83 protein-coding genes, 6 tRNA genes and 2 pseudogenes are annotated in these 84493 nt (G+C 39.4%); 22 read left to right on the top strand and 69 right to left on the bottom strand.

Going from position 1 to position 84493, the window contains the following annotated elements; all coding sequences use genetic code 11:
* Positions 1–153 precede the first annotated feature (153 nt).
* From B9N65_RS09650 to mqnE, 5 genes are read right to left on the bottom strand one after another with little or no spacing between them, the layout of a single operon-like run.
* Positions 154–840 (bottom strand): pilus assembly FimT family protein, encoded by a 687-nt coding sequence (locus tag B9N65_RS09650; protein WP_087583724.1) that lies wholly within the window; start codon positions 838–840, stop codon positions 154–156.
* 3 nt (positions 841–843) lie between these two features.
* A complete protein-coding gene (locus B9N65_RS09645) occupies positions 844–2061 on the bottom strand; it encodes an ArnT family glycosyltransferase (RefSeq protein WP_087583723.1) in 1218 nt (405 codons plus the stop codon).
* 9 nt (positions 2062–2070) lie between these two features.
* The gene (locus B9N65_RS09640; protein WP_012001533.1) at positions 2071–2511 is read right to left on the bottom strand and encodes a phosphoribosyltransferase; all 441 of its coding nucleotides are present in this window, start codon (positions 2509–2511) and stop codon (positions 2071–2073) included.
* A gap of 12 nt (positions 2512–2523) precedes the next feature.
* Positions 2524–3816 (bottom strand): NCS2 family permease, encoded by a 1293-nt coding sequence (locus B9N65_RS09635; RefSeq protein WP_087583722.1) that lies wholly within the window; start codon positions 3814–3816, stop codon positions 2524–2526.
* Between the two features lie 11 nt (positions 3817–3827).
* Positions 3828–4892: an aminofutalosine synthase MqnE gene (gene mqnE, locus B9N65_RS09630; RefSeq protein ID WP_087583721.1), complete on the bottom strand. Its 1065-nt coding sequence runs from the start codon at positions 4890–4892 to the stop codon at positions 3828–3830.
* 110 nt (positions 4893–5002) lie between these two features.
* Here mqnE and B9N65_RS09625 point away from each other — a divergent pair, with 110 nt between their 5' ends.
* From B9N65_RS09625 to B9N65_RS09600, 6 genes and pseudogenes are all read left to right on the top strand, one after another.
* Positions 5003–7501 carry an HD domain-containing protein gene (locus B9N65_RS09625; protein WP_087583720.1) on the top strand — a complete coding sequence of 833 codons (2499 nt, stop codon included), beginning with the start codon at positions 5003–5005 and terminating at the stop codon, positions 7499–7501.
* A gap of 3 nt (positions 7502–7504) precedes the next feature.
* Positions 7505–9316 carry a glutamine--fructose-6-phosphate transaminase (isomerizing) gene (gene glmS, locus B9N65_RS09620; RefSeq protein WP_087583719.1) on the top strand — a complete coding sequence of 604 codons (1812 nt, stop codon included), beginning with the start codon at positions 7505–7507 and terminating at the stop codon, positions 9314–9316.
* 128 nt (positions 9317–9444) lie between these two features.
* The gene (locus tag B9N65_RS09615; protein ID WP_012001529.1) at positions 9445–10239 is read left to right on the top strand and encodes a CsgG/HfaB family protein; all 795 of its coding nucleotides are present in this window, start codon (positions 9445–9447) and stop codon (positions 10237–10239) included.
* A 1-nt stretch (position 10240) separates the two neighbouring features.
* On the top strand, positions 10241–10666 hold the full coding sequence (locus B9N65_RS09610) for a gamma-glutamyl phosphate reductase (RefSeq protein WP_087583718.1): 426 nt from the start codon (positions 10241–10243) through the stop codon (positions 10664–10666).
* Between the two features lie 29 nt (positions 10667–10695).
* The gene (locus B9N65_RS09605) at positions 10696–11229 is read left to right on the top strand and encodes a DUF4172 domain-containing protein (protein WP_087583717.1); all 534 of its coding nucleotides are present in this window, start codon (positions 10696–10698) and stop codon (positions 11227–11229) included.
* Positions 11230–11266: 37 nt separating this feature from the next.
* Positions 11267–11548, top strand: a pseudogene (locus B9N65_RS09600) (Fic family protein); the annotation flags it as partial.
* 31 nt (positions 11549–11579) lie between these two features.
* Here the strand turns inward: B9N65_RS09600 and B9N65_RS09595 are convergent.
* Positions 11580–12074 (bottom strand): hypothetical protein, encoded by a 495-nt coding sequence (locus B9N65_RS09595; protein ID WP_021085907.1) that lies wholly within the window; start codon positions 12072–12074, stop codon positions 11580–11582.
* An 11-nt stretch (positions 12075–12085) separates the two neighbouring features.
* Positions 12086–13285 (bottom strand): 2,3,4,5-tetrahydropyridine-2,6-carboxylate N-succinyltransferase, encoded by a 1200-nt coding sequence (locus B9N65_RS09590; RefSeq protein WP_087583715.1) that lies wholly within the window; start codon positions 13283–13285, stop codon positions 12086–12088.
* Positions 13286–13445: 160 nt separating this feature from the next.
* Between B9N65_RS09590 and B9N65_RS09585 the strand changes: the two genes are divergently transcribed.
* Entirely contained in the window at positions 13446–14042 is a 597-nt protein-coding gene (locus tag B9N65_RS09585) for a YagU family protein (RefSeq protein WP_087583714.1), read from the top strand.
* 194 nt (positions 14043–14236) lie between these two features.
* Here the strand turns inward: B9N65_RS09585 and B9N65_RS09580 are convergent, their stop codons facing one another.
* The 7 genes from B9N65_RS09580 to thiC all read right to left on the bottom strand — a co-directional run bounded on the left by B9N65_RS09580 (position 14237) and on the right by thiC (position 20195).
* Positions 14237–14689, bottom strand: a complete 453-nt coding sequence (locus tag B9N65_RS09580) for a hypothetical protein (RefSeq protein WP_087583713.1) — start codon at positions 14687–14689, stop codon at positions 14237–14239.
* 159 nt (positions 14690–14848) lie between these two features.
* Positions 14849–15538 carry a hypothetical protein gene (locus tag B9N65_RS09575; protein ID WP_021084217.1) on the bottom strand — a complete coding sequence of 230 codons (690 nt, stop codon included), beginning with the start codon at positions 15536–15538 and terminating at the stop codon, positions 14849–14851.
* A gap of 78 nt (positions 15539–15616) precedes the next feature.
* Positions 15617–16024 (bottom strand): hypothetical protein, encoded by a 408-nt coding sequence (locus B9N65_RS09570; RefSeq protein WP_087583712.1) that lies wholly within the window; start codon positions 16022–16024, stop codon positions 15617–15619.
* Positions 16025–16049: 25 nt separating this feature from the next.
* Positions 16050–17387: a PFL family protein gene (locus B9N65_RS09565; RefSeq protein ID WP_021085933.1), complete on the bottom strand. Its 1338-nt coding sequence runs from the start codon at positions 17385–17387 to the stop codon at positions 16050–16052.
* 9 nt (positions 17388–17396) lie between these two features.
* Positions 17397–17663, bottom strand: coding sequence for an ACT domain-containing protein (locus B9N65_RS09560; RefSeq protein ID WP_002939508.1), 267 nt, complete (start codon positions 17661–17663; stop codon positions 17397–17399).
* A 142-nt stretch (positions 17664–17805) separates the two neighbouring features.
* Complete coding sequence (locus B9N65_RS09555; RefSeq protein WP_087583711.1) at positions 17806–18906, bottom strand: Mrp/NBP35 family ATP-binding protein; 1101 nt, start codon at positions 18904–18906, stop codon at positions 17806–17808.
* Positions 18900–20195, bottom strand: a complete 1296-nt coding sequence (gene thiC, locus B9N65_RS09550; RefSeq protein ID WP_087583710.1) for a phosphomethylpyrimidine synthase ThiC — start codon at positions 20193–20195, stop codon at positions 18900–18902. Before thiC ends, B9N65_RS09555 begins: the two co-directional genes overlap by 7 nt.
* 146 nt (positions 20196–20341) lie before the next feature.
* Here thiC and B9N65_RS09545 point away from each other — a divergent pair, with 146 nt between their 5' ends.
* From B9N65_RS09545 to B9N65_RS09530, 4 genes are read left to right on the top strand one after another with little or no spacing between them, the layout of a single operon-like run.
* On the top strand, positions 20342–21460 hold the full coding sequence (locus B9N65_RS09545; RefSeq protein WP_087583709.1) for a bifunctional 2-C-methyl-D-erythritol 4-phosphate cytidylyltransferase/2-C-methyl-D-erythritol 2,4-cyclodiphosphate synthase: 1119 nt from the start codon (positions 20342–20344) through the stop codon (positions 21458–21460).
* Positions 21457–22347 carry a response regulator gene (locus tag B9N65_RS09540; protein WP_087583708.1) on the top strand — a complete coding sequence of 297 codons (891 nt, stop codon included), beginning with the start codon at positions 21457–21459 and terminating at the stop codon, positions 22345–22347. Before B9N65_RS09545 ends, B9N65_RS09540 begins: the two co-directional genes overlap by 4 nt.
* Positions 22325–23506 (top strand): sulfate adenylyltransferase, encoded by a 1182-nt coding sequence (locus B9N65_RS09535; protein WP_087583707.1) that lies wholly within the window; start codon positions 22325–22327, stop codon positions 23504–23506. Before B9N65_RS09540 ends, B9N65_RS09535 begins: the two co-directional genes overlap by 23 nt.
* Before the next feature lie 8 nt (positions 23507–23514).
* Entirely contained in the window at positions 23515–23982 is a 468-nt protein-coding gene (locus B9N65_RS09530; protein WP_012001515.1) for a phosphatidylglycerophosphatase A family protein, read from the top strand.
* A gap of 68 nt (positions 23983–24050) precedes the next feature.
* On the opposite strand, the gene B9N65_RS09525 is transcribed toward B9N65_RS09530, so the two are convergent.
* The 31 genes from B9N65_RS09525 to B9N65_RS09375 all read right to left on the bottom strand — a co-directional run bounded on the left by B9N65_RS09525 (position 24051) and on the right by B9N65_RS09375 (position 53076).
* Positions 24051–24605 carry a hypothetical protein gene (locus B9N65_RS09525; RefSeq protein ID WP_087583706.1) on the bottom strand — a complete coding sequence of 185 codons (555 nt, stop codon included), beginning with the start codon at positions 24603–24605 and terminating at the stop codon, positions 24051–24053.
* A gap of 80 nt (positions 24606–24685) precedes the next feature.
* On the bottom strand, positions 24686–25120 hold the full coding sequence (locus tag B9N65_RS09520) for a fatty-acid--CoA ligase (RefSeq protein WP_087583705.1): 435 nt from the start codon (positions 25118–25120) through the stop codon (positions 24686–24688).
* The gene (gene ccsA, locus B9N65_RS09515; protein ID WP_087583704.1) at positions 25121–28216 is read right to left on the bottom strand and encodes a cytochrome c biogenesis protein CcsA; all 3096 of its coding nucleotides are present in this window, start codon (positions 28214–28216) and stop codon (positions 25121–25123) included.
* Positions 28217–28261: 45 nt separating this feature from the next.
* Positions 28262–28819, bottom strand: a complete 558-nt coding sequence (locus B9N65_RS09510) for a c-type cytochrome (RefSeq protein WP_087583703.1) — start codon at positions 28817–28819, stop codon at positions 28262–28264.
* A 93-nt stretch (positions 28820–28912) separates the two neighbouring features.
* Complete coding sequence (locus B9N65_RS09505; RefSeq protein WP_087583702.1) at positions 28913–30142, bottom strand: OprD family outer membrane porin; 1230 nt, start codon at positions 30140–30142, stop codon at positions 28913–28915.
* A gap of 268 nt (positions 30143–30410) precedes the next feature.
* Positions 30411–30848, bottom strand: a complete 438-nt coding sequence (locus tag B9N65_RS09500) for a hypothetical protein (protein ID WP_087583701.1) — start codon at positions 30846–30848, stop codon at positions 30411–30413.
* A gap of 124 nt (positions 30849–30972) precedes the next feature.
* Positions 30973–31560 (bottom strand): hydrogenase-4 component G, encoded by a 588-nt coding sequence (locus B9N65_RS09495; RefSeq protein ID WP_087583700.1) that lies wholly within the window; start codon positions 31558–31560, stop codon positions 30973–30975.
* Between the two features lie 83 nt (positions 31561–31643).
* A complete protein-coding gene (locus B9N65_RS09490) occupies positions 31644–32078 on the bottom strand; it encodes a Dps family protein (RefSeq protein WP_087583699.1) in 435 nt (144 codons plus the stop codon).
* Between the two features lie 149 nt (positions 32079–32227).
* The gene (locus B9N65_RS09485) at positions 32228–32605 is read right to left on the bottom strand and encodes a rhodanese-like domain-containing protein (protein ID WP_087583698.1); all 378 of its coding nucleotides are present in this window, start codon (positions 32603–32605) and stop codon (positions 32228–32230) included.
* Positions 32606–32824: 219 nt separating this feature from the next.
* Positions 32825–32901 (bottom strand) — tRNA-Arg (locus B9N65_RS09480).
* Between the two features lie 76 nt (positions 32902–32977).
* A complete protein-coding gene (gene fusA, locus B9N65_RS09475) occupies positions 32978–35056 on the bottom strand; it encodes an elongation factor G (RefSeq protein ID WP_087583697.1) in 2079 nt (692 codons plus the stop codon).
* Positions 35057–35068: 12 nt separating this feature from the next.
* Complete coding sequence (gene rpsG, locus B9N65_RS09470) at positions 35069–35539, bottom strand: 30S ribosomal protein S7 (RefSeq protein ID WP_002941142.1); 471 nt, start codon at positions 35537–35539, stop codon at positions 35069–35071.
* Positions 35540–35617: 78 nt separating this feature from the next.
* Positions 35618–36013 carry a 30S ribosomal protein S12 gene (rpsL, locus tag B9N65_RS09465; RefSeq protein WP_002941121.1) on the bottom strand — a complete coding sequence of 132 codons (396 nt, stop codon included), beginning with the start codon at positions 36011–36013 and terminating at the stop codon, positions 35618–35620.
* An 80-nt stretch (positions 36014–36093) separates the two neighbouring features.
* Complete coding sequence (iadA, locus tag B9N65_RS09460; protein ID WP_087583696.1) at positions 36094–37227, bottom strand: beta-aspartyl-peptidase; 1134 nt, start codon at positions 37225–37227, stop codon at positions 36094–36096.
* A complete protein-coding gene (nhaC, locus tag B9N65_RS09455) occupies positions 37224–38636 on the bottom strand; it encodes a Na+/H+ antiporter NhaC (RefSeq protein ID WP_087583695.1) in 1413 nt (470 codons plus the stop codon). The genes iadA and nhaC overlap by 4 nt, the downstream gene beginning before the upstream one ends.
* Positions 38637–38780: 144 nt before the next feature.
* Positions 38781–39170 (bottom strand): DoxX family protein, encoded by a 390-nt coding sequence (locus B9N65_RS09450; protein WP_087583694.1) that lies wholly within the window; start codon positions 39168–39170, stop codon positions 38781–38783.
* A gap of 132 nt (positions 39171–39302) precedes the next feature.
* Positions 39303–43817, bottom strand: coding sequence for a DNA-directed RNA polymerase subunit beta' (rpoC, locus tag B9N65_RS09445; RefSeq protein ID WP_087583693.1), 4515 nt, complete (start codon positions 43815–43817; stop codon positions 39303–39305).
* On the bottom strand, positions 43804–47949 hold the full coding sequence (gene rpoB, locus B9N65_RS09440; RefSeq protein WP_087583692.1) for a DNA-directed RNA polymerase subunit beta: 4146 nt from the start codon (positions 47947–47949) through the stop codon (positions 43804–43806). The genes rpoC and rpoB overlap by 14 nt, the downstream gene beginning before the upstream one ends.
* 118 nt (positions 47950–48067) lie before the next feature.
* Positions 48068–48445, bottom strand: a complete 378-nt coding sequence (rplL, locus tag B9N65_RS09435) for a 50S ribosomal protein L7/L12 (RefSeq protein ID WP_012001504.1) — start codon at positions 48443–48445, stop codon at positions 48068–48070.
* A 28-nt stretch (positions 48446–48473) separates the two neighbouring features.
* On the bottom strand, positions 48474–48959 hold the full coding sequence (rplJ, locus tag B9N65_RS09430; protein ID WP_009294520.1) for a 50S ribosomal protein L10: 486 nt from the start codon (positions 48957–48959) through the stop codon (positions 48474–48476).
* Positions 48960–49062: 103 nt separating this feature from the next.
* Positions 49063–49764: a 50S ribosomal protein L1 gene (rplA, locus tag B9N65_RS09425; RefSeq protein ID WP_002941167.1), complete on the bottom strand. Its 702-nt coding sequence runs from the start codon at positions 49762–49764 to the stop codon at positions 49063–49065.
* Positions 49765–49823: 59 nt separating this feature from the next.
* Entirely contained in the window at positions 49824–50249 is a 426-nt protein-coding gene (rplK, locus tag B9N65_RS09420) for a 50S ribosomal protein L11 (RefSeq protein ID WP_021092996.1), read from the bottom strand.
* 10 nt (positions 50250–50259) lie between these two features.
* On the bottom strand, positions 50260–50793 hold the full coding sequence (gene nusG, locus B9N65_RS09415) for a transcription termination/antitermination protein NusG (protein WP_180385147.1): 534 nt from the start codon (positions 50791–50793) through the stop codon (positions 50260–50262).
* Between the two features lie 11 nt (positions 50794–50804).
* Positions 50805–50984 (bottom strand): preprotein translocase subunit SecE, encoded by a 180-nt coding sequence (gene secE / locus B9N65_RS09410; protein ID WP_002941070.1) that lies wholly within the window; start codon positions 50982–50984, stop codon positions 50805–50807.
* 17 nt (positions 50985–51001) lie between these two features.
* Positions 51002–51077, bottom strand: a tRNA-Trp gene (locus B9N65_RS09405).
* 19 nt (positions 51078–51096) lie between these two features.
* On the bottom strand, positions 51097–51255 hold the full coding sequence (gene rpmG / locus B9N65_RS09400) for a 50S ribosomal protein L33 (protein ID WP_002941157.1): 159 nt from the start codon (positions 51253–51255) through the stop codon (positions 51097–51099).
* Between the two features lie 53 nt (positions 51256–51308).
* Positions 51309–52508 carry an elongation factor Tu gene (tuf, locus tag B9N65_RS09395; protein WP_002941132.1) on the bottom strand — a complete coding sequence of 400 codons (1200 nt, stop codon included), beginning with the start codon at positions 52506–52508 and terminating at the stop codon, positions 51309–51311.
* A 72-nt stretch (positions 52509–52580) separates the two neighbouring features.
* Positions 52581–52655, bottom strand: a tRNA-Thr gene (locus B9N65_RS09390).
* 124 nt (positions 52656–52779) lie between these two features.
* A tRNA-Gly gene (locus tag B9N65_RS09385) sits at positions 52780–52856 on the bottom strand.
* 7 nt (positions 52857–52863) lie between these two features.
* Positions 52864–52948: transfer RNA gene (locus B9N65_RS09380), tRNA-Tyr, on the bottom strand.
* A 52-nt stretch (positions 52949–53000) separates the two neighbouring features.
* Positions 53001–53076: transfer RNA gene (locus B9N65_RS09375), tRNA-Thr, on the bottom strand.
* A 255-nt stretch (positions 53077–53331) separates the two neighbouring features.
* Here B9N65_RS09375 and B9N65_RS09370 point away from each other — a divergent pair.
* Positions 53332–53580, top strand: coding sequence for a flagellar biosynthesis protein (locus B9N65_RS09370; protein WP_087583691.1), 249 nt, complete (start codon positions 53332–53334; stop codon positions 53578–53580).
* Here the strand turns inward: B9N65_RS09370 and B9N65_RS09365 are convergent.
* The 12 genes from B9N65_RS09365 to hemB all read right to left on the bottom strand — a co-directional run bounded on the left by B9N65_RS09365 (position 53577) and on the right by hemB (position 67101).
* Positions 53577–54203: a transglutaminase-like cysteine peptidase gene (locus B9N65_RS09365; protein ID WP_087583690.1), complete on the bottom strand. Its 627-nt coding sequence runs from the start codon at positions 54201–54203 to the stop codon at positions 53577–53579. The two genes, B9N65_RS09370 and B9N65_RS09365, sit on opposite strands and share 4 nt — an antisense overlap.
* Positions 54196–54831 carry a response regulator transcription factor gene (locus B9N65_RS09360; RefSeq protein ID WP_021085439.1) on the bottom strand — a complete coding sequence of 212 codons (636 nt, stop codon included), beginning with the start codon at positions 54829–54831 and terminating at the stop codon, positions 54196–54198. Before B9N65_RS09360 ends, B9N65_RS09365 begins: the two co-directional genes overlap by 8 nt.
* Before the next feature lie 17 nt (positions 54832–54848).
* Complete coding sequence (locus tag B9N65_RS09355; protein WP_087583689.1) at positions 54849–55346, bottom strand: DUF5416 family protein; 498 nt, start codon at positions 55344–55346, stop codon at positions 54849–54851.
* A complete protein-coding gene (locus tag B9N65_RS09350; protein WP_021085491.1) occupies positions 55346–56812 on the bottom strand; it encodes an HlyD family type I secretion periplasmic adaptor subunit in 1467 nt (488 codons plus the stop codon). The genes B9N65_RS09355 and B9N65_RS09350 overlap by 1 nt, the downstream gene beginning before the upstream one ends.
* Before the next feature lie 2 nt (positions 56813–56814).
* The gene (locus tag B9N65_RS09345; protein ID WP_021085509.1) at positions 56815–58953 is read right to left on the bottom strand and encodes a type I secretion system permease/ATPase; all 2139 of its coding nucleotides are present in this window, start codon (positions 58951–58953) and stop codon (positions 56815–56817) included.
* Positions 58954–58956: 3 nt separating this feature from the next.
* The gene (locus tag B9N65_RS09340) at positions 58957–60906 is read right to left on the bottom strand and encodes a bifunctional diguanylate cyclase/phosphodiesterase (RefSeq protein WP_087583688.1); all 1950 of its coding nucleotides are present in this window, start codon (positions 60904–60906) and stop codon (positions 58957–58959) included.
* Positions 60903–61562 carry a transglutaminase-like cysteine peptidase gene (locus B9N65_RS09335; RefSeq protein ID WP_087583687.1) on the bottom strand — a complete coding sequence of 220 codons (660 nt, stop codon included), beginning with the start codon at positions 61560–61562 and terminating at the stop codon, positions 60903–60905. The genes B9N65_RS09340 and B9N65_RS09335 overlap by 4 nt, the downstream gene beginning before the upstream one ends.
* 20 nt (positions 61563–61582) lie before the next feature.
* Positions 61583–63262 (bottom strand): TolC family outer membrane protein, encoded by a 1680-nt coding sequence (locus tag B9N65_RS09330; RefSeq protein WP_087583686.1) that lies wholly within the window; start codon positions 63260–63262, stop codon positions 61583–61585.
* A gap of 112 nt (positions 63263–63374) precedes the next feature.
* Positions 63375–64736 carry an oxygen-independent coproporphyrinogen III oxidase gene (gene hemN, locus B9N65_RS09325; protein ID WP_087583685.1) on the bottom strand — a complete coding sequence of 454 codons (1362 nt, stop codon included), beginning with the start codon at positions 64734–64736 and terminating at the stop codon, positions 63375–63377.
* Complete coding sequence (locus B9N65_RS09320) at positions 64729–65214, bottom strand: DUF2603 domain-containing protein (RefSeq protein ID WP_087583684.1); 486 nt, start codon at positions 65212–65214, stop codon at positions 64729–64731. The genes hemN and B9N65_RS09320 overlap by 8 nt, the downstream gene beginning before the upstream one ends.
* Positions 65211–66128: an ornithine carbamoyltransferase gene (gene argF / locus B9N65_RS09315; RefSeq protein ID WP_087583683.1), complete on the bottom strand. Its 918-nt coding sequence runs from the start codon at positions 66126–66128 to the stop codon at positions 65211–65213. The genes B9N65_RS09320 and argF overlap by 4 nt, the downstream gene beginning before the upstream one ends.
* Before the next feature lies 1 nt (position 66129).
* Positions 66130–67101: a porphobilinogen synthase gene (hemB, locus tag B9N65_RS09310; RefSeq protein WP_087583682.1), complete on the bottom strand. Its 972-nt coding sequence runs from the start codon at positions 67099–67101 to the stop codon at positions 66130–66132.
* Between the two features lie 68 nt (positions 67102–67169).
* On the opposite strand from hemB, the gene ribA reads away from it, so the two are divergent.
* Genes ribA through htpX form a run of 5 tightly spaced genes read left to right on the top strand, consistent with a single transcriptional unit; the run spans position 67170 to position 69726 of the window.
* Positions 67170–67742 carry a GTP cyclohydrolase II gene (gene ribA, locus B9N65_RS09305; protein ID WP_087583681.1) on the top strand — a complete coding sequence of 191 codons (573 nt, stop codon included), beginning with the start codon at positions 67170–67172 and terminating at the stop codon, positions 67740–67742.
* Complete coding sequence (gene rsmG / locus B9N65_RS09300) at positions 67732–68298, top strand: 16S rRNA (guanine(527)-N(7))-methyltransferase RsmG (RefSeq protein WP_087583680.1); 567 nt, start codon at positions 67732–67734, stop codon at positions 68296–68298. Before ribA ends, rsmG begins: the two co-directional genes overlap by 11 nt.
* Positions 68295–68489 carry a hypothetical protein gene (locus B9N65_RS09295; RefSeq protein ID WP_087583679.1) on the top strand — a complete coding sequence of 65 codons (195 nt, stop codon included), beginning with the start codon at positions 68295–68297 and terminating at the stop codon, positions 68487–68489. Before rsmG ends, B9N65_RS09295 begins: the two co-directional genes overlap by 4 nt.
* The gene (locus B9N65_RS09290) at positions 68486–68851 is read left to right on the top strand and encodes a hypothetical protein (RefSeq protein WP_087583678.1); all 366 of its coding nucleotides are present in this window, start codon (positions 68486–68488) and stop codon (positions 68849–68851) included. The genes B9N65_RS09295 and B9N65_RS09290 overlap by 4 nt, the downstream gene beginning before the upstream one ends.
* An 8-nt stretch (positions 68852–68859) precedes the next feature.
* On the top strand, positions 68860–69726 hold the full coding sequence (htpX, locus tag B9N65_RS09285; protein ID WP_087583677.1) for a zinc metalloprotease HtpX: 867 nt from the start codon (positions 68860–68862) through the stop codon (positions 69724–69726).
* Positions 69727–70005: 279 nt separating this feature from the next.
* On the opposite strand, the gene B9N65_RS09280 is transcribed toward htpX, so the two are convergent.
* Genes B9N65_RS09280 through B9N65_RS09260 form a run of 5 tightly spaced genes read right to left on the bottom strand, consistent with a single transcriptional unit; the run spans position 70006 to position 73052 of the window.
* Positions 70006–70347: a hypothetical protein gene (locus B9N65_RS09280; RefSeq protein WP_180385146.1), complete on the bottom strand. Its 342-nt coding sequence runs from the start codon at positions 70345–70347 to the stop codon at positions 70006–70008.
* Positions 70348–70397: 50 nt separating this feature from the next.
* Positions 70398–70829, bottom strand: coding sequence for a hypothetical protein (locus B9N65_RS09275; protein WP_021088382.1), 432 nt, complete (start codon positions 70827–70829; stop codon positions 70398–70400).
* A gap of 9 nt (positions 70830–70838) precedes the next feature.
* Positions 70839–71852 carry an alanine racemase gene (locus B9N65_RS09270; RefSeq protein ID WP_087583675.1) on the bottom strand — a complete coding sequence of 338 codons (1014 nt, stop codon included), beginning with the start codon at positions 71850–71852 and terminating at the stop codon, positions 70839–70841.
* On the bottom strand, positions 71845–72084 hold the full coding sequence (gene cmeU, locus B9N65_RS09265; protein ID WP_009294264.1) for a CmeU family protein: 240 nt from the start codon (positions 72082–72084) through the stop codon (positions 71845–71847). Before cmeU ends, B9N65_RS09270 begins: the two co-directional genes overlap by 8 nt.
* A 2-nt stretch (positions 72085–72086) precedes the next feature.
* Positions 72087–73052 carry a L,D-transpeptidase family protein gene (locus B9N65_RS09260; RefSeq protein WP_087581996.1) on the bottom strand — a complete coding sequence of 322 codons (966 nt, stop codon included), beginning with the start codon at positions 73050–73052 and terminating at the stop codon, positions 72087–72089.
* 137 nt (positions 73053–73189) lie between these two features.
* Here B9N65_RS09260 and B9N65_RS09255 point away from each other — a divergent pair, with 137 nt between their 5' ends.
* The 5 genes and pseudogenes from B9N65_RS09255 to B9N65_RS11470 all read left to right on the top strand — a co-directional run bounded on the left by B9N65_RS09255 (position 73190) and on the right by B9N65_RS11470 (position 76694).
* A complete protein-coding gene (locus tag B9N65_RS09255) occupies positions 73190–73612 on the top strand; it encodes a copper chaperone PCu(A)C (protein ID WP_021088383.1) in 423 nt (140 codons plus the stop codon).
* Entirely contained in the window at positions 73612–74076 is a 465-nt protein-coding gene (locus B9N65_RS09250; protein ID WP_087583674.1) for a hypothetical protein, read from the top strand. Before B9N65_RS09255 ends, B9N65_RS09250 begins: the two co-directional genes overlap by 1 nt.
* Before the next feature lie 9 nt (positions 74077–74085).
* Positions 74086–74628: an SCO family protein gene (locus B9N65_RS09245; protein ID WP_087583673.1), complete on the top strand. Its 543-nt coding sequence runs from the start codon at positions 74086–74088 to the stop codon at positions 74626–74628.
* 89 nt (positions 74629–74717) lie between these two features.
* A pseudogene (locus tag B9N65_RS11475) lies at positions 74718–75425 on the top strand (cache domain-containing protein); the annotation flags it as partial.
* Between the two features lie 105 nt (positions 75426–75530).
* A complete protein-coding gene (locus B9N65_RS11470; RefSeq protein WP_374220079.1) occupies positions 75531–76694 on the top strand; it encodes a methyl-accepting chemotaxis protein in 1164 nt (387 codons plus the stop codon).
* A gap of 580 nt (positions 76695–77274) precedes the next feature.
* Here B9N65_RS11470 and B9N65_RS09235 read toward each other — a convergent pair.
* Genes B9N65_RS09235 through napA form a run of 7 tightly spaced genes read right to left on the bottom strand, consistent with a single transcriptional unit; the run spans position 77275 to position 83874 of the window.
* Positions 77275–77616 carry a chaperone NapD gene (locus tag B9N65_RS09235; protein WP_087583671.1) on the bottom strand — a complete coding sequence of 114 codons (342 nt, stop codon included), beginning with the start codon at positions 77614–77616 and terminating at the stop codon, positions 77275–77277.
* Complete coding sequence (locus B9N65_RS09230) at positions 77613–78548, bottom strand: WD40 repeat domain-containing protein (RefSeq protein ID WP_087583670.1); 936 nt, start codon at positions 78546–78548, stop codon at positions 77613–77615. The genes B9N65_RS09235 and B9N65_RS09230 overlap by 4 nt, the downstream gene beginning before the upstream one ends.
* Positions 78545–79012: a 4Fe-4S ferredoxin gene (locus B9N65_RS09225; protein WP_087583669.1), complete on the bottom strand. Its 468-nt coding sequence runs from the start codon at positions 79010–79012 to the stop codon at positions 78545–78547. Before B9N65_RS09225 ends, B9N65_RS09230 begins: the two co-directional genes overlap by 4 nt.
* A complete protein-coding gene (locus B9N65_RS09220) occupies positions 79012–79539 on the bottom strand; it encodes a nitrate reductase cytochrome c-type subunit (protein WP_012001478.1) in 528 nt (175 codons plus the stop codon). The genes B9N65_RS09225 and B9N65_RS09220 overlap by 1 nt, the downstream gene beginning before the upstream one ends.
* Complete coding sequence (gene napH / locus B9N65_RS09215) at positions 79536–80327, bottom strand: quinol dehydrogenase ferredoxin subunit NapH (protein WP_087583668.1); 792 nt, start codon at positions 80325–80327, stop codon at positions 79536–79538. The genes B9N65_RS09220 and napH overlap by 4 nt, the downstream gene beginning before the upstream one ends.
* Positions 80324–81082: a ferredoxin-type protein NapG gene (gene napG / locus B9N65_RS09210; RefSeq protein ID WP_374220078.1), complete on the bottom strand. Its 759-nt coding sequence runs from the start codon at positions 81080–81082 to the stop codon at positions 80324–80326. The genes napH and napG overlap by 4 nt, the downstream gene beginning before the upstream one ends.
* A gap of 11 nt (positions 81083–81093) precedes the next feature.
* The gene (napA, locus tag B9N65_RS09205; RefSeq protein ID WP_087583666.1) at positions 81094–83874 is read right to left on the bottom strand and encodes a nitrate reductase catalytic subunit NapA; all 2781 of its coding nucleotides are present in this window, start codon (positions 83872–83874) and stop codon (positions 81094–81096) included.
* Positions 83875–84493: the final 619 nt, after the last annotated feature.

Here is an 84493-nt window from a genome sequence, read left to right as displayed (position 1 = left end):
AGAACAACGATAAAAAGAAAAGGCTTTATTAACGGTGAAGTTAAAGGTGGTTTCTCGTTTCGTGAGCTGGAATTATATATGAGGGATGCTTAAATGCAGATTAAAAAATGTCAACTTTTTTAAAAAATAAAAACTATAAATTTTTAATCAAATTTAACTATTTTCTTTTATAGATGCAAAGCCGCTTTCTTTTTCTATAGTAATGATTGTTTGATTGCCGCGTTTATCTGTTATTGTTATACTGCAATCTTTTTTAACAAGTCTATCGTATGGTCGCTTTATACCACCACCAACTGTGCTTATTGTCCACATCGGTCGTCCCATTTCGTCAAAAGCGATTTTTTTCTTAGCATTTCCTTTTACACATCCACCAGATAGGGTTACATCTGTTATACCAAATCTTTTTTCTATATTTAGCTCTTTGTTTATCTTTTTGCAGTCACCATCTGACATACCGCTCCAGCCAGCTGTTAGTAACTTTCCAGTCTTATAAATATCACTTGCAAATTCATCTTGCGAATTTGGATTTCCGGTCATACTTTTATCATAATAAACACTATATTTCCAAGTTTGCTCATTATTTTTATCGACCGAACAGCCGTCTACTTTATCTTTAGCAAAAGCTATCGTCCAGCGCTGTTTTGCCCATCCTTTTTCGGTAATAGAATATTTATCATCCTGCATAGCGAGGTGCTGAGTGTATCTTATATGAGTTAGGATCTGATTTGCAGCTTCTCTTGAGGCATTTCTGTTTAGTTTTGGGATCATAATGGCAGCTAAAATTCCAACAACAACAATAACAAAAATAAGCTCTATCATCGTAAAAGCTCTTTTTTTCATAGCTTATCGTTCCTTGATATTGAAATTTGCAACTACTTTTCCCATTTTTTCTATACTAAATTTTGACTTCTCATCTAAATCGGCACTTGCTAATAAATTTTTAGAGTAGCTTTTTGTTTTTATCCCATAAAATTTAAGCCTAAGCGCAAGCCTTGTATCATCAGTCGCTATATCTTGCACTCCAGCCTCTTTTAGCTTATCTGCCAGCTCTTTTGCTACATCAAATTTATAAGTGAGGTGTTTTGTAGGATCGTTTAAAAAAAGGTAAAAAATTTGATTAAAGATGATCGCTGACCAGTTAAATATCAAAAAAAGCATCACTAAGCTAGTGCAAATTTTATGACCTTTTCTAAATTTTGGCAGCCTCACGCGATATGAGTTGAAAAAAACTCTTACCATAAGTGGCGTTGCTATCACGCAAAATGGCAAGAACTGCTCAAGCTCCAGCCTTTGGCGCACAGAGACTATCATACAAAAGCAAAATGAGCAAATGGCGATAAACCACAAAAGATCCTTCTTCTCCTTAACCCAAATTCTATAAATCGTATATACAAAAAAGATAAAGACGAATGGCGAAAATACAGCTGCAAATATGCCAAAAGTATCGATAAAGTGCCCGCTTGGTCTGCCATTTGTTTCAAAGCCAAAAAAGTAAAGCGTCAGCAAAAATAAAATGGCACTGAGCCAAGCAAGAGGCGGCTTTCTTTTGTAAAGTGCAAATATAAAAAATCCTGCATAAAATATCAAAAAATCACCATCTATGAAAAAGGCTAGGCAGAAAAAGAGGCTAAATAAAATTTTCTTTTTAATATGAAAAAGATATATGCATAAAAGCGCTAGAGTGATGCAAATTCCAGCGTTATTTATGATAAGTGCTGAAGCTAGCGTGCCAGGAAGCAGCACAAAAAGTAGGACCGCTATGATCCTGTCAAATTCGAGCTTAATGTAAAATTTACTGACTTTATACATCAAAACCACGCTTGCGATGTGAAAAAAGATCATCACGCCCCGCACAGCAAGGTCATTTTGACCAAAAAAATGGGTGCTTAATTTTAAGATGTAGCTTAAAAGGCTGTGCTTTTGAAAGAAAATTTCAGCCTCATTGTAGCTTATACTAAGAGAATTTGCCGCATAAAGCAGAAAAACAAAATCAATCAAACATATCAAAAATACGCTAAAAGCGATGTGTCTGCTAGCAAATTCTCTAACTCTTTCTAACAAATCGCGCCCTTAAATATGTATATCCCAGAAAAACTCAACCCAGTCATGAGCCTCTTTTACCTTAAATTCAGGCAAAAGCAGAGCCTTTTCTTTATAAAATACAGTAGCTATCTTTATATCTAAATTTGGATAGCGTTTAAGCAGCTCTCTTTTTATCTCGACCATGCTCTCGCCGCTATCGATGATATCATCAACAAGCAAAATTTTAGTGTATTTGCTAAGATCTGGCACGTTAAAAATTTGTATCGTATCAAGCTTGTTTGTATCTTCATAGTGGATAGAATTTAAAGTAAATAAATTTCTATTTTCAAGCGCAACAGCTAGCGAGTGGCCAAGCGTTAGACCACCTCTTGCCACGGCTAGTATCACCTCTGGATCAAACTCATCTTTTATCTGTTTTGCCATCTTTTTAGCATCAACGGCAAATTCATCGTAGCTATAAAATATCATCTTTCATCCTTATCAATGCACTAAAAATACGATAAAACTAATGAGCGCTAGCACGACTACACCTAAATTTATATCGCTAAATTCTCTCTTTATAAGCTTAACTATGACGTATGACATAAAGCCAAATGCAAGGCCGTTTGTGATCGAGTAAGTAAGCGGGATGAGCACAACTATGAAAAATGTCGCAACGGCGATGGCTGGATCTTTGAAATTTATGCTAGCAAGCTCAGCAAACATAAGCACGCCAACCATTACGAGGATCGGATAGATGGCATTGCCAGGGATAGCTTTAAAAAGTGGCAACATAAATAGTGTAAGTATAAACAAAAGTCCGCAAAATACAGCTGTTAGACCAGTCCTACCGCCCTCTTCTACGCCGCTTGCGCTCTCTACAAACGATGTGGTCGTACTTACGCCTACAAGCGAGCCGGCTGCAGTAGCAACAGCGTCAGCTTCAAGAGTTTTTTCAAGTTTTACGACGCCATCTTTTTTGTTTTCGTCAAATATCCCAGCCCTTGTACCAACGCCAGCTAGCGTGCCTATCGAGTCAAAAAGATCGGTCACAAAAAATGTGATAATAACCGGTAGCAAGGCTAGGCTAAAGGCACCTTTTATGTCAAGCTCTAAAAATATCGGTGAGATAGAGGCTGGAGTTGAGAAAATTTCTGTTGGATGAGGAGCGATGCCAAGCACCCAAGCTATCACTGAAGTGACAAGCACTGCCAGGATAAACGCGCCCTTTATCTTCCATGCCCAAAAGCAAATAACCAAAAATAGCCCCAAAACGCCAAGAAGCACGTTTGGATCTCTGAAATTTCCTATGCCAACTAAAACCGCATCGTTATTTACTATAAAGCCCATTTGCTGAAACGCGACAAAGCTGATAAATGTGCCTATGCCAGCGCTTATCGCTCTTCTTAGATCAAGCGGAATGGATCTTATTATCCACATTCTAAAATTTGTAAAAGACAAGACGACAAATATCACGCCGCTTAGAAAAACAACACCAAGAGCCGTTTGCCAAGGCACTTTCATACCGATGCAAAGACCAAATGTAAAATAAGCATTAAGCCCCATGCCAACGCTCATCGCAACTGGTGTGTTCGCCCAAAGACCATTTAATACAGTAGAAAATATGGTAATTAGCGCAGTTGCAGTGATTAATGCCTCATAAGGCATGCCAGTTTTGCTCATAATGATCGCATTTACCGGCACGATATACATCATCGCTAAAAATGTCGTAAGTCCCGCTCCAAATTCCTGCTTCACACTCGTTTTGTTTTGTGCTAAGTCAAAAAATTTCACCCCAAGCTCCTTTAGTAAATTTTAAGTTCGTTATATAAGCTATCACGCTCAACTGGCGTAAAACCAGATGTTTTTATGATATCGCAAAATGTTTTTAGCGTTGTGCCGTTTGCGCTATTTGCGCCAGCTGCACTTTGTATGCTCTCTTTTTCTATCGTTCCGTCAAGATCATCAGCACCAAATTCCTGAGCGATCATCGCTAAATTTAGCGTCGAAGTGGCCCAGTAAGCTTTAATGTGCGGGACATTATCAAGCACCAAGCGAGATATCGCCATAGTCTTTAAAATTTCAGCCGATCCTAGAAATTTGACATCTTTTAAGTAGTTATTTTCTCTTTGATAAACAAGCGGGATAAATGCGTTAAACCCGCCAGTTTCATCCTGCAAGTCTCTGATCCTTAGCATATGATCTACTCTATTTTCGCGGCTTTCTATGTGGCCAAAAAGCATGGTCGCATTGCTTTGTTTGCCTTTATCATGCCACATTTTATGGATCTTTAGCCAGTTCTCGCTGCTTACCTTGCCTTTGCAAATTTTAGCTCTCACTTCTTCGTCAAAAATTTCAGCCCCACCGCCTGGCATGCTATCGACGCCGCACTCGAGCATCTTTTCTATCACTTCATCGTAGCTTAAGCCATAATGCCTTGATAAAAAGTCTATCTCGGCCGCCGTCATCGCCTTTACGTGAAGCTCTGGATAGGCTGCCTTTATCTTTTTAAAAATTTCTAAGTACCACTGCCAGCCACTAGTTGCGTTGTGCGCAGAGACTATATGTATCTCTTTTGCGCCGTGACGCACGCTCTCATCTACGATCTTTAAAATTTCTTCATGGCTCATTAAGTATGGATTTGGATTTTTTCTGTGGGCTGAAAATGCGCAAAATTTGCAGATGTCAGCACAGATATTTGTTGGATTGATATGGCGATTAACGTTAAAAAAGACCTTATTGCCGTGCAGTTTTCTGCGCTTTTTATCGGCAAATTTAGCCAATGTAAAAAGATCAAGCTCATAAAGTGAAAAAGCCTCTTGCTTGCTTAATCTCTCGCCACTTTCTAGTTTTTGTAATAGATTCATTATTTATATCGTCCTAAAGCTGAACTTAAGGCTTTATTATAAGCAAATAAAGCTTTGTTTTTGCAAAAATTATGTAACATTTGTCAAGATATTTTTAACAATGGAAACACTAAATGCTAGCTGATAAAAGTGCCAAAAATAGCGATAATTATTCAAAGATCAAAGAGAAATTTCTTGATTTTAAGGCAAATTTGCCAAAACATTTTCAAAAAAACCAAGGCAGAAATTTCACAAATTTCTTAGCCAAAGAGTATGATGATTTTATAAAAACTTATTTAAATGAAACTATGCGAGAATTTTTTGATGAGTTTGTACCACAAAACGACAGCTTTGCTTTTAGCGTTCTAGCCACTGGCAAATACGCTCAAACGCTGCTTAGCGCAAATAGCGAGCTTGAAATTTTACTAGTTTATAAAAATTTAAAGGGCTATAATATAAAAAATTTCTTAAAAGAATTTTCTGAAATTTTAGATAGCTCTGGCATGAAATTTGTGATAAAAATTGCCGAAGTGGATGAAATTTTTATAAATTTCAAAGACGACCTTAAATTTAAAAGCGAAACCTCGCAACTTCGCTACATCTGCGGCTCAAAAAGCCTCTACCGCTTAGTAAAAAGCGAGATCGTAAAGATAAAAGAATTTGATAAAAAAGCCTTTTTAAACTACCATTTAAAGGCATTTTTGCCATTTTCTAGCATAAGCTACTTGGCGCAAGAGCCAAATTTGAAAAGTGGCTTTGGCGGGATCGATGAAATTTACCGCTTAAACTGCATACTAAACTGCCTTGATAGCGACGTTTCAGTTAGATCACAAGCCCTTAAAGTGATGAATGAAAAAGAGATCGCTAGTTTTAATCTAAATGTGGATTTTTTACTAAGTTTGCTAAGTGCTTTAAATTTAACTCAAAACACCGATACTTTCAGCGCTTCAAGTGTCGAGATCACGACAAATTTCATGCAGACAAAGTCCAAAAAACTGCAAGACAACGAGAGCGTCATCAGCCAAAAGATGCTAAGCTCGATGAATAACGTAGCCATTTATTCAAGATTTATCGCAGCTTCGCTTTGCAGGCCATTTTTCAAAAGCGAGCTAAGCTTCGAGCAGAGGAAATTTGCTAGGCTAAAAAATGGCTTTTATGAGATAAATGGCGTCATCTACGTGCCACTTCACAAAAAGCCAGCCCTTATCGAAGATCTCATAAATGAGCTTTTGGAGCTAAAAGATGTGGATTATAAATTTGATATAAGCGCGATCTTTTATATCAAGCGAGCCATCATCACAAAAGATGGCTTAGAGCGCGCTATAAGCGAGTTTAAGAAGATATTTTTAAGAGAAAATTCCTACGCTATCTTAAAATCCTTACTAGATGCGCAGATGATACAAATTTTGATAAAACCGATGGAGCACATCTCCCAGCTAGCAGAATATGACGGCTATCACGAATTTACGGTTGATGAGCATAGCATCTTAAGTGTCAAATTTCTTGAAAACATAAAAGATAAATTTATAAAAAATCTCTACACTGAGCTTTGCTTGGAGGGCAAAACGATGCTTAAGATCGTAACTCTTATGCATGATGTTGGCAAAGGACTTGGCGGAAAAGATCACGCAAACATCGGCGCAAACATCTTTAGAGCCTACGCGAACAAGCTAAATTTAAGTCAAAAAGCTATCAACGTCGGCGTCATCTTGATAAAATACCACACCCTAATGAGCAACGTCTCAAACAGAGAGGATATCTACTCACAGCGCGTCATCTTTGCCTTCATCTCAAAGCTTGGCGACAAACAGGTCTTAAAGCTACTTTACATCCTTAGCTACTGCGTGATAAACGCCACAAATGAGAGGCTTTACAACGCCTACACAGCAAAGCTTTTAAGAGAGCTTTATGAAATTTCTCTTAGCGCATTTAGCGATGAAAATTTACTTGATGAAGCGACAAGGCGGGTAAAAAAAGAGCAGTCTATAAAACGAAATAGCGAGTTTTTGGCGCTTGAGCCAAAGCTGCAAGAGAAAATTTTTAAGATCACATCAAATTTAGTCTTTACAAAATATAGCGCGAGCGAGATCATAAATTTAAGCAAAGTGGCTGACAGCCTAAACGAAACCGAAATTTTCATAAACAATACTAAAAATTTAAGCATTCAAATTTATACAAACAAGAGCCTAAATTTAAGCGCCCTGCTCTATGAATTTGCCAAATTTGACCTTGCATATATGGAGATATTTGAGCTTTTTGAGAAGAAATTTTATATCAGGCTTGACTTTAACCAAAATGTAAAAAATCACGAGCTTGAAAACACTAAAATTTTAGCCCTAAAATCACTAAATAGCGAGGTTTTAAGAGAGCCTTTGAAACCAAATATTAACAAAGATGAGATAAACTTCGAGCTAAACCACTCAAAAGATTATGCCAAACTTAGCATCAACGCAAAAGATCAGCGCGGGCTAATGGCTTATGTGATGAGTGTTTTTGACAGGCTTCATTTTCAAGTCACGAGTGCGAGAATTCAGACGGTTAAAAATAGAACGAGAAATCTCTTTTTGATCGAGAAAAACGAGCGACTTGAGAGTAAAGGCGAAGAGATATTAAATTTATTAATAAGCGAGTAAAACATGTGTGGAATCGTAGGATACATTGGAGATAAAGAAAAAAAAGAGGTCATTTTAAGCGGGCTAAAAGAGCTTGAGTATCGCGGATACGACAGCGCTGGCATGGCTGTGATGAGTGATGGCAAGATCGACTTTTTCAAAGCGGTCGGCAAGCTTGAAAATTTAGTCCTAAAGACAAAGGACTTTACATCAGAAGGTTTTGGCGTGGCGATAGGTCATACACGCTGGGCGACGCACGGCAAACCAACCGAGATAAACGCTCACCCGCACCTTGGCGAGCACTCATTTGTCGTTCATAACGGCATCATCGAAAACTACAAAGAGCTTAAAGATGAGCTTGAGGCAAAGGGCGTGAAATTTGTCAGCCAAACCGACACCGAAGTGATCGTGCATCTTTTTGAAGAAATTTTAAAAGAGAAAAAAGACCCATTCAAAGCTTATGAGGCGACTATCGCAAAGCTAAGAGGCGCATACGCGACGCTACTTATCACCAAAACTGCGCCTGATAAGATATTTTTCGCAAAAGATGCCGCTCCTATGGCGATAGGCAAAAGTGACAAAAAAGAGGTATATTTTGCCTCATCAGATGCGCCGCTTATTGGCAACGCAACTGAAGTAGCATACCTTGATGATAACAACTACGGCTACGTGAGCTTAGACGAGATCGCTGTTTTCAAACACGGCAAAAAGGCTAACATAACATTTAACGCTTTGCCAAAAGATAAGAGCTATGCCCAAAAAGAGGGCTATACATTTTTTATGGAGAAAGAAATTTACGAGCAAGGCGCTGTTGTGTCTGAAACCATCATGGGCAGGGTTAAAAACCACAAAGTCACTCTTGAAAATTTAGACGATGAATACCTAAAAGGCATCGATGATGTTGTGCTTTGTGCGTGCGGTACGAGCTACCATGCAGCGCTTGTTGCAAGCTATCTTTTTGAAAGGCTTGCCAAAGTTAGAACAAAGGTCGAAGTGGCAAGCGAATTTAGATACAGAAAGCCTTATCTAAACAAAAACTCGCTCTTCATCGTCATCTCGCAAAGTGGCGAGACAGCTGACACTCTTGAGGCGCTTAGGATAGCAAAAGAGGCTGGACTAAGGACACTTGCGATTTGCAACGTCGATAACTCATCTATCGTTAGACTAGCTGATAATACGCTTCTAACTCGCGCTGGCATCGAAAAAGGTGTAGCAAGCACAAAGGCATTTGCAACGCAGATCATCGTACTTTGGATGCTTGTACTTCAAATGGCATCTGCAAAGGGATCTATCAGCAAAAAAGAGCTTGATCACGAGATCAAAACGCTTCTTCACATACCACAAATTTTAAATATAGATAACTCTTTGCAAGAGAAGCTTCACCGCCTAAGCAAGCACTATTTACACGGTCATGGCTTCTTCTTCATCGGCAGAGACATCTTCTATCCGCTAGCCCTTGAAGGCGCATTAAAGCTTAAAGAGATTTCATATCTTCACGCCGAGGGCTATCCATCAGGCGAGATGAAGCACGGCCCTATCGCACTTGCAGATGAGAAGTTATTTACGATCGCTTTAATGCCTCAAAACTTACTATACGAAAAAGCAAAGAGCAATGTCGAAGAGCTTGCTGCAAGAGATGCATATATCCTAGCAATAAGTCCGCTTGAGTTTGAGCTAAGCGACGACTACGTAAAAACAAGCATTCAAGATCACTACATGAGCGAATTTTTCGAGATGATGCTAGTGCTTCAGCTGCTTGCACTTGAAATTTCCGTTAGACTTGGCAACAACGTCGATATGCCAAGAAACCTCGCAAAAAGCGTAACTGTCGAATAATTTATGTGGCTGGCATCTTGCTGGCCGCTTAAATTTTACTTTTATATTTTTCTTTTAAAATTTAAGTTTTCACAAAATATTATTTTCTTATAATATTTGCACTTCTAATTACATTAAAAAGGATCTTCATGAAAAAGAGATTTTTAGCATCTAAGGTCTTTAGCAGCGTTGCCGCTCTTTGTTTATTTGCTGGATGCGCTAGCAGCAATAGCGGTGTAACTGGTGCCGCAGCAGGAGATACAGCCAAAAATGCCAACACGAAAATCGAGCGTTGCAGCCAAACGCTAGGAACATTGTCTTTTTACGAGGATCAAAGTAGCTCATGGTACTCATATCTAACTAGAGATTATCAGCTTGGCTCAACAGTGCCAGTGCTAAGGATCTTAGCTCAGCAAACTGGCTGCTTCGTCATCGTCGAGCGTGGCAGAAGTATGGATAATATGATGCAAGAGCGCGCGCTTGAAGCTAGTGGCGAGCTAAGAAAAGGTTCTAAATTTCACAAAGGTCAAGTCGTAGCGGCTGATTATACCATGCAGCCAGAGATCACATTTAGCAAAGAGGATACTGGCGGTATCAGCGGACTTGTAGGCGCTGTCTTTGGCAACGTTGCTGGCAAGGTAAGCGGAGGCTTTTCAAAGAGCGAAACACAAACATCTTTGCTTCTTATAGACAACCGCTCAGGCGTACAAATCGCTGGTGCAGTCGGCAGTGATAGCAACTTTGACTTCTTTGGCATGGGCTCAAATTCATTTTCACGTGTGAGTGCTGGACTTGGTGGCTACACAAAGACACCAGAGGGCAGGATGATCGTAAATGCTTTTATGGACGCGATGAACCAACTTATAGTCGCGCTAAAAGATTATAAAGTCCAAAATGTAAAAGGTGGTCTTGGCAAAGGCGGAAATATAAAAATAGGAGACTAAGATGAAATTTATAGCCATTTTGTTTTGTACATTTACGATGTTGCTAGCTGCAAACTATACTAAAAAGATAGAGATCGGGCTTTGCAAACTTATAAACGAAAGAGAAATGGCTAAATTTTATGGCGACACGAGAAACTATGACGCCCTTAGTAAAAAGATAGACGGATATAAATTTCGTTTTGGATTGAAAGATTTTGATGAGGATAGTTGCCGCATGAGTGGCTACTATCCTGTTGATCCAAACTATGCACCATATCCGCCTAACTACCGCCCATACTATCAAAATGAGTACGAAAGATTTGATAGATTTCAGCGTGGTTACCGCGGCGGCTACTATAACGATGATGACTATGATGATGGTTTTGAGCGCGGATATAGACGTGGCTACAATGACGCTAGAAGAGAGTATAGAAGACCTTATAGATAGGCGAAAGCATAAATCTTTAAAGAAATTTGATGCAAAACCTGTGGATATGGAAACATCCTAACTACCCAAATTTTTCTTTCGACAAAAGAATAATAAGCACCCTTGCAAATAAGCTAGAGCAAGAAAACGAAAATTTAAAAGAGATAATAAGCAATATTAGCGGAAACGATCTTTTAAAGGCGCAAATTAGCGCCCTAGAAGATGAGATCTTTTACTCATCTCTCATAGAGGGCGAGAAGTTTAAAAGATCAAGTATTCGCTCATCGGTAAAAAAGAGACTAGATGAAAATTTTGACTGGCTAGCCGACACTCATGCGACTAGGCATAGCGATAATCTAGTCTCGCTAATGCTTGATGCAAATTTAAACAAAGCCCCTATGAACTTCGAGCGACTACATGGCTGGCACAATGCCTTGTTTGAATATAGCCATAGCAAAATTTACAAGATAAAAAGAGCTAAATTTAGAGATGATGAGATGAGCGTCGTCTCAGGTCCTTCAAAAAATGCACAAATCCACTACGAAGCCTTGCCAGTAGAACGCGTAGAGGATGAAATTTTTTAAATTTTATAAATAAAAGCTCCGAAACGCCTATGTAAAAAGCGCCTTAGCACACCTTTGGTTTGTGATCATCCATCCTTATGATGACGGCAACGGACGCATGGCAAGGGCTTTGGCGCACTACTGCTTGACTAGTGAAAGCATTAAGCCGTTTTCTATCTCGAGCATTATTTACGCAAATAAAAAAGATTATTATGAAATTTTAGAGCAAACAACAAAGCTTGAAAATAATTCAAATTTTGACTTCACAGCGTGGATAAAGTGGTATTTAGAAGCGGTAAATAGCGCCATAAAACAAGCTATAAGCTCATTAAAAAGATAAAATTTCTATCAAAATTTAAGAGCCAAAGCCCTTAAATTTTATCTTTAGTTAGGATTTTTGCGAGCTGCTCTTTGATCTCATCATCAAATTCACTAACACTTATAACGCCTCTGCTCTCACACATCTTAGCGTCATTTACCTCACAGTAGCCACTTAGCGCGTTTTTGTATCCACCCCTTATGCAAGCCTCTCTATCCTCTAAAAATCCAGCCCCACCAAGGATGAGCACGCCAAGGTCAAAGCCGATCTTAAATTTCGCGCTCGCTGAGCTTTTTATCCAGCTTAAAAATATCTCATCATACCTAAGTCCAAGCGCACCAACGCCATCTGGTACGACCAAGATATCCACGCCATAAAGGCTTTCAGCGTAAATTTCAGGATGAAGCCTGACGCCAAATTCATCGACTATCTCAGGCTTTAGAGCGTAGGTTTTGATGTTAAAACCTTCAAATTTATGCAAAAAATCATAAATTTTGGCAAAGCTTAACAAATTTATCTTGTCAAACATCAAAATGCCAACTTTCATGCTAGCTCCTTTTAATGAAGTGCCTCATTTAGCTTGATCGCCCTTTTGCTCGCACTCGCGGTGATCTGCCCTGTTTGGCTATTTTGCCTAAAATGAAGTCCGTTTAGCCCGCCAAGCTCGAGTGCTTTGTAAATTTCAGCCTCAAATTTAAATTCTGGATTTATCTTAGCTAGCTTTTCGCGCTCGCTTGCCGAGATATAGACCTTTGTGCCCTCAAGCACCGCTATGCCAGCATCCACGATGCAGTTATCACCAAGTGGCACGCCAGTGACTGAGTTTGCGCCGAGCAAGCAGTGTTTGCCGATGCTTACAGGGTTGCCGTTTGTGCCGCTTAGCACGCCAAGTATGCTAGCTCCGCCTCCAACGTCACTGCCCTCGCCCACGACGACAGAGCTGCTGACCCTACCTTCAACCATCACGCCACCAGTCGTGCCTGCGTTAAAGTTGATGTAAGCAGCCCCTGGCATGACGACTGTGCCAGGATGCACAGCAGCGCCCATGCGAACTTTGGCAGCGTCCAAGATCCTTGTGTTATCAGCTGGGATGATGTGACTTAAAAATCTTGGGAATTTATCCACACTCACGATCGCTGGGTACTCGCCAAACATTTTTAGAGAAATTTCATTTTCTCTTAGCCACTCAAGCTCGATCGGGATGTTTTGGCTAGTCCATGCGACATTTGGTAACACCCCAAAGGCTCCATCAAGCACGATCGTCCTAGGTGCGACCTTGCCAAGCGAGATCAAGTAGAGCTTGAGATAGACGGCCTCCACGCTAAGTGGCTTTGCGTCGTCGAACAAAAATACAAGTTTAAATTTATTCTCATTTAGCTCAAGATCGTCCTCAAATGCCATCTTTACAGCGTGTAAATTCTCCACGTTTTTGTGTGATTTTATATCTTTTTCAAAGACGCTAAAGAGCTTACTAGCCTTTTTTGCTACCTTTGGTGTGAGATCAGCTACGAACTCGTGAGCGCTAAAATCAACCTCAACATCGCACTTTTGCAAGGCATAGATAAAGGCAGCCGCGCTTAAAAAGCTCTCTTTATAATTTATAACGGCGTAACTTGCCTGCAAAATTTTGTCGCTATTTTTTTGTCCGCGATCGACTCTTGCGATGCCAAAAGCAACTGGATCTTTGTAACCATCTTTTTTTCTAAATTCTTCAAAAAATTCCTTAAATTCGTTTGCGTCTTTGAACTCTTTAGACATCTATTCTCCTTTAATTTTTTTCTTAGTCTAGCCAAAAATGGCTAAAAATTTTATGATTTTAAAGCATTTGAGCTTTGATAAATTTATAAATTATAATAATGATTAACCTTATCATAAAGAAAATAGAAATAAAATGCCTCAAATTTTACAAGGAGACAAAATGTCAAATCTAGCTACCAAACCAAAATTTGCCTTAGCTGTGTTGATCGGCCTCGTCGCTGGCGTAGTTTCAGCTTTTGTCAAATGGGGTGCAGAAGTACCGCTTCCGCCAAGAAGCCCTATGGATATGTTTAACGCAGCTTGCGGACCAGAAAGTGCCATCAGAGCGGCTGATGCGATCGACTGCTCGAGAAATTTTCTAAATCCCCCTTATGTATTTTTGAGAGATTATGTCGGTATCGCCGATCCAAACGCTGCTATCTACGAGTTTGCAAGACATGCCTTTAACTACGTGATGCTAACGCACATCATATTTTCAGTAGTCTTTGCCGTTGGCTACTGCGTCGTGGCTGAGAAATTTCCAAAGATCACGATGTGGCAAGGCGTGATGGCTGGTATCTTAGCAACTATCGCAGTTCACGGCATCTCACTGCCGCTTCTTGGCCTTACTCCGCCACTTTGGACACTTCCTTGGTATGAGTATGTCTCTGAGTTTGTAGGTCACATGGTCTGGTTCTGGTCGATAGAGATCATCCGCCACGACCTAAGAGCTAGGATCACAAAAGAAAAAGACCCGAGCGACTGCTGCAACGCATAGCTTATAAATTTGCTGTTTTGGGCGCAAAACCTAAAACAGCAAAATTTAATAATTTAAAAACTCTAGCGCCTCTTAGACCACAATCACATTGATGAAATTTATCTGCCTAAAAATTCAAAAATTTTATTTTTCACAGGACTTGAAAATTTTAAATTTATATATCTTTTAATGTGTAAAATTAAAAATTTAAGCGTTTAACACTCACTACTAAGCTCTAAATTTTCTAAACAAAGCGGTCTTTCACCCTCAAAGATCACCCCTATACCGTAAGGCTCGCAGATATCAAGCTCACCCTCAGCAAATCTCATCAGCCACTGCTTATCACGCGCATAAAAAGTGCATTGCGGCGCGCTAAAGGGCAGGTCGCAAACTGGCGCGTCAAGCAAGCTAAGCTCATCCTCGCTCAAAAGGCACCCTCGTCTAAGCTCATCTTTTAAAAAGGCAAGCGACTCTTTTATGTATCGGTCGATATCTTTGGCGATGCGCTCTGCTAGCAAAGTAGTCTCATCATCTACGTCTGCCATGTCTGTGCTAACGAGGCAAAATGTCACCTGTCCAAAAATTTCACTTTTTAGTCCAGTCTCCGCATACCAGATAAAACCTTCATCTGTTGCAACTTTTTCAAGTTCGCCAAATTTCAAAGTCATTTTGTATTCTCATTTTTTTGTGCTTTTGCTACTCTTATGAAAAAGAGCCAAATTTAGGCAAATTTGTCGTGATTTAAAATAGAAATAGCTTGTAAATTTGCCCTTTTAGCATAAAGCAAAAGCTAAATTTACAAGCAAATTTTCAGTTTTTCTCGCTACTTAAAAGCAAAATTTCTCATCAGTGCCATTTTGCTTGCGCATAGCTTTAAAGTTAGCAAGATTGTCTTTGTCTAAAAAGTAATCTTTCTCTTTTTTGTTGCGCGCTTCAAGCTTTTCTATGCCTTTTGCAAGGGCTGCTTTTCTATCTTCGTGAGGCGAGCTAAATTCTGGCGAAAACATCGCTTCATAGGCATTTTTCTTAGTCCATTCAAGCGCTTTATCGGCGATCTCTTGTTGCTTTTTGATATCGCAAAATGCATAAGGATTGACCACGTCGCCAACAAGCTTCATAAACGCCCCTATCGCAGCCACCACATCAGTAAATTTCTCGCCCTCCATGTCTATAACGCCTCTTAGCAAGATCGCACGGTTTTTTGCCGCATAAAACCAAAATACCGCATCATCGCGAAGTCCAAGATCATAAGCGCGAGCTGAAAGGACAAAAAGAGTTATCGGAGAGACCATTTGTGGGGCGTCTTGCACGATCTTTTCAGCCTTTTTAAAGTCCTCTTCTTTGCCACTTTTTAAAAGCTCATCTATCTTGTCATAGACCTTGACATACTCCACCTTGCCAGCATTTGCTGAGTAGTATGGCGTGACGTAGATGTCGATACTTCTTACTTTGCCGTCATTTGCAAAGCCACATACCGCTCCAAAAAGTAGCGCCGTAAGCAGTGATAAAATTTTCATTTTAGCTCCTTGTTAAATTTTTCTTTTTTTACTATCAAATTTATTAAAAAACTCGTATTTTTACATATCCTTATGAATTTAATACGCCTTTATTAGTCGTAAATTTTTTAAATTTATACCGCCTAAAAATACTCCTCTTTCAGGCTCAACCCACTCTACGACTATATTGTCTAGATCATCATTTGGCTCGCAATACATTTTTGAGCAATCATATTTTGATACAAATTTATCACCAATGTTAAAATCCATCTGCGTAGAATTACTTGGTATGTGCAAAGTATATATTATTCGGTATTTTTCGCCATCTTTCGTCTTTGCTGATGTCATCTTAATAAGAATGTCTTCATCATTATTAAAATTTGATCTATAGATACCATCTTTACCAAGACCTGCTGCTTCAAATTTCATCTCTTTGCTATAAAATGGATATAGTGCCGAGCAACCAGATAAAAGCAAAATCATAAAAAATAGTCCAACTGCTTTCATTTTATAACCATCCTTTTAGAAACTTTTAGTTTTTAAAACTATGAATAGGCGCTGGAATTTGTCCGCCACGAGCGATAAAATCAGCACTTGAGGCCTTATTTATCTTCATCACAGGCGCTCTTCCTAAAAGGCCGCCAAACTCGATCATATCACCCTCACGTCCAAGAGGTATGATACGAACGGCCGTTGTTTTTTGATTTATCACGCCGATGGCCGCCTCATCAGCGATCATCGCAGCTATGCTTTCACTTGGCGTATCCGCAGGTATGGCGATCATATCAAGCCCCACCGAGCATATCGCTGTCATCGCCTCAAGCTTTTCTAAATTTAATGATCCCGCGCGCACCGCAGCTATCATGCCCTCATCTTCTGAGACTGGGATAAACGCACCGCTTAAGCCGCCCACTTGGTTGCACGCCATGACGCCACCTTTTTTGACCGCGTCATTTAAGAGAGCAAGTGCCGCAGTCGTGCCGTGCGTACCGACAGCCTCAAGCCCCATCTCCTCAAGCACGCGAGCCACCGAGTCGCCCACAGCAGGCGTTGGAGCAAGAGAGAGATCGACGATACCAAATTTCACCCCAAGGCGCTCACTCGCCATTTGACCGACTAACTGGCCGATACGAGTGATCTTAAACGCCGTCTTTTTCACAGTCTCAGCCACCACGTCAAAGCTTTCTCCACGCACCTTTTCAAGCGCTCTTTTTACGACGCCTGGGCCTGAAACGCCGACATTTATCACCACATCAGCCTCGCCCACACCGTGAAATGCACCAGCCATGAAAGGATTGTCCTCGACTGCATTTGCAAAGACGACAAGCTTTGCACAGCCCATCTCTGAAGCTGCTGCCGTCTCTTTTATGATGCGTCCCATGTCACGCACTGCGCTCATATTTATGCCACTTTTTGTTGAGCCGACATTGACGCTTGAGCACACTTTCGCGGTTTGTGCGAGCGCTTGCGGGATAGAATTTATCAAAATTTCATCGCCCTTTTGATAGCCCTTTTGCACTAAAGCCGAAAAACCACCTATAAAATCAATACCAACTTCAATGGCCGCCCTATCAAGCGTCTTTGCGATCATCACGTAGTCTTTTGCATCCGTTGCGGCGCCGATTATCGAGATAGGAGTCACGCTCACTCTTTTATTGACGATTGGTATGCCTAGCTCGGCAGAAATTTCATTGCCCACTCTAACTAGGTCTTTGGCTTTAGTGGTGATTTTTGCGTAAATTTTGTCGCAGGCTTTATTAATGTCAGGGTCGATGCAGTCAAGCAAACTAATGCCCATTGTGATCGTTCTGATGTCAAAATTTTGCTCCTCGATCATCGAGATAGTTTCGGTTACATTTTTGATATCCATCTTTTGTCCTTAAATTTTGTGCATAGCATCAAAAATGGCTGAGCTTTGGATATTTATCTTTACTTTTAGGCTCTCTCCAAGCTTATCTAGCTCCGCTCTTAAGGCTGTAAAGTCCTTATTTTCATCGCTTGAAACCACCGCCATCATCGTGAAAAAGTCGCTTAAAATAGTCTGACTTATATCATCTATGTTTAGCCCTAGCTCGCTAAGCTTTGCTGAGACGCCAGCAACGATGCCAACTCTATCTTTTCCGACTACGGTTACGATCGCTTTCATCTTTTCTCCTGTTAAATTTTCTTTTTAATGATTGCATTTTGGCTCCAAAATTTAAACCCTGCAACAAGCAAAGTCAAATTTTGGTAGCCAAATTTAAACTGGCAAATTTTAAAATTTGCTCTAAATTTTATCTTTTGTAAATTTACTTCGAGCAAGCACTCTTGCCGTCATTTACTGGTTGGATCGCTGAGTTATCAGCCCCACCGCCGTTATTTATATTTTCTATTATCTCCCAAAGCCTTGCAGCTGCGCTCTCATAGCGTTTTGCAGTGACTGAGTTTGGCTCATAGAAGCTAACTGGCTTGCCACTATCGCCACCCACTCTAACAGCTGGCTCGATAGGAATTTCAGCTAAAATTTGAGTGTTGTAAGCCTTTGCTACCTCTTCAGTCGTGCCTTTACCAAAGATGTCATACTCTTTGCCGTTATCTGGGCAGATGAAGCCGCTCATATTTTCGATGACACCAGCGATTGGGATGTGGAGCTTCTCAAACATATCAAGCGCACGCTTGCTATCATCAAGTGCTACGACTTGAGGCGTTGTGACGCATACACCTGCCGTTACTGGCACGCTTTGAGCTAGAGTTAGCTGCGCATCGCCCGTTCCTGGAGGCATATCGAGAAACAAGACATCAAGCTCGCTCCAAAGCACGTCTCTTAGCAGCTGCTCGATCGCTTTCATGATCATCGAACCACGCCAGATAAGGCTCATGCCCTCCTCCATCAAAACGCCCATACTCATCATCTCCACGCCGTGGCTAAGTATCGGTTTTAGCTTGTTGCCGACGACTTGTGGCTGAGTATTTACTTCGCCAAGCATCCTTGGGATGTTTGGTCCGTAGATATCAGCGTCCAAAATTCCCACTTTTTTGCCTAGTTTTGCCATTGAGATGGCTAAATTTAGCGTTGTGGTTGATTTACCAACGCCACCTTTGCCAGAGCTTACCATTACGAAATTTTTAACTTGTGGCGCGATATTTTTGCCACTTTGAGTGTTACTTTTCTCCTCAGGTATCTTTGGCTGGATCAAATTTAGCACGTACTCGTTTGAGCCCATGACACGTTTGATGTCCGTTTTTAGCTCGTTTGCCACCTCTGGGCTTGAGCTAACGATCTCGACTTCGATTGTAATTTTCTCGCCGATCTCCACGTTTTTTACAAAGCCAAAACTAACTATATCCTTCTCAAATCCCGGATATATGACACCTTTTAGTCTGTTTAAGACCTCTTCTTTATTTAACATTTTTCTCCTTTTTCTAGATCTTTTGAAATTTTATATGCACAAAATTTTGGTCCGCACATCGAACAAAAATGAGCACTCTTAAACGCATCTTCTGGCAAGCTCTCATCGTGAAGCTCTCTAGCCTTTTTTGGATCAAAGCTAAGCTCAAACTGCTTGTTCCAGTCAAATGCGTATCTCGCGTCACTCATCGCATGGTCTTTTTCGATAGCTCCAGCCTTGCCAAGTGCGACGTCTGCGGCATGAGCTGCTATCTTGTGAGCTACGATGCCCTCTCTTACATCATTTTCATTTGGCAAGCCAAGGTGCTCTTTTTGCGTCACGTAGCAAAGCATGCTAGCGCCGTGATATGCCGCCATCGTACCACCTATCGCTGAAGTGATATGATCATACCCCGCGCCGATATCGCTAACAAGCGGTCCAAGCACGTAAAATGGGGCGTCATGGCAGAGCTCTTGTTCGATTTTCATATTATACTCAATTTGACTTAATGGCACATGACCAGGGCCTTCTATCATCACTTGCACATCTTTTTGCCACGCACGAAGTGTTAGCTCTCCAAGCACTTTTAGCTCGCTAAGTTGCGCTTCGTCTGTTGCGTCGTAAAGGCAACCTGGGCGAAGTCCGTCGCCAAGCGAGAGCGAGACGTCGTATTTTGCGCAAATCTCTAAAATTTGATCAAAAATCTCATAAAATGGATTTTGTCTATTTAGCTTTGACATGTAGCTCGCGCTCAGGCTGCCGCCACGGCTAACTATGCCCATTTTACGCTTTTTAACAAGGGGCAAAAACTCACGCAAAAAGCCAGCGTGTATCGTAAAGTAACTAACCCCTTGCCTTGCTTGCTTCTCTAGCACGCTTAAAATTAGCTCATTTGTGATATTTGTAACCTCTTTTGCCTCTTTTAAAATTTCATACATCGGCACTGTGCCAACTGGCACGCTTGAGTGCTCTATGATCGCACTTCTAATGGCGTCTAAATCGCCGTCCGTACTTAGATCCATAACCGTATCAGCGCCAAATTCTAGGCAAATTTCAAGCTTTCTAAGCTCAGTGCAAATGTCACTACTTAGGCTTGAGTTGCCGATATTTGCATTGATTTTTGTCTTTAGCTTTCTGCCTATGCCCATTGGCTTTAAATTTGTGTGATTTACATTTGCTGGGATGATGATGCTACCTTTTGCCACCTCATCCATCACTAAATTTTCGCTCACTCCTTCGATCTTTGCTACGTAGCTCATCTGCTTTGTAAGCTCTCCTCGCCTAGCATAGTACATCTGCGTCTTTGTCATGACTAGCCTTTTTTTAAAATTTAAGGGCTCATTTTAGTCCTTTTTTGTTTTGAACTAACTAAATGCAAAACTTAAATTTATTTCTATAAAAAGAAATATTTAGCTTTTAGGTGTATAATTCCGTAACAATCTTCAAAGGAGCTACCTTGCTTGATATCTCACTTATAATGCTTGGAGCGGGAAATTCCAGTCGTTTTGAGCTACCTGTAAAGAAGCAATGGCTTCGCATCGGCAGCGACCCACTTTGGCTATTTGCCACTAAAAATTTGAGTAACTTTTACACATTTAAAGAGATCATCGTCGTTAGTAAAGAGTGCAAATATATGTCTAAATTTGCTCCAAATTATAAATTTGTTGATGGCGGCGAGACAAGGCAAGATAGCCTAAAAAACGCACTTGAGCTTGTAAATAGCGAATTTGTCCTAGTTAGCGACATCGCGCGCCCTTGCATATCAAGCGAGCTCTTTCACAAGATCATCGAGGCGGCCGCTCAGGCTGACTGCGTGGTGCCTGCGCTAAAGATCGCAGACACTGCCTATCTTGGCGAAAATGCAATCGACAGAGAAAAGGTAAAACTTATCCAAACACCGCAGCTCTCGCGCACAGCACTTCTTAAAAAGGCTCTTAGTAGCGGCGAAATTTACACAGATGATAGCTCGGCTATGAGAGCCATTGGCGCAAGTGTTTGGCACATTTTGGGCGATGAGATGGCTAGAAAGATCACTTTTAAAGAGGATCTTGCCAAAATTTCAGCCCTAAAAGCACCAGAAAATGAGGTTTTTGTAGGTAGCGGCTTTGACGTGCATGAATTTGAAAAGGGGCGCCAGCTTGTGCTTTGTGGCGAAAAGATCGACTATGAGTTTGGGCTAAAGGCTCACAGTGACGGCGATGTGGCACTTCATGCGCTAACAGACGCCATTTTAGGAGCTGCTGGGCTTGGCGACATAGGCGAGCTCTTTCCTGATACGGACGCCAAATTTAAAGATATTAGCTCCATTTATCTATTGCAAGAAGCTTATAAAAGGGTGCAAAGCGTGGGCTTTGTGCTAACAAACGCTGATATCACGATAATGGCGCAAAAGCCAAAACTTTCAAAACTAAAATCAAAAATGGAGGCAAACATCGCGCAGGCTCTAAATTTAAGCCAGAGCCGCATAAATGTAAAGGCGACGACGACTGAGGGGCTTGGTTTTGTCGGCAGATGCGAGGGGATCGCCGTCATGGCAAGCGCTAGCCTTAAATTTTACAACTGGACACAAATATGAAAATTTTAATAGTAGAAAACGAAATTTACCTAGCTGGCTCGATGGCTAGCAAACTAGCTGACTTTGGCTACGACTGCGAGATCGCAAAGAGTGTCAAAGAGGCTTTGAAATTTGAAAATTTTGACGTAGTGTTACTTTCTACCACACTTCCTGGGCAAGACTTCTACCCAGTCATAGAGAAATTTAAAAGCTCTATCATCATCTTACTCATCGCCTACATCAACAGCGACACCGTGCTAAAGCCGATACAAGCGGGCGCGGTGGATTACATCCAAAAGCCATTTATGATAGAAGAGCTAGTTAGAAAGATAAGGCATTTTGAAGAGTTTAGAGGCTTTAAAAACGAGATAAAAAACTACGAAAACTATATAAATTTCACCCTAAAAGACTACGAGATACCTTATTTTGAGGCCAAAAAAATCAAATTTCCACTTCTTTTAAAATCAAGCAAAAATGGTTACAGCGATAAATTTATCTTTAACTATGTAAAGTCAAACAAAACGCCATTTTTGTTTTTAGGCAAAGCCTGTTTTAGCGAGCTTGAAAAAGCACTTGCTCAAAGTGGCGACGAGCTAATATACATCACAAATCTCGAAGAGCTAAAAGATGATGAAAAAGAGAAAATTTTAGAGCTTTGCAAAAAGAAAAAAGTGGCTATACAAACTAGCGATTTTGCGCAAAGTGCGCCATTTGAGGAGCTTGAACTCTCCATCCGAGATAAAAACTTTGACATCGGCGAGATCGTCACGATCGATGAATATATAAAATATATCATAGTTAATTATCAAGATAAATTCCCCGACACCGAGCTAAGCAAAAAGCTTGGAATTTCTAGAAAATCACTTTGGGAAAAGAGAAAAAAATATGACGTCAGCAAGAAAAAATAGTGAAATTTCTATAAACACCGAAGTTTATGGCGCCTTAGAGCTTATCAAAAACAAAATTCTCTCAAATTTTAGCGCCCTGATGGACGACGAGCAGATCAAAGAGGTGGCAAAAAAGGGATACTTTAACGGCGAGCCGATGCCCTACTCTTTTGGCTTTGCCCCATTTGGCGAGGTCAATCAAAATACCGCTAGCAAGCTGCATGCTGGGCAAAGAGTAAATTTAAATATGGACGGCAAGATCGTTGGGCACATCGACGTGGCAAAGGTCTTTAAATTTGACGAGAGCATGCGAGCTAAAAATATATTTTTAGCAAATGAATCAAACAGCGAAATGTCGCTAAATTTAGGCAAATACGGCATAAGTGGCGAGTTTGAGCTATATGATGAGAGTCTTCAAATAAGCAAAGATGCGCTAAATGAGCTGATAAAAGAGAGTGGCGCCAAGAAGATAACGGCTGTTTTTTTAACGGCTGATCCATTTAACCGCGCGCATGAACGCCTAGTTAGGATGACTATCGATAAGGCCGATCTCGTGGTCGTTTTTCTCATCAGAACGCGCGAAGAGAGGCATATTGACTACGAGATCAGAAAGCAAGTGCTTGACTTTTTTAACCAAAACTATCTGCCGACAAAAAAAGTCTTTGTCTTTGCGCTAAAAAACACAACCCTTTTTAGCTCGCACGCCAACCCAACGCTTGAGTGCATCGCAGCTTCAAGACTTGGCGCAAACAAGCTCGTCATCGGACAAAACCACTCAGGCATCGGCATGTTTTTTGACCACAACGAGGCACACACGATCCTTGATATCTACAAAAACGACCTAAATTTAGACGTGATCGTCCTGCCTGAGCTAGTTTATTGCAACAAGTGTAAGACACTAGTTAGCACCAAAAGCTGCCCGCACGGACAGCACCACCAGATCAAATACCACCCAGACGTGATCAAAGAGCTACTATTTAACGGCATCATGCCACCAGCTATACTAGTAAGACCTGAAATTTCAGCGCTCATCTTAAGCAAGCTCTATGTAAATCGCTTTAAAGATATACAAAAGCTCTGCGACGATCTCTTTGTAAATTCTGGGCTGCTTGAAAACAAGACCGACCGCGACTTTTACGAGGAGCTCATGAAGCTCTACCAGACATCATCACTCACTTAAGGAAATTTATGCAAAAGCTATTTTTGACATTTTTTGGTTTTGGACTTTTACCAAAGGCGCCTGGCACTTGGGGCTCGGTGGCTGGGGCTGTGGTGGCTTATTTTGTGTTATATTTTTTTTCGGCGACTACGCTTTTGTTAGCTAGCATTTTGCTATTTTTGGTGAGCATCAGCGTCATTGATGATTTTGAAAAAAAGGTAAATTCGCACGACGAGAGCTTTATCGTGATCGACGAAGTTGCTGGCGTTTGGCTCGCTATCGCCATTAGCGGAGCGACGATCTCACAGCTAGTTCTATCACTCGTGCTTTTTAGAGTGCTTGATATCAAAAAACCTTCGATCATTGGCAGGATCGACCGCAATGTAAAGGGCGGACTTGGCGTAATGGGCGATGATATGGTTGCTGGATTTTTCGCTGGTATTATTAGCGCGATGATATATGGCGTGGCTATGAAATTTGGCGTAGTTTTGCCGTAAGCTGAGCTAGCCGTTTTGCTGGCTCTTTTTAAATTTAACTCTCTATGCTTTTTATTTTAGACCTCTTTTTAGATGAGAGCTTTATCGTTAGAATTTATCTCATCCCTGCCTGCAAATTTATCTTTGTCGTGAATTTTTCTAAAGACGATCATATTATAAAGTGAAAACCTAAGCTCTTCAAAAATGCTTAAATTTTTTGCATTTTCAGGGGTTATCTCATTGCCATTTTTATCACGTCCTTTGCCACCTAAAAACAGCAAATAAACAAGCGGGGTCATGAAGTTAAATCTTAAAAGAAGCGCCCAAAAGCAGTTTAAAAAGCCGTGATTATATTTAATGCAAACGTAAAAACCAAAAACGGCGTAAATGGCTATTATAAAAAGCATAGTGTAAAAAATATAAGCTAGCCCATCATCATTTGAAACGTCAAAATACTCACATACTGCACAAAAGATAGCCACAAAGATGGGAAATATCACGAGCGGAAAGATAAGGTGTAGGCCGATCAGGTCAAATTTACTCAGATAGACTTTTATATTTCGCCTGCCAGCAAAGATCATAAACAAAATAGCTAGCACTATCGGCGCAAAGACCAAACTAGCATAGAGATTATTGATATCCAAATTGCACTCCTATTTTACTTTGTAAATTTGATTTTTGCTAACGATATTTTGTGCTCTTAAATTTAAAAATATAGCTAAATTTACCTACGATTTTTGCGGTTTTCTATGCCTATCCTCTCGCTGTCTTCGATCTCTGCAACATAGCTTGGATTTTTCTTTTTAGCCTCTTTGTCCAAAAAGCTAATAAGCTTTGCATCGGCATTTTGATGAGAGCAGATTAGGATTATAAAATTTATGTAGTTGCTAGCTTCTTTTGGAGCGACCTGATTTTTTTTCGCTGGTATTATAAATTTCTCTCCAAAAATTTGTATAAGCTCGAAAAGCTCGTTTTTGCTTAGAGTTTTATCACCAGCAAGTTCTTCAAGCTTTTCGATCGTGATCTCTTCTTCACTCTTGGGCTCTAGGCCTCTTGCCAAGACTTGATGATCTTTGTTTTTTAACAAAAGATAGACTAGCGCACAAATGGCCACTATAAGCAAAAAGACAAAAAAGACTATCAAGCCTTTAAGAAGCATCTATAGCCTTGTGCAAAGAGAGCGTTTCGTAAATGCAAGAACGCTCATCGCTATCATCACTACGATGCTTATCCAGACGAAATCAGGCACTGGAAGCGGATCTCCAGCTGCGTATGAGTGCATGCCGGCTAGATAGAAATTTACCCCAAAATAGGTCATTATGATCGACCAATAGGCAAAAAATGAGGCAACAGCAAATGCGTATTGATTATTAAGCTTTGGTATAAATCTCATGTGAAGCACCGCCGCATAGACAAGGATCGAAACTAGCGCCCAAGTCTCCTTGCTGTCCCAACCCCAGTATCTACCCCAGCTCTCATTTGCCCAGACGCCACCCAAAAAGTTTCCAAGCGTAAGTAAGCTAAGGCCAAGTATCATCGCCATCTCATTTATACGTGTCGCTTCAGTGATATTGCGCGCGATCTCTGCATTTGGCTTTTTCTTGTTTTGTAAGATGATAAGCAGCAAAGTAAATCCACCAAGCAACGCACAAAGGCCTAAAAATCCATAACTTGCAGTTATGATAGAGACGTGGATAGTTAGCCAGTAGCTCTGAAGTACAGGCACAAGCGTCGTGATCTGCGGATCCATCCAGCTAAGGTGCGCGACAAATAGCGTAACGCCAGCCAATATAGATGTAAGCGCAAGTGCGATCGGACTGCGTTTTGCAAAGATGATGCCAGATAGACCAAGCGCCCAAGCGATATAGACCATCGACTCGTAGGCGTTACTCCAAGGGGCGTGCTCTGCGATATACCAGCGAAGTCCAAGGCCAGCTGTGTGCGCAAGAAAGGCTAGTAAATTTATAATATATACGGCTTTAACTATGCCATTTATCTGCACTTTAGGCGCTAGCATCTTGACAAAAACAAATAGCAAAAGAGCAAGACCAGCCAAAAGATATATCGGCGTCAAGCGGTCAAATACTTGAAATTTATTAAATAAAATTTCTATATCTATCTTTCTCTCACTTGGCATGACTGCAGCGCCATATTTGTGCTGATAGGCTGAAATTTTCTCAAGCGCCGCATCCGCCTTACTCCAGTCATTATCTTTTGTGGCTGCATCAACAGCTGAAAAATACTCTCTCATCATGCCAACGACTAGCTCAGCCTCTTTTGGCGAGAAGTACATCATCGCACTAGCTGGCGAATACCAAGAATTTGACGGATCATCTTGTTTTGGGAAAATTTTGAAAATTTCACCGATAAATATCATATAAAATACATTTAGTCTCTCGTCGATCTTTATCACATCTTTGTCGAAAGTATTGCGTGAGCCTGGGTGTTTGCGGTTTGCTATCTCGGCAAATTTTGTTAGTTTATACTCGCTTCCACCATCTTTTGTCGCTTTAAAAAATTCATCAAAGCTTGCGTATCTTGCATTTTCATCGACGCCTAGCTCTTTTTTTAGCTCCTTGCTTTGACCAAGTGCGATGATCTTCTCATTTCGCCAAAAATCAGGCGTTACCATTATAGAAAGCATCGCTTGGTTTGAATTTAGGCTACCTATGCTCTCGCCTCTATGAATTTTGTTTAAAACCTCTTTGCTAAGCGTATCAAATGGCTTCATCCTGCCATCTGGACTTTGCACGATAAGCCTAGCAAGCTTATCTGCATGCTCTTTGCTGATATGCGGCAAGAAATCCTCTGCCTTTAGCGAGCTAAAATTTAAGCCTAAAAGCAAGACCGCTATGAGCGCAGCCACTTTTTTACCGCTTTTTGTTGATTCATTATCTATTAGTTTGGCTAGCTTTCTAAAGCGGCTGTTAGGGTTTATGACATTTAGCAAGAAGCCAAGACCTAGCAAAAAGTAGCCGATATATGTCGGGATCTTGCCTGGGTCTTTATTAACAGAGAGGATCGTACCTTTCTCGTCAGTATCGTATGAGCTTTGGAAAAATCTATATCCATCATAATCAAGCACGTGGTTCATATAAATTCTATAATCAAACCCTGGATCATTTGTGCCATCTTTTACCACAACCTCGCTTGAGTAGCTCATAGGAGAATTTGAGCCAGGATATCTTTTTAGCTCAAAGTCCTTTAGGTAGAGGCTAAATGGGAGTTTTATCTGCTGAGCTCCCCATGAAGCGTTAAATTTCTGTCCAGCCACAGCGATACGTGAAGGCTCCATTAGGTTGTAAAATACATGCATCTCTCTACTCTCACCTTTGTAGTTTAGCTCAGCTATCAACGCATTAAACTCGCTATCCTTTGAGCTAACTAGCTTTCTTGTGGCGTGCGCTGAGACTAGCCTTGGGGCGAAATTTATATTTGAGATAGTATATAAGCTACCTGTGCCAAATTCATTCACGCTGCCAGCTTTTAGCTCAGTTTTTGAGCTATCTGCCATAGTAAATTTTGAAAGATCGACATTTGAAGTAACTGTGAAATTTCCATCATTTAGTCTAAAAAGAACATATTTTTTATTTTCATCTGGTTTAGCATTAAAGATAAAGCTGATATCTCCAACCCTTGCCTCTTCTTCTTCAAGTAAAAATATTTCTTCGCTTTCGCTCTCATTTGAAACTACAAATTCAACGACAGGCTTTCCGCTATCATCATTTACAAATTTATAACTTGCATTTGGCACAAATTCTTTAAATTTTAAACTGGCCTCACCGTCTGCTGTTTTTAGATTTAGATCAAAGCCCTTCTTTACATCAGCAAGTCCTAAAGGCATAGCCGAGCTGATCTCCTCGCCTTTGTCGTTAAGCGCTGTTAAATTTATATATGAAACCTTCGTACTAACAACGTTTGAAGCAGTGTTTTCACGTATATGCATATCAGCTTCAAAGCCAAGGTATCTTGTGATGCCAGCACCTATTAAGATGACGATAAAACCTATGTGAAAGATGAGCGATGGCAGTTTTTTAGGATCAATTAGGTTGTATCTAAAGATGTTAAAGGCTAAATTTATACCAAGCAGTAGTTGGATAAGCGCAAACCAGCCAGCGCCATAAACATAGTACCAAGCTGCTTCAGTGCTGGTTTTGCTCTCTATTATTGTGGCGGCTCCACTAGCTATAGCAAAGATTATCATCAAAACGATAGCTGAGCCCATACTTAAAAATAATGTTTTTGGATTTAACATCTGCTTCCTTTTATTTATATTGTGGCAAAGCTACCGAAGTGAAATTTATCTTAAATAACTGCCCTGCTTTGTTTCGGTTGAAACTGGTTTATTTTCATTTGTATCTTGATCTGCAAGTGCATCTTTGCCTTTTAGATAAGCTAGTATTGCACCTAGATCATTGTTTGAGACGATCTTAGCTTGGTTTTGCATAACGTTTTTACCGCTACCACCAAAGCTTGAGTCACTTCTATAAGAGATGATGCTATCTTCTATATCTTTAGCATCCATGTTTTTAAGCGGTGTTGAGCCAAATGGTCTTTTGTCTGCATTTTCGCCATGGCAGCTAGCACATTGTTTCTCATAAAGCTCTTTTCCTAAAGAGACACTATATCTACCTTTTCTATCAACGCCAAATTTTAAAATTCTATTGTCTTTATAGCGTCTTGGATCTTCATCGACATAGACATTTACTTTTTCATTTCTGTCATTAGCCTGCTTTTTTGCCATTTCGGCAAGCTCTTTACCAAACTCACCACGAGCCTCTATATAATAAACCTGAGAAGCTGCAAAGGCATTTGCCGCCAAAAAACACGCCAAAAAAGAAATTTTGATATTTTTCATAAGTTTCCTTGAAATTTTGCTCTAAATTTAAAAATCCCGGATCAGATTGCTCCGACCCGGGATTATATCATAAGTTGATTAACGAGCTATGAATTAGAATGAGTATTTAGCTTCAAATCTAAATTTGTCTTCTTTTGTCTTCACATCATCAGGTAGTTTGTGAGTTTGGAAAGAGTAGAATGAGCTAAATGTTAGCTTTTTGTTGTATTGGTAAGCAAATCTTGGAACAAATTCTTCAACTTTGTCTTTTTTATCTGGGTTGCCAACACCATTTGATGTTTTTTGAGTACCTTTAACATAATCTAAACCAACTGTGAATTTATCAAATGTATATGCACTTGTTGCATAGAAGAAGTTACCTTTACCCTCTGCATATGTCCAGTCAAATACATCTTCACCAGCAGTTATTAGACCACCTTGATCTTCAAATGTAAATGCTGATACACCTTTATCTTGAGCTTTCCAGCCGATATAACCAGCAGCTAAATCAAGACCAAATAGTGAAGTTGAAAGTTCGCCAGCATAGAAGTTACCATCATTGTAACCAAGGATGTTTTTAGCTTCTTTATCAGCTGTGCTATTTGCATAGTTAAGTCTTGCACCTAGGGCAAAGTCATTAGTGATGTCAAATTTAGCTGAAACATCAGCTGCAAGTACGTCAGCTAGGTTAGTTAAAGTACCATACCATAGTTGGAAGCTAACTGGATTAAATGAACCAGCAATACCAGCTGCATATAGGTTACCAACATCATAGCCACCTAACTTAGCAGTTGCATCATATAATACACCATCACTTTCACTTCCGCCTTCAAGAGCATCAAAAGCTAAAGCTGTTAAAGTAAGGCCTTCTATATCTTCATTTACTACTCTTACACCAGTACCGATAGCATCATCAGTAAAGTATGAGCCAATCTCTTGTTTACCAGCTGTTATAGTAGTACCACCGATCTTATAGCCAAGATAGAATTGGTGAACACCAAATCCTGTAGTTGTATCTGTCTTATCTGTACCATTTTTTGAATTATCGCCTGAGCCATCAAGAGAACTATATCTCAAACCAAGAACACCAAAGAAGTTATCGTCTATAGCAGCTTTAAAATTTGTAACCATTTTAAAGTTATGGCCATTGCCTGATTTGCTACCGTTATGTTTATAAACGTCTTTTTGTTCTTTTTTGTATTCATGAGTATGAGTATATCTGTATCTTGCCATACCAGAAAGATCTACATTTTTTATAGCTTCTTCAAGTGGAGTAGCACTTGCTACACTTGAGAATGCGCCTAAAGCAACCAAAGCGGCTAAACTAATTTTTGTTAGTTTCATTTTTTCTCCTTTTAAGGTTTTTGTGTCGACGATTATAATCAATAAAATTTAAGATGAAGCTTAAAAAATCATAAAATTTTGCATTTTTGTTACCGATTGTTTACCGATTTTGACCAAAAAGAGGTATATTTTGATAATTTAACTTTTACAAGTGAGACTTTTAAGAAGGGGATAAAAAGAAAAAGGGGCCGTTGCTTTGCCCCTTAAAAGGAGTTCTAGTTTTGATTGCTGATGAAATTATATATGCTAGCAGTAAATCAACGGTAATCTAAAAAGAAATTTTCTCCTCTTTTGGTACTTCGATATTTGTTTTTATATTTTTTCTTTTAACAACCACTTCATTTTGTGGTTTTCTTATGCCATTATATGCGCCTCTGGAGCCGCCCTCTTTTATAAGAAGCATGTCTATGAGCTTATCTGCGTAAAAAGTCGCATAGACAAGATCGCCCTTATCGTAATAATATCTGTTTGCACAAAAATTTGCTTTGTTTAGTTTGTGATTTTTCACATCGCTGGCTACTATCTCGTAGCAGTATTTCGAATCTTTATAGCTAACATCTTTTATGAAGCCTTTGATGGAGCTTTTTGCAGGTATAGTTTTAGTAGCTTGTCTTGGTTGCTTGCGGACTGGCGGATTGTCATCAAAAAATGAACATCCCAAAAACATAGTAGCTACTGCTAAGGGAAGTAAAATTTTAGCTTTCATCTTTTCTCCTTGATATAAAGAGCAAAGTATAGCTTTTAAGATTAAATAAAATTTGCTGGTTTTTAAAATTTGAGTTTTGTGCTTACATTAATATACAAATTTCTTGGGAGAGCTCCCAAGACATTTAGGCTGATACGTTTAAAACATTACCGCCAAGCTCAGCGATCTTTTTATCGAGCGTCTCAAGCGTCTTTTCGATAGTCTTTTGTGAAATTTCAGGTAGCTCTCCGCCCCAAATTTTCTTTGCGTCCTCAAAGCCCTTTGCCACGCCCTCTCTACCAGCTTTTAGCTTCTCTACATCATCACCTGCGCCATTTAGCACAAAGTCAGCTATCCTCTCGGCTGTATTTGCAATGCCAAAAAAGCCATTTTCGCTAACTAGCTCGCTTGCCTCATCGCTACTTAGCTCTCCCAAAGCTTTGCCGTTGTAGCCGATGCCTGCTAGATCAAGTCCAGCTAAAATGTCTGATAAATTTTCAGGTACGTTAAAGCTTAGGCCGCCTTGTGCTAGTAAATTTGAGCTAGCGCTTTGAGTGACCTCTTTTTGATACTGCAAAAAATAGCTATTTGAGATCTCTTTTGCGCTTAAATTTGAAACCTCAGGCTGCTTTTTAGAAACCTCTTTTTCATCTTTGTGAAGTGAAATTTCTGATTTTACATTTTCTTTTACACTTGAAGTGTTATATGAACTTGCGATTTGACTGATTTGCATATTTGGCTCCTCTAAGTTTATAAAAACTATATCTCCAAAAAGTAGAATTTATTTAGGATAAAGCGGGAGAGCTCCCGCTGTGATTATTTGCCAAGTGTTGCGTTTAGCATCCAGATGGCTTTTTCAAATTTAGCTATTTGATCTTGTGCGTACATCTGAGTTGTAGTGTCACCCTCTGCAAGCTCATCAAGCTTTTTAAATTCGCCTAAAAGATGCTTGTAGTCAGCCAAAACGATCTCTAAAACTTCAGTCGGAGTGTAGCTCTCTTTTGGCTCATGCTTGATGTGAGCAACTTTTGCTAGCTCCTCAGCCTTTGCGATAGGTCTGCCACCAAGCATAAGAGCTCTTTCTGCAACCGCATCAAATATCTCACTCATATCTTCATAGGCTTTTTCTGTGTACTCATGGACGCTGAAAAACTGAATACCTTTTACGTTCCAGTGAAGATCGTGAAATTTGATGTAAAGTGCGTTTGCATCGGCTTGAATTGTGTTTAACTGTAAAATAACTTTTGACATTTTTGTCTCCTTTTTTTATTGTTTAAATGTGATGAAATTATATGTAGTTAGAGTTAATCAGTAGTTAATAATAAAATTTATTATTTAGTATAAAGTTTGACTACAAAATAAATTTATCTTGTAGTCAAATGTAGAATTTAGAAATTTGTCTATTTTTTATAAGGTGTAGTTTTATAGCCTTGCTCGATTAAACTACTCATGCCACCATCTAAATTTATAATCTTAAGATCTGAATTATCTATCGCTGCAGCTGCTGCCGTGCTTCGTCTGCCACTTCTACAAACAAGTGCGATAGGCTTTTTGATATCAACTGCCTTTGAAAGCTCATCTAAAAATGCACTCTTGTCGCTTGGATCAAAAGTAATGGTCTTCGCACCAGTTATGATGCCAGTCTCTTGCCACTCAGATGGTGTTCTAATATCGACAATCTGATCATATTTTTTGATCTCATCTGGACTTATATTAACAGTTTTAACATCAGCTGACAACATACAACAAACGGCTCCTAAAAGTAAAATTTTTTTCATCTACTCTCCTTAAATAAATTTTTGAAATGTTAGCATGGATTATTAAATATATAAAATTTTTGTTGATAAATTTTATTGATAGTGAGGTCATACAAATAATTCATTAAAAAAATAAATTTATTTATATGCCAAACACAACTACTTATAAAAAAATTCTAAATATAAATGATTAAAAGCACTCTAAAAAAGATTGTTATTACATGATACAAAAAGAAGAAGTGGTGTCCCCAGCGAGGTTCGAACTCACGACCTCAGAATTAGGAATTCTGCGCTCTATCCAGCTGAGCTATGAGGACAAATTTGCAAGTTGGTTTATTTTTTAGCCGAGCAACTAAATTTAAAGGGCAGATTGCTCTGCCCTATTTTGGCTAATTAGCCATTTCTCTTTTTAATAATCTCTTCACTTACATTTTTAGGAACTTCTTCGTAGTGATCAAATTCCATAGAGTAAGTCGCACGACCTTGAGTCATTGAGCGAAGATCTGTTGAGTAGCCAAACATTTGAGCTAGTGGACAATAAGCTGCAATGATTTTTACACCATTTCTGTCATCCATTGAATTTACTTGACCACGGCGCTTATTAAGGTCACCGATAACATCACCCATATACTCTTCTGGAGTCTCAACTTCAACTTTCATCATAGGTTCAAGGATAACCGCACCTGCTTTTCTAGCGCCCTCTTTAAAGCCCATAGAAGCAGCAAGTTTAAATGCCATTTCAGATGAGTCAACTTCGTGGTAGCTACCATCAAAAAGCGTAACTTTAACATCTTCAACTGGATATCCAGCAAGAACACCGCTTTGAAGCGCTTCTTTACAACCTTTTTCAACAGCTGGGATGTACTCTTTTGGAACAACACCACCTTTGATGTCGTTAACAAATTCAAATCCGCTAGCAGCTGGAAGTGGCTCGATGCGTAAAAATACGTGACCATATTGACCACGACCACCTGATTGTTTAGCATACTTATACTCTTGCTCAACTGCCTTACGGATAGTTTCGCGGTAAGCAACTTGTGGCTGACCAACTTCAGCATCAACTTTAAATTCGCGAAGCATACGATCAACAATGATCTCTAGGTGAAGTTCACCCATACCGCTAATAATAGTTTGTCCGCTCTCTTCATCAGTGCTAACTCTAAAGCTTGGATCTTCTTGAGCTAGTTTTTGAAGAGCTATCGCCATCTTCTCTTGATCTGCTTTTGTTTTTGGCTCAACTGCAACGCTAATAACTGGCTCTGGGAAGTCCATTCTCTCAAGGATAACTTTATCTTTTTCGCTTGCAAGAGTATCACCAGTTAGAGTATTTTTTAGACCAACAACAGCACCGATTTCACCAGCAAAAAGCTCAGTAATCTCTTCACGTTTATTTGAGTGCATTTTTAGTAAGCGGCCGATTCTCTCTTTGCTGTCTTGAACTGTGTTGTAAGCGTAGCTACCACTTTCAAGACTTCCTCTATAAACACGGATAAATGTTAGCTGTCCAACAAATGGGTCAGTCATGATCTTAAACGCAAGAGCAGCAAATTCGCCATCATCTGTACTTTCAACAGTCACTTCAGTACCATCTTCATAAACACCATTTATCGCTGCGATCTCATCTGGAGCTGGTAAATAATCAACAACAGCATCAAGTAGAGGTTGGATACCTTTGTTCTTAAACGCAGTTCCGCAAAGCATAGGCGTGATAGTCATTCTTAAGCAGCCTGCTTTTATACCTTTTTTGATCTCTTCTTCAGTTAGCTCTTCACCTGCAAAGAATTTCTCCATCAAACTATCGTCTGTCTCAGAAACAGCTTCGATTAGTTTTGCGCGGTATTCTTCAGCCTTATCTTTAACTTCAGCTGGAATTTCTTCTTCAACATAATCAGTTGGCTTTTTCTCATCATTCCAAACGTATGCTTTCATTCTTACAAGATCAACCACACCTTTGAAGTTATCTTCTGCACCGATTGGAATTTGAATAGGTACTGGATTTGCTTTTAATCTTTCTCTGATCTGCTCTTCAACTCTAAAGAAATTTGCACCAATTCTGTCCATTTTATTGACAAAAACGATTCTTGGTACGTGATATTTGTTTGCTTGTCTCCAAACAGTTTCAGACTGTGGCTGAACACCACCAACAGAACAAAATACCGCAACAGCACCGTCAAGAACACGCATAGAACGCTCAACTTCAATAGTAAAGTCAACGTGTCCCGGAGTGTCGATTAGGTTTACTTGATAGCCCTTCCAAAACGCTGTAGTTGCAGCCGATGTAATAGTAATACCACGCTCTTTTTCTTGCTCCATCCAGTCCATAGTAGCAGCGCCATCATGAACCTCACCTATCTTATGGCTCATACCAGTGAAGAACAAAATTCTCTCGCTGGTAGTTGTTTTTCCAGCATCAATGTGAGCCGCAATACCGATATTTCTTACCTTATGTAAAGGCGTTTTTCTCTCTGCCATACTAATTCTTTCTTACCAGCGGTAGTGAGCAAATGCTTTATTAGCCTCTGCCATCTTGTAAGTATCTTCCTTCTTCTTGAAAGATGCACCTTTTGAATTTGCCGCATCTAAAAGCTCATTTGCTAGTTTATCAACCATTGTTCTTTCGCTTCTTTTTCTAGCAAAAGTTATAAGCCAGCGGATAGCAAGAGCTTGTTGGCGAGCTGGGCGAACCTCAACTGGTACTTGATAAGTAGCACCACCAACACGGCGTGATTTAACTTCTAAAATAGGTTTTACATTTTCGATAGCGTCGTTAAAAACGTCGATGCCTTTAACCTCAGCATTTTTCTTTTCGATAGCTTTAATAGCACCATACATTATCTCTGTAGCGACGCTTTTTTTGCCATCATACATAAGAGAATTAATAAATTTAGTGATTATTTTATTTCCGTAAATCGGATCAGGTAAAACTTCCCTTACAGGAGCTTTTCTTCTTCTCATTTTGATTTTTCCTTCAAATTTTTATGAAATTTTACTCAAACGTTTGCAAATTTAAGCAACGTCTGCGAACCTAATTTTTTACTTTTTTGGAGCAGCAGCGCCAGCTTTAGGGCGTTTTGCACCATATTTAGAACGAGAAACTGTTCTTTTTGCAACACCAGCAGTATCAAGTGCACCACGAACGATGTGATATTTAACACCTGGCAAGTCTTTAACCCTACCGCCGCGAACTAAAACTATACTGTGTTCTTGTAGGTTGTGACCTTCACCGCCGATATAGCTGATGACTTCAAAACCGCTTGTAAGCCTAACTTTGGCAACTTTCCTCAAAGCTGAGTTTGGTTTTTTAGGAGTTGTAGTATAAACCCTAGTGCAAACTCCTCTTCTTTGAGGGCACTCTTTTAACGCTGGAGATTTTGACTTAACAGTCACTTTCTTGCGTTCATTTCTGACCAATTGATTTATGGTTGGCACAATAATTCCTTTCAACTAAATTTATTAAAAAGACCTAATTTTATTTAAAAAAAGCTTAAATAACGGTTAATAAGTTAGACTTATTCATACGTTCCTTTTTTTATAAAACAGCTGTCATCTTTTAAAATTTCGCCCTTTGCAACGACAAATTTAATCTCAAATTTCTCATCTATCAGCAAAATATCTGCATCGAAATTTTCTTTTATCTCGCCTTTTTTATTTTGCAAGGCCACACTTCTTGCCACGTTTGTCGTAAAATATGGCAGTGCCTCCTCGATACCAAAGCCATCTTTTACGAAATTTATAAACTCTTCATATAAGCTATTAACGCTAGCGATGCCAATTTTTAGTAAATTTCCGTCGCCATCATAGCTAGAGTAGCTACCAAAGCCGTCTGAGCTAATGGTTATCTTATTTGTCGGTAAATTCTCTTTTTTGATGCGCTTTACAGCTTCAAGTGGCGTAAGTCCTGGCATGCAGGTAAAGTCGATATAGCCGCCATCTTTTATAAATTTAAAGCTTTGTTTAAAAAGCTCCTCGTTTCTATTTACGTGCGTTGGCTGAAATAGCGTGATCGGCATGTCGTACTCATTTAGCACTTCATAGATCAAATTTAAGCCCTTTTTGCCATCCCCCATGTGAAGCGTGGTGTGGCCTGACTTTGAACTGATCATACCAGCCACTCTACCAGCTGAGACTATGTGAGCGAGCTCATCTTTGCTCACACTTGATGAGCGGTGGTCGCTTATGGCTAGCTTGGTGCCGATTATCGGATCAACAAAAACAATATCTTTTTCGATCTCGCCAGTTATAGTTGGCGTTTTAGAGCTATATGCGCCCGTGTGAGCGTAGCATGTGATACCCTCGTCATTTAGTGCGTGTGCTTTTGCGACTAAATTTTCAACGCTTCTTGTCGTGCTGTCAGTTCCAAGTAGGCCAACTGCTGTCGTTATGCCAGCTTCTATTAAATTTGATAACATGATCTCAGGTACTCTAGTCTTAAAGCCGCCCTCGCCGCCGCCGCCTGTTATATGCACATGCTTATCAATAAGACCTGGTATGGCTACTAAATTTGAAGCGTCGATCACCTTTACATTTGGCAAATTTGGCTCTATATTTTCAGCTATGCAGACGATCTTACCATTACATATAAATATATCTTTTGTGCCGAGAAATTTTGGCGAGTAAATTTTGGCGTTTTTTATAAGTATCATTTGGCATCCTTGTTTATCTTAGCTATGCCGATGCCAGTAAGTGCTAAAATGATAGCAAAGACAACGCCCATGTAGTTTAGTATCGCCCAAGGTAAATACTCTACCGTTGGCACGCCAAGTGTGGCTGTCATGTATGCGCCTGCTGCTGACCAAGGGATGAGTGGAACGATAACGGTGCCAGAGTCTTCAAGTGTTCTTGATAGGTTTTTGGCTGCTAAATTTTTCTCTTTATAAAAGTCTTTAAACATCTCGCCAGGGATGAGGATAGAAAGATATGAGCTACCTGTGACAAATGCAACAGTTAGGCATGAGCCGATGGTTGAGATGATGACGCCTGCTGCTGATTTGACCTTTGCCATGATAGTGTGAAGCACCTTTGTAAGCATGCCAGTTTTTGAGATGATGCCAGCAAAGCCCATAGCGCAGATGACTAGGATGGTGGTTGAATTTACCGAGCTCACGCCGCCTCTGTTTAGAAGCTTCGTGATATCTTTTGAAAACTCCATATTAATGCCGCTCATCGTGACGTTAAAGCCAGTCATCACTGAGATAAAGCCATTTTTAAAGCTAAAATCTTGAACGATAACTCCAAGAAGCACTGAAAATAGAGATGCGATGATCATTACTGGGATAGTTGGCCACTTTAGCACTGAGCCAGCCAAGACAAAAAGCACAGGCAAAAGCAAGATGATGTTCCAATGAAAAATTTTATCAAGCTGACCTTGAAGCGCTAAAACCGACTCTGAAACATTTGCACCACTACTTGCGGCTGCGCTTCCAAAAAATAGATAAGCTGCTACCGCAACAATAGTTGCTGGGATAGTTGTATAAAACATGTGTTTGATGTGCTCATAAAGCTCACTTCCAGCTGCTATCGGGGCTAGGTTTGTCGTGTCTGAGAGCGGAGAGAGCTTGTCGCCAAAGTATGCTCCTGCAACTACCGCGCCAGCAGTTGCTGCTAAATTTACATCAAGACCTTGAGCTATGCCCATAATAGCGACGCCAACTGTGCCAGCAGAACCCCAAGATGTGCCAGTTACAGTTGAGATGATAGCTGCGATGATAAAAGCAGTTAGGACTAGATACTGCGGACTTATAAGATCCACACCGTAGTAGATGATCATAGGGATAGTGCCTGAAAATACCCAAGAACCGATGAGCAGGCCGACTGCCCAAAGTATCATAAGTGCTGGGAGTGAGCTTGAAATTTTCTCTATGACGCCCTCTTGAAGCTCGCTCCAGCTATATCCTAGCCTCCAAGCGATACCACCAGCCACAAGAGCGGCTATCAAAATGATCGGCTCAACCTTTAGCTTCATATAACCAACGCCAAGCGCAAGGCCTACGATCATAACCAAGATAGGCGTAAGGGCCAGCAAAAACGAAGGCTCTTTTTTTATCTGTTCCATTGTGTGTCCTTTAAATTTGAGATAATTTTCAAATTTAAAGGCAAAAAACTTAAAGTGTTATAAAAAAATAAACTAAATTTAAATTTTAAATAAAATGTGTGAAAATTTAGCACAAATTTAATCTGTGCTAAATTTAGGTTAAGATCAGTCTTGCTTTATTGCGTATTTGCCGCTGCCAGTCGAGATGATGCAAAGTGATATAGCGATATAAAGATATATAAGCTCTGCTTTAAAGCCATTTACATTAGTTAGTTCAAGTAAATTTGATAAACCAAAATATGAATACAAAATGACAAGACTAGAGCCAAAAACTAGGAGCGCGCCAAGCCTTGAGTAAAAGCCAACAGCGATCATTATAGGGGCTAAAACCTCGCTAAGATAGGCAAAATATGCCAGAAAACTAGGTAGCCCAGCATCAACTAAAATGCTCTTTACGCCGCCAACTCCGTGTAAAATTTTGCCAAAGCCATGCATAAAAAGGCAAATTCCAAGGCCTAAGCGCAAAAATAAAAGTCCAAGATCAACATTTTTCATAATATCTCCGTTACATATTTTTAGTTATGGATTTTATTTAATATTGATTAATGGCTTGTAAATTTTGAAATTTTGTAAATTTAAGTGGGAAATTTATGAGAGGTTTAAGCCCCAAAAGCGGGGCTTAATATATTAGTTTTCTTTGATCTTTATCTTTTTGTCTTTGTAAAAACCAGTGCCAACTGGGATCATGCGTCCAAGGATGACGTTCTCTTTTAGATCTTCAAGATAGTCAAATTTAGCAGCGATTGACGCTTCTGTTAAGACCTTAGTTGTCTCTTGGAATGACGCAGCAGAGATCACACTATCACTTCCGATAGCCGCTCTTGTGACGCCAAGAAGGATCGGTTCAGCGATAGCTGGCTCGCCACCCATTTTCATAATACGCTCGTTCTCTTCTTTAAATTTGTTTCTTGAAACCATGTCGCCAACGATGAAATTTGTATTTCCACTATCGACGATTTTGACTTGGCGAAGCATTTGAGAGACGATGATCTCGATATGCTTATCAGCGATCGCAACACCTTGTCGGCGATAAACTTGCTGAATTTCACTGATCAAATAGTAGTGAAGCGCCTTTTCACCAAGAATTCTTAAGATATCGTGGCTTGAGATAAGTCCATCTGTCAGTTTCTCACCAGCATGGACAAATTCGCCGTCCCTTACTTGGATCTGACGGCTCTTTTCTATCAAATACTCAGCTGTCGTGCCATCTTCTGCTTGGATGATGATGCGCTCTTTTGAGCGAAGTGGCTTGTCAAACCTGACAACGCCATCAATCTCTGCAACGATAGCTGTATTTTTAGGGCGTCTTGCTTCAAATAGCTCACTAACTCTTGGAAGACCACCGGTGATATCTTTTGACTTGGCAACAGCTTTTGGAGTCTTAGCCAAGATGTCAGCTTGTGCCACTTCATCGCCACTTGAAACAAAGATCGCAGTTTTTGGATCAAGCGGATACTTGATCAAATGTCCGCTCTTTGTAGTGATAATGATCGCTGGTTTTACGCCACTTGGCAAATATTCGTTGATAACAAGACGTCTTTGACCAGTTGCCTCGTCAGCTTGCTCAGTCGCACTATATCCTGGCTCGACATCTTCAAAGCTAACCACACCGGCTTCTTCTGCGATAGTTGGAGTTGAGTATGGATCCCACTCAGCGATTATTAGCTTGTCATCTTTTTCAGGTAGTGAGACCACTGTCGCTCTTTCTACCGCATCATTATCTGATACTTGGATGATAGAATTTCTTGGGATGTAGTGGCGAACTGCCTCACGTCCGTCCTTGTCAGAGACGACAACAAAGAAGCCTTTTTCAGTTACTTTGTGACCTTTTTTGATATCTTTTAGTCTATCAAGGAAGTCACCTTTTAGTATGAAAAATTTAACCACACCATTTGCATCTGCGGTGATCTTTCTAGTTACTGGATCGCCATCTGAAATTTTAAGCTCACTAGCATAAGGGATACGATTTGGAACGTTCCAACCCTCTTTTATAATCTCGACGATACTCTCATTCTCTTTTACCTTATCGCCATTTGCATAAGGGATATACATCTTGCCTTCAATCTTGCCGCTAACGCCAGCTAGTTCGTTTGGCTTAGCAAGGTCGTTTCTTCTGATGGTATATTTGATCTCTTCTTTTTTGCCTTTAATTACGATATTTACGTCTTCGTGAGCATATTCGATCTCGATTTTACCATCGATTGTTGATTTTATCTTTGGCTCAACAAGTAGTACAGCCGCACTTCTTCTGTTTGCAACGATTTTCTTGCCGTTGTTCTCGTATGTACTAAGGTTGTAATACCTAATAAAGCCCTCTTTTTGAGCGATGACTTGGCGGTCTTGTTGTTCAGTAGAAGCCGTACCACCGATGTGGAATGTTCTTAGCGTTAGCTGAGTACCTGGCTCACCAATTGATTGAGCTGAGATGATACCAACAGCCTCGCCTGGTTTTACAAGTTTGCCCTCACCCAAATTTAAGCCATAACATTTTGCGCAAACGCCTTTTGGTGCCTTGCACGTGATAGGTGTTCTAATGCTTACTGATTTTATGCCAGCTTCTGTTATTGCCTTAGCTTTCTCCTCGTCAAGCAATGTGCCTTCGCTAAATAAAATTTCATTTGTTATAGGATCGATCACATCATCTGCTAAAACACGGCCTAATACTCTCTCTTCAAGGCTCTCTATTAGCTCGCCACTCTCCGTTATATCTGTGATCTCAACGCCCTCGTGCGTACCGCAGTCGTGCATTGTCACTTTAACGTTTTGAGCAACGTCGATCAGTTTTCTTGTTAGGTAACCAGCGTTGGCAGTTTTTAGCGCAGTATCTGCAAGACCCTTTCTAGCTCCGTGGGTTGAGTTGAAGTACTCCATTATGTTTAGACCTTCACGGAAGTTTGAAATGATCGGTGTTTCGATGATCGAGCCGTCAGGTTTTGCCATAAGACCACGCATACCAGCTAGCTGGCGAATTTGCGCAGCACTACCTCTCGCACCAGAGTCTGCCATCATATAAATTGAGTTAAATCCGCCCTTATCACTTTGGATAAGCTTCATCATCTCGCTTGCAACGCTGTTATTTGTATCTGTCCAGATATCGATGATCTTATTGTATCTCTCACTATCTGTTAAAAGACCGGCGCCGTATTGCTTTTGAATTTCACGAACTTTTTTCTTAGCTTCGTCGATATACTTTTGCTTGCTATCTGGCACGATGATGTCTGCGATAGAGATAGAAATTCCTGCTTTTGTAGCATATCTAAAGCCTAAATTTTTAAGCTTATCAAGGAAGTCAGCCGTTACTTCAAGGCCGCCATTTCTATAAACATAATCAACCAAATTTGCAATGTCTTTTTTCTTCATGATCTTATTCCACATATTTTCAGGGACAAAATCAGGTAGTATCGCTCTTAGGATCAAGCGACCAGCCGTTGTGAAGATGATCTTATTATCAACCATTGTCTTAATTTTAGCGTGAAGACCAAGGGTATTAGCCTCCTCAGCGATCATTACTTCATCGACGCTTGAGAAAATTTTATTTGCACCTTTTTCGTCATTTCTCTCTAAGCTTAGGTAATAAATTCCTAAAACCATATCTTGTGAAGGGACTGTGATAGCCTTACCACTTGCAGGAAGCAAGATGTTCATTGAGCTAAGCATCAAAATTTTACACTCAGCGATAGCCTCTTGAGATAGTGGTACGTGAACAGCCATTTGGTCGCCGTCAAAGTCTGCGTTGAACGCCGCACAAACTAGTGGGTGAAGCTGGATCGCCTTGCCCTCAACAAGCACTGGGTGAAACGCTTGGATAGAAAGCTTGTGAAGTGTCGGAGCACGGTTTAGCATGACTGGATAGTCTTTAACAACCTCTTCTAAGCACTCCCAAACCTCATTTGTCTTATCTTCTATCATCTTTTTAGCTTGCTTAACGGTTGTCGCATAGCCTTTTTCTTCAAGGCGAGCAAGCAAATGTGGCTTAAATAGCTCTAAAGCCATCTTCTTTGGAAGACCGCACTGATCCATCTTTAGCTTTGGACCAACGACGATAACAGAACGTCCAGAGAAATCAACACGCTTACCTAGCAAATTCTGACGGAAGCGACCTTGCTTACCTTTGATGATCTCACTTAGTGATTTTAGTGGGCGCTTATTTGCACCTTTTACTGCATTTGCTCTGCGGCCATTGTCAAATAGCGCATCAACAGCCTCTTGAAGCATTCTCTTTTCGTTTCTTATAATGATCTCAGGTGCGTCAAGCTCAAGCAGGCGTTTTAGACGGCTATTTCTATTTATTACACGGCGATATAGATCATTTACGTCCGAAACAGCAAATTTACCACCATCAAGATTAACAAGTGGTCTAAGATCAGGCGGAAGAACTGGTAAATTTGTTATCATCATCCACTCTGGGCGATTGCCTGAATTTAAAAAGCTCTCGATAACCTTTAGACGTTTTACGATAGTCTTTTTCTTAGCCTCAGAATTTGTAGCCTCCATCTCTTCTTGTAGCTGATTTAAAATTTGAGTTAGATCAAGCTCAGCTAGCATATCATAGATGACCTCACCACCCATTCTAGCACTAAAGCCAGTCTCTTCATATCTTGAAGCTAGGCTTTGATATTGCTCCTCGTTTAAAACATCATATTTTTCAACTTTTTTAGAATTTTCATTGTCATAATAAGCCTCACCAGCATTATCAACAATATATGCCTCATAGTAAAGTACGCGCTCAAGATCTTTCATCTTGATACCAAGAAGCGCACCTATACGGCTTGGCAAGAAATTTACATACCAGATGTGAGCCACTGGAGTTACAAGCTCGATATGACCCATGCGAGAGCGACGAACCTTAGATGTTGTTACTTCAACGCCGCACTTTTCACACTTGATACCTTTATAGCGCATCTTTTTATATTTACCACAAAGACACTCGTAGTCACGGATCGGTCCGAAAATTTTGGCACAAAACAAGCCGTCACGCTCAGGTTTTAGCGTGCGGTAGTTGATAGTTTCTGGTTTTTTAACCTCGCCATAACTCCAAGATTTTATCTTCTCAGGACTTGCTAAACGAAGTTGGAAAGCTTCAAAATCACGAGGTCTATGCTCTTCTTTTATCTCAACTGGTTTTAAATTAGTTAGTTTCATTTGTCTCATCCTCATCATATATTTCCACATCAAGAGCTAGTGATTTTAGCTCGTTTGTTAGAACAAAGAACGTCTCAGGGATACCAGTCTCAGGAACGTTTTCACCTCTTGTTAAAGCTTTGTAGGCCGAAAGTCTTCCCTCAACATCGTCTGATTTTACAGTTAGCATCTCTCTTAGTGTATGAGCAGCACCATAAGCCTCAAGTGCCCAAACCTCCATCTCACCAAACCTTTGACCCCCAAATAATGCCTTACCACCGACAGGTTGTTGTGTAACAAGGCTGTATGGTCCAGTGCTTCTTGCGTGAACTTTTTCATCAACCAAGTGGTGAAGTTTTAGCATATACATACAACCAACATTAACGCGCTCCCTTATCTTCGAGCCTGTGCGTCCGTCATATAGCTCAGTTTTACCATCGCTATCTATCTTTGCCATCTCAAATAATTTTGCAAATTCGTCAGCTTTAACGCCTTCAAAAATCGGAGTTGCAAATCTTACACCATTGCTCCAATCTTTTGCATACTCAAGAAGCTTCTCATCGCTCATCTTGCCAAGAGCTTTTTTAGCGTCCATTAGCTTAGCAACGCTTGCGATCTCTATCATCTTAGCTCTTAGCTCTTTTATCCACTCGCCTTTTTTGGTCTCAAAAATTTCATTGATCTGCTCGCCTAAGCGGTAACCAACAAGACCAAGGTGGCTCTCTAAAATTTGACCGATGTTCATACGGCTTGGAACGCCTAGTGGGTTTAGCACGATGTCTACGATCTGACCGCTTGGAAGATAAGGCATATCGACCTCTCTAACGATATTTGAGACGATACCTTTGTTACCGTGACGTCCAGCCATCTTATCGCCAACTTTTAGTTTGCGTTTTGTAGCTATATAAACTTTTACAAGTTTTACAACGCCACTTGGCAAAATGTCATCTTTTTCTAAAATTTCTATCTTAGCGTCGTGCTCTTCTTTAAGCTTTTTCTTCTCATTTTGGAAGTAATTTTTTAGCTCATCATATTTCTTTTGAATATCTTTTGAAAAGCTCTTTACTATAGCATTTAGGGTAAATCTGTTGATATTCTCAAAGTCAGCCTTGTTGATCTTTGAGCCCTTTTTATACTCTTTTTTATTTACCTCTTGATCGCTCGCTAGTGGGTTTTTAGAAAGAAGCGCTGTAACTTTTAGCATCTCTTCTCTGTCTAGCATAAGCAATCTATCGTGGTGCTCTTTTTCTAAAAGCGTCTTCTCCTCTTCATAAGCCTTGTTTGTTCTGCTATCTTTTTCATAACCTTTTTTGGTGAAAATTTTAACATCAACAACCACGCCTTCCATCGAAGCTGAAGCATAGAGCGATTTATTTACAACATGGCCTGCTTTTTCACCAAAGATCGCACGAAGTAGTCTTTCTTCTGGGGTTGGCTTAACCTCGCCTTTTGGAGATACCTTACCAACAAGGATCATGCCCGGCTTGATCTCTGTACCGATTTTAACGATACCGCTTTCATCAAGGTGCATAAGCTCCTCTTCTTTGACGTTTGGTATATCTTTTGTTATCTCTTCAACGCCGTCTTTTAGCTCACGAGCTTCGATCTCTTTTTCATAGATATGAACGCTTGTAAAGGCATCTTCACGTATCATTTTTTCACTAATAACGATCGCGTCCTCGTAGTTGTAGCCATTCCAAGGCATAAATGCGATTAGCGCGTTTTTACCGATAGCTAGCTCGCCTTTTTCCATACTTGGACCATCAGCTATGATTTGATTAGCAACGATCTCATCGCCTTTTTTAACGATAGGGTGTTGTGAAAATGTCGTATTTTGGTTTGTTCTTAAATTTTTCTCTAAAGAGTAGTGATCAATATATGGACCAGCTTCATCTTCACCAAGGATAAAGATATTTTTATTATCAACCTTTTCAACTACGCCGCCACGTCTTGCCTTTACGCTCTCCCAGGCATCTCTTGCGATAACGCTCTCCATACCTGTTCCAACGATCGGGGCAGTTGAGCGAAGTAGTGGCACTGCTTGACGCTGCATGTTTGAGCCCATAAGTGCACGGTTAGCGTCGTCGTGCTCTAGGAATGGGATAAGCGAAGCCGCAACACCAGCTATCATACCAGAGCAAAGGTCTATCAAGGTAACATCTTCTCTACGAGCAAGCATCATCTCGCCCTCTTTTCTAACCTCTATCAAGTCCTCAACGATATGTCCGTTTTCATCAAGCTTGGTTGATGCTGGAGCGATAACATTGCCCTCTTCTTGTGTCGCTGTTAGATAGACTATCTCATCAGTTACCTTGCCATCAACGACCTTTTTATATGGTGCCTCAACAAAGCCAAGGTCATTTACTTTTGCATAAGTTGAAAGAGTGTTTATAAGACCGATATTTTGACCTTCTGGAGTCTCAACCGGACAAATTCTGCCGTAATGAGTTGGGTGAACGTCACGCACCTCAAATCCAGCACGCTCTTTTACTAAGCCGCCCTCACCAAGCGCAGATAGACGGCGCTTGTGTGTAACCTCACTAAGCGGGTTTGTCTGATCCATAAACTGGCTTAACTGACCGCCTGTGAAAAATTCCATGATTGTTGCTGTGATCATTTTTGGGTTGATAAGATCATAAGGCATGATTTCATCAGTATTGTTGCTTAGGCTTGTAAATTTATCACGGATAGCCTTTTGCATTTTAACAAAACCAAGGTGAAGCTCACTAGCAAGTAGCTCGCCGATCGATCTTATACGGCGGTTACCAAGGTGGTCGCGGTCGTCAATGTGACCTTGTCCGTTTTTAACTTTTATAAGATATTTTGCAGTTTTGATGATATCTTCACTAGTTAGTAAGGTAACGTACTCTGGCACATCAAGTGAGAGCTTGTGGTTCATCTTCATACGACCAACTTTTGTTAGGTCATATCTTTCAGGGTTAAACAATATATCATTTACAAAGCTTTTTGCAGCCTCTTTAACTACTGGCTCGCCAGGTCTCATGACCTTGTAAATTCTAATCGCAGCAAGGTCATTTTCATCATCTACGCCCTCAGTTTGTTTTAAAACTTTAAGCATGTCGTTGTCGGCAATAAATGAATTTATTATAGCGTCGTCAACTCCGGCTGCAGAGTTGTTTATAATGTCAATACTTTCATGCTCAGCTAAAATTTTTGCAAGTTTATTCTCATCAAGAGCAGATAGTGTGTCATATAAAATTTCGCCGCTTTCTGTGTTTATCACAGGGTTTGCCAAATATCTACCTATAAGTGCTTCGATCGGATACTCAACAAATTTAACGCCATCTTCGATTAATTTATCAGCTTTTTTCTTTGTTAGGCGCTTGCCAGCTTGGTGAAGAACCTCTCCATCTTCATTTTTTATATCATACTCAACTCTTCCTAGATAATCCTCTGGATTGAAAAGAGTTAAAAATTTATTATTTTTAATAACCAAATTTTGTATCGGATAAAATAACTTAATAATGTCTTGTTTTTTATATCCTAATGCCCTAAACAAGATAGTTACAGGCACTTTTCTACGCTTATTTATCCTAACATATAAAATATCTTTTGTATCATATTCAAAGTGCAACCAAGATCCGCGATCTGGAATTATTTGAGCTGTATAAATAAGTTTATTTGCAACAGTCGCACTCTCTTCTTGTTTAAAGATAACACCAGGGCTTCTATGAAGTTGATTTACAACAACACGCTCAACGCCATTTATAATAAATGAAATTCTATCTGTCATCAACGGAATTTCACGTATAAAAATTTCTTGCTCTTTTATATCTTTAACGCCAACTTTATCACCAGTCTTATCATCTTTTTCATGTACGATAAGGCGTATTTTCATTTTTAAATTTACAGAGTATGTAAGACCTCTTTCTATGCACTCTCTGATTGTATATTTTGGTTTTCCAATCTCTGAGCTAACATATTCTAAAGTCAAACGATTTTGCGGATCATGTATAGGAAAAATCGACTTAAAAACTTTTTCGATACCGCTTTCTGTCTGATTGTTATTTAGATTTAAAAAATTATCAAAGCTCTTTTTTTGTAGTTGTAGTAGGTTCGGAACGTCTATCTCTTTAACGACATTAGAGAAGTCAACTCTAAGACGATTTCCTGAGTATAAGCTATTTAACATTGCATCTACCTCGTGGTAATTTTGAAAGAAAAGTATAGCCTTTTAACAAGGCATCTAAAATTTAAAAAAGAGAGAGCCTCTGCTCTCTCTTGAAATATTAAGCCTAAATAATAAAAAATTATTTAAGTTCAACCTTAGCACCAGCCTCTTCAAGCTCTTTTTTAGCTGCTTCAGCTTCGTCTTTGCTAACGCCTTCTTTAAGAACAGATGGAGTTCCTTCAACTGCGTCTTTAGCCTCTTTAAGACCAAGACCTGTAAGTGCTCTAACAACCTTAATAACGTTGATTTTCTTATCACCAGAATCAACAAGAACGATGTTAAATTCTGTTTTTTCTTCAGCAGCAGCTGCACCACCAGCAGCAACTGCACCACCAGCTACCATTACAGGAGCTGCGCTAACACCAAATTTCTCTTCAAACTCTTTTACAAGTTCGCTAAGTTCAAGTACAGAAAGATTAGATATAAACTCTAATACGTCTTCTTTTGTAATTGCCATTTTTAATCCTTATTATTATTTAATTTAATTAAGCTGATTGTTCTTTTTTCTCTTTAAGCGCATTCAAACCAATTGTGAAATTTTGAATTGGCGCATTCCAAACTTGCAAAAGCATCGCAATAAGCTCATCACGGCTAGGCATTTTAGATAGAGCTTTAACTTTATCAACGCTTGCAACTTCGCCATCAATATAAGCTGTTTTAATTTTGAAAAGATCAGAATTTGACTCTTCAAATTTTGCGGCTACTTTAGTTACTGCTAATTGATCTTCGCTCCAAAGATAGATATTTGTATCTTTGAGTTCCATTCCGACTTTATCAGAATTTTTAAGAGCAATATTTGCAAGAGTATTTTTAATAACTTGAACTTTTACATTTTGTTCTTTAGCAGAATTTCTTAAAACTTCAAGTTTTTTAACTGAAAGACCACGATAGTCACAAACTACAATAGCTTCAGCAGTTTTAAATTCACTCTCTAATTTTGCAACAACTTCAGTTTTTTCGTTACGTGTCACTTTTTCTCCTTTCCGACCGGTAATTTCAAGCAGAGCGGGTCGAATCAATTAAGCCCAATGGCCTCGGCTATCTCCAATCTAAGATATAAATTTCTCTAAATTCTTATTTTAAGTCCATAACTTCTTGAGTATCAAGAGTTACAGAAGGGCTCATTGTTAAAGACAATGAAGCATTTTTTACATATCTACCTTTTGCAGTCGCAGGTTTATGTTTATTAATAGCTTTAATAAATGTTGAAATATTTTCATTTAATTGCTCTTTAGTAAAATTAACCTTACCAAGACCTGCATGTATATTTCCTTGCTTATCAACACGGAAATTTACCTGACCACTTTTTGCATTATTAACAGCTTGTGCAACATCCATTGTAACTGTTCCAGTTTTTGGATTTGGCATTAACCCTTTAGGTCCTAAAATTCTACCAACTTTACCTACAAGACCCATTAAATTTGGAGTAGCTATAAGAACATCAAAGTTCATTATACCTTTTTGGATATCCTCAACTAGATCATCAGCACCAACTATGTCAGCACCAGCAGCTTTTGCCTCATCAGCTTTAGCGTCTTTTGCTATAACAGCAACTCTTACAACTTTGCCTGTACCAGCTGGTAAAACAACAGAACCACGAACCATTTGATCTGCATGTCTTGGATCAACGTTTAATTTTAACGCAATCTCAACTGTCTCATTAAATTTAGCAGAAGCTAGAGTTTTAACTGTATCAATAGCCTCGCTAAGGTTATAAATTTTATCTTGCTCTACTTTTTTGAGCAATTCTTGAAATCTCTTACTAGTTTTTCCCATAAATTTCTCCGCATATAAATTGCTTCCGTCTTTTGAAAATCAACCTGACGGTAGAGGTTTTAGTCTATTACTTCGACACCCATTGAACGAGCTGAACCAGCGATGATCTTAGCTGCTTGCTCTTTATCATTTGTATTTAAATCAACAAGTTTTTTCTCAACAATTTCTAAAACTTGAGCTTTTGTCAATTTACCTACCTTATTTTTTAAAGGATTATCTGTTCCTTTTGTTATACCTGCAGCCTTTTTAATAAGGTCTGTAGCAGGTGGTTGCTTTGTGATAAATGTAAAACTTTTATCAGCATAAACTGTTATAACGACCGGGATATTAAATCCAACCATATCTTTTGTTTTTTCATTAAAGGCTTTACAAAATTCCATAATATTAACGCCTTTTTGTCCTAATGCTGGACCAACTGGCGGGCTAGGATTTGCTTTTGTTGCGGCAATTTGTAATTTTATTTCACCTATAACTTTTTTAGCCATTTCTTGCTCCTTAAATTATCTTCTCAACTTGTGAATACAAAATATCAACAGGGGTACTTCTACCAAAAATAGAAACATTAAGTCTAAGCTTGCCATGTATCATATCGTATTCTTCAACGATACCTGTAAAGTTAGCAAAAGGACCTTCTGTTATGCGAACGCTTTCACCATCCTCAAAAAATATTTTAGGTTTTGGTGCCGCTCTTTTTTGAACTTTCTCCAAGATAGTATTTATATCTTTTTCAGTCAATGGTGTAGGCTTTTTAGCCTCACCAATAAAACGTCCAACCTTTGGCAAAGACTGAATCTTATGCCAAAGAGCTGTATCAAGATCTAAACATGCAAAAGCATATCCAGGATAAAGAGTTCTTTCATTAATTTTTTGCTTACCATTTTTTATCTCTATTACGTCTTCTGTAGGAACTATAACTTCTTTTAGTTGATCTTCAATACCGTGATCTCTAACTAAATTTTCAATTCCTCTTTTTACTGCCATTTCGCTACCAGCGTAAGTTTGTATAGCATACCATTTATGAGACATTATTTTTCCTTATCCTATATAACTTTAGAAAGAACAAAGGACATAATAACATCAACAAGAGCTAAAAAAAGTGAAACAACAGCGACCACGATAAAAACTGCAATAAAAGCATTTCTAATTTGTTCTTTAGTAGGAAAGATAACTTTCATTATTTCCAATTTAGATAGCTTTATATAATTTATAAATTTTTCCATAATCTTAACCTTAATTGTGGCAGGGCAAGAGGGATTCGAACCCCCAACCATTGGATTTGGAATCCAGCGCTCTACCGTTGGAGCTATTGCCCTAATAGCTACTTATTCTTAATTAGCTTTTTAACTTAACTTCTTTATGAACAGTATGTTTTTTTAATCTTGGGCAATATTTTTTGAGCTCAACCTTATCTGTAGTGGTTTTGCTGTTTTTTGTAGTAGTATAATTGATATCACCACACTCAGAGCATTTTAAACCGATTTTAATTCTCATATATATTCCTTATAGAAAGCCAAAGGGTTTCCCCTTTGGCATAATTTTATAAATTAACCAAGTATTTTTGAAACAACACCTGAACCAACAGTTCTACCACCTTCACGGATAGCAAAACGAGTACCTTCTTCTAGTGCAACTGGAGCGATAAGCTCAACAGAAATTCTTACGTTATCACCTGGCATAACCATCTCTGTGCCTTCTGGCAATGTAATAGAACCAGTAACGTCAGTTGTTCTTACGTAGAATTGTGGTCTATAGTTGTTAAAGAAAGGAGTATGGCGACCGCCCTCTTCTTTAGTTAGAATATAAACCTCGCCCTCAAATTTTGTGTGAGGAGTAATTGATTTAGGTTTACAAAGAACCATACCACGTTCAACGTCTTCTTTTTTAGTACCACGAAGAAGAACACCAACATTATCGCCAGCTTCACCTTGATCCATCTCTTTTCTAAACATCTCAACACCAGTAACTGTTGTTGTTTGCGTAGGTTTGATACCAACGATTTCTATTGTGTCGCCAACTTTTACAACACCTTTCTCAATTCTACCTGTTACAACTGTACCACGACCTGAAATTGAGAAAACATCTTCGATTGGCATAAGAAGATCTTTATCTGTAGCACGAACTGGAGTTGGGATATAGCTATCAACTGCATCCATTAGTTCCATAATTTTTGCTGACCATTCGCCATCTTGTCCAGCTTTTGCCTCTTCTAGAGCTTTAAGTGCTGAACCAGAAACTATTGGAGTATCATCACCTGGAAAGTTGTACTCGTTAAGTAGTTCGCGAATTTCCATTTCAACTAGTTCAAGTAACTCAGCGTCATCAACCATATCTGCTTTGTTCATGAAAACAACGATATAAGGAACACCAACTTGGCGAGATAGCAAGATGTGCTCTCTTGTTTGTGGCATTGGGCCGTCTGCTGCAGAAACAACTAGAATAGCGCCATCCATTTGAGCAGCACCTGTAATCATGTTTTTTACATAGTCAGCGTGACCTGGGCAGTCAACGTGAGCATAGTGACGTTTTTCTGTCTCATACTCAATGTGTGAAGTAGCAATTGTAATACCACGCTCTTTCTCTTCTGGAGCATTATCAATATTATCATAATCTTTTAGCTCAGCAAGACCTTTGCGTGAAAGAACAGCAGATATTGCAGCTGTTAAAGTAGTTTTACCATGGTCAACGTGACCGATAGTGCCTATGTTTACGTGTGGCTTGTTGCGTGAAAATTTTTCTTTAGCCATCTTTTCCTCCGTTATGATATGTGTCTTTATCTAATTCAAATTCGTATAGTAATATAAAATCATATAAACCAGTGGAGCTCATAGCGGGACTTGAACCCGCGACCTCTTCCTTACCAAGGAAGTGCTCTACCTCTGAGCCATATGAGCGAAAAACGCTTGGCTGAGATGATTTTAATCAACATACAAACAACTAAAAATTCATGAAAATAAAGATGGAATAACTGTGTTTAGTAAAATCTAGATACAGCTCCCAGTTTACTTTCCCAAATTTTGGAGCGGGAAACGGGGTTCGAACCCGCGACCCTCAGCTTGGAAGGCTGATGCTCTAGCCAACTGAGCTACTCCCGCATAACAATGGTGGTGAGACGTGGATTCGAACCACGGAAGACATAGTCAGCAGATTTACAGTCTGCCCTCGTTGGCCGCTTGAGTATCTCACCTTAAACATTAATAAGTTATTTTGGTATTTTCTGGTCAAACACTGTTACAAAATGGAGCTGGTGAACGGACTTGAACCGCCGACCCACTGCTTACAAGGCAGTAGCTCTACCAACTGAGCTACACCAGCACCTGTTTTGTGAAGTGGCAATTATAGCCCAAAATAAAATAAAAGTCAAGGAGATTTTGAAAAATATTTTATCTATTTTTTTGCAATCAAAAATTTATAAAATTTATAACAAAATTTAAAAACAACCCACTAATCTGAGCCAATTTTTCCAAGAATCAAAGATAAATTTTATATATAAAATTTCATATTTTCATAGTTTTATTTTTTTTAAAAGCTAAAATTTCTATAATTACGAAAATTTATAAAGGATTTAATATGCAATTTTTACCTTGGGCAGTAGTATTACTTCTAATTTACGTGATCTATTTCTTAATGATCCGCTATGAAAAAAAGATAGCGACGCTAAGCAAAATGATCGAGCAAAACAGTGATGGTATAAAAGAAAATAGAGACCTTATAGGTCAAAACAGATCACTAATCGAGAAAAATAAACACAACATTGAGAAAAATACTAAAGATATTACAACAAATGTTGAAAAAATAGACATTGACTTGGAAGATTAATTCTTCCAAAATTTCTCTTCTTTTTCCTTTTTTATCAAATTTTCGTAAGTTTGCATTCTTATATTTATAGGCTCTAAATTTATGCCATCTTTTTTTATCTTAAAATATTTCCCATCCATCAAGCAATACTCTGGCACTAAGTCGTAGCGCTTCGAAAGCGGCAAAACTCTAAAGCTTAGATTATCCAGTATCAAAGGCTCTTTGTTTAAATTTTCCCAAACAGCTAGCACCATATGATATTTTTTTGTATTTTTTTCCTGAACTACTAGAAGGCATTTTTGATTATCCACGCCAAGATCTTTTAGGCTATCGCGCTTTGATATCGCGTACTCTTCGCAGTCTCCGCCACCTCGCCTTAAAAACTCGCCCCTAGTACTCCACACATCTACATTTGTATTGTAAAAATCATCATATCTTGGCATCAAAGAATTTAGATATGAATTTATGAGCTCTAGCTTTCTGATAAAGCTTTCGTGTTCTATTTTTTTCATAAAATTTGCATAGTGATTTAGGATATTTTTGCAAATTTGATTTTTGCACTGAGATATATTTTTTGGAGAAATTTCAAAATTATTTGCAAAAAGTGAAGAGACAAAAAAGAAAAGAAGCAAAATTTTACGCATGCAGCTGCTTCATCAAAAGCACAAGACCTATTCTATCTTTCACATTTAGCTTGCTGTAAATCGACGTAGTGTGCGCCTTTACCGTCCTTAAAGTAATGCCTGTTTGCTCTGAAATTTCATTATTTGTTAGACCTTGATAGATTAAGTTTGCGATCTCTTTTTCGCGTGAGCTAAGCTCGCTTAGATCAGACTTTTTCTCTAAAGTTTCACTTTCATTATTTATATATGAGCCAGTTAGTTCTCCGATCATCGCTTGGATAAATTCTGGATAAAGCCAAACTTTGCCATTTAAAATCGTCTCAAAGGCATCTTCAAAGTGTGTTTTTCTCATGTGTGAGTTTGCATATCCTTTGACACCAAGAGCCAGCAGATGTTTGCCTTCACTAAATTTTGGTTCGTTTGCAAGGATTAGACATTTTATATTTGGAAAACTTTCATGAATGGTTTTAATATTTTCATCAAGGCTATCTTTAAAAGCATTTGTGTCGATACCGACGATATCAACCTCGTCGTTTAAATTTGCAAAAAAATCCTTTTTATTATGAGTAAATTTCACATCATCATCTGAAAAATACCCTCGCCAAAGATTATTAAGCGAACCATTTTGAGTAAAAAAAACCACATTCATAACCATATTTCCTTATATCACATATAGGTTTGCTCGTAAATTTTTGACTCATTTACGAAAACGATCACGTGGCGCTCCTTGCCACTATTTGCCTCAAATTTATAACTAAAAGTGGATAAAAATTTCTCAACCACTTCTTTGTCTTCTTTTAAAAAGATACTCATCTCAAAACAACCATTTGATATAGCGTATCTATATGGCACGCTAAGAGATAGTAAATTTAGATCAAAGTCCAAGCTATCGCTGCTTTCATCGTAGCCGTTAATTGATATCTTGATGCTGCTTACTAGCTCATCTTCTATCTTTAGCCCAGCTAAGCTGATGTGCTCTTCTTTTTTTAAATTTATCATCTCATCAAAGCTTTTTTCACAGTCTTTAAAGAGAAATTTGACGACCTCTCTTCCGATTAGATCGCATATTTTGCCATCATTTACAATGACAAATTCCTCAGCCAACTTTGCTCTTGAAATTTGATATTCGCTAAAATTTCGCTCAAAGCTAGCTGACTTTTGCATTATCGCTCCGTTAAAGCGTTTTGTTTTGCTTTTAAGATAGGTTTTAACAGATAGTCAAGTATCGTCTTTTTACCAGTGATGATATCAGCTGAAACTATCATACCAACCTTTATCCTAAGTGGCTTCTCTTCACTACCAAGATAGTTTTTCTCAGTTTCTATCCTGACTAGATAGTAGCTCTCGCCTGTTTTTTCATTTGTCTCAGTATCGGCACTGATCTGCGTTACTTTGCCTTTTAAACCGCCATAAATACTAAAATCATACGCCGTAAATTTAACCATCGTATCAAGCCCAGGTCTTAAAAATGCAACGTCAGCTGGCTTAACCTTTACCTCTGCGATGAGCTTATCTTCTAGTGGGACGATCTCTGCGATATTTTCACCAGGCTTGATAACGCCTGAGACAGTATGCACCATCATCTTACTAACGATACCATTTACCGGAGATCTTACATAAGTTCTTTCAACCCTGTCGCTTAGGCTGATTTGCGACTCGTTTATCCTTGCGATCTCAGCAGAGACTTCATTTAGCTCTTTTTTTGCATTGTTTTTAAATGCCAGCTTTGCCTCTTCTATCTTATTTTTTGCCTCTTTTATGGTTGATTCGACCCTTGGTACAGCAAGCACAGATGCGTCAAGCTCGCCCTTTAGGTCATTTACACGTCTTTGAAGTTGGATATACTCGACCTCACTAACAAGACCTTTTTTAAAGATAGGCTCCATGATCGCTTTCTCTTTTAAAACAAGGTTGTAGCTATTTTGAGTTTGAGAAATTTTATTTCTAAGCTCATTTAGCTCACTTTGGCGTTGATGGATCTGCTCTGTTAGAATTCCTATTTGCTCATTTAAGTGATCGATGTTTGAGTTATGCAAGCTTATCTCGTATCTTACGGCCTTGCTATTGTTCGCATCTCTTGTTTCGTTATAGTCAAATTCTTTATCATTTGCTTCAGCATCAAGCCTCATAAATTTAGCCTGAAGCTCATCAAGTCTTAGCTTTGACTCGCCATAGCTACTTGTAAAGTTTTTGTTATCAAGCCTGATTAAGATCTGATCTTTTTTAACCTCATCGCCCTCTTTTACAAAAATTTGATCCACGATACCGCCCTCAAGGTTTTGTATCGCTTGGTTTTTGCCTGATGGGATGATCTTGCCGCTACCTCTTGTTATCTCATCTATCTGTGCCCATGAAGCCCACAAAAGTAGCCAAAATACAGTTATACTAACTGCATAAAGTATCTTTTTTGAGGTTGATGGAGCTTTTGCCAAAACTGCTTCTGAGAGGCTTGACATAAATTTCAAGTCATAAGCATCGTAGTTTTTTGCTTGGATGTTTGACTTGATGCCATCTACGCTATTTAAAATTTGATCTCCAGCGCTCTCTTGATCTTTTATGTCGCTTTTTTGAACTGGCTTTTCGTCTGGCTTTAAATTTTCATTTTGTTGATTTTTTATATCTTCTTGCATAATCACTTCCCACTAAGTCTAGCTAAAACTTCGTCTCTTGGACCATCTAGTAAAATTTTGCCGTTATCCATCACTATGAGCCTATCAACAAGATCGAGCATCGATGTTCTGTGAGTTACTAAAATCATAGTTTTATTTACGGTATTTACCTTTAAATTTGCTTTTAGCTTGCTCTCAACTGTATTGTCTAGTGAATTTGTAGGCTCGTCAAGTAAGATGATAGGACTATCAAGCAAAAATGCCCTAGCCACAGCTATACTTTGACGCTGACCGCCGCTAATGCCATCACCTCTTTCAAATACTGGCATATCAAAACCAAGCGGGTGAGCATTGACATATTCATCGACGCCACTTACCTTAGCCGCCTTAATGATCTGCATATCATCGACATAAGGAGCTTTTTGAACGATATTTTCCCTAACTGTTCCTTTAAATAGCACAACATCTTGTGGCACGTAGCCGATATTTCTTCTAAGATCAGCTGGGTCTATCTGGTTGATATCTATACCATCGATTAGCACTGAGCCTTCAGTCGGTGCGTAAAGACCTAGGATTATCTTTTGTAAGGTTGTCTTACCAGAGCCATTTCTACCGATGATGCCTACTTTCTCACCTGGCTGAATGACAAAATTTATCCTATCAAGAGAGCCTTTTGTAGTATCTGGGTATGTAAAGCTAACGTTTTTAAACTCTATCTTACCGTCAAAAGAATTTCTTCTAACAAATTTCTTGCCCTCAGGCCTTTCAACTGGCATCTGCATGATCTTGCTAAGGCTTTGATAAGCTGTCTTTGTCTGCTCAAAATTTGCAGCTAGTGAGGCTACTTGACCCATAGGAGCGATCGCACGAGAGCTAAGCATAACAGCAGCGATCAAACCACCCATTGTAAGGTGCGTATCTTGTATCATATAAACGCCAAGAACGATAATAGCGATAGTGTTTAGCTGCACCAAAAATGAAGTCACAGTTGTGATTGAAGTAGTGATTATTTTTGATTTGATGCTTCTGTTTGCTATCTCGCCAGTCGCCTCTTCCCAGTTCCACTGCACGTGACCGCTAGCACCAAGAGTTTTAATGGTCTCCAAGCTGCTAAGACTCTCTATCAAAATTCCATTTTTCATAGCTGAAGCTTCAAATGTGCTTTTGATCGCGTTTTGAAGTGGATCTTTTATAAAAAATGTGTAGCACAAAATAGCTATCATGATGACGATAGGCACAAGCACAAGGTAGCTTCCTATGAAGTAGGTAACTATCAAAAAGATTAACGCAAATGGTAGATCCACAATGGCAGCAAGCGACGCAGATGAGAAGAAATTTCTAACTGTGTCAAATTCTTTTAAATTACTAGCAAATGAACCAACTGACTTTGGCTTATTGCTAAACTTCATATCCATGACGCGCTCAAACAGGATAGAGCTCATAATGATATCGCTCTTCTTACCTGCGATCTCAAGAAAATATGAACGAACAAATTTTAAAAATAGATCAATGCCATAAACGACGCTCACGCCAAGCGCTAGAACCCAAAGTGTCTCAACTGCATTATTTGGCACAACGCGGTCATAGACGTTCATCGTAAAGAGCGGACTTGCAAGGACAAATAAGTTTATGATAAAGCTTGCTATCACGACATCAAAGTAAATTTTCTTAGAGCGCTTTAAAGTGCCCCAAAACCAGTGGTCATTACCAGCGTCGATAAGCTTTGTCGAGCTTGTATCTTCTGGGACAAATTCACGTTTTAGGTAGTAAGCATAGCCTAGATACTCATCTTTTAGCTTACTTGTTTCTATCGTGCTAGTGCCAGTTGAAAGGTCAGGCGTGATGATGTTTGCCATCTTTTTGTCTTCGCTGAAAGATTGCAAGATGCAAGCTTTTTTGCCTCTAAGCATCAAGATGCAAGGCAAAACTAAAGGCGAAATTTGATCAAGGTCTTTTCTGACAAGCGTCGATGCAAAGCCAGCACGTGAAGCTGCACGAGAAAATAAAGACTTCGAGCTCTTTAGTGAAAAAAGCTCGATCTCTTCGCCATCTTTTACAGGCAGACCGATAGTCAAAGCATCGGCACTATATGGGTTATTGTGAAGTTTGGTAAAGATCACCAAACATTGAAGCAGTTCGTCTTTTATCTTATCGCTATGCATCTATCATCCAATATTTTTGATTTCATCTATGTAAATTCCTTGCATATTTTTAATGCCAAGCTCAATTAGCTTACTCTTTTGCTCTTCACTCTCAACACCGATCGCAATCAAAATGATATCTTTTGAGCTTAAAACAACATCTAGTGATTGTTTTGTATTTGCCCCTGATTTATCACTTAAAAAGTCGATTAAGACATTTGACTGGATCTTTACGTAGTCTGGATTAAATTCTTTTAATTTCTCAATGCCTTTTGCGTTAAGATCAAAGTGGTCAAATCCAAAACCAAAGCCGAGTTCTTTCAATTTTTTAGTAAGTCTAACTATACTTTCGATACTAATATCGTCTTTGTTTGGAATTTCTATATAGTTTTTAGATTTTGAAATTTGAGCGATTTTCTTAAGCGTAGCTTCAAGTTTTGAGAAATTTTCATCCGAACTTAATATCTCTTTTCCTAAATTTATCGCCAAGCTTCCTTGAGGCAAGATATTTTCAGGCAAAATTCTAGCGATTCTATTTAGGATATGAAGATCAAGCATCGCACCTAAATTTAGCTCATTTACCATTGGCATAAAGTATGATGCCATACGCCATTTGCCTTCGCTATCAACGAGCCTTAGATAAAGTTCATACTGCTCAAAGCTTGAGTCAAAACCAACTACTTTTTGAGCTGCAAATTTAAATTTATCCTCTTTTATAGAATCAAAGATAAGCTCTTTATATTTCTCTTTACCGATGACTAGGGTGTTTTGATTTGCATTAAATTCCTTGCAAGTAAAGCAGCCAGCCAGTCTTGCACTAGCCAAAGTAACGTCAGCTGAAGTAAGTAGTGTCCTCATGTCAGTGCTTGGTGAATACTCGACAATAGCAGCATTAACTGGGCATTCGCTATCATTTATAGAGAAATTTGCATAGAGTTTTTTAAGCTCAGCCATGATCTTATCGTCTAAAGCTGAGAAATTTGATGAGTTTTTACCGTAAGAAAGCAAGATAAAGTCGTTGTCATTTAACCTTGCAACGATCGCATTTTGGTCATTTTCGGTAGATTTTTCTTGTAAAATTTGGGCTATTTTTATGATGACACTTTGCCATTTTTCAAAGCCAAGAACGCCTTTTAGCCCTGCTAAATCTTTAAAGCTAACAAGTGATGCAACACCGCTTGAATACTCTTCACTTGCTAAATACTCACTAAATTTAGTTTGGAAAAATCTTCTATTATAAGTGCCGCTCATAGAGTCTTTATATAAAAGCTCTTGATACTTGCTAAGTGTTGCGGCTTCTCTTTCAAATATGTCTTGAACCTTGCTAACCATCGAGTTCATGGCGAGCACCATCTTTTTAAGGTCAGTTGTGAATGGAATTCTCTTTTGAATGATAAATTTATTATCAAGTATCGCTTCAGCTTGATCTTGAACCTTAACAAGTGGTCTAAATATCGCCTTGAGGGCGAAAAATGCCACGATAAGAGCGATGATGATCATTAAAGCTAGAAAGTTAAAAATATTTTTTGAGTTTGAGTAAAGCTCATTGTAAGCAAGTGCTGTACTACCTTGAACATAAAGCGTGCCAAATTTGGCCCAGCCAGTCATGATCTCGCTAGTTGCAACTGGTGCTTCAAATTTAGCGATCTTGTAAAACCACTCAGGGATATCTTTAACGATAGTTTGTTGAGAATTTTCTATAAGCACCTTACCATCGACGTCTTCAAGTTTAATGAGCTTGTATCTGCCGCTATCAAACATAGAATTTATCATCGTTTGCGCTAAAGACATATCCTCAGGATCAACTATAGGCTTAAGGGCAAGTCCAAGTGAATTTGCTGTGTGCCTTGCGTTTTCACCGAGCTGGTCGTTGATGTATCCATTTAGGCTCTTAAAATTTAAGTAGCCAACAGCCATAAAAATCACGATGCCAAAAGCTATCACAGCGATCATAATCTGTTTAAATAGCGTCATAAATCCTCTTTTCCTATCCTATCTATTAGTTCCATCCACTTAGGATTTTGTTTTTGATTTCCACCTGGTATTGCCTGACCAAGACCTTCTTGTTTTGCCAAGTATAGCGAATCACCGTTGAAACTATAAACTGGCACAAGGTCTGTTCTTTGAGTTGCGATTTTTATTTTACCATTTATGTTGTCTAAAATTAATGGAATAGACTTTGGTGTATCATAATATGCCAAAACCATATGTGCTTGGTTGTATCTTAAGGCTTTAACGTATGTGAAGTATAATTTTTGAGTTGGAATTCCAAGTTGCTTTAGTGTGAAATATTTTGCGATAACGTAGTCTTCGCAGTCACCAGCGCCTTTTCCTACAAATTCCATTCTGGTAGCCCAGTAATCTTTTTTATGCCAAAGTTGCATATCATCAACCCACCTAAAAGAGTTAAAAAAATCATTTACTTTTATTAATTTCTCTTGTTCGGTTGCATCTTGCAATGAAGTCATTAAAGAATTTAATGCCGACGCCCTTCTTCTTGCATCTTCTCCATAAATTTTAGCCACCTTTGCTATCGTTGTTTGTTTTATAAAATCCCCGACAGCATTTAATGCTAATAACGAAAAAAGGACGCTTAAAGTAAGCGTCCAAAATTTTGTTTTGACCCTCATGGTCATCACTTTTTAAATTTTTATCTTAAGTCGTTTTGAATACTGCAAGCGCCTTGAATATATCTCTTAGCAAAGCCTGGCTCAAAACTATCTGAAACCATACCCATGTTATCTAGCAATCTATATTTTGCATAAGATAGTGCAGTCTCAGTTGTAGCTATCTCTTTTAAAGCTGTGTTGTACTCGTTTTCTGCATCAAGTAGGTTGATAAGGTCGCGGCGACCGATTCTAAACTCATCTTGATATGCATCAAGAGTAGCTTTCGCATACTCAACGTGTTGATTTAGGTAGCCCATTTTCTCTTGGTTAAGAACATAGTTTTGCCATGAGAATTCTAAAGACTCTTTAAGCTCTCTTACAAGGTTGTCCATAGTTTGTTGCTCTTGTTGAACAGCAAGTTGGCTCTTCTCTTTATCTAGCTTATCGTTACCTTTGTTATAAAGGTTATAGTTTAGTCTTAAAAGAGCGTCAAATGTTTGCTCTTCATAATCATCATATAAAACATTTGAGTGATCATAAGCACCTGACACAACAAGATCTAGTTTTGGTAAGAATGGTGCATTTTTCTCTTTTACAACAGACTCTGCCATAGCGATGTTTGATCTTTGAACTAGAAGTGTTGGGTTACAAAGAACAGCTTTGTCGTAAACAGCCTCTTTAGTGCTTGGTAATGGCAGGTTAAATTCAGGCATTACTAGGTTTTTAGCTGCAACTTTTCTTCCATATAGTTTTTCAAATGTAGAAAGTGCATCTTCATAGTTATTTTTTGCAGCTATATAGTTTGATTGAGCCAAAGTATAGCGTGATCCAGCTTGTCTCTCTTCAGAAGCTACGCCGTAACCTGATCTTGCTCTATCTTTAATTTGGCTATAAATTTCTTCATGGCTTTTTACGTTTTCTTCTTCAATGTCAAGAATTCTCTTTGTTTGAAGTACTTGTAGGTAAGCATTTGCAGCGCTTAGTGCTAGTCTGTCTGCAGCTTGAGCTACTGTGTAAGCAGCTGAGTCAAGTCTTGCGCTTTGAGAGTTGATTCTATTTTTATCAGCACCACCATTATAAAGGTTTTCAACTAAAGTTAAAGATGCGCCAGATACTCTGCCATCGCCTCTTCTTGTTGAGATGCCATCATCAAGACGTTTTCTCTCATATCCTACTCTAGCAGCTGCATCAAGTGTTGGATAGTAGGCATTTTTAGCTATTTTTAGATCTTTGCCAACTTGTAAGTAGTTAAATTCTGTAGCTTTTAAGCTTGGATTTTCATTTAAAATAGTTTTTACAACTTGATCCAAAGTCAATACACTATCATCAGCTTGTGTTGTAGCTGATGCTTTAGGCTCTGCTGATATAGTTTGCTCTATATTAGATTTTTTAGCTGATTGAGCATTTGTTACAGGTGACTTAGCTCTCATTAAAGCATCTTTATAACCTGACTCATTTTGAACTTTAGCTAACAACTCATTAGCTTCATTTTCAGAAACTGGAGTTGTATCAACATATAAAAACTTTCTTCCACCAACTTCATAAACGCCAGTAGTTAGTCTGCTATCTGATATTTTGCTGTTTACTTTGCTAACAGCACTATCGATTCTAGCAGCGCTATCATCTTGAGCAAATGAAGCTAGAAAAATCCTATAAGGGACATCTTGAGCAGACAGCAACGTTGCTGCGGCCAAAGCACTAATTGCTAACATCTTTTTCATAACTAGATCCTTTTACCTTTTTATTGTCAAGCTTTGGCTCGACTTTTAGTGCGAATTATACACCAAGAAATATTAAACGTATTTTAAATACCTTATGACAAAAAAATAATTTTTATATCGTCTTAGAAAATCGCCTTAAATTCTCTGGAATTTTCTTAAGATACTCATCAAAGCACATTGCAATATTTCGTATTATCAGCGTTCCAGTCTCATTTACGCTGATTTTATCTGTCGTAACATCGACAAATTCACTTAAATTCTTTAGCTCTTCAAGCTCATTTTTGAAATGTTCAAAGAAATTTATATGAAATTCATCCTCGACTGCCTTGATATTAAGCCCAAAATTACTCATCAAACTCATGATTACACTTTTTCTAAGCAAGTCTTCATCGCTTAGATAAATTCCCTTTGCGTATGGCAACTTTCCACTATCGATCGCTTTTTCATACTCATCCATATCTTTATGATTTTGCGCGTAGTGTCTTTTACACTCACCGATACTTGTGATACCTATGCCGATAAGATCAGCGCCACCCTTTGTCGTATAGCCTTGGAAATTTCTATGCAAAGTACCATTTGCCAAAGCGCCAAAAAGCTCATCATTTGGCTTTGCAAAGTGATCCATTCCTATCATTTTGTAGCCATTTTTGGTTAAAAACTCAGCTGTAAATTTTAAAATTTCAAGCTTCACTTCTGGATTTGGCAGGGTTGTCTCATCAAATTTACGCATCGACTTTTTTATCCATGGCACGTGAGCGTAGTTAAATACTGCAAGCCTATCAGGATCAAGCGTAAGAGCAAGCTCAAGCGTCTTTTTAAAGCTCTCTAGGCTTTGATATGGCAGACCGTATATTAGGTCCATATTTATTGATTTTATGCCCTTTTGCCTAGCCATTTTTACGGCATTTTGAGTGATCTCATAGGGCTGAATTCTATGAATTTCCTTTTGCACTTTCTCATCAAAGTCTTGCACGCCGTAGCTTATGCGGTTAAAGCCGTGAGATATGAGCACATCAAGCTGCTCATTTGTCAAAAATCTCGGATCTATCTCGCAGCTTATCTCAGCCTCTTTTGAGAAATTTTTAAATTTAGCCTTGATAAGTTTGATAATCTCATCAAGTTGAGCCGCGTTATAAAATGTCGGAGTGCCGCCACCAAAGTGCATCTGCAAGACCTCGGTGCTTGTATCTAGGTGGCGAGCCAAAATTTCAAGCTCTTTTTCTATATATCTTATATATCTCTCTTTGCGGTCCTCTTTGCTCGTGTAGATGACGTTACAGCCACAAAAATAGCAAGCACTCCTGCAAAATGGCAAGTGCAAATAAAGCGAAAGCGGCCTTTTTTTATCGCGGTTTTCAAGCTCTTTTACGTAAGCCTCATAGCTAAATTTATCACTAAACTCCGGTGCTGTCGGATAGCTCGTATATCTTGGCCCTGGCCTTGAATACTTCACATACGCACTAAAATCAATCATCTGCCCTGCTCCTTGCCATTTGGATCATCTCTTTTATATCTACAAATAAATTTGGATGCTCTTTTTTGATATTTTTTACCAGCTTATCAAGGTCGATGTTAAACTGCCTGCTCTTTTTATCGTGAGCTATCTTTTTGATCTCATCCATCGCAACCACCCAAACATCGCTAAAATCAACTGGGATATTTTGCCAGATCGTCTTTTCAAGCCTTAGGTCAAAATTCTCTTTTTGCGACTCTTTTAAGGCCTCTATCAAAGCTGAGAACGATTGTACAGAAATGACCGTGTGTAAATTTTGATTTTCATCAATACCAAACCACGGCTCTTTCGAGTCCCAAGAGCCACTTTTTAAATTTAAAATGTGCTCGTTTGGATTTTTCGTTGAAACTATCTCAAAGACCGTTTTTTCAGGCTCGCTTAGCCCAAGGTTATTACCGATCTCATCTATCTCATCATATATATTTTTCTCTTCACTCATCTTCTTCTCTCATCTAACCAGACCATCACGCCCTTTTGTGCATGAAGTCTATTTTCCGCCTCGCTAAAAATTTCATCCGCGTGCCTTTCAAAGACCGCCTCGCTCACCTCGTAGCCTCTATAAGCTGGCAAGCAGTGCAAAAATATCGCATCTTTTTTAGCTAAACTCATCAAATTTTCATCCACGCAGTATCCAGCAAAGTCTTTTAGCCTCTTTTCTTTCTCGGCCTCTTGCCCCATCGATACCCAAGTGTCCGTAGTCACTACATCGGCACCATTTACCGCTTCTTTTATATCATTTGTGATAAAAATTTTCGCACCTGAAATTTTTGCGTTTTCATTGGCCATTTTTAAAATTTCAGCATCCACCTCGTAGCCTTTTGGCGTAGCGACCCTTAGCTCAAGTCCTAGTTTGCTTGCTAGCATGAGCCACGAGTGAGTCATGTTGTTGCCGTCCCCTACGTATGCGACCTTCTCGCCTGTGCTAAATTCAAGCATAGTTAGATAGTCTGCCATGAGCTGCACTGGATGAAATTTATCGCTTAAGCCATTTATCACTGGCACGCTTGAAAATTGAGCAAATTCTTCTAGCGTTTCGTGTTTATCGACCCTTAGCATAGCCATGTCGCACATCCTGCTTATCACTCTAGCGGTGTCACGTATAGGCTCGCCGCGACCTATTTGTATGTCATTTTTGCTTAAAAATAGCGCATATCCACCAAGCTCATGCATGCCTACATCAAAGCTCACTCTAGTTCTAGTCGAGCTTTTTTCAAATATCATCGCAAGCTTTTGATCTTTTAGATATGGCTTAAATTCTCTAGCCTTCGCCTCTTTTTTGATCTTGCGGGCTAAATTTATCATCTGCTCGATTTCGTCTTTACTAAAGTCATTTAGCGTCAAAAAGTGCCTCATCTTAGCCCCTTAAAATTTTAGCCGCTTCTTTTGCGTGATAGGTGATGATCAAATTTGCCCCTGCTCTTTTAAAGCCGATTAATGTCTCCATCATAACACGCTCGTAGTCGATGATGCCGGCTTTTGCGCCAGCTTTTAGCAGTGCGTACTCGCCGCTTACGTTATAGACACAAAGTGGCAGAAGTGTCAAATTTCTTAGCTCTCTAACGATGTCAAGATAGGCAAGCGCTGGCTTTACCATCAAGATATCAGCGCCTTGCGCCTCGTCTTGCAAGCTCTCGTTGATCGCCTCCAAGCGGTTTGCGCTGTCCATTTGATAGCTCTTTCTATCGCCAAAGCTTGGTGCGCTTTGCGCCACGTCACGAAATGGTCCGTAGTAGGCTGAGGCAAATTTAGTTGAGTACGCCATCACTGGTAAATTTTCAAAGCCATTGCTATCAAGTGTCTCTCTTAGCGTTGCAATTATGCCATCCATCATGCCACTTGGTGCGATCATGTCGGCACCATTTTGAGCGTGTATCAAGGCTTGCTTGGCTGAAATTTCAAGCGTTGCGTCGTTGTCGATGGTGTTATGCACGTGGTCGATTATGCCGCAGTGGCCGTGGTCTGTGTATTCGCAAAAGCAAAGATCGGTGACGACTACTAAATTTGGGAATTTATCTTTTATGGCACGAAGCGCAGTTGCGATGATGCCGTCGTTGCTTAGTGCGTCGCTACCAACGCTATCTTTTAGGCTTGGTATGCCAAATAAAATGATCGATTTTATGCCTAAATTTACTATCTCTTCGCACTCTTTTAAAATTTCATCGATACTCATTTGATAGACGCCTGGCATCGAAGCGATCTCGTTTTTAACGCCTTTGCCCTCGACCACAAAGAGCGGATAGATGAAGTCATTTACGCTAAGGCTAGTCTCTCTTACCATCTCTCTTAAAGCTGGATTTATTCTTAATCTTCTAAAACGTTTAAACATATTTTTGCCTTTTCTTTGTTAAAATGCGTGATTTTTAGCTAGTTTAGCACAGTTGGAGTAAATTTAAAATGAAAATAGAAATTTCAAACGCCGCAAATCTACCCTCAAGATTTGGCACTTATAAGGTTCAAGCCTTCAAAGAGGGGGCAAAAGAGCACCTTGTGATCTACAAAGAGCCTCTAAGTGAAGTAGTAAATCTTAGAATTCACTCCGAATGCCTAACTGGCGATGCGATCGGAAGCCTAAAGTGCGACTGCCGCGACCAGCTCGAAGCGAGCCTAAAATATATCGAAGAAAATGGCGGTATGGTCATCTACCTGCGTCAAGAGGGCAGAAATATCGGGCTTTTAAACAAGATAAACGCTTATAGCCTCCAAGACAAGGGCTTTGACACCATTGAAGCCAATCACCAGCTAGGTTTTAAGGCCGATGAGAGGACGTATGAAGTGGTTGATTTTATCCTAAATCACTACGGCATAAAAGAGGTAAATTTACTCACAAATAACCCTTTAAAACTTCACGGACTAAGCTCAGTAAAGATCGTAAAACGCGTGCCTATCGTCATAAAACCAAATAAATTTAACGAAGACTACTTAAAGGTCAAAAAAGAGCAAATGGGGCACATATTAGATGAAAAATGAGCTCTGTTTGCCAGCTGAATTTGACGAAAAAGTAAAGGCTTACGCTCAAATTTTTGCTAAATTTAACAAGGTTCATAGCTTAAGCAACTATAAAGATATAAGCGAGCAAGTGCTTGATAGCATAAAGCCGCTTGAAATTTTTGACCTAAGCGCCAAAACGGCGATCGATGTTGGTAGTGGAGCTGGCTTTCCAGCGATATTTTTAGCGCTTGCGATGCCTCAAACGAAGTGGCACCTTTTTGAGCCGATAGCCAAAAAGTCATCATTTCTAAGCTACGCTAAGATCGAGCTTGGCTTGCAAAATTTAGAAGTTCATAGCCAAAAGATCGAGCTTGCAGATAAATTTATAGCAGATCTCATAACCTCAAGGGCGCTTAGCAAGACAAAAGAGCTTATAAAAATTTGTGAGGGATTTTATGATGAAAATACTAAATTTCTCATCTATAAGGGCTCAAGCGTCATGGATGAAATTTCAGGCATCGACGCGCAAATTTATAATGAAAAAAACAGAAACTACATATATTTTAATCTCAAAAACCGAGGGGAGATACGTTGAAATACTTGCTTTTTGTAGCGATTTTGGTTGCGATTTACATTATATTTTTTAAAAATAGAAAAAAAAGCGACAAGATAAGCACCAGCAACTTCGAAGAGTGCAGCAAATGCGGTGTCTTTAGCGACATCGACCAAATGGTGCTAAGGGACGGAAAATACATCTGTAAAGAGTGCATAAAGGGTGAGATATGAAAATTTTGGGTGATGAGCTGATCAAATTTGAGCCATTATATCTTTGCAAAAGCGAAGATGAAATTTTAAGCGGCAGGCAAAATCTCTTTAAATTTGATAGAAATTTGATAAAAAGGGCGCTAGAAGTTGGAGCAAACTTTAGCATCATCGCAAATGATATCAACGAAGCTATCATCGCAAACGCCGCTGGAGCAAAATTTATTATTGCCGATATTACGCTAGCAAAAGATATGGCAAAAGTTGCGCAAAACTACCTATTTGACGCGCTTATCGCCGTTTTGATCCAAAGTGAAACAAGCCTTTGCGAGCTTGCGAAATTTGAGATCGATACAGCGATCCTGCCAAATGCTATAAAAGAATAAGGACAAAAATGGAAATTTTCAAAACCGCTTTTTTAATGGTTGCTTTGATGCTAGTTTTCATCGCTGTTGGCGGCTACGTGGGCGGCGAACAAGGCATGATGATCGCCTTTTTGATGGCAGCTGGCATGAACCTATTTTCTTACTTTTTCAGCGACAAGCTCGTGCTAAAAAGATATAACGCCATCCCAGTCGATGAGAGCAACGCTCACGGCCTTTACGAGATCGTCTCACGCCTCACACAAAAGGCAAATTTGCCGATGCCAAAAATTTACATCATCCCAGAAGAGGTGCCAAATGCCTTTGCCACAGGCCGCAACCCAAGCCACGCAGCCGTCGCAGTAACCGAGGGGCTTTTAAAAATTTTAAATGAAAACGAGATCGAGGGCGTGCTAGCTCACGAGCTAAGCCACGTAAGGCACTATGACATCCTAACTGGCTCAGTCGCAGCCATACTAGCTGGGGCTATCGCAATGGTCGCAAATTTCGCCAAGATAGGCACCGTAGCTGGTCAAAATCAAAACTCGCAGCGAAACGCCAACCCAGTAATTATGCTAATCATCGCTGTTGTGATGCCTCTAGCTGCTACGATCATCCAAATGGCGATCTCAAGGGAGCGCGAGTATAAGGCAGACAAAGGCGCAGCCTATCTCACAGGACACCCAGAGTGGCTAGCTAGCGCGCTAAGAAAGCTTGAAAACTACTCAAATTCTTACGTTATGCAAAACGCAAGCGAGCAAAGCGCACATATGTTTATCGTAAATCCATTTGGCTCGCTAACTAGCAAGCTTGGTGTGCTTTTTAGAACGCACCCTAGCACTAGCGACAGGATCGCTGAGCTTCAAAGACTAGAGCAAGAGATAAAAAGAGGCATGTAAAATTTTAGCCCTTAGTAAATTTGGGCTAATCTTCTTTTTTGTCTTTAAATTTTAAATTTCATGAACGAGTGATTTCGGCTCTAAAATTTGAGCTAAGCGTTAAGCGAAGCCAAATTTTAGTAGTCAATTCTTGCGAGTGAATGGAATTTTAAAATTTGCAAATGTTCATATCTCAGCTCAAAATTTGGTGTTTTATTAAGGTAAGTGAGCAGGATTTTAAAATTTGCAAAGCAATCTAATCAAATTTAAAACCCAAAAACTGAAATTTAACCCCAAATTTCACTGCAGTTTCTTGCAATCTTCATCTTTTATGGTGTATTCAAAGATTAGTTCGCCGTTTTCTGAGTAGAAAATTTCATCCAGGCTAACGCCGATGCTTAGCATATTTAAAATTTCTTTGTCCTTGCAGGCGGTTCTTAAATTCTCTTTTTTTATAGCCTCGATAAATTCCAAAAGCTCTTTTTCTTCAAGCCTTTTGATCTCTTGTTTTCTTGCGTGTTTGACGGCGTATCTGTAGATGAGCGTATCGCCCACATTTAAGATATCATTAAGCGTAAGTGTTGGCGTACAGATAAATGGGAGCTTTTTTTTGTAGTATGTTGCGTGATTTTTCGCTGCCATATCTGGCGTCAGAGCCAGAGCTAGCGAGCAAAAAAACAGCGCAAAAATGGCTACTCGCAACTACTCTTATCCAGCTTCAAATCAAAAAGATGTCTGCCCTCAAAGCCATAGCTACCACTTAGTGTGATGCCGCGATTTAGCGCAGCCCTTGCCATGCCTGAGTTGCAAAGCGCCTCTTTTCCGTTTTGATAAAATTCATCTTTTAAAGCCGAAATTTGTGCCTTGTTGTAGCCTTTTAGCTTCTTTGTCTTAGTCTCGTTTAAGACAAACTCGCCATGTATGTTTAGCCCGTCGCTACTTACATCTTTTAGCGTGATCATCTCATCGACCCTGCTTGGCAAATTTGGCTTTGCAGTTTGGACGACAAAGGCTGGGATCTGCTTTGTATCAAGCTGATTTAGTATCTGCTCATAGACTTTAAACTCACTCTCTTGCACACCAAAAGCAAGGCTTGCAAGAGCTAATAAAACGATCTTTTTCACATATTACCTTTATATAAATTTTCTAGTGATATTTGGCGAGAGCTTGACCAAGATGTCGTAGTTTATCGTGCCAAAAAAGTTAGCCCAGACATTTGCGTCCTCAAATACACATACCCACTCGCCACTATCTTTACAGCTAAAACTATCCATCGAAATTTTGCCAAGTACCATCTCGCCATTTGCAAGTCTTAGCTCGCCAAGTCCGTTGTATCTCAGCAGTCCGTCGCCATATCCAAGGTCGTAAGTAGCGACGTTTATATCGTCTTTAGCTATAAATTTAGCCCCATATCCCACGCTTTGACCACTTTTTAAAATCCGTCTGCTAACGCGCTTTGCCCAAAGTGAAAGCACTGGCTTTAAATTTAAAGAGCCATTAAACTGAGCATATCCATACTGAGCGATGCCCACGCGCACCATCTCATCTTCAACCGCGCTAGCTCTTTCAAGGGCGGCTGAGTTGTGAGAGTGAAAGATCGGTTTTTTTATACCAAACTCATCGCAAAGAGCTAAAATTTTCGCTTTTGCGGCGTTAAAGTTTTCTCTTTGCACGAAATAATCAGCATTTAGCTCATCGCTTGCGCGAAAGTGAGTATAAGCGCCAAGAAGCTCTAAATTTCTTCTAGCTAAAATTTCAAATGCATAATCAAGCTCGCTTATATCAAGCCCATTTCTATGCATGCCAGTGTCGATGGCGAGGTTGATTTTTGTATTTTCTTTTATCTTTAAAAGTGCGTCTATGTCGTTTATGGCGTAGGTAAATTTAGCGCTCTCATCGCCTGTTGGGATGTGCGAAAGGATCAAGATATTTTCAAAGATATCAGCGATCTCATTGGCTTCAAATTCGCTCTTTACAGCGCAGTTTCTTATGCCAAATTTCTTAGCCTCGCTAGCTATGAGCCTTGCACCGTGCCCATAAGCGTTATCTTTTAGCACGACGATCACTTTTTCTTTTCCGCCAGCCTTATCACAAATTTTAGTTAGATTGTGGATATAAGCTGCTTTGTTTAAGCGTATCTCAGACATTGAAATTCACATCATAAGCTTTATAAACGTCAGGCAAGAGCTTTCTTACGTTGTAGTCAAATGCGTAAAATTTAGCGTAAATTTCTTTTAGATCAGCCTCTTTGACCTTGCTAAAGTCAAAGACGTCAGTGCCATTTTTCTTTGGCACTTGGCGGTCTAGCTCAGCAAAAAATGCAGACCTCGCCTCTAAAATTTTCTCTATCTTCTCTTTTACTTCTTGAGATTTTTCCACTTCTACTCCTCTATAAAAATTTTCATCTCATCGCCATAAAGCTTGACATAAAGGGTCTTTTGACCTGCAAATTTATGCGTATCAGCAGCGTAATCCTCATAAAAACTCACGCGAAAGAGCTTGTCATTTTTAAGGTTTGGATAAGGTGTGATGAGAAAATTTGAAAATGCGATATGTTTTTTCTCTTTTTTAGAAAAGATCGCTCGTTTCATATTTTTAAAATTTTCTAAGCTCATGCCGTCATATCGCTCAAAATCTTTATCATAAAATTTCAAATAGCTATCGATGTCACTCTCGCTCCAAGTCTTCTTCCAGTTAAGAATTCCAGAGATGATCACCGCTATATCGTTCGCGCTTGCTTCTGGACGCTTGTCCTCGTAGATAAATGCGAGTGTTTTTTTGTGGTCTATAACTTCGTCAAATTTCATCAAAATGTCATTTTGCATAGCCACGCAGCCTTTTGTCTTTAGCTCATCTGTCCTTTGACCATCGAGCGGATAGCCATGTATCCAGATGCCGCTGCCATTACGTTTTGCAAGTTTATCAAGTAAATTTGGATATGAAAGAGAAAAAGCAAGTGGGCCAAGATATCTGTCATTTGGCGTAAATCTACGTGTGAGCTGATAGACACCAACTGGCGTTTTTAGGTCGCCCTCAAGCAGTTTGTCGCCATTTTTGCCAACGATGACGCTTGAGCTAAAGAGTTTTTTTGTAACTCCGTCTTTATAAGAGATGACCTCAAGCTCTTTGTCAGTCTTATCAACCACGCTTAGAAGTATCTCGTTGTCGTAATATCCGTATCTAACGTCCTTGTCTTTGAGCTTGTTCAGCCAGTAGTCCTTACTTAAAATGTTCTTTTCAATGGCTTCTATGACGGCAGATGGGCCATTTTTTAAGTAAATTTCTTCGTAATTTTGGGCAAAAAGACAAGGCGCTAACGCGATGAAGAAAAATAGTATCTTTTTCAAGTGAAGTGTCCCAAAAAGTAAAATTTAGTGCGTAATTATAACCTAAAAAATTTCAATTTTTAAATTTTAAAGGGAATTTTAGTTTCTTTATATGTATAATCTGAAAACCATTATTAATTTACCATAAAGGAAAAAATATGAAAAAACTTGTTTTTGGTGCATTGCTTGCGGCTTCTACACTAATGGCAGCTGACATCAGCCTAGAAAATGTCAGAGCAAGAGACACAAAGCCTGGCACAAACAATAGCGCTATTTTCATGAATATCAAAAACGCTTCAAATGCCGATGTAAAGCTAGTTGGCGTTCATTCAAGTGTTTGTAAAAGCACTGAAATTCACACTCACAAGATGGAAAATGGCATGATGGCTATGGTTCAAGTTGAAGACGCTGTTATCCCAAAAAATGGCGAGACTAAGCTAGCACCTGGCGGTCTTCACATCATGCTTATGGATCTAAATAGACCTATAAAAGATGGCGACAAGGTTGATCTGGAGCTTAAATTTAGCAACGGCGAGAGCATCAAACTTGATAATATCGGAGTAACCAAAAACTTTAAATAATGAAAAAAATTCTAATCATTTTTTCACTCATCTTTATCGTAGCAGGCGCTTTTTGGATAGGTCATAAATTTATGGTCAGCAAAGAGGATCCACCTGAATTTGCCGATGTAAATACATCGCTTGATCCTCTAAAATGCGATCTAAACAAAGATGCTTGCGAGGTGAAATTTAATGGCGTTAAGCTAAAGATAGACATCTCGCCAAGACCGATCTTTGCGATGAGGCCATTTAGCTTTAAGATCATTAATGGCAAAAATTTAGGGCTAAAAGATCCAAATCTTGTAATCGATGGCATAAACATGAACATGGGTTCCATAAAGGCAAGGCTTGATCAAAGAGGCGATAACCTAGTAGCCCAAGTCGTGCTAAGTGCTTGTGTGGTCGATCTTATGAGGTATAGATTTAAGCTGCTCGATGGCGAAAAAGATACTGGATTTTTTGTCGATCTTGATCTAAAAATGTAAGGGCAAATGATGAAAAAGACACTTTGGGGCTTAATAATAATCTTAATATGTGCTGGTCTTGCGATGCTTTTTATAAAGCCAAACAAGTATGATTTTAAGGCGCTTTCAGAGCATGGCGAAGTGAGCCTTAAAAACTATAACGGCAAATATAAAGCGATATATTTTGGTTATCTTTACTGCCCCGATGTCTGCCCTACCACGCTCTCTCTTTTGGGTGATGAGCTAAATAAACTAAAAAGAGATGACTTTGAGCTACTTTTCATCACTCTTGATCCTGAGCGTGATACGCCCGAAAATTTAACCCTAATGGCAAAAAATTTCTATAAAGATGCAGACGGACTAAAGATGAACGATCTGCCAAAAATTGCTAAAAACTACGGCGTAAAATACCAAAAAGTGCATCTTAAAAACTCTGCTATGGGCTACTCTGTCGCTCACAGCTCTGCTATCTATCTGCTAGATAAAGAGGGGAATTTCTACGGCGAAATTTCAAATTTAACTAGTGAAAATATCAGAGAGAATCTTTTAAATTTGATAAAAGATAGACCATAAATTTATCTTTTAGATCAAAATTTCTTATTTTTTAAAAAAACTTCTTAAACAGCTATACAATTCTTTTTAAACTAGCCGATATTGCGACAATGCAAATCATATGTAAAGGAATCCGTGTGAAGTCAATCACCAATAAAATAGCACTAATGCTAATAGTTGCTCTATGTATCTCGTTTGTGGCTATGTCAGCCGCTAGTTACTACACTGCCCAAAACAAAACCATTGAGCTAGTAATCCAATCTCAACGTCAAATTCTAAAAGATGTAAAAAACGCTATGAATACATTTTTTGACGAGAATACACATGCCGCAAATGGCATCGCCCAAAGGCTAGAAAAGCTAGAGGACAGAAGCCAGATAAATGAAATTTTAAGCACAGGCAAGCTTATCGTATCGCCTGAGATAGAGAGAATTTTTGTTGGATATGAGAGCGATGGTGCGATGTACCGCTCAAATGGTAAAAATGAGATGCCAAAAGACAATGGCTATGATCCAAGAACAAGAGACTGGTATAAGATCGCAAAAGGCGCAAAAGCAACTTTTTCTGATCCTTATAAATCATCAAGCTCAAATGCCATGATGATAGCATTTTCAGCACCTATCGGTGATAAAGGTGTCGCTGCCATGAATGCTGATATTTCAAGTCTCAGTGAAGAGATCATGAGTATCAGCAAGACTGATTATAGCTATGCTTACGTGATAGATAAAGATGGCAAGATCATCATCCACCCTGACAAAGATCTAGTCGGTAAAGACAATCCAACCACAAGCAAGCTGGTCGCTAGATATAAAAATAAAGAATTTAATGAAAACGGTCTAATTGCTTATAAAAACACAAAGGGTGAGGATAGATATGCTGACTTTATAGAGCTAAACGATCGTGGCTGGCTAGCTATAACTGCCATGCAAAAAGATGTATTTACGTCAAATACTATGCCCCTCCTAAAGATCCAGCTAATCCTAGCAGTGCTATTTATCGTTATCCTCTCAGCATTTGTCTATTTCTTACTTAAAAAGTCTCTTAACCCTATAAAAACTATCCAGTCTAAACTTGATGATCTATTTAAATTTGTAACTTACGAAGCAAAAGCACCAAGCAAGCTAGAGGTAAGATCAAATGACGAATTTGGTGAGATGAGTAAGGCGATAAATGAGAACATCGATAAAGTCGTAGCTGGCATCAAAAAAGATAGCACTATGATAGATGAGCTAAATAAGGTAGCAAATTTGATGATCAAAGGAAACCTTGGAGCAAAGATAGGCTCAACCCCAAACAATCCATCACTAAATGAGCTAAAAGAGTTACTAAATAAATTCTTTACATCTATCTCAGCAAATTTAAAGGGCATAACAAATGTTCTTAGCTCATATACTAAAAACGACTTTACAGCAAAGGTTGAGATAAATGAAGAGCTAGAGGCTGATCTAAAGGCTATGATACTTGGAGTATCAAATATGGGTGAAGTAATTTGCACTATGCTAAACTCAAATTTAAATGATGCCAAGATGCTTGAAGAAAAGGCTACAACCTTGGCTTCAGCTATGAAAGAGCTTACACAAGGTGCTAGCACACAAGCAAGCTCACTTCAAGAATCTGCTGCTGCAGTAGAACAAATGAGTAGCTCAATGAATGCCATCTCTCAAAAGACAGCTGATGTTATAAGACAAAGTGATGAGATTAAAAACATCATAACTATCATTAGAGATATAGCAGATCAAACAAATTTACTTGCTCTTAATGCTGCAATAGAAGCAGCACGTGCAGGAGAGCATGGCAGAGGCTTTGCAGTTGTTGCTGATGAAGTTAGAAAACTAGCTGAAAGAACTCAAAAATCTCTAGGAGAGATAGAAGCAAATACAAATGTATTAGCTCAATCAATAAATGAGATGAGTGAATCAATAAAAGAGCAAAGTGAAGGTATAAATATGATAAATCAATCAGTTGCTCAAATAGATAATCTAACAAAAGAGAATGTTGTAATTGCTAATAGGGCTAATGAAGTAACAAGCGATGTTGATAACATGGCAAAGACTATAGTAAGTGAAGTAAGAAAGAATAAATTTTAATCAAACTGCTTCATAAATCTTCATAAATTTCAACCTGGTTTAGACTGGGTTGGGATTTGTATATTTTTAAATTTAATTTTTATCCAATTGCTTTAAATTTAATAATCAAAAAGCTTAAACAAAAATGCATGCGGTGCGTTAGCACAATTGCATGCCACCTCTAACGTGCGAGGGGATTGGGGGGATTTAAAAAGGGGGATAAGGGGACGGCTTCGTAATTCAAGTCCCCTTGTCTCCCTTTTGGATAAAAGAGTTTATAAATTTAAAGTTGAGATTTCAAAAATAGAAATTTGCTATTTTTACAAATTTTAAAATTTCATGAACGAGTAATTTCGGCTCTGATTTTAGTGCAAGCTTTGCGAGACCTAAAATCAGTAGTCAATTCTTGCGAGTGAATGGAGTTTTAAAATTTGCAAAGCAATCTAATCAAATTTAAATGTTTATTTCTTTGTTAAGGGGGAAGAGGCTTGAATTACGAAGTCGCTCCCTTCCCCCTTAACGATCCCCTAACCCCTACGACGTTATAAGTAGCATGCTTCAGTGCTTTGCACTGCATGCGGTTTATTGCTTTAAATTAAATTTACCTCACTTTATAATGCACGCTACCGCTATATGCGATATCTTCGGCTTTTACGTCATCGCTTGTTAAAATTTCGCTTATCTTGCCGTTTGCTTCAAGCCTCTCTCTATTCTCCTGAGCGTCTTCTTGGTAGCTATAAACCATCGCAACGCTCACTACACCGCTAATGCCCTCTATCATCTTAAAAACTCTGATCTCATCTTCGATGCTCTCTGAGCTAACGACCACCACTATCCTATCTTCTGTGTCAGTGATGATCTCGCACTCTTTTAGCTTGCTTATCTCGTTTTTGACGCTCTCATTTTTATTATCCGTATAGACTATCAGGCTTGAAATATTCATCTAACTCTCCAAAATAAAATTTTCTTCTCATAAGCAGAGGTCACAACCTCGTTGTCGCTTATGAAAACTATGCTATTTATCGTGCTTTGCCCAGTTTTTAGCATCGCGATATTTTCCAGGCTAGCACTATCAACTAAATTTACATCGCTCATCTCATCGCTCATATATGCAGCGATCTTGCCGTCCGTACTAAGCCCCACGCCATAAACCAAAAAGCCAGCATTTATCTTTTTTAGGCTTCCATTTGAAAATATCCCAGTGATCCTGTCGGTGCCTCCGCTGATCATGACACCATTTTTGTATGCTATGTCGTAGATATTATCAGTGTGGATATCTAAAATTTTGTCCATTTTTTTAGTGCGAACATTGTAAAAATAGACCTTTCCACTCTCGCAGGCAATGGCTAGCGTGCCTCTGTTCTCGCTTATCTCCATGTCTGAGAGCATTGCGATTGATATTTTAAAACTATCATAAATTTCGCCACTTTTTAGGTTTAAAAAGTAAATTTCATTGCTGATTGAGGCAAGAATGGCGTGCTCATCATCTAAAAATAGAGCCTTTTTTATCGCTTGATTTGTTAAATTTATGCTTTTCATCTGCCCATTTTCTCTTATATAAAGCACCTTTGTAGCGTAGTCGCCCTCGCTTAGGATGAGTATCTTGCCATTTAGCTCATCGACATTTAAAATTTTTGGCCTCTCATGGTCGCTAACGTAGGTTTTTGTATCATCCATTTTGATGATCTCGTCAAATTTAGACTCTTTTGGATCGTAAATTTCAACCGTGCCACCATCAGTTGCGATAAAAAGTTTGCCATTTATCAGCGTGGTGTTAAGCACATTTGCACTAGCTTCTATCTCTTTAATAGGCGTTGTGATCTCATTTGCAAAGATAAAATTTAACAAGCAAAAAAGAAAAAATAAAACTCTCATAAAGCCTCCATCTCAAGCGAATTTTTAAAACAAACATCAAAGCACTCGCCGCAGCTTACGCAATTTTGATTGATTATAGGGCGAAAAACACCAAGAAACTCAACCGCTTTAAATTTACAAGCATCAAGGCAGTTGTAGCAAATCGTGTCATTCCACGCTAGGCAGCTAGCGACGTTGATGCTAACCTTTGCGTTTATGCTCTTTGGCGAGTTTAAGCTTAGTGCCAGGTGACCGCTACTTTGACAAGCTTTCGCGCACTCTTCGCAAAAGTCGCAGCCTAGCTTTTTAACTTTAAAAACAACTCTTTCATTTTCAAAGCTAAGAAGCTCTTTTTCACAGGCACTTACGCAGCTAGCATCGCATCCTGCGCAGTCAAATTCACCGCTAAAAAATGGTGGATTTATAAATTTGGGAGCAGGTTTTGCCCCCAAAATTTTGCTAAAAAGCTCTCGCCTGCTTTGCATTACTTAACGCCGTCATTTAAAACGTCTAGTAAATTTGACTTATGTGAGCCGTTTTTATCTCTAAAGTCAGGCTTAAATTTATTGCCAACAAGCTGAGTTACGCCATTTTGTTGCTCGACGTGGCAAGTTGTGCAGTTATATCTCTCATCATCAAGCTTGCCTGCAAGATCTTTTTTGTTTCTGATGTCATAAAGGTGAGAAGCTGGGATAGGAGTAGCTCCGCTATCTTTTGCAAACTCAGGCATGTGGCAGGTTACGCACATATTTGAATCTTTTGTGATAGGCACCAAACCCTCAGTGTCGTGTGGGATAAATGGAGGTGCATTTTCAAAAGATCTATCAAATCTCTTTGCCATACCTGCTGGCTCTTTTGTGTAGTTGATGTCTTTTAAAACAACGTCTTTATCATCTAACAAATCGACATTTCTAAGGCCGATTTGCGAATCACTAATGCTTGGATTATTCAATGCACATGCCGCTAAAAAGGCAGCGCATAGTGCTCCAAGCGCCATTATTTTCATTTTCATTTTTCTCTCCTTAAATTTCTAATACTAAAATTTAACGCCCCGTCACCGCAAACGTCGATACATCTACCGCAGCTTATGCACTCGCTTGAACTAACCGCGCGGCTCTCTTTGCCGATCATATCTAGCACTTGCACCTCTGGGCAGATGAGCTTGCATTTCATGCATTTTGTGCAGGCATTTGCGTCGTGTTTTACTCTGATGAGTGCAAATTTTGATATCACCGCGTAAAATGCACCAAGCGGGCAGACGTGTGAGCAAATTCCACGCTTTAGCACGAACATATCAAAGGCAACTATGCCAAGAGCGATACCAATGGCACTAGCTGAGCCGTAGATGATGCCGCGCTGGATGATGCCTATAAAACTAATGCTCTCAAATGCTGGCAGCGATAGAGCTAGGCTTAATATAAGAGCAAGTGCTAGCAAGTAGTAGCGCAAATTTTTACTTACGTTTAAAATTTTCTCGCCCTTAAAGCCAAATTTCTCTCTTAGCTTGTAAGCAATGTCGGTTAGTAAATTTACTGGGCAAACCCACGAGCAAAACGCTCTTGGGGCGATGAGCGCGTAAAATGCAAAGACGATGATCGCACCGATTATTGCATTTATGCCTACGCTAAAGCTTGCTAGTAAAATTTGAAGCACCGCAAATGGATCGCTTAGTGGAATTTGTCCAAAAAGCAAAGATGAGCTTAAATTTCCGCTAAGTATCTTAACTCCATAAGCATTTCCTAGGATAAATAGCACTAGGATGGAAATTTGAGTTATTCGTCTTAAGATTAAAAATTTCATAGCTCACCGCCATTTAGATAGTCAGTCGCCTTTTTGATGTCGAGCTTTATCTTGCTGTTGGCATCATCCACGCGCCTTTCATCTTCTTTTATCCAGCCTTTGACGTAGTTATCGCCAACTTTACCAAGCACAACCTCGCGGTTTAGCACGGTAATGGCTGCTTTTTCGGTGATACAGGCTCGCTCGCACACGCCACAACCTGTGCAGATATCGCTATCAACTACTGGGAGTAAAAACGCATGCTTTTGCGTCCTTTCGTTGCGGCGATACTCAAGATACAAGGCCTTATCTATGAGCGGACAAGATCTATAACAAGCGTCGCACTGTATGCCCCAGTATGCTACGCAGTTTTTCATATCGACCACTGCAACGCCCATTTTGGCTTTGTTGATATCGAGTTTGCCAGCTGTGCTAACTAAATTTGCGTCCAGTGCCCCAGTCGGACAGGCTGGCACGCAAGGGATATGCTCGCACATATGACAAGGAATTTTTCTAGGCTCAAAATAAGGCGTACCAATACTTATGCCATCTTCAAGAGTAGCGAGTTTTAGCGTATCAAATGGACAGGCCTCTACGCAAAGCCCACACCTAATACAGCTTTTCAAAAACTGCTTCTCCGCTTTCGCACCAGGCGGTCTAAGAAGTATAAGCGGTGAGGCTTTGGCACTAAGTGACCATATAAAGCCTCCGCCAAGAGCTAAGATCGCTGCCTTAGCTCCAAATTTCAAAGCTTCACGCCTACTTGAAAATTCCATATCAGCCACTTTTACGCCTTGTAAATTTTAACCGCGCACTTTTTATAGTCAGTCTCTTTTGAGATAGGGCAAGTAGCGTCAAGGCAGACTTTATTTATAAATACGTTTTCATCGAAGAAAGGCACATAGACAAGACCTACTGGTGGCTTATTTCTACCTTTTAGATCTACTCTTGCTTTTACTTTGCCACGGCGTGACTCAACCCAAACGATCTCGTTTTGAAGCACGCCAAGTTTTTTAGCGTCATCTTCGTGCATGTAGCAAAGCGCCTCTGGGACGGCTCTATAAAGTTCAGGAACACGCATAGTCATCGTGCCTGTATGCCAGTGCTCTAGAACACGGCCAGTACATAGCCAGAATGGATAATCTTTGCTTGGCATCTCGCATGGATCCATGTAAGGGCGGAAGAAAATTTTTGCTTTGTTTGCAAGAGGAGTTTTCTCTTGATTTTTCACGCCTTTTAGATCGCCTGTTGGAAGGGCTGCGTTTTTGTTGCCGTAGAATGCAAATTTATCATTTGGAGCAGCTTTTTTAGCGTATGGGTCAAATTTAGTGTTAAATCTCCACTGAGTCTCTTTGCCATCAACGACTGGCCATCTTAGACCTCTTACTCTGTGGTAAGTGTCAAAGTCAGCTAGGTCGTGACCGTGGCCAACACCAAATTTTCTATACTCTTCCCAAAGATATTTGTGGATGAAAAATCCATATCCTTTAAATTCTTTACCATCTGAGCCGATCACTTTTCTGCTGTCGCCAAAGACCTCAGTGTTGTCATAGTTTTCCATGATCGGATCGTTTGCGCTAAATTTCTTAGCATCTTCATTTGCAAAAAGCACGTCAAATAGCGTATCTTCTTCGCTATATCCCATAGCTTTTGCAGCTTCAAGCACGCTTGGAAGTGTCACTTTGTCATTTACTTTTTTCTCACCCCAAACATCTTTTAGCTTAAAGCGCTTACTAAACTCAAGCATCTGCCAGATATCAGGCATCGCTTCGCCAACAGGGAGCACTTGCTGTCTCCAGTGCTGTGTCCTTCTCTCGGCGTTGCCGTATGCGCCCCATTTTTCGTAAATCATCGCAGTTGGTAAAATAAGGTCAGCTACTTTTGCAGAAATTCCTGGATAAGGGTCGCTTACGACGATGAAATTGTCCATTTCGCGGGCTGCTTTGATCCAGTGGTTTGCGTTTGCAGTGTTTTGCCATGGGTTATTTACTTGAACCCAGATAAATTTAACCTTGCCGTCTTCAAGATCACGCATCATTTTTACATAGTGTGAGCCTGGTACGGCATTTAGCGTGCCAGCAGGTAGTTTCCAAAGTTTTTCAGTGATCTCCCTGTGTTTTGGATTGCCGACAACCATATCAGCTGGCAAGCGGTGAACGAATGTTCCAACCTCTCTTGCTGTTCCGCACGCACTTGGTTGGCCAGTTAGAGAAAAGGCACCTGAGCCTGGAAGTGCTTGCTTGCCAAGTAAGAAATGCACCATATAAGCTTGCTCATTTACCCATGTGCCGCGTTGGTGTTGGTTAAAGCCCATAGTCCAGAAGCTCACGACTTTGCGATTTTTCTCGATGTAAAGATCAGCAAGTGCTTTTAATTTTTTCTTAAATTCATTGATATCTTCGTTTGGATCGCCTTTTGCTACCTTAGCTGTAAAGTCAAGTGTGTAAGGCTCAAGAGCTTTTTTGAACTCCTCAAATGTTATTTGCCAGTGATCGCCAGCTTTTGCAGCATTTTTATTTTCTAGCGTATCGCCAGCTTTTAGGCCAAGGTAAGAAAGCGTAACGCCCTCAGCCTCGCTTAACACCTTTGACTTCTCAGTCGCAGCTGTGTCTAGCTCGCTTGGAGCATATTTTTTGTGGTGGATGTCTGGACGAAGACCATATCCGATATCAACTGGGCCAGCTGTGAAGACGCAGTGTTTTTTAACAAATTCTTCATCTATCATCTCTGGGTGATTATAGACTATCTCGCGAGCGATGTAGTTCCAGATCGCAAGATCAGATGACGGAGCAAAAATGATCTCAATATCGGCTAAATTTGATGTTCTAGTTGAGTAAGTGCTTAAATTTACGACCTTTACTCTATCAGGATCGCTAAGCTTTCTATCGCTCACACGCGCCCAAAGGATCGGGTGCATCTCAGCCATATTTGCGCCCCAAGCTATGATGGTATCAGTTAGCTCGATGTCATCAAAGCAGCCTGATGGCTCATCGATACCAAAAACTTGCATAAAACCAAGAACCGCACTTGCCATACAGTGTCTTGCGTTTGGATCGATGCTATTGCTTCTAAAGCCACCTTTCATAAGCTTAACAGCTGTATAGCCCTCTGGGATAGTGTATTGACCAGAGCCAAGCACGCCAACGCCGTGAGGTCCAAGCTCGTCATAAGTCTTTCTAAACTGAGCTTCCATTACGTCAAATGCTTGTTTCCAGCTTACTTGCTTGAATTTACCTTTTTTGTCAAATTCGCCCTTTTCATTTACACGTAAAAGTGGGTGAGTGATCCTATCTTCGCCGTACATGATCTTAGCGTTAAAGTAGCCTTTGATACAGTTTAGACCGCGATTTACTGGTGCTTCTGGATCGCCTTTTACAGCTACTATCTTGCCCTCTTTTGTAGCAACCATGATGCCACATCCGGTTCCACAAAATCTACAGGCAGCCTTATCCCAACGCCAGCCTTTTTCAGCTTCGTTTGCCGCACTTAGCGAGCTTGGCACAGCGATGCCAGCACTAGCACAAGCAGCACTAGCTGCAGCACTTTTGATGAAATCTCGTCGATTCATTTTTTCTCCTTCAAAGATTTAAAACAAGGTTATATGGATATTAGCTTTGAAAAGCTTATTTACTCCTGATTTACGTAGATAAAAATTTCAATAAACTTAAGATATAAAATTACATATTAGTTTAAGAAAATTTATATAAATAGCCCATTATAAAAGAAGTAAGATGATAACTTAAAGCAATTTTTTTACATATCTATAGGTATTTTACAAGTAAATCTTAAAAAAATAAATTATAAATTTATTTAAATAGTTGAGTAGAAAAGTAACACATATAATAGGATGAAAATTATGTTTTATTTGGTAAATAGTGTAAATTTTATTAAATATCTTAATTATTTTTATAGATTAAATTTAAAGTCCTCCTCAAGCATAAATTTGGTGAGAGAGAGGCAAAAGAGGGATAAAGACGGCTTTGCTTCACTAGCTCGCAACTGCAAGCAGACCGTAATTCAAGTCCCCTTATCCCCTTTTTTGATAAAGCAAATTTAGAAATTTAATAAATCTTTTTTGCAAATTTTAAACTTTCATTCACTCGCAAGAATTGACTACTAAAATTTGGCTTCGCTTATCGCTTAGCTCAAATTTTAGAGCCGAAATTACTCGTTCATGAAATTTTAAA

Source organism: Campylobacter concisus (assembly GCF_002165815.1).
Taxonomy (GTDB): domain Bacteria; phylum Campylobacterota; class Campylobacteria; order Campylobacterales; family Campylobacteraceae; genus Campylobacter_A; species Campylobacter_A concisus_BH.
Note: the sequence above shows the minus strand (reverse complement) of the source record. Positions and strands in the feature narration are given on the sequence as shown.

What these genes read in the sequence shown, in the direction of transcription:
- B9N65_RS09650 (WP_087583724.1), bottom strand. Translation starts at nt 840, where the DNA reads ATGAAAAAAAGAGCTTTTACGATGATAGAGCTTATTTTTGTTATTGTT.
- B9N65_RS09640 (WP_012001533.1), bottom strand. Translation starts at nt 2,511, where the DNA reads ATGATATTTTATAGCTACGATGAATTTGCCGTTGATGCTAAAAAGATG.
- B9N65_RS09625 (WP_087583720.1), top strand. Translation starts at nt 5,003, where the DNA reads ATGCTAGCTGATAAAAGTGCCAAAAATAGCGATAATTATTCAAAGATC.
- glmS (WP_087583719.1), top strand. Translation starts at nt 7,505, where the DNA reads ATGTGTGGAATCGTAGGATACATTGGAGATAAAGAAAAAAAAGAGGTC.
- B9N65_RS09615 (WP_012001529.1), top strand. Translation starts at nt 9,445, where the DNA reads ATGAAAAAGAGATTTTTAGCATCTAAGGTCTTTAGCAGCGTTGCCGCT.
- B9N65_RS09610 (WP_087583718.1), top strand. Translation starts at nt 10,241, where the DNA reads ATGAAATTTATAGCCATTTTGTTTTGTACATTTACGATGTTGCTAGCT.
- B9N65_RS09605 (WP_087583717.1), top strand. Translation starts at nt 10,696, where the DNA reads ATGCAAAACCTGTGGATATGGAAACATCCTAACTACCCAAATTTTTCT.
- B9N65_RS09595 (WP_021085907.1), bottom strand. Translation starts at nt 12,074, where the DNA reads ATGAAAGTTGGCATTTTGATGTTTGACAAGATAAATTTGTTAAGCTTT.
- B9N65_RS09590 (WP_087583715.1), bottom strand. Translation starts at nt 13,285, where the DNA reads ATGTCTAAAGAGTTCAAAGACGCAAACGAATTTAAGGAATTTTTTGAA.
- B9N65_RS09585 (WP_087583714.1), top strand. Translation starts at nt 13,446, where the DNA reads ATGTCAAATCTAGCTACCAAACCAAAATTTGCCTTAGCTGTGTTGATC.
- B9N65_RS09580 (WP_087583713.1), bottom strand. Translation starts at nt 14,689, where the DNA reads ATGACTTTGAAATTTGGCGAACTTGAAAAAGTTGCAACAGATGAAGGT.
- B9N65_RS09575 (WP_021084217.1), bottom strand. Translation starts at nt 15,538, where the DNA reads ATGAAAATTTTATCACTGCTTACGGCGCTACTTTTTGGAGCGGTATGT.
- B9N65_RS09570 (WP_087583712.1), bottom strand. Translation starts at nt 16,024, where the DNA reads ATGAAAGCAGTTGGACTATTTTTTATGATTTTGCTTTTATCTGGTTGC.
- B9N65_RS09565 (WP_021085933.1), bottom strand. Translation starts at nt 17,387, where the DNA reads ATGGATATCAAAAATGTAACCGAAACTATCTCGATGATCGAGGAGCAA.
- B9N65_RS09560 (WP_002939508.1), bottom strand. Translation starts at nt 17,663, where the DNA reads ATGAAAGCGATCGTAACCGTAGTCGGAAAAGATAGAGTTGGCATCGTT.
- B9N65_RS09555 (WP_087583711.1), bottom strand. Translation starts at nt 18,906, where the DNA reads ATGTTAAATAAAGAAGAGGTCTTAAACAGACTAAAAGGTGTCATATAT.
- thiC (WP_087583710.1), bottom strand. Translation starts at nt 20,195, where the DNA reads ATGACAAAGACGCAGATGTACTATGCTAGGCGAGGAGAGCTTACAAAG.
- B9N65_RS09540 (WP_087583708.1), top strand. Translation starts at nt 21,457, where the DNA reads ATGAAAATTTTAATAGTAGAAAACGAAATTTACCTAGCTGGCTCGATG.
- B9N65_RS09535 (WP_087583707.1), top strand. Translation starts at nt 22,325, where the DNA reads ATGACGTCAGCAAGAAAAAATAGTGAAATTTCTATAAACACCGAAGTT.
- B9N65_RS09530 (WP_012001515.1), top strand. Translation starts at nt 23,515, where the DNA reads ATGCAAAAGCTATTTTTGACATTTTTTGGTTTTGGACTTTTACCAAAG.
- B9N65_RS09520 (WP_087583705.1), bottom strand. Translation starts at nt 25,120, where the DNA reads ATGCTTCTTAAAGGCTTGATAGTCTTTTTTGTCTTTTTGCTTATAGTG.
- ccsA (WP_087583704.1), bottom strand. Translation starts at nt 28,216, where the DNA reads ATGTTAAATCCAAAAACATTATTTTTAAGTATGGGCTCAGCTATCGTT.
- B9N65_RS09510 (WP_087583703.1), bottom strand. Translation starts at nt 28,819, where the DNA reads ATGAAAAATATCAAAATTTCTTTTTTGGCGTGTTTTTTGGCGGCAAAT.
- B9N65_RS09505 (WP_087583702.1), bottom strand. Translation starts at nt 30,142, where the DNA reads ATGAAACTAACAAAAATTAGTTTAGCCGCTTTGGTTGCTTTAGGCGCA.
- B9N65_RS09500 (WP_087583701.1), bottom strand. Translation starts at nt 30,848, where the DNA reads ATGAAAGCTAAAATTTTACTTCCCTTAGCAGTAGCTACTATGTTTTTG.
- B9N65_RS09495 (WP_087583700.1), bottom strand. Translation starts at nt 31,560, where the DNA reads ATGCAAATCAGTCAAATCGCAAGTTCATATAACACTTCAAGTGTAAAA.
- B9N65_RS09490 (WP_087583699.1), bottom strand. Translation starts at nt 32,078, where the DNA reads ATGTCAAAAGTTATTTTACAGTTAAACACAATTCAAGCCGATGCAAAC.
- B9N65_RS09485 (WP_087583698.1), bottom strand. Translation starts at nt 32,605, where the DNA reads ATGAAAAAAATTTTACTTTTAGGAGCCGTTTGTTGTATGTTGTCAGCT.
- fusA (WP_087583697.1), bottom strand. Translation starts at nt 35,056, where the DNA reads ATGGCAGAGAGAAAAACGCCTTTACATAAGGTAAGAAATATCGGTATT.
- rpsG (WP_002941142.1), bottom strand. Translation starts at nt 35,539, where the DNA reads ATGAGAAGAAGAAAAGCTCCTGTAAGGGAAGTTTTACCTGATCCGATT.
- iadA (WP_087583696.1), bottom strand. Translation starts at nt 37,227, where the DNA reads ATGATACTTATAAAAAACGCCAAAATTTACTCGCCAAAATTTCTCGGC.
- nhaC (WP_087583695.1), bottom strand. Translation starts at nt 38,636, where the DNA reads ATGGAACAGATAAAAAAAGAGCCTTCGTTTTTGCTGGCCCTTACGCCT.
- B9N65_RS09450 (WP_087583694.1), bottom strand. Translation starts at nt 39,170, where the DNA reads ATGAAAAATGTTGATCTTGGACTTTTATTTTTGCGCTTAGGCCTTGGA.
- rpoC (WP_087583693.1), bottom strand. Translation starts at nt 43,817, where the DNA reads ATGAAACTAACTAATTTAAAACCAGTTGAGATAAAAGAAGAGCATAGA.
- rpoB (WP_087583692.1), bottom strand. Translation starts at nt 47,949, where the DNA reads ATGTTAAATAGCTTATACTCAGGAAATCGTCTTAGAGTTGACTTCTCT.
- rplL (WP_012001504.1), bottom strand. Translation starts at nt 48,445, where the DNA reads ATGGCAATTACAAAAGAAGACGTATTAGAGTTTATATCTAATCTTTCT.
- rplA (WP_002941167.1), bottom strand. Translation starts at nt 49,764, where the DNA reads ATGGGAAAAACTAGTAAGAGATTTCAAGAATTGCTCAAAAAAGTAGAG.
- rplK (WP_021092996.1), bottom strand. Translation starts at nt 50,249, where the DNA reads ATGGCTAAAAAAGTTATAGGTGAAATAAAATTACAAATTGCCGCAACA.
- secE (WP_002941070.1), bottom strand. Translation starts at nt 50,984, where the DNA reads ATGGAAAAATTTATAAATTATATAAAGCTATCTAAATTGGAAATAATG.
- rpmG (WP_002941157.1), bottom strand. Translation starts at nt 51,255, where the DNA reads ATGAGAATTAAAATCGGTTTAAAATGCTCTGAGTGTGGTGATATCAAT.
- tuf (WP_002941132.1), bottom strand. Translation starts at nt 52,508, where the DNA reads ATGGCTAAAGAAAAATTTTCACGCAACAAGCCACACGTAAACATAGGC.
- B9N65_RS09370 (WP_087583691.1), top strand. Translation starts at nt 53,332, where the DNA reads ATGCAATTTTTACCTTGGGCAGTAGTATTACTTCTAATTTACGTGATC.
- B9N65_RS09365 (WP_087583690.1), bottom strand. Translation starts at nt 54,203, where the DNA reads ATGCGTAAAATTTTGCTTCTTTTCTTTTTTGTCTCTTCACTTTTTGCA.
- B9N65_RS09360 (WP_021085439.1), bottom strand. Translation starts at nt 54,831, where the DNA reads ATGAATGTGGTTTTTTTTACTCAAAATGGTTCGCTTAATAATCTTTGG.
- B9N65_RS09355 (WP_087583689.1), bottom strand. Translation starts at nt 55,346, where the DNA reads ATGCAAAAGTCAGCTAGCTTTGAGCGAAATTTTAGCGAATATCAAATT.
- B9N65_RS09350 (WP_021085491.1), bottom strand. Translation starts at nt 56,812, where the DNA reads ATGCAAGAAGATATAAAAAATCAACAAAATGAAAATTTAAAGCCAGAC.
- B9N65_RS09345 (WP_021085509.1), bottom strand. Translation starts at nt 58,953, where the DNA reads ATGCATAGCGATAAGATAAAAGACGAACTGCTTCAATGTTTGGTGATC.
- B9N65_RS09340 (WP_087583688.1), bottom strand. Translation starts at nt 60,906, where the DNA reads ATGACGCTATTTAAACAGATTATGATCGCTGTGATAGCTTTTGGCATC.
- B9N65_RS09335 (WP_087583687.1), bottom strand. Translation starts at nt 61,562, where the DNA reads ATGAGGGTCAAAACAAAATTTTGGACGCTTACTTTAAGCGTCCTTTTT.
- B9N65_RS09330 (WP_087583686.1), bottom strand. Translation starts at nt 63,262, where the DNA reads ATGAAAAAGATGTTAGCAATTAGTGCTTTGGCCGCAGCAACGTTGCTG.
- hemN (WP_087583685.1), bottom strand. Translation starts at nt 64,736, where the DNA reads ATGATTGATTTTAGTGCGTATGTGAAGTATTCAAGGCCAGGGCCAAGA.
- B9N65_RS09320 (WP_087583684.1), bottom strand. Translation starts at nt 65,214, where the DNA reads ATGAGTGAAGAGAAAAATATATATGATGAGATAGATGAGATCGGTAAT.
- argF (WP_087583683.1), bottom strand. Translation starts at nt 66,128, where the DNA reads ATGAGGCACTTTTTGACGCTAAATGACTTTAGTAAAGACGAAATCGAG.
- hemB (WP_087583682.1), bottom strand. Translation starts at nt 67,101, where the DNA reads ATGTTTAAACGTTTTAGAAGATTAAGAATAAATCCAGCTTTAAGAGAG.
- ribA (WP_087583681.1), top strand. Translation starts at nt 67,170, where the DNA reads ATGAAAATAGAAATTTCAAACGCCGCAAATCTACCCTCAAGATTTGGC.
- rsmG (WP_087583680.1), top strand. Translation starts at nt 67,732, where the DNA reads ATGAAAAATGAGCTCTGTTTGCCAGCTGAATTTGACGAAAAAGTAAAG.
- B9N65_RS09290 (WP_087583678.1), top strand. Translation starts at nt 68,486, where the DNA reads ATGAAAATTTTGGGTGATGAGCTGATCAAATTTGAGCCATTATATCTT.
- htpX (WP_087583677.1), top strand. Translation starts at nt 68,860, where the DNA reads ATGGAAATTTTCAAAACCGCTTTTTTAATGGTTGCTTTGATGCTAGTT.
- B9N65_RS09280 (WP_180385146.1), bottom strand. Translation starts at nt 70,347, where the DNA reads ATGGCAGCGAAAAATCACGCAACATACTACAAAAAAAAGCTCCCATTT.
- B9N65_RS09270 (WP_087583675.1), bottom strand. Translation starts at nt 71,852, where the DNA reads ATGTCTGAGATACGCTTAAACAAAGCAGCTTATATCCACAATCTAACT.
- B9N65_RS09255 (WP_021088383.1), top strand. Translation starts at nt 73,190, where the DNA reads ATGAAAAAACTTGTTTTTGGTGCATTGCTTGCGGCTTCTACACTAATG.
- B9N65_RS09250 (WP_087583674.1), top strand. Translation starts at nt 73,612, where the DNA reads ATGAAAAAAATTCTAATCATTTTTTCACTCATCTTTATCGTAGCAGGC.
- B9N65_RS09245 (WP_087583673.1), top strand. Translation starts at nt 74,086, where the DNA reads ATGAAAAAGACACTTTGGGGCTTAATAATAATCTTAATATGTGCTGGT.
- B9N65_RS11470 (WP_374220079.1), top strand. Translation starts at nt 75,531, where the DNA reads ATGCAAAAAGATGTATTTACGTCAAATACTATGCCCCTCCTAAAGATC.
- B9N65_RS09235 (WP_087583671.1), bottom strand. Translation starts at nt 77,616, where the DNA reads ATGAATATTTCAAGCCTGATAGTCTATACGGATAATAAAAATGAGAGC.
- B9N65_RS09230 (WP_087583670.1), bottom strand. Translation starts at nt 78,548, where the DNA reads ATGAGAGTTTTATTTTTTCTTTTTTGCTTGTTAAATTTTATCTTTGCA.
- B9N65_RS09225 (WP_087583669.1), bottom strand. Translation starts at nt 79,012, where the DNA reads ATGCAAAGCAGGCGAGAGCTTTTTAGCAAAATTTTGGGGGCAAAACCT.
- B9N65_RS09220 (WP_012001478.1), bottom strand. Translation starts at nt 79,539, where the DNA reads ATGAAAATGAAAATAATGGCGCTTGGAGCACTATGCGCTGCCTTTTTA.
- napH (WP_087583668.1), bottom strand. Translation starts at nt 80,327, where the DNA reads ATGAAATTTTTAATCTTAAGACGAATAACTCAAATTTCCATCCTAGTG.
- napG (WP_374220078.1), bottom strand. Translation starts at nt 81,082, where the DNA reads ATGGAATTTTCAAGTAGGCGTGAAGCTTTGAAATTTGGAGCTAAGGCA.
- napA (WP_087583666.1), bottom strand. Translation starts at nt 83,874, where the DNA reads ATGAATCGACGAGATTTCATCAAAAGTGCTGCAGCTAGTGCTGCTTGT.